The 93,502-nt window shown below is 38.9% G+C and carries 81 protein-coding genes (1 of these 81 running past the window's edge); 48 read left to right on the forward strand and 33 right to left on the reverse strand.

Annotated elements, in window-relative coordinates; all coding sequences use genetic code 11:
• From xrt to AC27HL_RS16615, 5 genes are all read right to left on the reverse strand, one after another.
• On the reverse strand, positions 1-343 hold the beginning of the coding sequence (xrt, locus tag AC27HL_RS16595; RefSeq protein WP_487082167.1) for an exosortase. It extends 995 nt beyond the left edge of the window; 343 of the gene's 1,338 nt are visible here — the first part of the coding sequence; its start codon is at positions 341-343; its stop codon lies beyond the left edge, outside the window.
• 62 nt (positions 344-405) lie between these two features.
• Positions 406-3,087 (reverse strand): XrtA/PEP-CTERM system TPR-repeat protein PrsT, encoded by a 2,682-nt coding sequence (prsT, locus tag AC27HL_RS16600; RefSeq protein ID WP_487082168.1) that lies wholly within the window; start codon positions 3,085-3,087, stop codon positions 406-408.
• Positions 3,088-3,170: 83 nt separating this feature from the next.
• A complete protein-coding gene (locus AC27HL_RS16605) occupies positions 3,171-4,022 on the reverse strand; it encodes a ThiF family adenylyltransferase (RefSeq protein ID WP_487082169.1) in 852 nt (283 codons plus the stop codon).
• A 50-nt stretch (positions 4,023-4,072) separates the two neighbouring features.
• Positions 4,073-4,891: a PEP-CTERM/exosortase system-associated acyltransferase gene (locus AC27HL_RS16610; RefSeq protein ID WP_487082170.1), complete on the reverse strand. Its 819-nt coding sequence runs from the start codon at positions 4,889-4,891 to the stop codon at positions 4,073-4,075.
• Positions 4,892-5,037: 146 nt separating this feature from the next.
• Positions 5,038-5,859 (reverse strand): patatin-like phospholipase family protein, encoded by an 822-nt coding sequence (locus AC27HL_RS16615; RefSeq protein ID WP_487082171.1) that lies wholly within the window; start codon positions 5,857-5,859, stop codon positions 5,038-5,040.
• Between the two features lie 112 nt (positions 5,860-5,971).
• On the opposite strand from AC27HL_RS16615, the gene AC27HL_RS16620 reads away from it, so the two are divergent.
• Positions 5,972-6,739: a S1 family peptidase gene (locus AC27HL_RS16620; protein ID WP_487082172.1), complete on the forward strand. Its 768-nt coding sequence runs from the start codon at positions 5,972-5,974 to the stop codon at positions 6,737-6,739.
• A 19-nt stretch (positions 6,740-6,758) separates the two neighbouring features.
• Here AC27HL_RS16620 and AC27HL_RS16625 read toward each other — a convergent pair whose 3' ends face one another.
• From AC27HL_RS16625 to gpmI, 3 genes are all read right to left on the reverse strand, one after another.
• Positions 6,759-7,505, reverse strand: a complete 747-nt coding sequence (locus AC27HL_RS16625) for a divergent polysaccharide deacetylase family protein (RefSeq protein WP_487082173.1) — start codon at positions 7,503-7,505, stop codon at positions 6,759-6,761.
• 103 nt (positions 7,506-7,608) lie between these two features.
• On the reverse strand, positions 7,609-8,775 hold the full coding sequence (locus AC27HL_RS16630; RefSeq protein WP_487082174.1) for a murein hydrolase activator EnvC family protein: 1,167 nt from the start codon (positions 8,773-8,775) through the stop codon (positions 7,609-7,611).
• Positions 8,776-8,784: 9 nt separating this feature from the next.
• Positions 8,785-10,326 carry a 2,3-bisphosphoglycerate-independent phosphoglycerate mutase gene (gpmI, locus tag AC27HL_RS16635; RefSeq protein ID WP_487082175.1) on the reverse strand — a complete coding sequence of 514 codons (1,542 nt, stop codon included), beginning with the start codon at positions 10,324-10,326 and terminating at the stop codon, positions 8,785-8,787.
• Between the two features lie 277 nt (positions 10,327-10,603).
• On the opposite strand from gpmI, the gene AC27HL_RS16640 reads away from it, so the two are divergent.
• The 4 genes from AC27HL_RS16640 (at position 10,604) to gpsA (ending at position 12,902) form a co-directional block, all read left to right on the forward strand.
• A complete protein-coding gene (locus AC27HL_RS16640; protein WP_487082176.1) occupies positions 10,604-11,032 on the forward strand; it encodes a rhodanese-like domain-containing protein in 429 nt (142 codons plus the stop codon).
• Positions 11,033-11,049: 17 nt separating this feature from the next.
• A complete protein-coding gene (gene grxC, locus AC27HL_RS16645) occupies positions 11,050-11,307 on the forward strand; it encodes a glutaredoxin 3 (RefSeq protein WP_487082244.1) in 258 nt (85 codons plus the stop codon).
• A gap of 77 nt (positions 11,308-11,384) precedes the next feature.
• Entirely contained in the window at positions 11,385-11,891 is a 507-nt protein-coding gene (gene secB / locus AC27HL_RS16650; protein ID WP_487082177.1) for a protein-export chaperone SecB, read from the forward strand.
• 3 nt (positions 11,892-11,894) lie between these two features.
• Positions 11,895-12,902 (forward strand): NAD(P)H-dependent glycerol-3-phosphate dehydrogenase, encoded by a 1,008-nt coding sequence (gene gpsA, locus AC27HL_RS16655; protein ID WP_487082178.1) that lies wholly within the window; start codon positions 11,895-11,897, stop codon positions 12,900-12,902.
• A gap of 71 nt (positions 12,903-12,973) precedes the next feature.
• On the opposite strand, the gene trmL is transcribed toward gpsA, so the two are convergent.
• The gene (trmL, locus tag AC27HL_RS16660; RefSeq protein ID WP_487082179.1) at positions 12,974-13,438 is read right to left on the reverse strand and encodes a tRNA (uridine(34)/cytosine(34)/5-carboxymethylaminomethyluridine(34)-2'-O)-methyltransferase TrmL; all 465 of its coding nucleotides are present in this window, start codon (positions 13,436-13,438) and stop codon (positions 12,974-12,976) included.
• A gap of 153 nt (positions 13,439-13,591) precedes the next feature.
• On the opposite strand from trmL, the gene AC27HL_RS16665 reads away from it, so the two are divergent.
• A complete protein-coding gene (locus AC27HL_RS16665) occupies positions 13,592-14,533 on the forward strand; it encodes a cation diffusion facilitator family transporter (RefSeq protein ID WP_487082180.1) in 942 nt (313 codons plus the stop codon).
• Positions 14,534-14,535: 2 nt separating this feature from the next.
• Here the strand turns inward: AC27HL_RS16665 and AC27HL_RS16670 are convergent, their stop codons facing one another.
• Genes AC27HL_RS16670 through AC27HL_RS16680 form a run of 3 tightly spaced genes read right to left on the reverse strand, consistent with a single transcriptional unit; the run spans position 14,536 to position 17,709 of the window.
• Positions 14,536-15,546, reverse strand: coding sequence for an alpha/beta fold hydrolase (locus tag AC27HL_RS16670; RefSeq protein WP_487082181.1), 1,011 nt, complete (start codon positions 15,544-15,546; stop codon positions 14,536-14,538).
• A 49-nt stretch (positions 15,547-15,595) separates the two neighbouring features.
• Positions 15,596-17,005 (reverse strand): HAMP domain-containing sensor histidine kinase, encoded by a 1,410-nt coding sequence (locus AC27HL_RS16675; protein WP_487082182.1) that lies wholly within the window; start codon positions 17,003-17,005, stop codon positions 15,596-15,598.
• Positions 17,005-17,709 carry a response regulator gene (locus AC27HL_RS16680; protein ID WP_487082183.1) on the reverse strand — a complete coding sequence of 235 codons (705 nt, stop codon included), beginning with the start codon at positions 17,707-17,709 and terminating at the stop codon, positions 17,005-17,007. The genes AC27HL_RS16675 and AC27HL_RS16680 overlap by 1 nt, the downstream gene beginning before the upstream one ends.
• 144 nt (positions 17,710-17,853) lie before the next feature.
• Between AC27HL_RS16680 and AC27HL_RS16685 the strand changes: the two genes are divergently transcribed.
• Positions 17,854-18,357, forward strand: a complete 504-nt coding sequence (locus tag AC27HL_RS16685; RefSeq protein WP_487082184.1) for a Spy/CpxP family protein refolding chaperone — start codon at positions 17,854-17,856, stop codon at positions 18,355-18,357.
• Between the two features lie 6 nt (positions 18,358-18,363).
• On the opposite strand, the gene AC27HL_RS16690 is transcribed toward AC27HL_RS16685, so the two are convergent.
• The 5 genes from AC27HL_RS16690 to rsgA all read right to left on the reverse strand — a co-directional run bounded on the left by AC27HL_RS16690 (position 18,364) and on the right by rsgA (position 23,661).
• The gene (locus AC27HL_RS16690; RefSeq protein ID WP_487082185.1) at positions 18,364-20,325 is read right to left on the reverse strand and encodes a TonB family protein; all 1,962 of its coding nucleotides are present in this window, start codon (positions 20,323-20,325) and stop codon (positions 18,364-18,366) included.
• Between the two features lie 39 nt (positions 20,326-20,364).
• A complete protein-coding gene (locus AC27HL_RS16695; protein ID WP_487082186.1) occupies positions 20,365-20,751 on the reverse strand; it encodes a BlaI/MecI/CopY family transcriptional regulator in 387 nt (128 codons plus the stop codon).
• A 194-nt stretch (positions 20,752-20,945) separates the two neighbouring features.
• Entirely contained in the window at positions 20,946-21,665 is a 720-nt protein-coding gene (locus tag AC27HL_RS16700; protein ID WP_487082187.1) for a glycerophosphodiester phosphodiesterase, read from the reverse strand.
• A gap of 39 nt (positions 21,666-21,704) precedes the next feature.
• The gene (asd, locus tag AC27HL_RS16705; RefSeq protein WP_487082245.1) at positions 21,705-22,559 is read right to left on the reverse strand and encodes an archaetidylserine decarboxylase; all 855 of its coding nucleotides are present in this window, start codon (positions 22,557-22,559) and stop codon (positions 21,705-21,707) included.
• 64 nt (positions 22,560-22,623) lie between these two features.
• Complete coding sequence (gene rsgA / locus AC27HL_RS16710) at positions 22,624-23,661, reverse strand: small ribosomal subunit biogenesis GTPase RsgA (protein ID WP_487082188.1); 1,038 nt, start codon at positions 23,659-23,661, stop codon at positions 22,624-22,626.
• Positions 23,662-23,870: 209 nt separating this feature from the next.
• Here rsgA and orn point away from each other — a divergent pair, with 209 nt between their 5' ends.
• From orn to AC27HL_RS16735, 5 genes are all read left to right on the forward strand, one after another.
• Positions 23,871-24,416, forward strand: coding sequence for an oligoribonuclease (gene orn, locus AC27HL_RS16715; protein ID WP_487082189.1), 546 nt, complete (start codon positions 23,871-23,873; stop codon positions 24,414-24,416).
• Positions 24,417-24,549: 133 nt separating this feature from the next.
• Positions 24,550-25,041 carry a DUF4442 domain-containing protein gene (locus AC27HL_RS16720; protein WP_487082190.1) on the forward strand — a complete coding sequence of 164 codons (492 nt, stop codon included), beginning with the start codon at positions 24,550-24,552 and terminating at the stop codon, positions 25,039-25,041.
• A gap of 85 nt (positions 25,042-25,126) precedes the next feature.
• Entirely contained in the window at positions 25,127-28,765 is a 3,639-nt protein-coding gene (locus tag AC27HL_RS16725; protein WP_487082191.1) for a hypothetical protein, read from the forward strand.
• Positions 28,762-28,962, forward strand: a complete 201-nt coding sequence (locus AC27HL_RS16730; RefSeq protein WP_487082192.1) for a DUF1289 domain-containing protein — start codon at positions 28,762-28,764, stop codon at positions 28,960-28,962. Before AC27HL_RS16725 ends, AC27HL_RS16730 begins: the two co-directional genes overlap by 4 nt.
• A 31-nt stretch (positions 28,963-28,993) precedes the next feature.
• Positions 28,994-30,637 carry a response regulator gene (locus AC27HL_RS16735; protein ID WP_487082193.1) on the forward strand — a complete coding sequence of 548 codons (1,644 nt, stop codon included), beginning with the start codon at positions 28,994-28,996 and terminating at the stop codon, positions 30,635-30,637.
• A gap of 19 nt (positions 30,638-30,656) precedes the next feature.
• On the opposite strand, the gene queG is transcribed toward AC27HL_RS16735, so the two are convergent.
• Positions 30,657-31,802, reverse strand: a complete 1,146-nt coding sequence (queG, locus tag AC27HL_RS16740; RefSeq protein ID WP_487082194.1) for a tRNA epoxyqueuosine(34) reductase QueG — start codon at positions 31,800-31,802, stop codon at positions 30,657-30,659.
• Between the two features lie 35 nt (positions 31,803-31,837).
• Between queG and AC27HL_RS16745 the strand changes: the two genes are divergently transcribed.
• The 12 genes from AC27HL_RS16745 (at position 31,838) to AC27HL_RS16800 (ending at position 45,523) form a co-directional block, all read left to right on the forward strand.
• Positions 31,838-33,358 carry an NAD(P)H-hydrate dehydratase gene (locus tag AC27HL_RS16745; RefSeq protein WP_487082195.1) on the forward strand — a complete coding sequence of 507 codons (1,521 nt, stop codon included), beginning with the start codon at positions 31,838-31,840 and terminating at the stop codon, positions 33,356-33,358.
• A 44-nt stretch (positions 33,359-33,402) separates the two neighbouring features.
• The gene (gene tsaE, locus AC27HL_RS16750; protein ID WP_487082196.1) at positions 33,403-33,903 is read left to right on the forward strand and encodes a tRNA (adenosine(37)-N6)-threonylcarbamoyltransferase complex ATPase subunit type 1 TsaE; all 501 of its coding nucleotides are present in this window, start codon (positions 33,403-33,405) and stop codon (positions 33,901-33,903) included.
• Between the two features lie 78 nt (positions 33,904-33,981).
• Entirely contained in the window at positions 33,982-35,301 is a 1,320-nt protein-coding gene (locus AC27HL_RS16755) for an N-acetylmuramoyl-L-alanine amidase (RefSeq protein WP_487082197.1), read from the forward strand.
• A 7-nt stretch (positions 35,302-35,308) separates the two neighbouring features.
• Complete coding sequence (gene mutL / locus AC27HL_RS16760; RefSeq protein WP_487082198.1) at positions 35,309-37,201, forward strand: DNA mismatch repair endonuclease MutL; 1,893 nt, start codon at positions 35,309-35,311, stop codon at positions 37,199-37,201.
• Positions 37,202-37,213: 12 nt separating this feature from the next.
• Complete coding sequence (gene miaA, locus AC27HL_RS16765) at positions 37,214-38,170, forward strand: tRNA (adenosine(37)-N6)-dimethylallyltransferase MiaA (RefSeq protein ID WP_487082199.1); 957 nt, start codon at positions 37,214-37,216, stop codon at positions 38,168-38,170.
• A gap of 118 nt (positions 38,171-38,288) precedes the next feature.
• Complete coding sequence (gene hfq / locus AC27HL_RS16770) at positions 38,289-38,552, forward strand: RNA chaperone Hfq (protein ID WP_487082200.1); 264 nt, start codon at positions 38,289-38,291, stop codon at positions 38,550-38,552.
• A 33-nt stretch (positions 38,553-38,585) separates the two neighbouring features.
• Positions 38,586-39,872 (forward strand): ribosome rescue GTPase HflX, encoded by a 1,287-nt coding sequence (gene hflX, locus AC27HL_RS16775; protein ID WP_487082201.1) that lies wholly within the window; start codon positions 38,586-38,588, stop codon positions 39,870-39,872.
• A gap of 82 nt (positions 39,873-39,954) precedes the next feature.
• Positions 39,955-41,100, forward strand: a complete 1,146-nt coding sequence (gene hflK, locus AC27HL_RS16780; RefSeq protein WP_487082202.1) for an FtsH protease activity modulator HflK — start codon at positions 39,955-39,957, stop codon at positions 41,098-41,100.
• A 3-nt stretch (positions 41,101-41,103) separates the two neighbouring features.
• On the forward strand, positions 41,104-41,988 hold the full coding sequence (gene hflC / locus AC27HL_RS16785) for a protease modulator HflC (RefSeq protein ID WP_487082203.1): 885 nt from the start codon (positions 41,104-41,106) through the stop codon (positions 41,986-41,988).
• Between the two features lie 132 nt (positions 41,989-42,120).
• A complete protein-coding gene (locus AC27HL_RS16790; RefSeq protein WP_487082204.1) occupies positions 42,121-42,306 on the forward strand; it encodes a DUF2065 domain-containing protein in 186 nt (61 codons plus the stop codon).
• A 125-nt stretch (positions 42,307-42,431) separates the two neighbouring features.
• Positions 42,432-43,730, forward strand: a complete 1,299-nt coding sequence (locus AC27HL_RS16795; protein ID WP_487082205.1) for an adenylosuccinate synthase — start codon at positions 42,432-42,434, stop codon at positions 43,728-43,730.
• A gap of 551 nt (positions 43,731-44,281) precedes the next feature.
• Positions 44,282-45,523 (forward strand): malic enzyme-like NAD(P)-binding protein, encoded by a 1,242-nt coding sequence (locus tag AC27HL_RS16800; RefSeq protein ID WP_487082206.1) that lies wholly within the window; start codon positions 44,282-44,284, stop codon positions 45,521-45,523.
• A gap of 106 nt (positions 45,524-45,629) precedes the next feature.
• Here AC27HL_RS16800 and AC27HL_RS16805 read toward each other — a convergent pair whose 3' ends face one another.
• Positions 45,630-46,526 (reverse strand): prenyltransferase, encoded by an 897-nt coding sequence (locus AC27HL_RS16805; RefSeq protein ID WP_487082207.1) that lies wholly within the window; start codon positions 46,524-46,526, stop codon positions 45,630-45,632.
• 248 nt (positions 46,527-46,774) lie between these two features.
• Here AC27HL_RS16805 and AC27HL_RS16810 point away from each other — a divergent pair, with 248 nt between their 5' ends.
• From AC27HL_RS16810 to AC27HL_RS16820, 3 genes are all read left to right on the forward strand, one after another.
• Positions 46,775-48,199, forward strand: coding sequence for a sigma-54 interaction domain-containing protein (locus tag AC27HL_RS16810; RefSeq protein ID WP_487082208.1), 1,425 nt, complete (start codon positions 46,775-46,777; stop codon positions 48,197-48,199).
• 195 nt (positions 48,200-48,394) lie between these two features.
• Positions 48,395-49,774, forward strand: coding sequence for a cytochrome c oxidase accessory protein CcoG (ccoG, locus tag AC27HL_RS16815; protein WP_487082209.1), 1,380 nt, complete (start codon positions 48,395-48,397; stop codon positions 49,772-49,774).
• A gap of 200 nt (positions 49,775-49,974) precedes the next feature.
• Complete coding sequence (locus AC27HL_RS16820) at positions 49,975-50,385, forward strand: VOC family protein (RefSeq protein ID WP_487082210.1); 411 nt, start codon at positions 49,975-49,977, stop codon at positions 50,383-50,385.
• Between the two features lie 79 nt (positions 50,386-50,464).
• Here the strand turns inward: AC27HL_RS16820 and metJ are convergent, their stop codons facing one another.
• The gene (gene metJ / locus AC27HL_RS16825) at positions 50,465-50,797 is read right to left on the reverse strand and encodes a met regulon transcriptional regulator MetJ (protein ID WP_487082211.1); all 333 of its coding nucleotides are present in this window, start codon (positions 50,795-50,797) and stop codon (positions 50,465-50,467) included.
• A gap of 231 nt (positions 50,798-51,028) precedes the next feature.
• Here metJ and metB point away from each other — a divergent pair, with 231 nt between their 5' ends.
• A complete protein-coding gene (gene metB / locus AC27HL_RS16830; protein WP_487082212.1) occupies positions 51,029-52,186 on the forward strand; it encodes a cystathionine gamma-synthase in 1,158 nt (385 codons plus the stop codon).
• Between the two features lie 60 nt (positions 52,187-52,246).
• Positions 52,247-54,754 carry a bifunctional aspartate kinase/homoserine dehydrogenase II gene (gene metL, locus AC27HL_RS16835; RefSeq protein ID WP_487082213.1) on the forward strand — a complete coding sequence of 836 codons (2,508 nt, stop codon included), beginning with the start codon at positions 52,247-52,249 and terminating at the stop codon, positions 54,752-54,754.
• A 93-nt stretch (positions 54,755-54,847) separates the two neighbouring features.
• Here metL and AC27HL_RS16840 read toward each other — a convergent pair whose 3' ends face one another.
• Complete coding sequence (locus tag AC27HL_RS16840; protein ID WP_487082214.1) at positions 54,848-55,513, reverse strand: TorF family putative porin; 666 nt, start codon at positions 55,511-55,513, stop codon at positions 54,848-54,850.
• Positions 55,514-55,849: 336 nt separating this feature from the next.
• Between AC27HL_RS16840 and rpe the strand changes: the two genes are divergently transcribed.
• A complete protein-coding gene (gene rpe, locus AC27HL_RS16845) occupies positions 55,850-56,521 on the forward strand; it encodes a ribulose-phosphate 3-epimerase (RefSeq protein WP_487082215.1) in 672 nt (223 codons plus the stop codon).
• 42 nt (positions 56,522-56,563) lie between these two features.
• Positions 56,564-57,568, forward strand: coding sequence for a tryptophan--tRNA ligase (gene trpS / locus AC27HL_RS16850; protein ID WP_487082216.1), 1,005 nt, complete (start codon positions 56,564-56,566; stop codon positions 57,566-57,568).
• A 124-nt stretch (positions 57,569-57,692) separates the two neighbouring features.
• Here the strand turns inward: trpS and AC27HL_RS16855 are convergent, their stop codons facing one another.
• Together AC27HL_RS16855 and AC27HL_RS16860 are read right to left on the reverse strand one after the other, a co-directional pair.
• On the reverse strand, positions 57,693-58,661 hold the full coding sequence (locus tag AC27HL_RS16855; protein ID WP_487082217.1) for an FHA domain-containing protein: 969 nt from the start codon (positions 58,659-58,661) through the stop codon (positions 57,693-57,695).
• The gene (locus AC27HL_RS16860) at positions 58,652-59,905 is read right to left on the reverse strand and encodes a S1 family peptidase (protein ID WP_487082218.1); all 1,254 of its coding nucleotides are present in this window, start codon (positions 59,903-59,905) and stop codon (positions 58,652-58,654) included. Before AC27HL_RS16860 ends, AC27HL_RS16855 begins: the two co-directional genes overlap by 10 nt.
• A 278-nt stretch (positions 59,906-60,183) precedes the next feature.
• On the opposite strand from AC27HL_RS16860, the gene AC27HL_RS16865 reads away from it, so the two are divergent.
• The 5 genes from AC27HL_RS16865 to AC27HL_RS16885 all read left to right on the forward strand — a co-directional run bounded on the left by AC27HL_RS16865 (position 60,184) and on the right by AC27HL_RS16885 (position 65,082).
• The gene (locus AC27HL_RS16865) at positions 60,184-60,411 is read left to right on the forward strand and encodes a FeoA family protein (RefSeq protein WP_487082219.1); all 228 of its coding nucleotides are present in this window, start codon (positions 60,184-60,186) and stop codon (positions 60,409-60,411) included.
• Complete coding sequence (gene feoB / locus AC27HL_RS16870) at positions 60,411-62,591, forward strand: ferrous iron transport protein B (protein WP_487082220.1); 2,181 nt, start codon at positions 60,411-60,413, stop codon at positions 62,589-62,591. The genes AC27HL_RS16865 and feoB overlap by 1 nt, the downstream gene beginning before the upstream one ends.
• 139 nt (positions 62,592-62,730) lie before the next feature.
• A complete protein-coding gene (locus AC27HL_RS16875; protein ID WP_487082221.1) occupies positions 62,731-63,123 on the forward strand; it encodes an MmcQ/YjbR family DNA-binding protein in 393 nt (130 codons plus the stop codon).
• Positions 63,124-63,345: 222 nt separating this feature from the next.
• Entirely contained in the window at positions 63,346-64,053 is a 708-nt protein-coding gene (locus tag AC27HL_RS16880) for a helix-turn-helix domain-containing protein (RefSeq protein ID WP_487082222.1), read from the forward strand.
• Positions 64,054-64,155: 102 nt separating this feature from the next.
• Positions 64,156-65,082: a DMT family transporter gene (locus AC27HL_RS16885; protein ID WP_487082223.1), complete on the forward strand. Its 927-nt coding sequence runs from the start codon at positions 64,156-64,158 to the stop codon at positions 65,080-65,082.
• A 235-nt stretch (positions 65,083-65,317) separates the two neighbouring features.
• Here the strand turns inward: AC27HL_RS16885 and AC27HL_RS16890 are convergent, their stop codons facing one another.
• The 5 genes from AC27HL_RS16890 to AC27HL_RS16910 all read right to left on the reverse strand — a co-directional run bounded on the left by AC27HL_RS16890 (position 65,318) and on the right by AC27HL_RS16910 (position 73,719).
• Positions 65,318-69,574 (reverse strand): cobaltochelatase subunit CobN, encoded by a 4,257-nt coding sequence (locus tag AC27HL_RS16890; RefSeq protein WP_487082224.1) that lies wholly within the window; start codon positions 69,572-69,574, stop codon positions 65,318-65,320.
• A gap of 12 nt (positions 69,575-69,586) precedes the next feature.
• Positions 69,587-69,892: a DUF2149 domain-containing protein gene (locus tag AC27HL_RS16895; protein WP_085300332.1), complete on the reverse strand. Its 306-nt coding sequence runs from the start codon at positions 69,890-69,892 to the stop codon at positions 69,587-69,589.
• Positions 69,879-70,487, reverse strand: coding sequence for a MotA/TolQ/ExbB proton channel family protein (locus AC27HL_RS16900; RefSeq protein ID WP_487082225.1), 609 nt, complete (start codon positions 70,485-70,487; stop codon positions 69,879-69,881). Before AC27HL_RS16900 ends, AC27HL_RS16895 begins: the two co-directional genes overlap by 14 nt.
• 94 nt (positions 70,488-70,581) lie before the next feature.
• Positions 70,582-71,742: an HmuY family protein gene (locus AC27HL_RS16905; protein ID WP_487082226.1), complete on the reverse strand. Its 1,161-nt coding sequence runs from the start codon at positions 71,740-71,742 to the stop codon at positions 70,582-70,584.
• A gap of 18 nt (positions 71,743-71,760) precedes the next feature.
• Positions 71,761-73,719: a TonB-dependent receptor plug domain-containing protein gene (locus AC27HL_RS16910; RefSeq protein ID WP_487082227.1), complete on the reverse strand. Its 1,959-nt coding sequence runs from the start codon at positions 73,717-73,719 to the stop codon at positions 71,761-71,763.
• Positions 73,720-74,031: 312 nt separating this feature from the next.
• Here AC27HL_RS16910 and AC27HL_RS16915 point away from each other — a divergent pair, with 312 nt between their 5' ends.
• From AC27HL_RS16915 to AC27HL_RS16925, 3 genes are read left to right on the forward strand one after another with little or no spacing between them, the layout of a single operon-like run.
• On the forward strand, positions 74,032-74,388 hold the full coding sequence (locus AC27HL_RS16915; RefSeq protein ID WP_487082228.1) for a PadR family transcriptional regulator: 357 nt from the start codon (positions 74,032-74,034) through the stop codon (positions 74,386-74,388).
• 1 nt (position 74,389) lies between these two features.
• Positions 74,390-75,163: a hypothetical protein gene (locus AC27HL_RS16920; RefSeq protein WP_487082229.1), complete on the forward strand. Its 774-nt coding sequence runs from the start codon at positions 74,390-74,392 to the stop codon at positions 75,161-75,163.
• Complete coding sequence (locus AC27HL_RS16925; protein WP_487082230.1) at positions 75,150-76,169, forward strand: WD40 repeat domain-containing protein; 1,020 nt, start codon at positions 75,150-75,152, stop codon at positions 76,167-76,169. Before AC27HL_RS16920 ends, AC27HL_RS16925 begins: the two co-directional genes overlap by 14 nt.
• Positions 76,170-76,241: 72 nt before the next feature.
• Here AC27HL_RS16925 and AC27HL_RS16930 read toward each other — a convergent pair whose 3' ends face one another.
• Positions 76,242-78,176: an alpha/beta hydrolase family protein gene (locus AC27HL_RS16930; protein ID WP_487082231.1), complete on the reverse strand. Its 1,935-nt coding sequence runs from the start codon at positions 78,174-78,176 to the stop codon at positions 76,242-76,244.
• A 588-nt stretch (positions 78,177-78,764) separates the two neighbouring features.
• On the opposite strand from AC27HL_RS16930, the gene AC27HL_RS16935 reads away from it, so the two are divergent.
• The 3 genes from AC27HL_RS16935 to AC27HL_RS16945 all read left to right on the forward strand — a co-directional run bounded on the left by AC27HL_RS16935 (position 78,765) and on the right by AC27HL_RS16945 (position 83,016).
• Positions 78,765-80,348 carry an alkaline phosphatase gene (locus AC27HL_RS16935; protein WP_487082232.1) on the forward strand — a complete coding sequence of 528 codons (1,584 nt, stop codon included), beginning with the start codon at positions 78,765-78,767 and terminating at the stop codon, positions 80,346-80,348.
• A gap of 24 nt (positions 80,349-80,372) precedes the next feature.
• On the forward strand, positions 80,373-82,196 hold the full coding sequence (locus tag AC27HL_RS16940; RefSeq protein WP_487082233.1) for an alkaline phosphatase family protein: 1,824 nt from the start codon (positions 80,373-80,375) through the stop codon (positions 82,194-82,196).
• Between the two features lie 115 nt (positions 82,197-82,311).
• Positions 82,312-83,016, forward strand: coding sequence for a hypothetical protein (locus AC27HL_RS16945; protein WP_487082234.1), 705 nt, complete (start codon positions 82,312-82,314; stop codon positions 83,014-83,016).
• Between the two features lie 72 nt (positions 83,017-83,088).
• Here the strand turns inward: AC27HL_RS16945 and AC27HL_RS16950 are convergent, their stop codons facing one another.
• The 3 genes from AC27HL_RS16950 to AC27HL_RS16960 all read right to left on the reverse strand — a co-directional run bounded on the left by AC27HL_RS16950 (position 83,089) and on the right by AC27HL_RS16960 (position 85,409).
• Positions 83,089-84,054, reverse strand: coding sequence for a precorrin-2 dehydrogenase/sirohydrochlorin ferrochelatase family protein (locus AC27HL_RS16950; protein ID WP_487082235.1), 966 nt, complete (start codon positions 84,052-84,054; stop codon positions 83,089-83,091).
• Between the two features lie 79 nt (positions 84,055-84,133).
• Positions 84,134-84,616, reverse strand: a complete 483-nt coding sequence (locus AC27HL_RS16955) for a putative 4-hydroxy-4-methyl-2-oxoglutarate aldolase (protein WP_487082236.1) — start codon at positions 84,614-84,616, stop codon at positions 84,134-84,136.
• 103 nt (positions 84,617-84,719) lie between these two features.
• Positions 84,720-85,409: a substrate-binding periplasmic protein gene (locus AC27HL_RS16960; RefSeq protein ID WP_487082237.1), complete on the reverse strand. Its 690-nt coding sequence runs from the start codon at positions 85,407-85,409 to the stop codon at positions 84,720-84,722.
• A 204-nt stretch (positions 85,410-85,613) separates the two neighbouring features.
• Here AC27HL_RS16960 and prmA point away from each other — a divergent pair, with 204 nt between their 5' ends.
• The 6 genes from prmA to purD all read left to right on the forward strand — a co-directional run bounded on the left by prmA (position 85,614) and on the right by purD (position 92,149).
• Positions 85,614-86,495, forward strand: coding sequence for a 50S ribosomal protein L11 methyltransferase (gene prmA, locus AC27HL_RS16965; protein WP_487082238.1), 882 nt, complete (start codon positions 85,614-85,616; stop codon positions 86,493-86,495).
• Positions 86,496-86,681: 186 nt separating this feature from the next.
• Positions 86,682-87,659 (forward strand): tRNA dihydrouridine synthase DusB, encoded by a 978-nt coding sequence (gene dusB / locus AC27HL_RS16970; protein ID WP_487082239.1) that lies wholly within the window; start codon positions 86,682-86,684, stop codon positions 87,657-87,659.
• 5 nt (positions 87,660-87,664) lie between these two features.
• On the forward strand, positions 87,665-87,952 hold the full coding sequence (fis, locus tag AC27HL_RS16975; RefSeq protein WP_044832893.1) for a DNA-binding transcriptional regulator Fis: 288 nt from the start codon (positions 87,665-87,667) through the stop codon (positions 87,950-87,952).
• Between the two features lie 211 nt (positions 87,953-88,163).
• Positions 88,164-89,765, forward strand: a complete 1,602-nt coding sequence (gene purH, locus AC27HL_RS16980) for a bifunctional phosphoribosylaminoimidazolecarboxamide formyltransferase/IMP cyclohydrolase (protein WP_487082240.1) — start codon at positions 88,164-88,166, stop codon at positions 89,763-89,765.
• Between the two features lie 218 nt (positions 89,766-89,983).
• Positions 89,984-90,799 carry a class I SAM-dependent methyltransferase gene (locus tag AC27HL_RS16985; protein ID WP_487082241.1) on the forward strand — a complete coding sequence of 272 codons (816 nt, stop codon included), beginning with the start codon at positions 89,984-89,986 and terminating at the stop codon, positions 90,797-90,799.
• Positions 90,800-90,862: 63 nt separating this feature from the next.
• The gene (gene purD, locus AC27HL_RS16990) at positions 90,863-92,149 is read left to right on the forward strand and encodes a phosphoribosylamine--glycine ligase (RefSeq protein WP_487082242.1); all 1,287 of its coding nucleotides are present in this window, start codon (positions 90,863-90,865) and stop codon (positions 92,147-92,149) included.
• 84 nt (positions 92,150-92,233) lie between these two features.
• On the opposite strand, the gene AC27HL_RS16995 is transcribed toward purD, so the two are convergent.
• Positions 92,234-93,013, reverse strand: a complete 780-nt coding sequence (locus AC27HL_RS16995; protein ID WP_487082243.1) for a hypothetical protein — start codon at positions 93,011-93,013, stop codon at positions 92,234-92,236.
• Positions 93,014-93,502: the final 489 nt, after the last annotated feature.

A 93,502-nucleotide genomic window follows, 5' to 3' on the forward strand; every position in this document is an offset into this window, starting at 1 on the left:
GTTTAAATATTAGTGTGGTAATCGCGGCTATAAATAATATAAAGCTAATACGATAGCCTGTAGGGAATTGTGCATTTATAGAAACCCACAATATATAGCTTGTCAAAATAACTGAAATTAAGGCGCCAAGATGAATTTTTTTATTAAAAATGAGTTCGCCCGACTGGAATAGTAACCAATATAGGTAGATGCAAATAAATGGAATTAAAAAAGCGTGCGAATAGGTACCATCATCAAAACTATAACGCCAAAAATTCTCAATAATAGGTAGCTGAGTTAACGCAATAGCTATATAAACTACTGCTAAGAGAAGTAATGAATTGTAGCGCTTTAAAAAATTCAAGTGTCACCATTTTATACGTGGCAGGCAAATAAAATAAGCGCATACCACGGCATATTTAACTATTATTTTGTTTCGTTAGTTTGCATTGCTAACCTTGCTTGTGCGAGGTGCTCTTTGATAGAGCTATCATTTTTGTCAATAGACTGAGCTAATTCCAATATACTTATAGCTTGCTGTATTTTATTTTTTTTAATTAAAATGATACCTAAAGTGTCAAGTACTTGAGGGTGCTTTGGTGCAAGCGATTTCGCTTTCTCAGCGTAAACTAAGGCATTATCGTATTGTTTTTGCTCGTAATATGTCCAAGCCAAATTGTTTAACGTTACTACGTCATTAGGGGACTGCTCTAATATAGATAAGTAGTTAGCAATTGCTTTTTGGGGTTTATCCTTAATATACAACTCAGCTAGTATTTTTTTGTAGGCGTTACTATTAGTGAATGTTGCTTGTTCCGTATCTAAAAATTTAATTGCATCCGTAGCTCTGTTAGCGGCTTTATATGCAGCTACTAACATTAGACCTACCGCTTCTTTCTTGTTGCTGCTATACGAACGCTGAAGAAAATCAACGGCAGAGTCGTAATTATTGTTAATTAAAGCAATTTGTCCTTGCATTCTTAATACTAATGGGTCGTTTGAATTTTTATTGGCCAAAATATTAATTTTTTGTTTTGCTAGTTCGTTCTGTTTAGTCGCCAATAAATAGTATGCTTCTAGTGACTGAAGCTTAAAATTTGATTTCAATTGCTCTTTAACAAGGCCATTTTGGATCGATTCTAATGCCGCCGAATAGTTTTTTAGCTGATCTTGAAATGCGGCCTGATGCAAATAAGCAGACTCATTATTGGGTTGTGCTAATTGCCAGTTTTCGTATAGCTCGTTAAGCCTTTTAGTTTGCTTACTCTCAAGTAGAATTGCCGATAACGATCGAAAGTAAACATTGGGCATTTTTGTATAATCAGCGTCTTTTTCTAAGATAGATAATGCTTTTTCAAAGTTTTTCTCAATTGCAAATTTCCGAGCGAGAATAACTTTTGGCCAAACAGATGTTGGATTTTGAGTAATAATTGCTATTAGCTTATTTTTTAATTCTTGCTCTGTTTTTAATTGTAATGAATTGCTTATCGCTAATCGGTACGCAAATGGATACTCTAAATCCAAGGCAAATATTTTATCGAGTAGTTTATTCGATTGATTAAACTCTTTTTTCTCTGCGGAGATAACGGCTAAATTGAAAAGAGGTAATACGTCAGTAGGATCATTTTCATTTGCTTGAATAAAGTACTTAGTTGCATCATCTTGTTGCCCTGATTTTAAGGCTATATTTCCGCGTAAAATAATGGCAGCATTATTTTTAGGATTTTCAGCTATCCAACGATCTGCTATTTGAATAGCTTTTTCTGTATCACCGTTTTTTAAATGCGTCATTGCTAAAGCAATATTGGCTGCTTTAAAATCCGGATCAAGTTCTAAAACTTCAGTAAGTTCACTAATTGCTTCACTTTCTGTTTTTTTAAGTTTCAAAATACCAAGTTGAGCTTTCACTTTTGTATCTTTAGGTGAGAGTTTGCTTGCCTTCTCAAACATTTCAATAGCTGAATTTTTATTGCCTTGTTGAAGGAATTCCATACCTAAATTGGCATAAATTCCTGAATCATTAGAAGTATCTGAGAAGCCGGCTAATGACTCCTCTAGTTGCTCACTATAACCAAGTTTAACTTGTAATATTGCAAGTACTTTGTGCACCTTATGGTCTTTTGGTAAATGACTACTAATGGCATTAAGAGAGGAGTATGCTTGTTCATCATTGTTTAACTGAAAGTTACTCAGCCCCGAGATCATTTGAGCTAAACCATTGTTTGTGGCACTAACCACACTTTCTGCAAGCTCTTTAGCTGATTCGTAATTTCCTTCAGCATATTCAATTTGGGCTGCTAACGTGTTAACAGTAGGGTGGTTTTCATTAATCTTTCGTAATTCATTGATGTGCTGTTTAGCTTTATCTAGCTCGCCAGCACGAACATAATTGTGAGCAATGATAGTTTTTATGCCCATATTATTGGGCTTAAGTTTATAGTATTCACTATACGCTTGAGCTGCTGCCAAGTATTGTCCAGTATTGCTTAAAATACTTCCTTTTAATAACCATGCTTCTTGAAATTTAGCATCATTATTTAAAAGCTCTTCTACAAGAGTAAGAGCCTCAGTGTTACTGTTTTCATATACTGCAACAAAAGCTCTTCCTAATACACTGTGCTGAGAGCTGCTACTTAGATCATTCGCTTCTTGAATATTTTCTTTTGCTTCATTTAGCTTATCTAAACTTAAATTAGCTTGTCCCTGTAAAAGTAAGGCGTAAATTTGGTCATCTACATTAGAAAACTGTATATCAGCCAGTGTGCTTTTGATTTCTTCAAATTTACTTAGAAGTAACTGTGTTTTTGCAAGCAATAATGCTGCTTGCTGATTTTGTACGTTTCCTTGTAGTGCTCTGTTAAATTCTTTTTCAGCACCTACAAAATTGTCGGCATCTAAGTAAATTTTGCCAAGTAAAAAGCGTGCATCTTTATGATTTGGATCATTTTGTAAAATATTTTTAAGGTTAATAACAGCTTCGCCACTATTTCCATTTTGCATTGATGCTTTAGCTTGAGAAAGCAGTGTTGCGTTGTCTTTAGGTGCTGAACAGGCTACTAACGCTATGGCTAGTGCTGATGGAAGCAATTTAGCAAAATATTTATTCATTTAAAATCCCTTTACTAGGAGGCACAAACTTAAGCTAGAAAGTATACTGAGCTTTTGTGGTAATACAACAGTTGTATTTAGGGTTATTTACAAACTATTCGTCGTGCGATATGAAACATGATACGAGGGATGATGCCGGCGTTACCAAACGGTCGCCATGTTTTGGTAAACTTATTGCGGTAAGCATCAAAATGTAAACCATGAGGGGCTGAAATAATGTCACCTCTATTTAGTAAAATTTTTAGTGTGTAGGTTCCTGCAATTCCGGCACATAAATTAACAGCCATTGGTGTAGAAGGACCACGTTTTTCAGTAAAGCTGACACGAGATTTATCAACCAAATAGGGGCGTTGTAGCATGGCTGGTGATAAACCAATAAGAAACTGAATTAACTGATCTTGCTCTGATTTACCTGAAAAACGAAAATACTCTTCATAGGACATTTCTCCAGGCATAAAACAAAGAAAAGCACAGCCCATACCAAGCGGTGCAGCAGTGATCACGGGAATATTTTTTTCATAGCATTTTTGAAAAACTGTTTTGCGTGCTTCTAGCGCAAAAAAATCAAGCGCATCAACGTAAATATCAACATCCTCTAAGAATTCATCTACGTTATGTGAAAAAATGCCCTCTGGAAATGATTTTATGTCTGCCTCAGGATTTATATCTTTGGCAATATTTTCCATAACATCGACCTTTTGCTGGCCGAGGGTTGACATAAATGCACCTGATTGGCGATTAAAATTATGTACTTCAAAGTCATCAAAGTCAGAAATATTAAAGTTAGCTATACCTAAGCGGGCAAGCGTAACCAAATGTATTCCTCCAACACCGCCTGCGCCAGCTATAGCGACTCTTTTATTTTGTAACTGCAATTGTTCATCTTCAGTAACCCAACCAATATTTCTGGAAAATGCATCTTGGTAATTAAACATCTTATATCCTGTTTCCTTTCATGTTGAATTGCCGGTTAAACTTTATACAGTTATTTAACTAGTGATAAATGCTTACAGATGTCTTTAGCTATGGCGTCGTATAAACATTTAAACCCTGGCGTTAAATTTTCCATAAAAATTGTTGGATTAATATAATAAGGAGCACGTAAACCATGGTAATCAATAGCTTCACCAAGTTGAATAAAGTTAATGCCAACAAATTTCATACTACGAGCTAATCTAGGCTCCATCATGACATAAACATGTTTAACACCTGTTTCTATACTCATAGTGGCAGCTGCCATATATAAGCCAATGGCAATAAATGGAAAGCAGCGTAACTCTGTTTCAGAGTAGCTAGACTCACTAATGGCACCTACAGCTGAGCCTTTAAATTTATCGGTTTTACGTCGCCTAAAGTCTGCTTTTACTGCCAGCCTCGAAATTTCGGCGATTTCGTTTCGAGGAAAATTACTGGGGTGTAGCTCGGCATTTTGTATCGCTTCTAAGCAGTATTTTTCTATTGGGAGTAATTCTGTTTCGTTTGCGGATTTTACCACACGTACACAGCTAGTGTATGTGTTGGTTGGCTTGTGCTTGATCATTGAAAAAATAGATTGTGCATCAAACTCGTCTTGTTCCTTGCCTTCGTCTTTTATTTTCTCAAAAGCAAGTTCTTCACAATAAACATTGTGTCGAATGCGAAATACTTCATCGCGTAAGCTGTCGTTAATGGCAACTTCTGGCTTTAAAAATTGAGTGAAATGCTCAGCAATATTCATTGCATCATGATTAACTTTCATTGATGCAATACGCTTAGTGATGTTCCCTATGACAGGCGCATTTAGCAATTTCTTGCTCCAGCTCATTATTCCCTCAGCTTATTAAAGGCTTATCGTTAAGTGCGTTTACTATTATTACTTTATTTAATGCTAGTTGTATAATTAAATTAGCTATTTATGAGTTGATTATAGAATAAATTAGTTAATTATTGATGAATTAGTTGTAAATTTAATCACTTCTTATAATTTGTTTTTATTGGCACTATCTCTATTGCGGTTTGATAACCAATATTAAATAAACTTACTTTTTTTTCTTCGCACATACCAAAGTCGACGGCAGAAGATAAACCTGTATTGATGATGATAGTATTGTGCCAAAATGCATCATTGATATATTCTCGAGATATTGTCGTCATAAAGGTGCGAATTAATAAAGTAACATAATTAATAATTGGAAATAGCCCGTTCGTTTTCAGTTCGTCATATTCATGTTCACCGCGAAGTCGAAAACACAATACTGGCGTGCCATCCATTGCCCAGTCTCTGTGTAAGGCATCTTCTGATAGAATACTGCCGTCTACCATTAAGTGTTTGCCAAAGTTTTTAAAGCTAAAAACCAGTGGAATGGACATTGAAAATCGCACAGCTTGTGAAATTTTCATGCCCGGTGTTCTATCACGATTAAAAATAACAGGGCGACCGGTTTTAACGTCGGTGGCAACAATATGTAAATTAGCGTCTATTTCGGCAAATGTTTTGCCTTTTAGGTGCTTGTCGACCCAATTTTCAAATACATCACCAGAGCTTAAGCCGCCATTTCTAATTAAATTAAGTAACGAAAAACCTCTAAACTGATTGTAATTGGTGGTTATAGCTATATGCTTAATTTCATCAATCGATAGTCCCGATGCGTATAAGCTCGCGATGATACTGCCACCTGATACGCCGACAATATGAGAAAAATTGATATCTAATTCTTTTAAAGCTTGTAATACACCAATATGAGCTGGCAGACGAGTTCCGCCTCCTGCCAAAATAGGTACAATTTTCGCCACGTAGCGTCCTCCTACATTAAGTAATGTAATTATGTACAAAAATTTTTAATTCGCTAACTTAAATATGCTAAATTTAAGTAGAATTTACCTTTATCTATCCTCAAGCGAGTTTATGAAATTAATAATTAACTTAGTGTTGGCGGCCTTAATAATAAATAGCCTAAAAGCTTATGGTGATTTAGTTGATACCGTTCGTCTGATCAAGCCATCTGTGGTTGGAATTGGTGTGCATACGCCTACCGGACGGCCAAAAAATCAGCTGTTTGGCAGTGGTTTTATTATTGGAGATGGAACTTATGTCGTTACTAATCACCATGTTATTGAGCGAGAACTAGATGCCAGCCTATTGCAAAAGCTGGCGGTATTTAGCGGTAAAGGGCAAGCGGCTAAGGTTATTTTTGCCAATTTAGTCGCACACGATAAAGAGCATGATATTGCCATACTTAAAATTGAAGGCAAGGCATTACCCGCATTGAAATTAGCTAAGTATGATTTTCTTGATGAAGGCCGTGATATCGCCTTTACGGGGTTTCCTATCGGAGCGGTGTTAGGCTTATACCCAGTTACACATAAAGGTATTATTGCCGCAGTTACTCCAACTATAACCCCGGTTGATGATTCGCGACAAATTAGTATTGCCATGTTAAAACGGTTACGTGACCCGTATTTGGTTTATCAATTAGATGCAACAGCATATCCTGGCAACAGCGGAAGTGCTATGTATGACGTTGAAACAGGTGAGGTTGTTGGTATTATTAATAAAGTATTTGTCCAGCAAAGTAAGGAAACAGTGATCAGTAAGCCCAGTGGTATTACTTATGCCATTCCGGTGAAATATTTACATCAGTTATTAAAAAAGCACAGTATTGATTTAAACTAGTTTCAGCTATTAGGCGGTATTAATCGTCAGCTTGAACTTGTGGTGTTATTTGACTGACTTGCTTATTTAACAAGGTTGATATTGAAACCAGTTCAATATTATTCTTTTTCAGTTGAGGCAAAAGTTTGGTCAATGAACGGACAGTTTCAGGATGAGGATGAGCAATGGCAACAACGGTTTTATATGCTTTCGCTGCACGGATGAGTTTGTTGAATTGGTTACTGATATATGAATGCTCTAATTGATTATCAAGAAAAATATGTCGATGCAAACTAGGTACGCCAAAATTTTGAGCAATTTTTTCTGCTTGGCTGGCGCGGCTGGTCTTACTATCAATAAAAATTAAGTTTCGCTCTTTGAGAAATTGCATAGTCCAAGCCATAGGTTTGTATAACTCGGTAAGCTTGCTGCCCATGTGATTATTGATACCCAGGGCGAATGGAACCTCTGCAAAAGCATCTGACAATTCTTGTCGAATACTCAGTTCAGTCATGTCGCTGGTGAGTGCGCCTGGCCCTAATTTTTTACCATTTTTTGCTTCCATTGGAATATGAAGAATGACGTCGTTATTTTTGGCTTTGGCTTGTAACGCTAAGGCTTTTCCGTACGGCGTATGCGGTAATATTGCATAACTAATACTACCAGGGAGATACAATGCTTGAATATCGCTTTTTCGGTAGCCGATATCATCAATAATGATAGCAACCTGTGCGGCATTAGATAAAAAGGAAAATGAGCTGAGTGTACTTACTAGTATACAAAGCATGAAAGGTAGTCGCAGCACGTATAGTCTTTTTTTGTCTTATTATTTTAAGGCTAAGCCTAACAGTTAACTGTGATGAAATCGATGTAAATAGTGTAGGTAATTATTATTTGCACCAGAGTTTTGGGTTTTTTGCAATTCCGGCATGCCTTATTTCAAAATACAAACCGGATTGTGATTGGCCGCCACTTTGACCGGTTAAGGCAATTGGCTCTCCGGCTTCAACATGCTCGCCAACAGACTTAAGCAACGCTTGGTTATGACCATATAAACTCATATAACCATCGCCATGATCAACTACAGTTACCAATCCGTAACCTTTTAGCCAATCAGAAAATAATATGGTACCGCTATGAATTGTTTTTACTTGCCTACCAATAGGCGCTGACAAAAATACGCCTTTCCATTTTAAATAGCCTTGCTTTCTTGTACCAAAGCTATGTTGAATTTTGCCTTTTACTGGCCAAGACAGCTTGTGCTTTAGTTTGCTTAATCCTTTTAAGTTTTCTGCTGTACGTGCAGCTTCAGCCATTTGCTTTAGTAAGGCTACAATTGACGCTTCTTGCTGTTCAAGTTTTGCCAATTCTCCTTGCTCTGTCAGCTTTTTGGAGTTGAGTGCTTGTAGCGTTTGTTTTTGTTTGGCTTTAGACAGTTCAAGTATTTGCTTTTGTTGACGTTGCTCGTGAGTTAGTTTTTCTAATTGTTTGCTTTGAACTTGTTGCTGTTGCACTACATCATTTAGCTTGGCGATAGTGTTTTTAAATGCTTCTATTTCATTGATTCTAGCTTTATTTAAGTACTGATAATGGGTGATGGTGCGTTGCACACTCGCCGGGTTTTCTTGGTTCAATATCAGTTTCAAATAGTCATGATGACCAGCAGAGTATGCTGCCCGAAGTTGCTTTGCTAATATTTGCTCTTGCTGCTTTTTTTCTAGGTCTAGTTGTTTTTTTTCTAATGCAAGTTGCGCTAGTTTTTTTTGACTCGTGATAAGCTGACTATTAGTTGCTCGCAGTGCTTTAGCTATTTTGCCTATTGCAATATCATCAACTTTTAATTGTTGTTCTAAATCACTTATTTTTACGTTGGTACTTGCTAAATTATGCTTTTGTTGGCTTATTGCCCTTTGTATTTCATCGAGTTTTTTATTGGTGCTTTCAGTACTGTCACTTTGTGCAAAAGCAACAGCAGAGCTGCAAAAAATTATAACGCCAACAATACAAATATTGCTGGCGAATGACCTTTTTACTTTTAAATTCTTTGTTAAAAACACCAGAATGGCCTATGCAAGCTTCATTAAATTGCTGCCGGTCATTTCTGTTGGTTGAGGCAACCCCATTAAATTTAACACTGTTGGGGCAATATCACTTAATGCGCCAGTTTTTGCAGCTTGTGCATTTCTACCTACATAAATTAACGGTACAGGTTCACAAGTGTGTGCTGTATGAGCTTGTCCTGACACGCTATCTAGCATTTGTTCTGCATTACCGTGATCAGCGGTAATCAAACATTCGCTGCCTGTTTTATCTAATGCTTTTAATACTCTCGCGATACTGATATCGACTGCTTCACAGGCTTTAACTGCGGCATCAAAATCGCCTGTATGACCTACCATATCACCATTAGGATAGTTACAGACGATAAAGTCGTGTTCGCCACTTTCAATAGCAGAAACAAGTTTGTCAGTTAATAATGTTGAATTCATTTCTGGCTGCAAATCATAGGTGGCAACCTGTGGTGATGGGATCAATACTCGTTCTTCACCTTTGAAGGTATCTTCTTTGCCACCGCTAAAGAAAAAAGTGACATGAGCATATTTTTCAGTTTCAGAGATACGCAGTTGGGTTTTATTATGCTTCTCTAGCCATTCACCTAGTACATTGTCGAGTTGCATGGTCGGAAAAGCACAAGATGCATCAATATCGGCAGCATATTGAGTTAACATAACAAAATCACTAATTTTCGGTTGCTGCTTCTTAGTAAAGCCAGAGAAATCAGCCTGCGTAAAGCAACGGCTAAATTGACGGGCTCTATCTGCACGGAAATTCATAAATATCAGGGCGTCGCCATCATTGACTTTGATTGTTTCACCATCTTGATTGGTAATTGCAGACGCTTTAACAAATTCGTCATTTTCATCACGAGCGTAAGCAGCAGCTAATGCTTGAGTGGCCGATGAATATTGGTATTGAGCTTCACCCGAAACCATCAAATTATAGGCTTGCTCAACACGCTCCCAACGCTGATCTCTGTCCATTGCGTAATATCGACCTATAATTGACGCGATTTGGCCATAACCAAGTTCATTAAACTTTTCTTGAGCTTTTATTAATGATGCTTCAGCGCTGCGCGGCGGCGTATCTCGCCCATCTAGAAAAGCATGCAAATATACTTGGGTCGCGCCGCGTTTTACCGCTGTCTCTAGCATAGCAAAAATATGATCTTCGTGGCTGTGTACGCCACCAGGAGATAACAAACCGAAAACGTGCACGGCGTTGTTACTTGCTACTGCCGTATCAACCGCTTTGCACAATGCTGGGTTAACTTGAAATTCTTGGTCATTAATTGCCTTTGTTATGCGAGTGAAGTCTTGATAAACAATACGTCCAGCGCCTAAATTCACATGACCAACTTCTGAGTTACCCATTTGCCCATCAGGAAGGCCGACTGCCATGCCTGACGTCTGTATAAGCATATTTGGCTTGTTCGCCATTAAGTCATCGAGTACTGGAGTCTTTGCATGAAAAATGGCATTAGATTCAGTGTTTTCTCTGTATCCCCAACCATCTAAAATAATAAGAACTGTCGACTTCTTGTTTGGCATTACGATTTCCTTGAATTAATAAAAGCGCGATAAATATCAGCTAACGGATAAAAATATATTTTCAGCGGCAGTATATCAAGAGCTGCTCAGAATATCTTCTGTCACTAATGAGAAAATGTTTCAGTAATGGTAGCATTTTGCTTTGAAGAACTATTACTAGGTCGATCAAAATAACCTTAGTTGCATTAAATGCCAGCAACAATGAAAAGTTCAGTTTGGGTTTGTAATTTTAGCCTGTATACTGTGGCCAATTTTAGTTTATTAGAATGTAGAATTTATGGACCAACTAATTACGTTTGCAATGAGCCAACCTTTATTGAGTGCAGTGTGGCTTGCCCTAGTACTAATGATAATTGTGCTGACAATTAAAATTCAAATGTCACCAATCAAGCAATTGAGCACTCAACAATTGACCTTTTTAGTGAATAGAGAGTCAGGTGTTGTTGTAGATACCCGAAGCGAGAAAGACTTTAAAGCCGGTCATATTGTTGATGCAATCCATTTAAATAGTGAAAAAGTTAACAAAAATGATTTCACTAGTCTTGAAAAGCATAAAGATGATCCCATCATTATTGTATGTACAGCTGGCATTAGTGCGAGTAAAGTGGCAAGCCAAATGGCAAAAGCTGGCTTTAAACGTGTTAACTTGCTTAAAGGCGGTATGAATGCGTGGCAAAATGCTGGTTTACCGCTTGCCAAAAAGTAATGAGCTAACGAGATAATATAATGGCAGTTGAAATTTATACTAAGGTAACGTGTTTTTATTGCATGCGAGCAAAAGCCTTATTGGATGATTTGCAAGTTGCGTATAACGAAATAAAAATTGATGGTGATGCGGCTTTACGTGAAAAAATGATCACACGTAGTCATGGCGCTTCAACTGTGCCGCAAATATTTATCAATAACCAACATATAGGTGGTTGCGATGATCTATTTGCATTGCACGCTCAAGGTAAACTAACAACACTTATCGCAGGCTAATATTAGTTACCTGAATAAGTAAAAATAATTTTAGAATTAATTCGCCGAAACTGGCGAAAAATATAGGAAGTAAGAAAATGGCTGACGAAAACCAAAACGGCGCAGAAGCAACAAGCGAACAAGCACCACAATTTGCAATCCAACGAGTTTACACAAAAGATATTTCTTTTGAAACGCCAAATTCTCCGGCTATTTTTCAAAAAGAATGGAAGCCAGAAATTCAATTAGATATTGACACAAAATCTACTAAATTAGCTGATGATACCTTTGAAGTAACACTTTCATTAACGGTAACAGCGAAAGTTGAAGAGCAAACTGCATTTTTAGCTGAAGTACAACAAGCAGGTATTTTCACTATTGGTAATTTACCAGAAGCGCAATTAGCGCACACTATTGGTGCGTTCTGTCCAACAACGTTATTCCCTTATGCACGTGAATCTGTTGCTAACTTAGTTAGCCGTGGTTCATTCCCACAAATCAATTTAGCGCCAGTTAACTTTGAAGCATTATTTGCCAATTATGTACAACAAAGAGCAGCACAAGCAAACGCTGAGCAAGCTCCAACAAGTGCTGAAACTCACTAATATATGACTAGTCATTCGGCCGCTATCGCAGTTATAGGTGCAGGGTCTTACGGCACTGCACTGGCAATTTGCTTAGCGCGTAATGGTCATAAAACCCTACTTTGGGGGCGAGGTTCAGCGCATGTTGCTGAAATGGCCAGAACTCGTGCAAATGAAAAGTATTTGCCGGGCAGCCAATTTCCAGAGTCGTTAGCTGTCAGTGATGATTTAGCTGCGGTTACCAGTAGTAGCACAAATATTCTTTTGGTTGTACCCAGTCATGCCTTTGGTGAAGTGCTGAAGCAAATTAAGCCGCATATGCGTAATGACGCTCGTTTAATATGGGCAACTAAAGGTTTAGAGCATGAATCGGGTCGTTTGTTGCAAGATGTGGCACGAGAAATTCTCGGAGAAAAGGTTTCATTAGCCGTGCTTTCAGGGCCAACGTTTGCAAAGGAAATGGCCGCAGGTTTACCGACTGCTATTTCTTTATCTTCAAGTGATGACAGCTTAGTTAGCGATATTTCTAATTTACTGCATTGTGAACGCACTTTTAGAGTGTACAGTAATAATGACTTTATTGGTGTTCAACTCGGTGGTGCGGTAAAGAATGTTGTCGCAATTGGTGCAGGTATGGCTGATGGTATAGGTTTTGGTGCTAATGCGCGTACAGCTTTGATCACCCGAGGTTTAGCTGAAATGACGCGCTTAGGGTGTGCTTTAAATGCGGAGCCGTCTACCTTTATGGGGATGGCTGGCTTAGGCGATTTAGTATTGACTTGTACCGACAATCAATCGCGTAATCGTCGCTTTGGGTTAGCGCTTGGTCATGGCGATACTGTGGAAAAAGCTATGGCAGGTATTGGCCAAGTTGTTGAAGGTTATCGCAATACTAAAGAAGTTTATATGCTTGCAGAGCGAGTTGGTGTAGAAATGCCGATAGTTGAACAAGTGTATCAAGTACTTTATTGTGGCAAAGATGCTCGACTTGCGGCAGCCGATTTATTGTCGCGTGAACGTAAATTCGAATAGCGATAGACCGGGTTCATTTTGTCTATATAAAACGGCGTTTTATCTTGTGATAACCCGCCGTTTTTTAGTTTTTAGACGGAGTTGGCGAAACCAAGCTGTCGCCACGCTTCATAAATAATAACAGCTGTTGCATTAGATAAGTTCATGCTACGACTGTCTTTTATCATTGGAATACGAATTTTATCTTGATCAGGTATTTGCTGCCTAACATCTTCTGGTAAGCCACCAGTTTCCGAGCCAAACAATAAATAATCGCCAGATTGAAATTCGATATCACCGTAATAACTAGTTGATTTAGTTGTTACCGCTAGTACACGTTTCGGTTGTTCACTTTCAATGAAACTTTGATAATTTGCATGGCGTTTAAGTGCAGCAAATTCATGATAGTCTAACCCGGCTCTTCTTAATTTTTTATCTTCTAGATCAAAGCCTAATGGTTCAATAAGGTGTAACCTAAAGCCCGTATTGGCGCATAAGCGAATAATATTGCCTGTATTAGGTGGAATTTGTGGTTGGAATAAAACGACATCTAGCATAGTTCGCGCTTAATTTAATTCTATAATGAATATTATTATACCCTGCTTATTGTCGAGCTTAATAGCTGTACTAAGAAAATATTATACATTTTGTACTGTAGCCATTAGCTACAGTATTTATCTAGGATTGGGGCTAATTCACAGGAGTAAACTATGGATGAAAATAGCGTAAAGCCAGAACGGTATACGTTTCTTGTTAAGTTGGCAGCCTTTGCCGCAACTACCACAGCCTTACTGCTTGTTGTCTTGAAACTATATGCTTGGTTTGTTACTGATGCCAGTGCTATGTTAGCTTCCGCAACCGATTCCATTCTGGACTTATTTGCCTCGGTAATGAATGTCATAATCTTACGCTATGCTTTGGCTCCGGCCGATGACGAACACAAATTTGGTCATGGTAAAGCTGAAAGTCTTGCAGGTTTAGTGCAGGCCGCATTCGTACTTGGCTCCGCCTTGTTGTTAGTATTTAATGGTGTTGACAGGGTAATTAATCCGCAACAAGTTGTCAGAACTGAAGTGGGTATTTGGGTCTCTGTAATCGCAATTGTGATGACACTATTATTGGTTGTAATTCAAAGGTACGTTATTGCAAAAACTAAATCGGTGGCAATTAGTGCTGATGCACTTCATTATCAGTCTGACTTGCTCTTAAATTTAGGTGTTTTATTAGCATTATTTTTAAGCCAAGGGTATTGGTTGCAAGCTGATGGTGTTTTTACCGTTGCAGTGGGGGGATTCCTGATCGTTGGTGCCAGTAGAATTATTTGGATAAGCGTTCATCAATTAATGGATCATGAGCTTACTGAGCAAGAGTTGGAGCGTATAAAGCAAATTGTTCTTCAACATGAAGGTGCGCTGGGCTTGCATGAATTAAGAACGCGCCAAGCCGGGCAGAACAAGTTTATACAATTTCATTTAGAGCTAGATGACAACCTTTCTCTGCTAGAGGCCCACAGCATTGGTGAAGCTATAGAGCAGGAGATTATTAAGGCTCTGGCGCCATGTGAAGTTTTTATTCATCATGATCCGTCTTCCGTTGTTGGTGAGGAATTGGCAAATAATGAAAAGGCTGTTGAGCCATACACTAACGAATGATATTAATGTTTTTTCTCAAACCAATTAAGTGCCGCATTTATAGCGGTATTACGATGCTCGTCGATTTCGAAAAATAGCTCATGATACGCGCCTAAGATTTGTTTGGGTTTTCCACCTGGGCAAGACTTTGGATGCGCTTGGTTTAACTGTTGGCAAAAGTCATCTTGAGCGCTGTTATCTACAATATGCTCTTCACTTGCTTGCATCAATAATACAGGTGCCGTAATGCTTGATACATTATGAAAAATATCAACATTGGCTTTTAGCGCTTGGGCAAGCCAATTAAATGTTACGCCACCTAGCTGAAGCTCAGGACGTTGTTGATATAATTCCTGAAAGCGCTGGTATCTAATTTTTGAATGCATAAGTTTATTTTCAGCAAATGGCGTTATATTGCTGTCGTTTTGGCCAAAAAAGTACCATGGATTGTCAGATAACCAATGGTTTAATTTTGTACCAGATTTTACAATGGTTTGAGCGAGCCAGTTTGGTATACCGCCACTAGAAATAGCGATCATCGGGGAGCTTAGTGCTACTGACTGCACATTGTTTTGATAGTGTTGTAAATACCTGAGCGCTATGGCTCCACCCATGGAATGAGCTAATATAAGTTGCTTATGCAGCTTTTTTGGATGTAAACGTGGTAATTCTTTATTGAGAAGCTGGTTGATATCCTTGGCATAATCATCAAATTTTTCAACATAACCTTGCCATTGATTCTCAACTAAGCGTTGCGATAAACCTTGGCCACGGTGGTCAATAATAACACTATCATAACCTGCCAAATCAAGATCATAGGCGAGTTCCTGATATTTTAAATAGCTCTCTGAACGCCCCGGTATAATAACAATATAGGGTTTATTATGCCGCTTGAAATTAGTAACATAAGCAATAGTGATTTGGTCTTGGCTTATAAACCTTGCTTCGCTCACTTCTTGCCAGAAAGACTTAATTGCCGCAACTTTATCTGAAGTAAGCGCTCGGTTTTCTACCATAGTTGCAGCATCGGCCATTAATGAGAATCCTGTGAGAAGAAGGAAAATTGTTGTTATTAGTTTTATTTTAGCTAATTCCATGATGGTTATTTTTATCTATTACAATGGGTATTTCAATAGTGACAGTTAGCCCTTTGTTATCATTATTCTTAGCAAATATTTTACCGCCGTGTGCAATAACGGCTTGTTTTGCTATCGCCATGCCTAAACCAGTTCCGCCTGTTGCTCGGTCGCGCGCTTGCGTTACGCGGTAAAATGGTTCAAATAGTCGGCTTAAATCAGCTGGAGGTACGCCTATTCCACTATCAATGATATTGATAACAAAATGACTCTCTTTTTTCACTAAGCTTACATTGAGTTGATCATTATGATGACTATATTTAACGGCGTTGATCAAAATATTATTAAACGCGCTTGCAAGTAAGTTAGGATCAGCTTGAGTTAAACTAACGCCATTGTTTTGAAAATTGATATTGATTGATTTTTCGTTGGCAATATATTGAGCGTCTTCAATACATAGCTGCAATAATTGTTTTAAATCTACCGACATTAGTTCCATTTGGCTAATAGTGTTTTCCATTCTGGAAAGCGATAAAACATTGGAGATCATTTCATCAAGTCGTGCTACTTCTAACTCACATCGCTGCAAGTGTTTTTGTAGCAACTCCGGGTTAATACTTTCTTGCTGTGCTAGCCCTAAAGCAATTTGCAGCCGAGTCATTGGCGAACGTAATTCATGAGATACATCGGCCATTAAACGCTGATGTGAGCCTATGTTTTGCTCTAATTTTTCTGCCATTAAATTGAAACTGGCGGCACAAGCGCCAATTTCGTCATTCCTTTGTGCTGCAAGGGGAACTCGAGCTGTTAGCTCTCCATCGCCAAAACGAGCCGCCGTTTTTTGCATCGCAATTAGTGGTTTTGTTAATGAGCGAGCTAATAGCCAAAGGAAAACTGAACTAATAATGATAGGAATGCCGATTCGGATCCATATGGGTAGTCGAAGCATAAAACTGCCAAAGCGTAACTTTCTTTCTCTGTCAGCTAAAAATACTTGAAAAGGGGTATCGCCAATATTAATGGTGACAGGGCCAGTCATACGGAAAAATTCAAACTTGATGGTGGTTAGGCTCTCTAGGTTATTTTCTTGCAGGAAACTCTTTAAATTTGAAACATGCCAATTGCCACTTGAGATAACGTCATTGGTCTGCATGTTTTTAACTAATAACTCTTTATTTTTACGTTTCGGCAATAAGGTTAATATCTGCTGCGGATTGACAATGTTTGACTGAGAAATTATGTTTTCAACACGCTTAAGCTTTGCAATGTCCATATGGTGACTGGGAGCAATAAAGCTTTTAGGTCGAAATTGCTCTGATACTAGACGAGTAATACCTATGGTTAATATTATAATCAACCAGAAACAAATAAATAATTTTGCGCCAATAGAGGTAAAGCGACTCGTAAACTTTAACATTAGCTAAATTCACCTGCTAAAAAAATATAGCCGGCACCACGTATAGTTTTAAACTTGTCCGTTGGACTAAAAGGTAATAGTTTGCGCCTAATATTACTAACATGCATATCGATGCTGCGATCAAAGGCGCTTAGTTTACGCTTAAGTACGCGTTCAGAAATTTCATTTTTACTAACAATTTCACCGGGTTTAGACATCAGGTGTTCAATTATTTGATATTCAGTACCTGTTAATTCAATGATTTCATTGTGACAAGTTACTTGGCGTGTTGCATGATTTAAGATAACACCATTAACTTCAAGAACTGGGTTTTGCTCTTTGCTTGTTTGCACAATATCAATACGACGAAGTATGGCATTAATTCTGGCAAGCAGTTCTCGATGTTGAAAAGGTTTCGGTAAATAGTCATCAGCGCCTAATTCTAACCCTAAAATACGATCAGCGTTATCACCTTTTGCAGTCAACATGAGTATTGGTGTTTTATGATTGCCGCCGAGTGCTTTTAACACTTCAAAGCCTGTTAAACCGGGCATCATTACATCTAATAATATCATTGAAATACTTGCGTCGAATGCTTGTTCTAACCCAGAAACACTATCGTAACAGCAGACGAGCTCAAAACCTTCGGTCGCTAAATAGTCAGATAGTAGCTCTGCCAGTTCTTTATCATCATCGATGAGTAATAGCTTATGTTTCTTCATCATTACGGCCAAGTTTTATGTACATACCAGTATAATAACGTATAAATTTACTTGAACTGAGAATATTTACATAACATTTACGTTGGTTTGCGTTTCTTTTCGTTGCAACTTTTATACTGACGTTGAATTAATTGAGGAGTTAAAGTTATGAAAATATCAAATTCAGTATTAACACTAAAGCCCTATTTAATAGCAACGATAACAGTACTTAGCTTGGCTTCATATACTGCTGGAGCCAATGGTTATGACAATATTCAATTTAGTGAAAGAGCAGAGCAGCACGCGTTTAAAAAAAGTGGTCATGGACATCATATAAAAAGAATGAAGCAGCGCTTTAAAATGATGGCAATGGAACTTGAGTTAAGTAAAGAACAACGTATACAAGTTCGAGAAATATTTTCTAATACCAAGGCAGAAAAAAAAGAGCGTCGTGAAGAGCTTTCTGGTTTTAAAGCACAACTTAAATTATTAGCACAAGAAAGTGTCTTTGATGAAGAAAAATTTAAAGCGATTTATGCTGAGTTTCAACCTGTGCTTGAAAATATTGCCATGGAAAAAGCAAAAGTTCGACATGCTATATATCAAATATTAACCCCTGAGCAAAAAGAGAAATTTAACTCAATGAAGGGCGGGCGAGGTCAGTTCTTATAATTTGATTTATTTAAGTAAACTGAACGAAAATATTTTAGACATTTTGCTTTCTACTGCTACGCCGTTTTTTTCGGCAGGTAGAAAGCGCCATTTTTCCATGGCATTGCGAATGGCGTTTCGAAAATAGCTTACCTTGCTTTTTGATTCAAATTGAATATCTTTTACTAAGCCGTTTTTATCGATATTAAATTCAACCATAATTTCTATTTCAATACCTTTTCGTTTTGCCGAAGAAGGGTATCTAGGCTCGGTAGAGGCAATCAGTTTCGCTTGTTTATGTTTAGGGTTAATTACGGTGTTTTCAGCTAGGTTATTGCGGTAATTTCTTTTTAAATTATCACTTACATTATGCTCAAATTCACCATAAGTTTTATTACTCAGAGTCGTTGGCTCTAGCGCGATTGTTTTATTTAAAGAAGCTGAATTTAATGCGTTTTCACTAGGTTTAGGTTCATTGAGTAATGACGCGACTTGCTCTGAATATGGGTTATCAAGCGTAGCTTGATTGCTTTTTGAGTCGGTACGCTCAAAGGCTAGTTCTGAGATAGATTTAGATTTTTGCGTTTCTTTACTTACCGTCAAAGGTTTGCTCGCACTTGCTTTAGTTACTGCTTCACTTGAGCCTAAAACAATAGGTAATTCATTCAAGCTTGTGTTGCGTTGATATTTAGTCGTTGAATTTTGCGCTAATTTAGCTTGCTTTGTTGTGCTTTTTTCCGGAGTATTTTTAACTTTTATGTCATTTTTAATATTGTTACTTGCTTTTGCTGCGTTTGGTTCTTGTGGCGTTTCAGAGCTGTTGATAGCAATAAGCTGGCGTGCAAGAGAAGAGTTACTACTAACTTGTTCTAGTGCTATTGGCGCGAAAGCGGCTGCACTGCTTTTTAACTCTACCGGAGAATGAGCAAGTGAGATGCTTCCCGACTGCAAATCAATCACAGGTAGCGTTAATGAATACTTAGAAAAACCAAAAATAATGGCAAATAAAATCGTAAATGAAGCTAACCACTTTCCTGATTCTGTCGCTTGAGTGCAGTTTGGTTGATTATCAAGTAACCTTACAACCCGTTGCTTTAAATCGCCACCGGAGGCTGCCATTGCCATATTGGGAATAGCATGATGCCTGTGCTTTTGGCATAGTGATGCCGTATCCGCCAAAGTGTGAGCATAAGCTAGGGCGTTGCCACTATGTTCTACTGCAATATCGTCACTACAATATTCTCTTTCATTGCGCATTTGCTTTGAAACCCAACGCACCGCAGGGTGAAAAAATAGCAGTGTTTCAACTAATGTCTGTAAAAAATTCACGAAATAGTCATGACGACGAATATGCGCTAGCTCGTGCAAAAGTAGCATATCTAATTGCTGTGGTGTTAACCCCGAAACCATACTAAATGGAATAAGTACGATGGGCTTTAACCAGCCTATCGCCATAGGAATATTGGCTTTTGTAGATAGTAATAACGTTACTTTTCGTGTTACACCTACTTTGGCGACTAAGTTATCAAACCTAGCTTGCAAGGCGATATCAGCTTTAACAGTGCCCTGTTGTGGCAGTTTGTTAACATTGTAAAGTTCAATAAGTACTTTCGTTGCTAATAAGGTAACAATACTTAGCCAGATAATTGAAATGCTAGGTAAGTATTCAAACCATTCAAAATACCATGTGTTAGCTTGTCTTTGCTCTAAAAATAAGCTTTGGTCAAGCAAAGGTAATGTTTGGGCGAAGTTAGTCGCTTGGCGATATTCAATATCGTATACAATAAAAAAAGTAATTAGTGGCAGCGCAAGATTGGCAACCATGGCAAGAGACGCTAAGCCATACCGAGTTTGAGATTTTTGATGAGAAATCAATGAAAGTAATACTTTTAATACCAGCGCAACTAAAACTCCTTGCCATAGAAAATGGATAAGAGTTATTGCTATACCAGCTAAAAAAGGACTATTTACTAAGCTTTCCTGCATCATTGAATATATAGTTTACCGTTAAATATCTAACCGTTAATGTTATGGTTGCTGCTCAAGTTCGTTGAGTAATTGTCTAATATCTTCTATTTCTTCTTTACTGGTAGAGTCATCTAAAGCTCGCATTACTAATTTTGATGTTGAGCCACCAAATGCCTTTGATACTAAATCTTTTAATAAAGAGGATTGTGTTACCACTTCGCTATTTGCAGCCGCATAAACATGTGCGCGATTACTTTCATCACGTATAACTAACGCCTTTTCATGCATTATTTGTAATATTTTCAATACGGTAGTATAGCCTGTTTTTTGTGTTTGACTAACTGATTCATGAATTTGTCGAACTGTTGCTGGACCCATTTTCCAGAGGATATTAAGCAACGTTAACTCAGCTTCAGTTGGCTTGATATCTGATTTATCTCGTAACATTGAGATTCCTTAAGGCAAAATTGTTTATAATTGCTTGCATTATTTTTATACGAATAAGCTCGTATCTTATTACTCCTATCCTAGCTTGAGTAGAATAAATGAGCAATACCCTTTATTAAATTGTTGTTATTTACCAATTTAAATTACTGAAATATTGTAATATTTTCTTGACTCGTCGCGTAAAATATAACGACTTAAAGACTGAGTAGATATTTTCGTGAACGCTTTGGAAAATTAGTGAAAATACCATCTACATTGTATGACAAACATCGTTTAATATCATCTGGCTCATCAACCGTATAAACCCAAACTTCAAGTCCTCTTTGATGTGCATCGGTTACTATTTCTTGATTAAGACAGTCGATTGATAAATTTAAACCACTCACTTTTAGCGCTTGGCAAAACTCCGCATAGTGAATAGGGCAACTTGCTATAAGTGCTGCGGTTGCATATCTGGGCAGTAACTGTGATGCGCTTTCAATAGCGTAATGGTTAAATGAAGATAAAATCAGTTGCTTTGCGTTAACAATATTATCTGTAATTGCTTGCGCTAGTATATTGTTAAGTTGCGTTATTTGCTGATCAAGCTCTGAACCTTGTACTGACGATTTAAACTCTATATTAATGAGGCACTGTTTTGATATGATTTGCAGCGCTGAAGGTAGCGTGCAAATACTTCGTTGAAAATCAGGCTTAAATTCTAGTAGCTGCTGGAGTGATAGTTGATTGATATGAAAGCGTTGGCCATTAACGACGAGATGCTGATCATGAATTAAAATAAATTCGCCGCTAGGCTGGTGGTATTGCACGTCAAGCTCAATACCATCACACCCTTGCTTCATTGCTTGTTGAAAAGCTACGAGAGAGTTTTCAGGAAACTCTCCACTGGCACCACGATGGGCAATTATTTTCATAATATTGATTCCTTCGTGGTGAATAGCTGTAATATCATACTAGCTGTTGCTTTGTTCTTGTTGCTTTAATGCGACTAAATCCGCGTAATGCTCACCTAAGCGAGTAATTGTCGTTGGTCCTGCCTGTTCATTGAACTTCACCATATTTGGTGCGAACGTGCTAACAACAGTAGAGCCTAATTTGAAACGCCCCATTTCAGCGCCTTTTTCAAGGGTAATAGCATCAACACCTGTCGCAGGGTATTTCCAGCGAAATACATCTTTTCCTGCAGGCGGTGTAACTGTGCCTGCCCAAACGGTTTCAATACTAGCAACTATTGTTGCACCAACAAGCACCATGGCCATTGCACCTTGTTCGGTATCAAAAATTGCGACAACACGTTCATTGCGAGCAAATAGGTTGGGAACATTATTGGCCGTTAATGGGTTTACTGAAAATAAATCGCCAGGCACGTATATCATTTCACGTAAGGTGCCTGTTATTGGCATATGAATACGGTGATAGTCTTTCGGTGCCAAATATATGCATGAAAACTCGCCACCTTGAAACGGTGCTGCTGTTGCGTCATCACCACCGAGTAAAGTCACTAAACTGTAGTCAAAACCTTTAGCTTGAATAAGTTGTCCGTCCTTAATGGCACCTTGTTGGCTAATGGCACCGTCAACAGGATAACAGATGGTTGTTGGGTCACTATTAATCTGGCGAGCACCATCTTCTAATTCACGTGTAAAGAAGTCGTTGAAGGTTTTAAAATCACTGGCATTTTTTAGCTTAGCTTCAGCCATATTAATGTCATACGCTTTAATGAAATAACTAATAGCTTTTGTGGTAAACCAGCCAGCTTCTGCTGCGGCAAATTTACCCACTAAGCGTGAAATTCCATGTTTAGGCATTAGATATTGCAAAGCAATTTTAATTTTGTTGAGTAACACTACAGTTCCTTAATTTTCTTTTGTTTTAATCGTTAAAGCGGGTAGTTAAGGTGTTATCACCTAAACTTGCCAATATGCGTTGAAAGCTTGCTAGTCTTTCTGCAAAGATTTTTCCTTCATCCTTTGCTGCAACTAGTGCGCAGCCAGGGTCGGTTTGGTGTTTACAGTCTCTGAATTTACAAGTACCAAGATAGTCAGAAAATTCAATAAAACCGTTACTGACTTGTTCTGGAGACATGTGCCATAAGCCAAACTCACGAATACCAGGTGAATCAATAAGATCACCACCATCTTCAAAATGATAAAGCCGTGCAACAGTTGTTGTATGCTGACCTAAGCCAGAGTTTTCCGAAACCTCTTGTGTGACAACACCTAACTCAGGCATTAATGTGTTAGTGAGTGTTGACTTACCGACACCTGATTGGCCAACAAAGACACTGGTATGTTGGCTTAATTGTTGTTTAAGCTCAGTAATACCTTCGCCGGTCTCGTTACTGACATAAGTCACTTGATAACCAATTGCGCGATAAATACTCAGTTGTTTTTCTATTTCTTCACGGTTGCTATCTTCGAGTAAATCAACTTTATTCAATAAAATAACTGGTGTTATGCCGGTTTCTTCGGCAGCAACTAAATAGCGATCAATAATATCGGCATTAAAGGCTGGTAAAACTGAAGAAACAATTAAAATTTGAGAGATGTTTGCGGCAATGGGTTTTACGCCATCGTAAACATCCGGTCGGCTAAGTACTGAATTACGTTCATGCACCGCTTCAATTACACCAGAAATACTATGCTGTGTTTCCTTACTTTTACGCCAAAGTACTTTGTCACCACACACTAATGAATCAATACTTCTGCGCATATTACAACGAGATATCTCTCCATTGTTATCTTCGACATCTGCGTGTTGGCCAAAGCGACTAATAACCGTGCCCGTTTCTGCATCACCTAACTGATCATCTTGCCATTGCACTTTCTCAGAAGATTTACGTAACTTTTTGCTTTGGTTTGCTTTGATCCGACGAGCCTGACCTTTAGTTAATTTTTTGGCTTTAGCCACAAGCTATTCTCATTTTCGTTTATTCTCGATTTGTTTAGTGATTACTACGCCATGCGCACAAATTAATTTTAACACGGGTTATTCTAACGTATTATATACTTAAGCACGGCTTAAATGCATGTGCAATCGCGCCTTTTAGATTCATGCCATAACCAGAGTGTTTGGCTAATTTAGGCACTTGTTGAAGATTAATTGATGTAGGAATGACAATGAGCGTTAATGATAGCAATTTAATTTGGCTAGATTTAGAAATGACCGGCCTTGAGCCAAGTACTGATGTTATCTTAGAAATCGCCACAATTGTAACAGACAGTCAGCTAAATATTATTGCGGAAGGGCCCGTTTTTGCTATCCACCAAAGTGATGATGTTTTAGACAACATGAGCCAATGGTGTATTGAGCATCATGGCGATTCAGGACTAACCCAGCGCTGTCGCGAAAGTTCAACAACATTAGCACAGGCAAGTGCCGCGTCTTTAGCATTTTTTGCTCAATACGTTAGCAAAGGGAAGTCTCCAATGTGTGGCAATAGTATTGGTCAAGATCGACGTTTTATTAATAAATATATGCCTGAATTTGAAGATTATTTTCATTATCGAAACCTAGATGTTAGTACAGTGAAAGAGCTAGCGCGGCGCTGGAAACCAGAGGTACTGGATAAAGTAGTTAAAACAGGGGCGCACTTAGCATTAGATGATATTCGAGAGTCCATCGCGGAATTAAAAGTTTATCAAGAGCACTTTTTTAAAATTTAGCCCTCGCTGAACCTGGTTATACACAAAATAAAGAGACGCAGTAGCGTCTTTTTTTTATAAATTATCTTGCAGGTCTGACCAGTTTATTGCAAGCTACTATTAATCACATATAACAACAAATAAGGATATATCTATGGCGAACCGCTTTAGTAAAGCCGTTGCATTGATTAAAAAGTTTCCTAAAGCAACACACTCATACCTAATGACCAAACTATTTTGTTCACAAGTTAAGTTTGCTAACACCGCAAAAGTCACCATTGTCGATATTAAGCCACAGCAAGTTCACTTATCACTAGTAAATAGAAAAAAAGTGCAGAACCATATCGGTGGGGTGCACGCCGTCGCCGCAGCGCTATTGGCAGAGTCAGCCACAGGTATTGTTTTTGGTATGAATTTGCCTGATAGTGCTTTGCCATTGCTAAAGTCGATGACTATTCATTACCAGCGTCGTATGCAAGGCTCACTTACTGCTATTGCGAAAATATCAGATCAGCAAATTGCACAGCTGACAGAAGAAAAAGGCAATATGGATATAGTTGTTGAAATTACGGATGAGTCAGGTCAGCAGCCTATTGAATGTATTATGACTTGGGCATGGATAACAAAAAATTCAAAAGCAAAATAAACTTCCCTTTGATTAATCGTTGCTAATTAACGTTAAATCCATACACTAACAATAGTTTTAGGCTTGTTAGGATACGGCTACGTTCATGGATTTAACTTTACCGCTTTATCGCCAGTTATTTGGCCGATTTTTCTTACTCGTATTGTGCTTTTTGTTTGTAAGTTTTGCGAGTGTAGGGTTATATTTTTTTCAATCACAGCAGTTACTAACATTAAGTAATCAGCAAATCCCCGAATTTCAGCAACAAAATACTCGCCAAGCACTGCTGGTGAGTCATGAGCGTTTGCTCAATTCAATTATTACCAGTAAAAATGCGCTTGAGTATCGTAAGTCATACAAAACGTTAACGGAAAATTTAAAGCAGCTAACTAAATTATCAAGAAAAAATAGATTGCTACTGAATCAATTATCACAGCAGCTGCAATTACAAGTAGAAAATGTGATACGCCTAAATGACAGTGCTCGCCGCAATATTCAATTAAAAGATAGTGTTATTATTCAACTTACATTAGTTGCCGATAGTTTGTCTGTGCTTATTGCAAATCAATCTCAGCAGCAAAATGATCTTTATTTACAGGTAAACTCTGACCGTTTAAGCGACCGTGTTACTGCAAACCGTGCTGTAGCTCTAAGTAACATTGTAACAAACTTAAATAGAAACAAAGAGCTACATAGGCTATTGGTTGATAGTTTAGTTATGTTTGGCCGCCTTGATTTGCAGTATGATTTAATTGAGTTTGACTACTTACAAAAACAAGCAAGTTCAGGTTTTGAAAAGTGGCTGCTGAAAGCACAACAACTGGGTAGTAAAAGTGCCGCCGAAACAGCACTACAAGAGCAAGTGATTGTGTTAAATAATTTGCTATTTGTTGAGCAAAATACATTTGCTAAATGGCGTGGACAGCTTCGCAGAGCACTTGCTTATAAAACAGAGTTATTATCACAAAAAGTCGAGCTAAGTCCCTTATTAGCAAAAGTAACTACTGTTAATTCACCTAACGAAGTGATGTTAAATCAACAGTTAGAACATTGGCTTGCTGCAATTGGCCTTGATATTTCTGAACAGAATTATATTTGGTTCGTTGCTGCTATATATAGTTTGTTCATGGTCATTTTTTTATTGCTACTAGGTAGTATTCGTAGCAAGTTGAAACGCTTTAATACAATAAACAAAAAACTGACCACTGCATATGTTGAAACCGGAACATGTACAGGTGAAACTGATTGTGAAGAAACTCAGCAAGTCATTGATGCTATTAAACAAATTAAGCAACCTAAACATAGTGAAGCTGACTACCTAAACTTAGCAAAAAATCAGCAATTGTTAAGCTCATTTATGAGTGAGCATAGTGAACATTTGTTTTGGCCGTTTTCTGATTCTGCGCCGATGAATGCTCAAATATTAGCAAAACTTTTCGGTGGTGAAACACATGTAGGGCATTGGCGTCATTTGTTTAGCCGACACGATGTAAATTGCATTATTGCCAGTGCTCGTAAAGCCAAACAAACGCAGTCAATTCAACGGTTATCATTAATAACATTGCATGAAAATGAAATATCACTGTCGATCGAGTTTGCTAACAATAGCTGGCGCGGCAGTATTTGTTCTGCTAAAAAACTGCAACAGCTAATAAGTGATAACAGCCAATTACAGCAGCAACTTCAGCAACAAAGCCAAGATGAAAAGCTAAATATAATAAAGGCTAGTGAGCAGGTTAGTAAGACTATTCAACGAACTGCATTAAAAAATCAACTTGTTGAGTTAGGTAAATATGAGAGTTCCGGTGAGCAAAGTTTGTCATTGAACCAGTTATTGACATGGAGTCAAAGGCAAAAGGTTAGTGCCCAATTGCGTCGTGATGACTATTTGCTCACTTTATCTGACGTTAACATTATTGATGAACTACATGCAGTAGCAGCCAACGTAATGTTGGCTCATGCTCATTGTCATAATGTAGTTTACGTTAATACCGATGCTAACCTAAACCCTAGTGTGACGCTGGAAAGTGAGCTGTTCCAATCGATGGTTTATGAACTAGCTTCATTATTATTAGCAAAGCAAAACCATACGACTTTAGACATTAAGCTACAGGTTATTGATGTAAATAGTGCTCAACAAATTATTCGTTTTAGTTTGTTGCTTAGCACGCCTTCATGCCAAGAAGCGTTGGTGAAATCTATCAAGTTGTTAGGGCTTGATACTGACTCTAAACAGGGCAATTTTACGACACTAGAAAGCTACCTGCGTGACTTATTGTTAGTTTTTAATGCAAGCAATAATGAAAGTATAGTTATTAATAATTCAGGCAAATTTACTTTTGATATACCGCTTGCAAGTGCTGATACATCAGGTAAAACATCAGTGTCAGCCAATAAAAATAAGGCAATACTGAGTAAAGCCAATATTTTGGTTGTAGCAACCGACGCCAGTATGCGTGAGCGTATCTGCCAAGGACTAAACAGTACAAAGTTAAATGTTGAAACCATGCGCGATTTAACGCTATTTCAACGTCAATTAAGCATTAAGCATTTAACTGCTAATAGTATTGATGTTTTAATTATGTCGCTGGAAGTATATCAAACAGACTACAAGTTGATCGCTCAGCATATTGCTTCATTGCCTGAAAAGTTACAGCCTAAATTGTTAGTAACTCAAGGATTAACTGAGCTAGGCTTGGCTACAACCGGCGTTTACTCTGCTTGTTTAGCTCCTTGGTATGAAGTCGAACTGCAAAGGCAGCTGGCCGTATTGTTGGCTGGTACCGAAAAAAGTAATTTACTAATTGCTCAGGAAATTTTTGCTCAACAGCGATTCTTAGTAAATCACGTTGAGCTGTTGTTAGCTGTTGCTAAGCCGGTTGAAAATCAACTACTGTTACAGTTGCTACATTGGTTGGGCTTTCAAGTTACCTTAGTTTCAAATGTTCGACAGTTAGAGAGCCATTGGCAAACAGGTCGTTATTTGCTGTTGATTTCTGAATTTCTTTCAGCTGACTTGACGTTGACTGATACAGAAAAATCTCCAAGAGGTATTTTCTGTTTTGGCGAGCAACAGACGGTAAAAGAGTATATAAATAGCCAAAAAATCGAGCAAAAATGGCAAGTCGACTTAATGCCACCGGCATTAGATATTCAAGCCATAATTAAGCTATTAATGCCTTGGTTAAAACCTGCATTTGAAGCTATGGATGTTTCGATAGAAACTACCGATATAAGCGAGGTTACAACTGAGGAGACATCGCCTCCATCTATGTCAAATAAGAAAAAGTTAAATAAGGCAATAGCTAAGCCAACAAACAGCGAAATAGATGAGTTAGCAGATTTACAAAGTAATACAAAACATATCGCTGAAAACGACCAACAAAGCGCCAGTGAACCGTGGCATTTTGACTTGGCAGCATATGCACAAAATCAAGGTTCAGCAGAATTAGCAGCAATTATGCTTGATGATTACTTGTCTGATATTGAACAATTTTTATTAGAGTTTGAGGTAAGTATTCACAAGCAAGACGTAGTACAGGCGCTGATATGCATAGAACATACTATACAGCTTTGTGAAGTTATTGCTGCTCAGCCACTTTTACAGCTTAGCAAAGCAGTAAAAGCACAACTTGCTCAGGTTAGTGAAAAGTTATCGCAACAAGATATTGCTCTTTTTCAGCAGCAAGCAGAGCAATTACAGCAAAGTTTTTCACATTTAGTTGGTTTCGCCGAGTCAATATGAAAATAGAGCCGTTAAAAAATGTTATAACCGACGTCGCTAGCCCTTGCGTACGTAATTGTTGTCTCGATGCAGAAGATATTTGCTTAGGTTGCAATCGCCATATTGATGAGATCATGGCGTGGCGGACACTAGATAACGAGGAAAAAGCTAAGGTATTACAGCAGTGTCAAAAGCGCGAGCAGGAACGAGAGCAATAAATGATTAGAGATGAAACAGTTAGGGCTAACAATGACGGAGCTTGAAAAAAACACTTTAGCTCAATTAGACAAGCTTAATGTCTTGATTATTGATGACAATTTGCTGGTGCACAATACCCTAAAAGAAAGTTTGTATGCGCTGGGGATAAAAGAAATACGTTGTGCCGAAAACGCTTATTATGGCCTAAGGTTGTGTGATGAAATGCACTTTCATGTTGTTATATGTGCGTTTAATGTTAAAAGTGACAAAGATGGCTTTCACTTATTAGAAGAGCTTAAATTTAAGGGGCATGTTACAAAAACAACAGTTTTAATTTTTCTTAGCTCGGAAACAGATGAATCTTTGGTTAACTCAATTATTGAATTACAGCCTGATGATTTTTGGACTAAACCACTGGCAATTAAGAAAGTTCAAACTCGATTAACGGCAACATTAAAAGTTAAACAGGTATTATTTAATATTTATAGCGCCATCGATAAAAAGGCTTATGCTAAAGCGATTTATTTTGCCGATCGGCATTTATTAAATGATAAGTTAGCGTCATTTCATCCGAATATAAACCGTATGAAAGGTGATGCACTTTTGCAGTTGTTAGAATTTCAAGAAGCAGAAGCTTTCTATAAAAAACTTTTCAGCCAATATCAATATTCATGGGTTTACTTAGGTTATGCTAAAGCATTATTAAAGCAAGGGCGTATTGAAGAAATTCGTGAAATGTTAAAAAGCTTGATCGATAAGCCAGAAACTCGCTTTGGTGCTCACGATATGATGGCACAATATTATATTGAGCAAGAGCAATACCAGCTGGCATATGATGAAATTAAACTGGCAACGGCATTAGCCCCTAGAAATATAGAACGTAATAAAAAATCTTGGGACCTTGCCCGCTTAACGCATGATTACAAAGGACAATATATAGCTACACGAAATATTGCCCAGCAAGCTAAAAATTCAATACATGACTCACCAGAGCTTATATTAAATGTTATTCGCGCCGGGATAGATTTGGCTTGTGCAACTCCAGATGACAGTGCGCAACCAGTGCTTAAACAAATGGACCGTTATATTGAACAGTTTGAAAATGACTATGATGATATTCAATTGTTTAAGCAGCAATTATTAGTGGTGAAGGCGCGTTTACATAATGTTCGAGATGAAGAAGAAAAAGCAACTAAGCTAGTTGAAAATCATATGTCGTTGAAGCCGTCGGCAATTGTTGAAGATAATTTAGATAAAGTTAAAGTGTTGCATGAACTAGGTATGCGTGAAGATGCAATTCATTTACTAAAAGCCATCAATAATCAAATTGCCGGTGACTCACTAAATTGCCAAGTAGTTAAGCACTATATTGAACAAGAAACGCAAGAACGCGAAGAAATACATTTTACTGCGAAGCAATTAAATAGTATGGCGGTAGAGCATTTTCAGAAAAATCGTTTACTACCAGCATTAGAGGCAATAATACAAGCTTTGCAGTTAAGCCCAGACAATATCAAGTTACTGATCAGTGAATTGAAAATTCTGATCACCATTAAGCAACAAGGTGAAGCGAGTGCAGAGCACATAGCGTTAGCTGAGCATGTATTCAGTCAATTGGCAGACCGAGCGCTAGAAGAGAAGACACGTAGTGTTTTCGATGACTTAAATGTAAAGTGGCAAAAGCTTATTGCATAGTGTTTCTTCTTTGGGGTATTTATGCATCGCGCGGCATGCCTTTTTCCACGGAACGAATAAGGCGTGCGGTCAAACGTTGATTTTTATCATACGTTAACTTTTGTAATTTTAATGCTTGTTGCTCTAACGCCCAATGAATATGCTCGGCGACCATATCATCGGCACTATCAAGTTTTTCAGTTAATGCATCTACATTGGCGCTAGAGTAATTGGCATTACCTAAGGCGATTGCGATATTACGTTGCCAGCATGAAAAGCCAATGCGGCGTATTGGTGAGCCCTCAGTTTTACTGAGAAAAGCTTGTTCATCCCAAGCAAATAATTCTAATAATGCTATATTGTCGAGGTTTTGGCGTGGTTTAAAGTCATCTTCACTGCCAAGTTTGGCAAACTTATTCCAAGGGCAAATAAGCTGACAATCGTCACAACCATAAATACGATTACCAATTAGCGGCCTAAATTCAATGGGAATAGCGTCTCTAAGCTCAATGGTAAGATAAGAAATACAGCGCCTAGCATCAACCACATAAGGTTCAACAATAGCCTGTGTTGGGCAAATTTTGATGCATGCAACACAACTGCCGCAATCATTTTCTGGTTTATTATCGACAACCAAAGGAAGATCAACTAATAGCTCTCCTAAAAAGAACCATGAACCAGCTTGCTTGTTAATAAGTAGCGAGTGCTTACCAACCCAGCCAAGTCCTGCTTTCTCTGCTAGTGGCCGCTCAAGGATAGGAGCAGAATCAACAAAGGGTCGATAATTAAAACCTTCACAATGAGTTTTAATTTTTTCACCAAGCTGCTTTAAACGCTTGCGCATTAATTTATGATAATCACGACCTAAAGCATAACGGCTAATATAAGCGTGATCGCGATTTTTTAAAATGCGCGCAAACTTTGCATCAGTTGGCAAATAATCCATTCTAACGCTAATAACATTAAGTGTACCTTCCACTAACTCTTTTGCTCGTGCTCTCATTAGTCCGTGGCGAGCCATATAATCCATATTGCCATGATAGTTATTTTCTAACCAACGGGTTAATGCGGCTTCATGGGCCGACAAGTCAACATCACAAATACCGACTTGTGAGAATCCAAGTTCTTGGCCCCAAAGCTTGATTTTTTCTGTTAATTCTTGATAGTTAATAGCAGGAGTAGTCATGTTTACAGAAGTTAGAGTGATAAGGTGATCGTACTATGCCAGTGAGTTTAACACATCATGCCTATAAGGTTAATCAACTACAGCAGTTTGAAGCTGATGCAGCGCAAGCTATTGGTTTGAATTTATTTCAATTAATGGAGTGCGCAGGTCAGGCTGTTTTTAATAATATTCGTCAATTCTATCCGGCGGCACATCGTGTGCTAATTATTGCTGGAAAAGGCAATAATGGCGGTGATGGCTATATTGTTGCTAGGTTGGCACATAAAGCTGGACTGAATGTCATGGTTGTTGTGGTTACCGAGCGTCACCATATAAAAGGAGATGCGTTAACCGCACTTGAGTTGCTAGAAAATTGCGCTGTACCTATATATTTCTCAGCCACAACTACCGCTAGTATTGCCGTTATTGAAAGCTTTCAAGGTGAGCTTATTTTAGATTGTTTGTTTGGAATTGGCTTTAACGGTGCTTTGTCGAGTGAATTTATAGACTTAGTAGAAGCAATTAACAAACAAAACTGTGTTCGGGTAGCTGTTGATGTGCCATCAGGCTTAAATGCTGATTTAGGTATTGTCGCTGAAACGGCTGTACATGCTGATTTAACGGTTACTTTAATTGCATACAAACGTGGACTACTGTCTGGGCAAGCCGCAAACTACGTCGGTAAACTAGTACTTGCAACCTTGTCAATAAATGCTAGCTTTGCAGGGTTAACATCTTCGCATTGTTTGTATCAAGATAAAGCAAATCTGCCGCAGCTAACATCGAGGCAACCTACTAGCCACAAAGGTAGTATAGGTATGATGCTTGCGGTGGGGGGCGACCGTACTTTTACTGGCGCTATATGTCTAGCGTCAGAAATGGCATTACGTGCTGGGGCCGCTCTGGTTAGTGTTTGCTGTCATGAGCAATCGCGAGCCATTTTATTACAGCGCCAACCTGAGCTGATGATAGTGGCAAATTGTGCCCAAACACTTGCCTCGTCAACTTTACTGAATAAAGTTAAGTCAGTGATTATTGGACCAGGTTTAGGGCGTAATGCTTGGTCTGAAAGTCTCTTTGAAGCGGCAATTAATATTGAAAGTGAAAAAGTAATAGACGCCGATGGTTTATATTTTCTCGCCCAAAATAAACGTAAATCTAGTCATTGGATACTAACTCCACATCCAGGTGAAGCTGCGACATTATTAAGCTGCAGTATTGATGAAATTGAACTTGATAGATTTGCGGCCGTCAAAGCAATTGCTCGTCAATACGGCGGTATTTGTGTGTTAAAGGGAGCAGGAACTTTAATTTCAGATGGTGAAACAACGTGGATTAATTCTACGGGAAATGCGGGAATGGCTAGTGGTGGCATGGGCGATGTTCTTACGGGATTAATTGGAGCACTAATTTTGCAAACACCAGGGTTATTTCAAGCAGCTCGCCTTAGTGTGTATATTCATGGGCTCGCTGCTGATATTATTGCCAAAAAGCATGGGCAAATTGGTATACTAGCAAGTGATCTTTATCCTGAAGTACAACACTTGATTAACAGTGAAAGTAACTTTCTAGGTTAAATAAATGATAAAAGTGCCATAAGTAAATCAAAAGAAAATGAAAAATGAATAATTTTGTGACAAATCAAAGCTTTATTTTAGCGGATGAAACCGCCACTATTGCAATGGGTAAACGTATAGCCGATATAGTAAAAGCCAATTTAAACCATGGGATTACCGTATATCTAAATGGTGACCTTGGTGCTGGTAAAACAACATTAACGCGTGGTTTTGTTCAAGGTATGGGGCATGATGGCAATGTTAAGAGCCCAACCTATACCTTAGTTGAACCTTATGATTTACTAGATTGGCAAGTTTATCATTTTGATTTATACCGTTTAGCTGATCCAGAAGAATTAGAATATATGGGCATTAGAGATTATTTTAATAACCGAAGCTGTAGTTTTATTGAGTGGCCTGAAAAAGGCAAAGGTATGATTGCTAGCGCAGATTTAGTGATTGATTTAGTTTATCTTGAAGAGCAACGCGAAATTACGTTGCAATCGGAGACAGCGCTTGGGCAACAGCTTTTATTAGCATTATCTGCAATGAATGATTTATCTTGATACAGTAGTGAAATGTTATGATAAAGAAGAATAATAAAAATAGCTTACTAAGTGCTGGTTAAAGGGGACAGAATTTAAATGCGTTTTTATAAAATAGCGCTGTATGTAATTACTATTTCCATGTTATGGCTTGGTACAGTAGCGACAGCAAGCGCCACTAACAAGATTAAAAATGTTCGAGTATGGCCTGCACCCGATAGTACGCGTGTGGTTTTTGATCTTAGTAAAAAGCCTGATTTTAAATATTTTTCGCTAAATTCACCTAATCGATTAGTCATTGACTTTAAAAACAGTAAAAACGTAGCAGCGTTAATGTCAGCAATTAAAGCTGATAAACGTGTCAAGAAAATTCGCTCAAGTACCGCGAAAAATAAAACCAGTACTCGACTAGTTTTAGAGCTTGCTGAAAATTATCGTGTATCAGCATTTCCTCTTGCTCCCGCAGGACAATATGGCCATCGTTTAGTTATTGATCTTTATGATAAGCAAAGCAAAGTTGTTGCTAAACATGATAACAGTAAAGGTAAGCGTGATATTGTTATTGCCATTGTTGCTGGCCATGGTGGTGATGATCCCGGCTCAATAGGTGCCGCTGGTACTTATGAAAAGCGTGTTACTTTAAATATTGCTAAGAAGCTAGCTAAACTAATTGATCGCAAAAAGGGTTTGAAAGCTGTGATGATACGCAGTGGTGACTATTATGTTAGCCATGATCGCAAGCCCAAATTAGCACGTAAAAATAAAGCTGATTTGTTAATTTCCATTCATGCCGATGCGTTTACGTCTCCTAAACCTAGTGGTGCATCAGTGCTCGTGCAATCTACGCGTCGGGCTGATTCAGAATTTGCCCGTTGGATCCAAAATAGAGAAAAAAACTCTGAACTGCTAGGCGGTGCAGGGGAAACGATTAAGAAAACCAAAGATGACAATTTAGCAATTGCACTGGCCGATATGAAAAAAGAATACACTATGGCCAGTAGCTACAATTTTGCCGAACACGTGATAAAGCAATTAAAGAAAGTAACAAAATTACATAAGAAAAAACCCGAGCGCTTAAGTTTAGCCGTTTTAAAGTCTTCTGATATTCCTTCTGTATTAATCGAAACAGGCTTTATTTCAAACCCGCAAGAAGAAAAACGCTTGAATAATGCCAATCATCAACAGAAACTGGCCAAAGCCATTTATACCGCTGTTGATCATTACTTTTCACGAAATCCACCAGATGGCAGTTTATATGCTGCAAATCGTGTTCGAGAGCACAAGGTTAGTCGTGGCGAATCTTTATCTGTTGTTGCACAACGCTATAAAGTCTCGGTTCGACAATTAAAATCCGCCAATAACTTGAAATCCAATGTGGTTCGAATTGGTCAAACATTAAAAATTCCACAGGCAGATTAAGTTAGATATGACAATTGCAATACTTCCCGCTCGCCTTGCTAACCAAATTGCTGCAGGAGAGGTGGTTGAACGTCCAGCATCCGTAGTAAAAGAGCTCATTGAAAATAGTTTAGATGCTGGCGCAACCAATATTCGAGTGGATATTGAAAAGGGTGGTGCTAAACGCATTCGTATCATCGACAATGGCAAGGGGATTGCAAAAGATGAGTTAGGCTTAGCACTGAGCCGCCATGCCACCAGCAAAATTAAAGACTTGAATGATCTCGAATCCATCAGCAGTTTAGGGTTTCGTGGTGAAGCCTTGGCCAGTATAAGCTCAGTTGCCCGTCTCACATTAACTTCTAAACCGAATGAGCAAGACACTGCATGGCAAGCAAATGCTCATGGGCGTGATATGGAAGTTACCGTAAACCCAGCTGCGCACCCAAACGGTACAACAATTGATGTCTGCGACTTATTTTTTAACACGCCAGCAAGACGCAAATTTTTACGAACGGAAAAAACCGAATTTGGTCATATCGAAGAGGTGATTAAACGCATCGCACTCGCTAGGTTTGATGTTGCTTTTACCTTAACGCATAACCATAAAACCATTAAACAGTTTCGTCTTGCTAATTCTGCTATGCAACGAAGTAAACGTGTAGCACAAATTTGTGGACAAAAATTTATTGATAATGCCCTAGAGGTAGATTGTCAGCACGACGGTTTTCATTTACACGGCTGGATAGCACAGTCAAGCTTTTATCGCAGCCAGAATGATCTTTGTTACAGTTATGTCAATGGTCGTATGATGCGTGACAAGCTAATTAATCATGCCATTCGCCAAGCCTATGCTGAATTGTTGCCTAATGATAGTTACCCTGCATTTGTGCTGTTTTTTAATCTCGACTTTCGTGAAGTTGATGTCAATGTACACCCTGCAAAACATGAGGTTAGATTTCATCAGGGTCGTTATGTACATGACTTTATTTATTCAGTGTGCCATCAAGCATTGATTGCTAATCGTGCGCCAGAGCTTACTGTTGATGACAGTACAGGTGAAGTGTTAACAGACATAGTCGCAAGGCAAGAAACGGTAAGTGGTATAGATACCAGCTTTGTCACACCATTACGCTCAACAGGCACTAGTAGTAAAGTGTCAGAAGCAACACCTGCGTATCGGCCTCACCAAAATACAAACAGGCAATATAGCCAAGCGAGTGCGCCAGCCTATAGCGCGAAAATAAACCCTCAGGTGAGTAAGGCATATAGCGACCTGATGACTCCGCTTGTTGAACATACTAGTAGTGAGCAAGCAGTAGAGCATTCTGCTGTCATTTCAACAACTGAAAAGCTAATTACAACTGATGGCAAAGCAAAGGTGTTGTACTGGCAGCCACCACATTATTTAGTGTTTGAGCAACAACAAGAATTACGCTTATTGTCGCTGCAAAAACTTGAGCGTTACCTTAAGTTGCAGCTTGTTAAGCAACGTTGGCATGAAAAGTTTGTGTCTCAGCCGTTATTGTTACCAGTTAAAGTTAGCGTCAGTGAAAAAGTTGCCAATTTTGCTGCTTTGAACATTGCGCAATTTCAATATATTGGCATGGAAATTAGGCAAGTTAACAAAACAACATTGCAAATTCGACAATTTCCCGCATTGCTGCGCAATAAAAATGTTGCTAGCAGTTTTGATTTATTAATGAGCCAGTTACAGGTAGAAACCCAAAGCGATGTTCATTCCGAAATTGATTGGCAAATGGCACTAGCCCATTTGATGATAACAGAAGAAATGACAGAGGAAAGTGCGCTGCAAATATGGCGAAATGCAGAAAGTCAGTTTAATTGTCAATTTGAACAGCAACTACGCTTGAATTCTGTTGCTATTGACCTTACATCGTCTATAAGCCAATTTGAGTAACTAATAAAATTAATGAAAGATATTGCAAAGTCAAAAGATGTTGCTATCAATGAACCGCCTGTTATTTGTTTAATGGGACCAACGGCATCGGGTAAAACAGCATTGGCAATGGCGCTTTATGATGCTCTGCCTTGCGATATTATCAGTGTCGATTCAGCATTAGTTTTTAAAGGTATGGATATTGGCACGGCGAAGCCAACGAAAGCTGAATTAGCACAATATCCGCATCAACTCATTGATATTCGAGATCCGGCAGAAAGTTATTCTGCAGCAGATTTTTGTCAAGACGCATTAAAAGCGATAGCAAAAAGTCGGGCAAATGGTCGAATTCCGTTGTTGGTTGGCGGCACTATGATGTATTTTAAAAGCCTAATTGATGGTATTTCGCCTTTGCCGGAAGCGGATGTAGAAATACGTACCGCAATTGAAACCGAAGCTCAGCAAAAAGGTTGGGCGGCAATGCATGAGCAGTTGGCAAGTTTTGACCCGGTATCTGCAGAGCGTATTCATAAAAATGATCCGCAACGGATAGCGCGTGCAATCGAGGTTTACCGTAAAACCGGTCATACTTTGACACAATTGACCGAAATAAAAGGTGATAAAGTCAGCGGAAATGTTTTACAGTTTGCTATAGCACCAAAAGAGCGAAGTGACTTACACGCGCGTATAGAGCTGCGTTTTAAGCAAATGATTGAACAAAACTTTAAGCAAGAAGTTGTGGCTTTAAAAGCACGAGATGATTTACATCATGACTTGCCGGCGATACGTTGTGTAGGATATCGTCAAATGTGGCAACATTTGCAAGGTGAGTGTGATCATGATGAAATGATTTTTAAAGGTATTTGCGCCACTCGACAATTAGCAAAACGTCAATTAACGTGGCTGCGAAGTTGGCAAAATTTACACTGGTTGCATATGGAAGATGAAAATAATTTACAAGTTATTTTATCGGCAGTAAGCAAACTTTAAACATTGATGTATAATTAACTTAGTTGTGCATTAACCAGCTAGTTTTATTGAATAATTTTAATAAAATAATTGCAAAGAACATTTAACTTTTACTAAAAATAACAAAAGGGGCCAAATAATGGCAAAGGGGCAATCTTTACAAGACCCATTTTTGAATGCGTTACGTCGTGATCGTATTCCTGTAGCAATTTACTTAGTTAATGGCATTAAACTACAAGGGCAAGTAGAGTCATTTGATCAGTTTGTAATTTTGTTGAAAAATACAGTAAGTCAAATGGTATATAAGCATGCAATTTCTACGGTAGTACCTGCACGAGCAGTGTCTACTATGCCTTCACCTCAAGCCAATCAATCTGGTTTTGGTCAGGATTCTGAAAATTAATGAATAAAACATGTATTGTATGGAGTCGCTCATTTGTTTGATAGGTATCAGGCAGGTGAGCAGGCGATACTTGTTCATTTAGATTTCCCAGATGATAACACTCGAGAAGATCTACAAGAATTTGAAATGCTTGTTAGTTCGGCGGGAGTGACTGCGTTAAATACAGTAACAGGTAAACGCAATACCCCACACCCGAAATACTTTGTTGGCACAGGTAAAGCCCAAGAAGTTGCAGAAGCTGTGAGGATGTATAATGCCAATGTGGTGTTGTTTAATCATAGTTTATCGCCATCACAAGAAAAAAATGTTGAAGCATTGTGTGAATGTCGAGTGGTAGACCGTACCACTTTAATACTTGATATTTTTGCCCAACGTGCCAGAACTCATGAAGGCAAATTACAAGTAGAGCTTGCGCAACTGCGTCATATTAGTACACGATTAATACGTGGCTGGACGCATTTGGAACGCCAAAAAGGTGGTATAGGTTTAAGAGGCCCTGGTGAAACACAGCTCGAAACTGATAGACGTTTACTTCATGAGCGCATGGTTAATATTCGTCGACGTTTAGAAAAAGTTGAAAAACAAAGGCAACAAGGGCGTAGGGCAAGGAATAGAGCGGAAATCCCGACTGTGTCTTTGGTGGGTTATACCAACGCAGGTAAGTCAACATTATTTAATCATATTACGCGGGCTGATGTTTATGCCGCTGATCAGTTATTTGCAACTTTAGATCCTACACTACGTAAAATTGATGTTGAAGATGTGGGGCGTGTTATTCTAGCTGACACGGTAGGTTTTATTCGTCATTTACCACATGACCTAGTTGCGGCATTTAAGGCAACATTAACTGAAACCCGGGAAGCAGAACTGCTATTACATGTTATCGATATTTCCGATGAACGTCGTAGTGAAAATATTGAACAAGTTGAAGAAGTTTTACAAGAAATTGAGGCAGGTGAAGTACCTCAATTATTAATTTGTAACAAAATAGATTGTTTAGATGATGTTGAGCCTAGAATTGACCGAGATGAGCATGGCTTGCCAATTCGCGTATGGTTATCGGCTCAACAAGGTTTGGGCATTGAGTTATTATTTGAAGCCTTAGCGGAACGCTTGGGCAAGCAGATAGTCAAACACCTGCTGTGTTTACCACCAAGTGCCGGTAAACTTCGAGGCCAACTTTACCAATTAAACTGTATTGCCAAAGAGCACTATGACGAACAAGGCAATTGCTTGGTAGATGTAAAATTACCACTGCGAGAGTGGAACCGATTAGTAAAACAAGATAAAGCTGAAATAGAGCACTTTATTCAAACTTAACAGACTGATATATTAGGCCCAAACCTGATGTTTTATGCGTATATAGCAGTTTAGGCATTAATTTTTTATAGCGGAGAGTACCATGGCGTGGAATGAACCGGGGAATAATGATAAAGATCCCTGGAAAAATAAAGGTGGCAAAAATCAAGGTCCACCAGATTTAGACGATTTGTTAAAAGATATCGGCAATAAGTTTGGCGGTATTTTCGGTGGTAATAAATCAGGTGGCGGCTCTGGAAAAAGCCTTTCTAGTGTTGGTATTATGGTGCTATTAATTGCTGCTATTCTAGTTTACGCTTTCACAGGTTTCTATACCATTAAAGAAGCTGAAAAAGGTATTGTTTTACGCTTTGGCCAGTATGCCGGCACAGTAGAACCAGGTCTTAGGTGGAAGTGGACATTTGTCGAGCGCATTATCCCTGTTGATATGCAAACAACCCGTGACCTTCCGTCAGCTGGTTTTATGTTAACGCAAGACGAAAACGTTGTTCGTGTAGAAATGCAAATTCAATATCGTGTTGTTGATGCTCGTAATTATATTTTCAGTGTTACCAATGCTGATGACAGTTTGAGCCAGTCACTTGATAGTGCTTTACGCTATGTTATTGGTCATTCATCAATGGATGATATTTTAACTAGCGGTCGTGAAGAAGTTCGTCAAGCGGTTTGGAGAGAGTTAGATAAAATAATCGAGCCTTACAACTTAGGTTTGATCATTGTCGATGTTAACTTTAAAGATGCTCGTCCTCCAGAAGAGGTAAAAGATGCTTTTGATGATGCCATTGCAGCACAGGAAGATGAAGTAAGATTCTTACGTGAAGCTGAAGCATACGCTAAAGGCATTGAACCGCGTGCTCGTGGTCGTGTTAAACGTTTAGAGCAAGAAGCATTAGCCTATAAATCGCAAACAGTGTTAGATGCAGAAGGTGAAGTGGCTCGTTTTAATAAACTTTTGCCTGAATACCAAGCGGCTCCTGAAGTAACACGCCAACGTATGTATTTAACGACAATGGAAAAAGTTTACAGTAACACCAGTAAAGTTATGGTTGATGTTGATGGCGGTAATAACATGATGTACTTGCCACTAGATAAAATTATGCAGCAACAATCAACTGGTCAACGTGTTATTCAGCAATCGCTACCTAGTGTAAATCAATTGCCAACATCAACGAACAGTGCTCCAGCATTGTCGGGTCGCAACGATCGATTCAATAGTGGGAGAAACTAAGCCATGAAAAACTTTTTATTGGCAATTGTTGCCCTACTATTTGTTTTAACAGTTTCATCAGTTTTTATAGTTTTTGAAGGCCAACGCGGTATCGTGTTTCAGTTCTCAAAAATTAAACGTGACGGTGATAGTGGCGATATGAAAGTGTACGAGCCAGGCTTACACTTTAAATTTCCATTTATTAACACGGTTCGTAAACTTGATGCGCGTATCCAAACCTTAGATGAAGCGCCAGATCGTTTTGTAACATCTGAGAAGAAAGACTTAATGGTTGACTCATTTGTTAAGTGGCGAATTGTTAACTTCTCAACATATTACTTACGTACTTCCGGCTCTATCGATAATGCTCGTGCGTTATTAAAGCAGAAAGTAAATAATGGCTTACGTACTGAATTTGGTACCCGTACCATTAAAGAAATTGTTTCTGGCGACCGCGATGCTATTATGGCTGAAGCGCTTGAAAGTGCTGCAAGTAGCCGTGAAGATCTTGGTATTGAAGTTATCGACGTACGTATTAAAGCAATTAACTTACCTACTGAAGTAAGTAATTCAATTTATGAGCGTATGCGTGCTGAGCGAACTGCTGTGGCCAAAGAGCATCGCTCACAAGGTCAAGAACAAGCAGAAATTATTCGCGCAACTATTGATGCAAAAGTAACGGTAATGTTAGCGGAAGCACAAAAGAACGCGCGAGAAATACGTGGTGAAGGTGATGCATTAGCGGCAAAAGTTTATGCTGACTCTTATGGCAAAGATGCAGAGTTCTTTAACTTCTTTCGTAGTTTAGAAGCATACGAAAAAAGCTTTAGTTCTAAGAATGATATTTTAGTTGTTAAGCCCGACAGCGATTTCTTTAACTACTTAAAAGACGGTAAAAAAGAAAAGTAATATCTTTTAAAAATCATTATAAAAGCCATGGCACTTGCCATGGCTTTTTTATATATAGAAAGTAATGTATAAACGTATGCATATATCTACTGAGGCATATACGTATGAATTACGGTTTATTAAGGACTTGATATGACATCTACCATACTTATGGCCATTGCTATTGCTTTGATCATTGAGGGACTTATTCCAGCCTTATTTCCAAACAAGTGGCGTGCATACGTACTTAAATTAGCAAATGAACCGATTAGTGCTATTCGTCAAATTGGAATTTTTTTGGTTGTAATTGGTCTAGCCATGCTAGGGTTGATAAATTAATTTATCGCTAACTTACCTTGCCAATTGAATTTTTTTAAATTGAATTAAAAATCAACAATTATTGCTTGGACTCAATATTTATATTTGATAGAATCCCCGCCTAATTTTCTTACCAATATGTGAACATGGGTAAAAACGTCGTAGTTCTAGGCACCCAATGGGGTGACGAAGGTAAAGGTAAAGTCGTCGACTTACTTACTGATAAAGCCAAATATGTAGTGCGCTATCAAGGTGGCCACAACGCAGGTCATACACTAGTCATTAACGGTGAAAAAACCGTATTACACCTTATTCCATCTGGCGTGTTACGTGAAAACGTAAAATGTTTAATTGGCAATGGTGTAGTTCTTTGTCCTAAAGCACTTATGACAGAAATGGCAATGTTAGAAGAACGTGGCGTACCCGTACGCGAACGTCTTTTAATTAGCGATGCATGTCCGTTAATTCTTCCATACCACAATGCTTTAGACGCAGCACGCGAAAAAGCCCGCGGTAGCAAAGCTATCGGTACTACTGGTCGTGGTATTGGTCCAGCGTACGAAGATAAAGCTGCTCGTCGTGGTTTACGTGTTGGTGACCTATTTTGCGCAGAATCTTTTGCGGCGAAATTAAAAGAAATTATGGAATACCATAACTTCGTATTAACAACATACTATAAAGCTGAACCTGTAAGCTATGAAGAAGTACTAGCTGATGCAATGGCAGTAGCAGATACAATTAAGAGCATGGTTGCAGATATTTCAGAAATGTTAGATCAAGCGCGCAAAGCGGGTGACTCTATCATGTTTGAAGGTGCGCAAGGTACATTGCTTGATATCGACCACGGTACATACCCATATGTAACGTCTTCAAATACAACAGTTGGTGGTGTTGCTACTGGTAGCGGTTTTGGTCCACGTTACTTAGATTATGTTTTAGGTATTACTAAAGCTTACACTACACGTGTTGGCTCAGGCCCTTTCCCAACGGAATTGGATGATGAAGTTGGAAATCATTTAGGTACTGTTGGTCATGAATTTGGTGCGACAACCGGTCGTGAACGCCGTTGTGGTTGGTTCGATGCTGTAGCAATGCACCGTGCTGTGCAAGTCAACAGCATTAGCGGTTTTTGTTTAACTAAACTTGATGTTTTAGATGGTTTAGAAACATTAAAAATCTGTGTTGGTTATAAAACCGAAGAAGGTGATGTTATCACTGTGCCACCAACAGCCGCTGAAGGTTATGAGAAAATCACACCTGTATACGAAGAAATGCCAGGTTGGAGTGAATCGACGGTAGGCGCAACTTCTCGTGATGCATTACCAGCCAATGCCATAGCATACATTAAGCGAATTGAAGAAGTTACAGGCGTACCGGTTGATATTATCTCAACAGGCCCAGACCGTAATGAGACTATGATTTTAGTTAACCCATTTGATGAGTAACTAATAAATAAGCTAATTTAAAAACCACCTATTAGGTGGTTTTTTTATGCCTGAAATTGTTTAATTATCCAATTTTTCAGCCTGTATATAGCACATAAATTTAACTAGAAAAATTGCAGTTTGCCGGAAATTTTTTTGATTTAGTGGTATACCAGTTTCACGCTAAGTTTAATGAATTGTTGCTAAATTCTGTTATCTGGTATGAAATGATTCAAAAGTTCGTCATCTCCCATATAAAACAGCCGTTTTAAACCTAAGTTTTACATTTAACTCATTTATTGCCAAAAAAAGTAATCTAACAGCTATTTATGTATGAATAGTTAACGAATTATGCTGAATATTCAGCTAAATAATGTGAAATGCGAATTTGCTCAGGCTATATTATTTATAGCTTGTAGCGAATTAATATATAGAAAAGTGCTTGAAATGAGTAACTACTATGCAATAACATAGATATCAATAATAACGAATATAGATTTCATGAATTATTAATTCAATGAAAATAAAATTGAACCATACTCACACAGTAGCCGCATTAATTAGGAATACATATGACAGATCTTCGCCAACAAGCACTTGATTATCACGCATACCCAACACCAGGGAAGATTAGCGTTGAATTAACAACAGCCGCTGAAACGAGCCAAGATCTCTCTCTCGCCTATAGTCCAGGTGTTGCTGAGCCTGTTCGTGCCATTGCTGAAAATCCTGATGACGTTTATAAATATACAGGTAAAGGCAATACGGTTGCTGTTATTACGAATGGTACCGCTATTTTAGGGTTAGGTAATTTAGGGCCAATGGCTTCTAAGCCCGTTATGGAAGGTAAAGCATTATTGTTTAAACGTTTTGCCGGTATTAATTCGTTTGATATTGAAGTAAAGCATAAAACAGTTGAAGACTTTGTTAATACCGTGGCGAATATTGCTGATAGTTTTGGTGGTATTAATCTTGAAGATATTAAAGCACCTGAATGTTTTGCTATCGAAAAAGCTTTAATAGAGCGTTGTAAAGTGCCGGTATTTCACGATGATCAACACGGTACAGCTATTGTTACTGCCGCTGGTATGATTAATGCGTTAGAAATTCAAGGTAAAGCATTACGCCATGCAAATATTGTTTGTATGGGCGCAGGTGCGGCAGCAATTGCTTGTATGGAGCTATTAATTAAATGTGGCGCTCAGCGTGAAAAGATCTATATGCTAGATACCAAAGGCATTATTCATACTCGTCGTGATGACTTGAACGAATACAAAAAACTTTTCGCTAACAACACGGATAAGCGCACTTTAGAAGAAGCCATAGACGGTGCTGATGTTTTTGTTGGGGTCTCAGGGCCAAATGTATTATCTCCAGAGCATGTAAAACTTATGGCAAATAAGCCAGTAATTTTTGCTTGTTCTAACCCTGATCCAGAAATAAAGCCAGAGCTTGCGTTAGCAACACGTGATGATTTAATTATTGCAACAGGGCGTTCAGACTACCCTAACCAAGTTAATAACGTGTTGTGTTTCCCGTTTATTTTCCGTGGTGCGTTAGATGTGCGCGCACGTACTATTAATGATGAAATGAAAATTGCTGCAGTACATGCCATTCGTGCTTTGGCCAAAGAGGAAGTGCCAGCTGAAGTACTTGCCGCAAGTGGCGATAGTCAACTAGAGTTCGGTAAAGACTATATTATTCCAAAACCAATGGACTCACGTTTACGTTCTGCCGTAGCTAAAGCGGTAGCTCAAGCAGCTGTTGATTCAGGGGTTGCGGGCATAGAATTACCAGAAAACTACAACGGTTAGTATTTTGTTTTAAGTGACTTCTATGTTGCTTAATTATTGGAAAGGGAAGCATAATGCTTCCCTTTTTTATGCCTTGTATTTAGTGCTAGTTAACATAACAACAATCCTAAGCTAAACAGAGTGCGATAGCTAAAGTACTCGGAGTAACAACAGCATTGATAACCGACATACGCATCGCACTAATGATATTTGTTATAACTGTGCCTTTTTTGTTGAGTAGAGATATTAAGCAAAATGCAATTAATGTTGGTGCAATAGCTAAATAGGCAAATGCTGGTAAATTACAGACAAATATCACGAAAACAATATTTACCAAAGCCAAAAGTAAAAAAATTACATAGACGTATATGCTTTTTTGCATACCATACTTAATGGAAAAATGGTTTCTCCCTACTTGTTTATCTGCATTAATATCAGGAAACTGATTTATTAGTAATAGGTTATTGGTTAAAAAAAATGGCACAAGAGAAATTAGTACAACATTCCAACTTATATTCCCCATTAAAACAATTGATGTCCCTAGAACCATTAAAGGGCCAAAGGCTAGGCCGCTGCAAATCAAGCAGATAATCGGCAATTTGTTTATCCATTTAGTGTAGAAAACAATTATGGCTATGCCGAAAAGGCCAATTGCAATGATTTTTAAGCTTGTCGTCAACGCAAAGTAGACACCAATGACGCTAGTAATGAATAAAAATAAAATGCTCATTTTGGCGACAAAACTCGCTGCTGAAGGTGTTGTTATTAATGCACCACTACCACCACTAAACGGTGTTTTGACTGTTAAAAAATCAAGGCCACTATGAAAGTCTTGATATTCGTTTAATAAATTAACACTAATATGCGCCGATAAAGCGCCAATAAATACTAATGTGCTGTCAATAACTGATATTTCGGCACCACTATGTATGGTTATAGACAGTGCCAAGAAAATAACCGAAAAGGTGAGTAATAAAAATGGTAAACGCATGGCGCTAAATAGTGCGTTAAAGTTTTCTTTCATGGTTTCCATTCCACTATATGTTGATAATCAAAACTAGCTTAGTGCCAAATGTAAAGAATAGGAATATCGAAAGTAAGGTAATAGTCGAACAAATCAAAAAAGCTGATAATTATTTAATTTATCTGCTAAAAGTAACCTTTCCTATTCAGTTAGTCTCATTCATAATGTCCTCGATATATCGTGGTTTATGCTGGTTTGCCTATTACGTAAGTTTTCTATAGCCATTTACGCATGATTTTGGAGATAAAATGAATAAAGAAATTAAAGCCTATCTTGCAGATTCAGAATTATTGCTTAACGCTGTCGGTGAAGGTATTTACGGTGTAGATGCGCAAGGACGAGCTATTTTTATTAACCCAGCGGCGGAAGCAATGACAGGTTGGTCATCCGCTGAATTACTCGGTCAAAACATTCATCAGTTTCATCATCACAGTTATAGCAATGGCGAACCTTACCCGGCCTGTGATTGCAAAATATTCAATACCGCACTTGACGGCATTTCTCGACAAGTTAGCGGTGAGGTTTTTTGGCGCAAGGACGGCAGTAGTTTCCCTGTAGAATACACTACACAGGCGGTTTTTAAGAATAAAGAAATCATTGGCGCGGTTGCGGTATTTCGTGATGTTAGTCAGCAGCGACAAATTGAACTGGCATTGCGTAGTGCCTTAGAAAATGTGCAATCACTCACCGAGCAATTGAAAGCTGAAAATACCTATTTGCAAAATGAACTCGCACAAGAGTGGTCCTCAGCAGGTTTGGTAGGCAAGAGCCCGGTTGTTACGAAAATGCTCTCGCAAGTTGAACTGGTGGCACAAACTGATAGTACGGTATTAATTCTTGGTGAGAATGGTACAGGTAAAGAGCTGGTGGCACGTAATATTCATGCCTTAAGTCAACGGAAAAACTCCACATTGGTGAAAGTGAATTGTGCTGCCTTTACGCCAAGCTTATTAGAGTCAGAATTATTTGGCCATGAAAAAGGCGCTTTTACCGGCGCAACAGAGCGTCGTAAAGGCCGCTTTGAACTAGCAAACGGCGGCACGCTTTTTCTCGATGAAATCGGCGAGTTATCTATGGAAGCACAGGGGAAATTATTACGGGTACTGCAAGAACAAGAATTTGAGCGTGTAGGTGGCAGTGAAACACTGGCCATTGATATTCGTGTTATTGCGGCAACCAATCGAGATTTGTCTGCTATGGTGGCTAATGGAGATTTTAGAATTGATTTATTCTATCGGCTGAATGTTTTCCCCGTTACTGTGCCGCCGTTAAGAGATCGACAAGAAGATATTCCATTGCTGTCACAAGCCATAATAAGCTCGTTGAATAAAAAACTAGGAAAGAGTATTACGGCGATAAGTAATCGCAGTTTAGCTAAATTAATGCAGTATCAATGGCCGGGTAATATACGAGAGCTGCAGAATTTATTAGAACGAGAAATGATCTTAGCAAAATCAGACATTCTAAATTTTAATTTTAAAAGCTCAGTAAAAGCACCGGAATTAGTTGAATTTGACACCTTGGCACAAGCAGAGAAAAAGCATATTAGCACTGTACTTAAAGCTTGCAAATGGCGTATCGGTGGAGAAATGGGGGCAGCAAAACTACTCGCTTTACCTGAAAGCACGTTACGGTCTCGGATGAAAAAGTTAAAAATCATTAGACCAACTTAAACCCGGTAATATACAGTTAATTATTATTGATTGCACGATATATCGTGGATTCGCGTTATATCGCGGCTTTTGAGGCTTGAGATTATAAGTGACTTATGCTTTTAATTAATTAAAACAATACGTTAAGTTTTATTTTGTAGTTGGCTTTTATTTTGCTAATAGCGAGTATCCTGTTGTTCGTATTATTAGTAAACCATGAAGTTTGATTATAAAGCCGAAGATTTGATCATTAAGCCGTACAAGTCTGAATCCCCCGTTTATGTTCGTAAGCAAAAAGGGCGCTATCAAAAAATTAGAAAACTTACCGGCATTATATTTGTCATGATATTTATTTTGTTGCCTTGGATTAATTATCAAGGTAATCAAGCTGTGCTGCTCGATATTGGTAAACAGCAATTTCATATTTTTTCACAAACCTTTTTTCCACAAGACTTCACCTTGTTAGCGGGTCTGTTGATAGTGAGTTGTTACTTACTATTTTTTGTTACCACTTGGCTAGGAAGAATCTGGTGTGGCTACGTTTGTCCACAAACTGTTTGGACCTTCAGTTTTATTTGGGTTGAAGAGTTACTTGAAGGGAGTCGTAATCAACGAATTAAGCGCGATAAGCAACCTAAAACGCTAGACACAGTCGCGAGAAAATCAGCTAAGCATTTGCTTTGGGGCTTAATGGCTTTTTTAACCGCCACCACCTTTATGAGCTACTTCTTGCCGACACGCGAACTGTATCTCGATTTAATACAATTTAATTGGGATAGTTTAACAACGTTTTGGGTACTGTTTTTTGCTGTCTGTACTTACGGAAACGCCGGTTGGCTCCGTGAAAAAATGTGCATATATATGTGTCCATACTCACGCTTTCAATCTGCTATGTTCGATAAAAATACCTTATTGGTTGCCTATGACAAACTACGTGGAGAAAATCGTGGTCGCCGTAAGCGCAAGCAAGATCCTAAAGAGCTAGGGCTAGGAGACTGTGTTGACTGTAATCTTTGTGTGGAAGTTTGCCCAGTTGGTATTGATATTCGTAATGGCCTGCAATATGAGTGCATAAATTGTGGTGCTTGTGCCGATGCCTGTGATCAAGCCATGAGCCAGTTTAACTATGCTAAAGGGTTAATTAGTTACACCAGTGAAAATGCATTACTTGGCAAAAAAGCTAAATTGTTGCGATCGAAAATTATCGGTTACGGGGTTTTATCAATACTAGCTATGGCTTTTATGGTGTATACCATTCAGGTGCGGGTGCCAATTGAATTTTCAGTGCTTAGAGACAGAGCGGCACTTTATCAGCTAGATTTTGAAGATAATGTTACGAATAGCTATTTATTGAAAATTACTAATAAGTCACAAATAGATCGCCACTTTAACGTCAATGTATTAGATAACAAAGTGAGCTTAAGTGCAGATAAAGACATATTGATTAAAGCAGGAGAAATTGCCAATGTGCCAGTGCATTTAACTATGGCTGCTGACGATATTAAAGGCCGAGTTAGTGAAGTGTCGCTGGAAGTCAGTGTTAGCGATAAGCCGGAAGTAAAAGCAGTAACGGAGACGAAATTTTTCTCAAACTAATTTGGTGTGTAGATTGGGTTATTTAACCAAGGCGTCGATGGGGCGCCTTTTTTTTTGGAAAAAGCTAAGGCCTGCAAGACAGCTGCAGTAAATCACATTGGCGTGCACAGTATCAATCACCTCGATAATTCAGTTATCCTTACTTATTGTTAGTGTTAAAATACGGTAAAATAACTTTTTACCTAGCGAATAGAGTGATCATGACAAACCCCATTGAGCAAAGAATATCGAATATCGCCTTAGTTGTTGAAAACTATGATGACGCTATTGAATTCTATACCACAAAACTAAACTTTCAGCTTATTGAAGATAGCGATTTAGGTGCTGGCAAGCGCTGGGTACAAATCGCCCCACCAAATTCAAACGGGACAAATTTGTTGCTAGCGCAAGCCAGTGATGATCAGCAAAAAAAATCTGTTGGCAACCAAGCCGGTGGACGAGTCTTTCTCTTTCTACAAACCAATGACTTTTGGCGCGACTACGAGCACATGAAAACTCATGGCGTTGAATTTACCGAGGAGCCACGAATAGAAGAGTACGGTACAGTCGTTGTTTTTAAAGATTTATATGGCACTAAATGGGATTTATTACAGTTGAATCAAGCAGGTTAATAATTGGTAGATAGTCTTAGCTCAAAAATAAAAAGGCGCTTAAAGCGCCTTTATTAATCTCTTGGATACTCGTTTCGCTTTAATCTTCTACTTCTGTTTCGTATTCGCTAAAGTCAGTCACACCTTGTGCTTCTAACGCTTTACGAACACTGGCCGGTAGCTTCTGTGTATTGTCTTTTGCTAAGTCAGCATCGTCTGGCAATGGTTGGCCAGTAAAAGCATGTAAAAATGCTTCACATAATAGTTCGCTGTTGGTTGCATGACGTAAGTTATTTACCTGACGACGTGTTCTTTCATCGGTTAGCACTTTCAACACACGTAAAGGGATAGACACGGTGATCTTTTTTACTTGTTCACTTTTTTTCCCGTGTTCGGCGTAAGGGTTAATATACTCGCCATTCCACTCTGCCATGAATATTCCTCTATGCTTAAATGATTATGAAAAACCTATAATTAGCTTATCTGGTATACCAGTAAGTTATAAGTTTATTCTTGACGGCTAATTTTACTGGTTGTGAGGCGTGAGTCAATAACGAATGTGTAGAAGGTTAGATGTCTAAAGTACTTGACCGCACACTTTAAACCGTTTAGATTTATAGACGTCCAAACATCTATATAGAAGAATGTCTATACTGGAGCACACATGAGCGAGAAAAAAATTGCCACAACTGCGGTTCGTGCAGGTATTAATAGTGACCAACATCATGGTGCGGTTATTCCTGCAATTCACCTTTCTAGCACCTATGCACTGAAAGGTTTTAATGAAAAGCGTCAGTTTGATTATTCACGTACGGGTAATCCAACTCGTGCTACGTTTGCTCAAGCCATTGCTGATTTAGAGCAAGGGGCGCTAGGTATTGTCACTAGCACGGGAATGTCAGCCGTACATCTGGTTTGTCAGTTGCTAAATACCGATGATACTGTGGTTATTCCTCATGATTGTTACGGTGGCAGTTTTCGTCTGTTTACCCATCTTGCCAAGCGTGGGCAGTTTAAGTTAATTGTTGTTGATCAAAATGATCAAGCGGCATTAACACAGGCCTTAGCAACAAAACCTAAACTAGTGCTAATTGAAACGCCAAGTAACCCGTTACTGCGTTTGGTGGATATTGAAGATATTACTCAACAAGCTCATCAAGCTGGCGCTTTGGTTGCTGTTGATAACACCTTTTTATCGCCAGCATTGCAGCAACCTTTGTTATTAGGTGCTGATATTGTTTTTCACTCAACCACTAAATATATCAATGGTCATAGTGATGTTGTTGGTGGAGTATTAGTGACCAAAGAGCAAGCCTTAGGTGAAGAACTTGCTTGGTGGGCTAACTGTATCGGTATTACCGGTTCGGCATTTGACAGCTTTTTAGCGCTACGGGGCTTGAAAACTTTACCGATACGCATGAAGCAGCACCAATTTAATGCCAATGCGGTTGCCGAATTTTTACAGCAACATCCGGCGGTGGAAAAAGTGTATTTCCCAGGGCTAGTTAACCATCCGCAGCATGAGTTAGCGAAAAAGCAGCAGCATGACTTTGGCGCCATGATGAGCTTTGAACTTAAAGGCGGTGTTGAAGCAGTAAAGGTGCTGTTTGATAAACTTGAATTTTTTACTTTAGCGCAATCATTAGGTGGGGTAGAAAGTTTGATCAGTCATCCATCAACCATGACTCATGCGGGCATGGAAATTGAAGCGCAACTTGCCGCAGGTATTACTCAGTCTTTAGTGCGCCTTTCAGTTGGGATTGAAGACATAGACGACATTTTAGCAGATTTAGCGCAGGCACTTACCGCTAGTCAAATATAACCGAAATAGTCTCAAGATAATTTTTAATTAGATAAACATGCGCATGTGCTTGGAAATAAAATGACAGACGTAAATTCAGCTGTGGAGCTTACTTCCACAAAAAACCAGTTGGCTAAAGCTGCTTGTAATGTACATAAATTTGGTGGCAGTAGTTTAGCAACCTCGGCCTGTATTGAGCGTGTCGTTGATATTATTCGCCAGCATTGCCAACTCAATGACGTTATTGTCGTTTCTGCTAACGGCGACACAACAGATGCATTATTTGCTATTTACCAATTGGCACTAGAACATTATGAGCTTAAGCAAGCAGCGCCTGTAGGAAATAAAACCGATTTAGTGGTTGAACTACTACCTGAAACATTAGCTGATGCGATTGTCGCACTACGTGATTCGCAAGTGGCACTGATTGAAGAATTACTCAATGCAAGTAGTGCGGCAAGGCTAAAAGCATTACTGAACGACGATATTGCCAATATCTCAGCGCATTTACTAAGCAATCCTAGCAAGCATCAAAACGATTTGCTGGCATTAGGTGAGGTTTGGTCAGCACGGTTATTATCAGCGGTATTAAACGAAAGCGTTTGTCCTAGCTATATGCTAGATGCTAGAGATTTTTTATTGCTAAGCAATGAAAAAACTTGTGCTATTGATTATCTTGCCAGCGCCGAGAAACTTTCGCCGTTGCAGCAAGCAAATCAGCTGGTGATAGTGACTGGCTATATTGCTCGCAACCAGCAATTACAAGCTTGCACATTAGGTCGTAATGGCAGTGACTATTCTGCAACTATCATGGCAGCTCTGTCTGGTGCTCGTAATGTTACTTTATGGACAGATGTTGATGGTATTTATAGTGCCGATCCAAGAGTGGTGCCGCTGGCAAGAAAATTACATCGTCTACCCAATGCGGTTGCAAATGAGTTGGGGCGTTTAGGTAATCCGGTATTACACGCAAAAACTTTACAGCCGTTAAAAAATCACAATACCCATTTACATGTTGCCAGTAGTTTTGCGCCAGAGGTTAGCGGCAGCGAAATTGGTAAATTTGGTCAAATTGCCAAACAAGAGCTTTCCGTGACCTATTTAAATGATTTGATCCTTGCTACGTCAGTTAGCTTTTTTGGAGAATCGGGTGCTCGCGCGGTGAAAGAGTTTACTCCTGTGTGCTATAACCTAGATGAAGGTTACTTGGTGGTGACTCAAGAGCAACAAAAGGCGTTAAGCCAATGGCTGGCAAGTCATGATACTGAGGTCTCATTTAAACCTGTCGCTATTGTTGCCACTGTAGGTTATCAAGTGGCACAGCAAGGTGGTATGCGAGCAAGATTTAAAAGAGCGCTAAGGCATCAGCGAACATTGCATTTTGTCCATGCAGAAAACCAACACAGTTATATAGCGGTTTTGCCGGAGGCTTGCACTGGAGAGCTACTGAATAATATCCACGGCGACATGACTAAAGATGCCAGAAATATCGCCTTGGTTGTAGCTGGCTTAGGTAATATCGGTCAGCGATTTTTAGAAATACTGCCAAAACAGTTAGCAGGTTTACCAGCATTGGAAAATCTTCACTTGGTTGGTTTAGTCGGTTCACAAAAAGCGCTAATTAATACTGATGGTATTGATGTCAGTAACGCGTTGGAGCATTACCAACAACAAGCAAAAGCTTATGAAGGTGAGCAGTTATTAGATTGGTTAACCAATCACCCTTATGATGAATTAGTAGTTGTTGATATCACACCTAGTGAGGCGTTTAGTCAGTTATATCAACAATTTTTCGCGCAAGGTATCCATGTTATTGGCGCTAATAAGTGGGCGGCCTCTTCACCGACTGAAAATTATCAACAATTGCTAAGTACAGCGAAAGAACATAATAGCTATTGGTTGGGTAACACGACAGTAGGGGCAGGCTTACCGATTAATTCAACTATTGAAGAGTTAATCAATAGCGGTGATGTGATCACTGAAATTTCTGGTATTTTCTCGGGGACTTTATCTTGGCTATTTCAATATTATGATGGCGTAACACCATTTTCAGAATTGTTGGCCAATGCTCTAGCGCAAGGTATTACCGAGCCAGATCCGCGAGAAGATTTATCTGGCCGAGATGTACAGCGTAAATTATTAATATTGGCGCGAGCCGCTGGCTTTGAGCTTTCACTTGAAGACATTGATTGCCAAAGTCTAGTGCCAGACTCGTTGCGAGATGTTTCGTTACAGGAGTTTCTTGAACGAACTGAAGAGCTTGATGACTTATTCTTACTACGTTTGAACCAAGCAAAAGAAAAATCATCTGGTATTCGTTATGTTGCTAAATTTGTTAAGGAAGATGGCCGATTACGGGCAAAAGTGAGTTTAGAAGAGTTAAGTTTTCAGCACGCGTTTACTCAATTAACGCCATGCGATAATGTTTTCCAAATTAAAAGTCACTGGTATCAGCAAAACCCCTTGATTATTCGCGGCCCTGGTGCCGGGCGAGATGTTACCGCAGGCGGTATTCATGCTGATTTAGTTAAGGTTTGTCAGCAATTGGCACATCGTCAGCAACAAGTTAAAATTAAAGGCTTAAACTAATGTGCTCGAGAGTAGTTTTTTGAATTGGTGAAATATAGCGCGTGTCCCTTAAATATGGCCAAAGCACACGCGCGGTATAATTGATTTGCTATGTTAAAGGTCTAAATCAACGCTATAACTAACAACAAAATTTACATCACCATCAGCACCATCAATATCGGTATCTGAAATAGCAAAAGTAAAACCGTTTTTGCTTAGGCTAATACCATAGTCAACATAATCGCCGCCAGCGTCAAAGTCATAACTGCCAACATGCAGGCCGAGCTCTAAGCCTTCTGAAATTTCAAAGGCCGCATCGGCTGAAATATAAGTATCGTCACCAAAATCACCATCAGCATCCGAATCAACTAAAGTGTTGTAGGTAATTGAAAACGCGTCGTATGAAAGTGAAAAATTCACTTCACTGAAATCTGAGTCAGCATCGCTATCATAAGCATAATAAATATACCCGACGCTGTAGCCTAAACCATTATCTAATTCATTAGAGTAGGCAGCATAAACGTCGAGTTCATAGGTCATGTTTTCAGCCCAATCAGCATTCGATGCCCAAGTGCCAACTGAGAAACCTGATGTATGCTCATAATCAATACCGCCAGAAACCGCGGCAGAGTTGGTGGTTTGGGTTACTCCACGCCACAAATAGTTACTGGATGCGGCAGCATTAGCTGATAAGCCCTCAACAGCGTGCGCTGAAGAAGCTATAAGCATTGTTGATGTGAATATGGTTGAAACAGATAAAGCTGTAATTGTTTTTTTCATGTTGGTTCCACTAAGTTTTATAATTATCTCGAACATTGCAAAGACAATGCCTGTGTAAATTTAATTTTGTAAATGTTCTTATTATCAAATGGTTAAGTGGTAATCCTGGGCGGTTTTCCTTTGTCCTTAGTGCCTCGCATGAACTGTCTTGGTGCAAGGAATATTCACTTATGTGCAAAAAAAGTGCATAAGCTTAAATATAATGATATGCAAAATTTTAGAAATTGCAGAAAAATAAAATTAAAAGATAACTAGCGAGCAATTTTGTCGATGATCTGAGTCGCAAAATCAACCTATTTAAGTTAAAGTAGCGCAGAATTTATCGAGGGTGTTTCTATGTCTGATTTTTTAATTGCTCCATCAATTTTATCTGCTGATTTTGCTCGCTTAGGTGACGATGTCGCAAACGTTCTCAGTGCGGGTGCTGATGTGGTTCATTTTGATGTTATGGATAACCACTTTGTGCCAAACCTTACTTTTGGCTCTATGGTGTGTAAGTCGTTAAGAGATTACGGTATTACCGCGCCAATTGATGTGCATTTGATGGTGAAACCCGTTGATAGCCTTATTCCAGATTTTGCTAAAGCGGGTGCTGATATTATAACTTTTCACCCCGAAGCCAGCGATCATATTGATAGAACATTACAATTAATTAAAGACAATGGTTGTAAAGCAGGCTTAGTTTTAAATCCGGCAACACCGCTACATATTTTAGATTTTGTTATGGATAAATTAGACGTTATTTTATTAATGTCAGTTAACCCTGGTTTTGGCGGTCAATCATTTATTCCAACCACTCTTGATAAGTTACGCTTAGTACGTGAAAAAATTGATGCCAGTGGTTTTGATATTCGTTTAGAAGTTGATGGTGGTGTTAAGGCCGATAATATTGCTGAAATAGCTGAAGCAGGAGCTGATATGTTTGTGGCTGGCTCGGCTATTTTTTCAAAGCCAGATTACAAAGTCGCTCTTGATGAAATGCGTGCCGAGTTGGCGAAAGTTAAATAAATAGTTAGAAAAATTGAAATAAGCATAATTGAAGGATAACAAATGAGTAAACCTATTGTATTAAGTGGCTGTCAGCCGTCGGGCGAGTTAACTATTGGTAATTACCTTGGCGCATTAAAGCAATGGGTGAGCATGCAAGACAGCCATGAATGTTATTACATGTTGGTTGATCAGCATGCTATTACTGTTCGTCCTGAACCGGAAGCGTTACGTAAAGCAACATTAGACGGTTTGGCTTTGTATTTAGCTTGTGGCGTTGATCCTGAAAAAAGTACCATTTTTATTCAATCACACGTGCCTGAGCACGCTCAATTGAGTTGGGTGCTAAACTGTTATACCCAAATGGGTGAGTTAAACCGTATGACGCAGTACAAAGATAAGTCATCTAAGTCTGAAGCGAATATGAATTCTGGTTTATTTACTTACCCAGTACTTATGGCAGCTGATATTTTATTATACGGCGCTAACCAAGTGCCTGTAGGCGATGATCAAAAGCAACACTTAGAATTAGCTCGTGATATAGCAACACGCTTTAATAACTTGCATGGTGAAACATTTAAGGTACCAGAGCCTTATATTCCCGAGTTTGGTGCCCGTGTTATGAGCTTATTAGAGCCGACTAAAAAAATGTCGAAATCTGATACTAACCCTGGCAACTTTATTGGTTTATTGGAAGATACTAAAAAGATCACTAAGAAAATTAAACGTGCGGTAACGGACTCTGACGAGCAAGCGAATATCTATTTCGATGTTGCTGAAAAGCCAGGCGTTTCTAATTTGTTATCACTTTTATCATGTACTACAGGTAAAACCGTTGAAGAATTAGTCCCTGAATATGAAGATAAAATGTATGGCCATTTAAAAGGTGATGTTGCTGAAGCCGTTGTGGCTTTATTAGCGCCAATTCAACAGCGTTATCATGAAATTCGTAATAACCAAGCATACTTAGATGAAGTTATGCGTAAAGGTGCTGAAAAGGCTTCTGCCCGAGCAAGTAAGCTATTGGCAGAGGTTTATCAAGCGATTGGGTTTATCGCTAAGCCTTAATTTCGTTCTACATTTTGTCATTAAAAAAGCCTGAGTATACTCAGGCTTTTTTGTATTCGCTCCAATACATATACCATGTTCTTATAGGCTTTTCGCCCATTGAGGTAATTGCATGTTGAAAATCTTAATCTTTCTTATCTTTCTCAGCTATTTTAGTCGCTTGTTCAAATAGCGCTGAGCTATCACTAACAAAAGTTTCCACGTTACTGCTTGGCGTAAACAAAAAGTTTGGTGACATTATTGTAGTATTAAACTGTGGGCGTGGGTTAAAGTCAGGTTTTTTACTCATTTGTACTATGAAACTCCCGCCAAATAATAATATGACTAAGCTAGCAGAAACGACATTTCTGCGTCTAGGGGTCATGTGAAAGCCTACGTAGCAATTCAGCCAGAACAGTCCAAATGCCAATACCAATGGAATGATGGTGATCAGCCAAAGCATCGAAAAGTTGCTTGAAGTATTAAATTGTATAACGTTTTCAAGAATATCGCTGAGCCACATTAAGTTGAAGAAAATAAAGCTAATACCGATTTGTGTCCAAAATCGTGCGTCATGCTTCGTTAAATGTGAAACAAGGGCGATACAACCTGGCCATAAGGCAAAACCTAATGTTAACCCTATTGTAGGCACTAGCATTTGTGTTAACGACACTTCTTTTGCGTTATTTAAATCAATAATCCAACAAGCAATACAGGCAAATAAGGCCACACTTAAAGTCAATACCGCAGGATGCTTAGCTAAATTAATTAAGCTTTCAAATGGACTTATAGCAATGCTTTTCGTAACAGGGTGATTAGGAAATAAAAATCGTACTTGGCTTTTGCCTATGGTGACAATATCACCAGATTGAACTTTGTGTTGAACAATATTTTCTTTGCTATGCTCTAAAAAGCTGCCGTTTATTGAGCCTTGGTCATTTACAAACCAGTGTTCGCCATCAAAATGTAATTGCAGATGCTCAGCACATACATGTGGGTCGCTAATGATTAGATCGTTATCGTAGCCACGGCCTATGCTGATGTTGTTTGATGAAAACTTATGTCGTCCAAGTAACTTATGACCGTAAGTAATTTCTTCAATAATTAGTTCCATTTTACCGACTCCATAAACTTAGTCAAAAAGGCAAGCGAGGTTTCCTGCGCGACCCCTGAAATAGTGAAATGGCTCAGTAGTGCATATTGTTCGTGGTCAATAGAAATACCAATATATAATACATCGTAGAGGTTAGGGAATGCTTTATAAGCGCGGGTGCAAAATACCGCTTTGCTGTTAATATTGCTTTGCTTAGGCATAACAATATCGTGATGACATTGATATTCAGTGACATCATCTTTTCCTGCTTTATTACCAGGAGCTACTTGGTTTAGCTGGCGTTCAAAAATATGATAAAACTTAGTGCTACCAATTTTGTTTGACTCCATATAGCGATATTCCATCTCTAACGAGCCGGTAAAGAAGTCTGAAGAAATATAGGTATATTCGTCTAAATCACAGTTAGCTACCGCTGCCATAATTTGTGCGTCAGCTTTGTCGGAATTTGACTCACCCCAACAGCGAATATAAGGAACATCTATAGTAGGAATGAGGCCTCGACCTAACTTTTTTAACTGCCAATCGCTATTTAGAACCGTACTAATAAGCTTTTTCTGGTTGCGCATTAACTGGGCAGTCACTTGCTCTTCTATGCTGGTTGGCGGGTTAGATTTATATTCTTGAAAAAGTGCTAATAATTTGTCGTGCGGAACCAGAAAGCCAATTTGGTTACCAGATGTCGCGACATTTATACCAACTACTTGAGTTTCTTTGTTTACCACAGGGCCACCACTCATGCCTGAGTTCACAGAGCCAGTAAAATGAATTCGGTCATTAAATGACTCATTTTTTAAGCCGTTATAAGTACCCGGCACAACGATCATACCTAAGTCATGCGGATTACCTAAAGAGTACAACTCTTCACCTTTAGTGGGCGCTACTTTAGCAATTTCAAAATATGGCATCTCAGTGCTAACTTCACGCTGAACTATCGCCAAGTCATTAATAACATCAACACTTTTTAATGACAGTGCTGCCTTGTTACCTTGGTTGTCTAAATATTCAATATTGTACTTATGTGGATGGCGAGCGAAGCCTGAAATAACGTGATAATTTGTGGCTATTAAGCCATCACTGCTAATTTGAAAACCTGAGCCAATTGACGATTTCTCACCGCTAGCTTTGTCTATTAAGCGAATTTGATATAGCGAAGGGGCCAGCTGCTTAAAAATTTCTTCGGCCTGCTCAACTGCATAACTTAGTGTACTAATACACATTAATAGCAGGGCAAAAATTACTTTCATTGAATATCCTTTTTTATTATTACTTTACCATTGTGCCATTGAAATCAGGTTTGTCATCTTTTATCCGATAATATGATGGTTTTATTCGATGCTTTACAGTAAACCTTGAACAATATTGCAATAAAGAAGCGAGCAATGAATAGTTGCTAAGCTCATTGCGATATTTCATAACAATGCGTTAGATCAAGTTAGGTGAAATACTATTACATATTGTGTTGTCGCATCTCTGCTAGTTTAGTATCATTAAATGATAATTATTATCGTTTGTAACTGATCTTATGACTTTAGCTGAATTAACTGGAAACCAGCAAGCACGAATTTGTTTCTTACCTGACAACTTTGACTTGAGTGCGCAACTTATTGAACAAGGCTTTGCCTTAAAAGCACAAGTATCACTTGCGCATAAAGCACCGTTTAATGGGCCGTTAGCTTTTCATATACATGGCACAAAAATGTCGATTCCAAGAGCAATTGCCAAACAAATTAAAATTGAGTTATTAAGCTAATGATAGAACAGAATGTTGTTTTAGTCGGTTTTGCCAATTCAGGTAAAAGTACATTATTTAATGCCCTAACGGGGGCAAAACAAAAAACAGGTAATTGGACGGGGGTAACTGTTGCCGCCAAACAGACGCAAACCCATTTAAATGATAAAGCCACCTTACTCACGGATTTGCCTGGTGTTAGCTCGTTAGCTCAACGTAACCAGCAAGGGAAAGATCTATCAATAACGCAAAATTTTATTAACCAACAACCAATTGATGTAATGATCAACGTAGTTGATGTCACGCAATTAAAACGACAACTTTATTTAACAACACAATTATTAGAATTGGGTATACCTATGGTGGTTGTACTCAATAAAAGTGATCGAAAAGAAGCTGAAAATATTGACATTGCAAAGCTTGCTAACACTTTAGGTTGCGCTGTTGTATGTGAAAATAGTACCAGCAACACTGCCGGACAAGCGCTTAATAAAATTTTGAAAACAGTCGCTAATACTAGAGCAAAACAGCATGTTCTGGATTTACCTAATGAGTTTGATGCAATTGACTGTATGCCATTAACGGCTGAACGACAGGCGTGCTCAAGTACTGGCGTATGTCAGTCAAATGATGCCAAGGCAATGGCCGTTATGCAGGCTCGTTATGCGTTTATTCAACAGACTTTGGCAGCTGTTACTGTATCGCCAGTAGCCGATAGAGGTTTTAGCCATCAGCTTGACCGTTGGATGTTGCACCCAGTATTTGGTATTCCAATTTTTCTTGCCATGATGTACTTATTGTTTATGTTTGCTATCAATGTAGGCAGTGCCTTTATTGATTTTTTTGACATTTTAGCTGGCGCAATATTTGTTGATTATCCGCTGCATTTTCTAGAGTCACTTAACTTACCGGCATGGCTAACTACTATTATTGGTGGCATTGGTCTTGGAATACAAACTGTCGCAACGTTTATTCCTGTTATCGCTTGCTTATTTGTTGGTTTGTCGCTACTTGAAAGTAGTGGCTATTTGGCAAGAGCGGCATTTGTTGTCGACACAGCAATGCAAAAAATAGGTTTGCCTGGTAAAGCATTTGTACCGCTTATTGTAGGCTTTGGCTGTACGGTTCCGGCGGTAATGTCTGCGCGCATTTTAGATAATGAACGTGAAAGAATTACGACCGTTATGATGTCGCCATTTATGTCTTGTGGTGCGCGTTTGCCTGTATACGCTCTATTTGCCGCGGCATTTTTCCCTGAGTCTGGGCAAAATATTGTTTTTCTTCTGTACCTTATTGGTATTGCTGCCGCGCTATTTACTGGCTTAATGCTAAAGAAAACTATTTTAATGGGGGGTAATTCAATCAATATTATGGAATTGCCGCTTTATGAATGGCCAAAATTCTCGTTCTTATTGCAACGAGTTTGGCAACGTACCCGCTCTTTTGTACTAGGTGCTGGTAAAACCATTGTTGTAGTGGTTTGTATATTAAACTTTTTTAATTCATTAGGTACAGATGGTGAATTCGGTCATCACGATAGCCAAGACTCATTGTTAAGCAAAAGTGCGCAAGTGGTTACGCCGTTGCTATCGCCAATGGGGGTAAAAGAAGATAATTGGCAAGCAAGTGTTGGCATTATTACCGGTTTATTTGCGAAAGAAGCCTTAGTGGCAACATTTAACAGCCTATATTCGCCAGCATCTGAAGTGTCTGGTGAACCCGATTCATTTGCAGATTTGTGGCAACAAGCGATAGCGAGTATTTCAGATAATTTACATGGTATTGACGCGGATGACCCATTAGGTACAGATATTGGGGATGTTTCAAGCATTGAAGTTGCGGCACAAGAGCAAGGTGTTGAAGAAACCACTATAACTATTATGCAGGCGGCCTTTGTTGGCAAAATAGGGGCGTTTAGTTATTTGTTATTTATATTACTTTATACCCCATGTGCTGCGGCAATGGGGGCTATAAAAAATGAAGTAGGCACGCGTTGGGCTGTTTTTGCGGCATTGTGGAGTTTTAGCTTGGCTTATTTAGCTGCAACGGCGAGTTATCAAATTGCTATTTTAACCACAGAGCCGTTTTCGGCTTCTATTAGCTTAGCGGTAATTTTATTTGTGTTTTTAAGCATATACATTGGCCTGAAGCGCTTCGGAAAAAATATTTTAACCATTCCAACATTGGTTAGTTATCGTTAATAAAACTTCGCTACCTGATAATGAAAACAGGTAGCGATTCCTTTCCTTGACATAAAATTCAGTAAATTCATTTGGGCAGTTGGCAAAAGCACTTTTACTAGGTTATTGTTTTAAAAGTTTAAGTTGCTGGAAGCTAAAAATGAACCAAGAACAAGTGGAAAGTTATCTACTGAATAAACTCGAAACAACAATGTATTTTCCTTTTGGTGATGACGTGAAGGTGTTTCGTGTGAAAAATAAAATGTTCGCGACCTTGGCGTTGGGTAAAGGTAATGAAAAAGATACCGATGGCAAAATGGCCGGGCACTACTGTATTAACTTAAAATGTGATCCTGATGAAGCTATTATGCTTCGTGATATTTTTAGCGCTGTTATCCCTGGCTATCATATGAACAAAGCGCAGTGGAATACCGTCATACTCGATGGCTCAATCCCGCCGGGAGAAATTGAACGCATGATGGATAATTCGTATATGCTGGTAGTGGGTAAAATGACCAAGAAAGAGCAGGCATCTATCCTCATCGGGCTTTAATGATGCTAAACAGCTGTAGTTTGTTAGCATTCAATGCAGTTTGACAATTCTTACAATGTCTAAAATTATTATTAGATAACTAAGATATTTTTGATAGGCTGCTATGGCATAGATACTTTAAAAATAAGTATCAGAAAAACTAATACTTCATTTTATTAACTATTACTCTACTATGTATATATAATCAGAATCAGGATGAAGTAAGGCCATACATTTTCTCTTATGAAAAACCTATTATCCATTCGCTCTTATAGTACAACACCAACTCGTCACTCACATCCCTTTAATCAATTGGTTTTACCCTTACGAGGTGTTATCAACATATGCGTTGGCAATTTCAATGGTAAAGTTGCACCTAGTGAATGTGTTGTAGTTAAAGCCTACGAAGAGCACTTGTTTACTGCTGATGCTGAAGCTAGATTTGTTGTCGTGGATATGGAAAACCTGCCCTTAAATATTTCTTCTTCACACTGTCTTGTTTTTGCAATTAATGCTGCCCTTAAAAGTTACTTAATATTTATAGAAAACCAACTAGAAAACAAAGTTAATGCTCAATTAGAGCAAGCGATGTTTGAAATGTTTAGTTTACTGCTTGCAGAACAACCTTTATTGCCAAAAGTAGATCATCGAATTAGTAGAGCAATATCCTTCATAGAACAAAATATTGCAGAGCAACTTCAAATTAAACGTATAGCTGAGTCAGCCTTCTTAAGTGATACACAGTTTAAGAAACTATTTAAACTACAAACAGGGTTGACTGTGATGAAATACGTAACAAAACTTCGGATGGAAAAAGCTCAAGCTTTACTAACGCACACAGATTATCCGTTACCTATTATTGGTGAAAAAGTAGGTTATAGAGAACCTTCAGCCTTTAGCCGAAAATTTTCACAATACTTTGGTCTGTCACCTACTCAATTCAAAAAGTAAACATAGTCTGAATTGTTAACGATTGCGTCTTAATTGTTAAATGTACCTTTCTTACTTAGCATAAAATTTTCAGTATCGAAGTTATTATTTTTAGGTTTCGTTATGGAAAATAATCAAAGAAATTTTATGGGCGTGTTTGCCATTATTGTAGCTAGCTTTTTGTGGGGAACAACAGGTACTGCGGCAAGCTATTCATCTAATATAAGCTCTTTGGCTATTGGTGCGTTTTCTATGGGAATAGGCGGAGTTTTACTTGTGATCACAGCTCGAAAAAAGCTACTTATAGATTATAAGGTCCTGCTCGAACAACCTAAGGTATTGATATTAGGTGCCGCTTCTGTTGCAATTTATCCATTGGCATTTTATACCTCAATGCATTTATCAGGGGTTGCCATAGGTACTGTCGTCTCTATAGCTACAGCTCCGTTTTTTGCAGCAATCCTTGAGCGTCTAATTAGTAAAAAGAACATATCACTGCAATGGATATTGAGCTTTGTCGTTGGGGCTATAGGTATTGCGCTGTTAACTTTAGGTAGAGACCAGAGTAATAATACTGCTTATGGTATTAATCAACAGGGTTTGGGTATTTTTTTGGGTTGTATTGCTGGATTAACCTATGCTGGTTATTCATGGGCAGCAAGGCATTTAATTGAAAGTGGCGTACATTCAAAATCGTCTATGTCAGGACTGTTTGGTTGTGCCGCACTATTGTTACTCCCTTCATTATGGTTTACGGGTGATAACTTATTTTCAAGTTCCACAAATGCGTTGGTATCTTTGTATATGGCAATAATTCCAATGTTCTTAGGATACCTACTATTTGGTTTTGGTTTGAATTATATTGACGCAAGTAAAGCGACACTAATTACGCTAATTGAACCATTAGTTGCAACTATTTTAGCTGTTTTTATTATTGGTGAAAGATTTAAATTTATTGGTTGGCTAGGTATGCTTTTAATCTCACTATGTTTATTGATGCAAACCATAAAACCTCAAAACGAACTAAGGTTAGTTATCAAATCAACTTAGTTATGCTGTTTGATTGGGACGGTAATTAGCTCGTTGTAATTTTAAGCTGCCACCGCTTCTTACTGTTTATAAACGTGAACAATAACTAATTCAGTACATTCACGTTTATATTTTGATGTTAATATTTTTTGGCATGTTGACCTCGTTATATAAAGGAACAATTCCTCTAACGAAGTCTCTAGTTAAGTTGTACCGTTATAAGATTTATAGGGAATATAAATCTTATAACGGCTTTTTATGCTGCTTTATTTATTTCTAAGTTGCTCTTTGTTGTTAGCAAGTAAATTTGCTGCTGCTTGATATACTTACGCCGTGATTGCCAAATGGCGCCACAGGCAATTAGTAAGAAAATACCGAATAAGCTGTAGTAAATAACGTTGTTTGGCTTTATCGCTTGTGTTGTTTGTTTTTCAAGCTTTTGTCCTTCAATTTGTTGTTCAGCATTGTTTGACTGCCGTTTTGCCAATTGTTGCTTGTTTATGGCTTTTTGCATGTCGGCAGCTGCGGCCATTGCAGCCATGGTTTTTGCGGTTAATGGTGCTAAGCCAAAGCCTTGAGCAAGTTCGTTAACATGTTCTTTGACGGCGTCGTTTAAAATAACTAAGTCGTTGTTATTTACCACATCAATATACTGTTCAACAAGTTGCTTTAAACGCTCTGGGTCGGCTTGCCAATAATCTTTACGCTCAGCTTCTAACATGCGTTCCATCATACGCGCAAACGCTGCAGGGTTGATATCTTTAAACCACTGGTCAAGCTCAAGGTTTAATTTGTCGTTGACGTAAATATCTAAATACTCGTCCCATTGGTCGTTGCGAATTAGGTTAGGGTCAACCACTTGCCAGCCAAAAAAGTTGTCCATTTTAGATGCTAAAGATACCGCGCCTGAATAACCTTCCTTTTGTAGCTCTTTTATCCAACGCGGATGGAACATACGAGTGCGTAATTCTTTGGCAAGAAATAGTCCGGCATCTTCTGCTTTTGCATTCTTGGCATCACGTAAGTTAGCGACCACCATATCAGGGCTTTTTCCGTCGATATTTCTAACGGCTAAGCTTAACGAGCCAAAGTATTCAAATGGGTCATCGGTACTTAGCATGCCAAATAAATTTGAAGAGCGAGCGAACATGGCTATGTCGGTACCTGATAATTGTTTGGCATAAAGTTGAATATCTTTTCCTTGGTTATTTTCGCCTTTCTCGCCCCAACGACTATTGTCAGCGCCAAAGAAGTAACCCATCTTGCCTAAGTAGTTGTCTGATATTTTCTTATCGGTTTCCCAAGTATCACTGGCCCATGCAGCATCATCTACGCCGGTACCATAATCGCCAGACTGATTTGAGAAAATACGAATAGTTGACAAATATTGTGCTTCTTTTTCATCAACGCCTTCGGCTAGTAAGTTCGCTTTTACTTTTTGGCTGTTTTGCCAAACAGAGTTATTGTCTTCTTTTAACGCCGCCACTTGATTCACGGCTTTGGCTAACATTTGCATCACGTTAGGAAATGCATCGCGGTATAACCCGGTTGCAGAAAGTACCACGTCGATACGTGGGCGTTTTAGCTCACTGTACGGGATAACTTCGGTGCCAATTACTCGGCCACTTTTACTCCATTTAGGTTTTACGCCCATGGCATATAGTACTTGAGACTCAAGCACACCGTAATGACGCATAGTTTCAATTGACCACAGTGAAAATGCCATTTTGTCGGGGTAGGTTTTGTGTTTGTCGTAGTAATTGGTAATCATCTGCTCAACCAATTCTTTACCTTGTTCAAAAGCGGCCTGCGTCGGTACTCGAGATGGATTAAAACCAAACAAATTATAGCCTGTTGCTAATGATTCTGGGTGGCGTATTGGGTCACCGCCAGACTTTACCGGAATGTATTTAGCATTTAGAAAGTCGACCATAGCGTCTAGCTCGTGGATACTTGCCATACTTTGATAGAGCTTTTTACCGCGGGCAATATCTGCTTGTAATTCTTCACTAAGTTCAGTTAATGGGAGTGGGCGTTGGGCAGATTTGTCGTCGGCAGCAACAATATAGTTTTTAACCGTTAAATAGCCTGATAAGCGGGTAATGTCATTTGCATTTTCAGATGTTTCCGCCCCTTTATCGGTATTGGGTTGGTTATTATTTTCTTCACCATTGGAATGATACGTATGACTGTGAACTATGCCTTCATCATTGTCGTCGTCATGATGCTCTCCAACTAAATTTTCTGAGTAGTATTGATGTTCAAAGTCACTGGCTTTGGCTGTAAAGTCAGCCCCTAGCATTTGCACTAAGGTTGAGATGGTGAGTGCTTGCTCGGGTATATAGCCATAGGTGTGAAGGCCTAATGGCTGGTTAGCTGTTGCTAGGTCTTCTAAGTGAATATGCAATGCATCAATAAACTCTTCAAATGCGCTAGTTATTTGTTCTTGTTGCCAACCTAGGTCTTTACATATGTTGGTATCGAAACATAGCTTAGTTAATTGCGTGGCAGTTTTTTGTTTAACGCCACCTTGGTCAAGTTGTTTATACTGGTGCATTAATTCGTGTAAATTACGAATTTCACCTTCCAAGCCAGCTGCTGCAAAAGGCGGTGTCATATGGGATATAACGGTTGCGCGGCCACGGCGTTTAGTTTGCATTGCTTCGCCGACATCATCAACAATAAATGGATAGACCACAGGCGTATCCCATACTGCTAGATTACCTTGGTCGTAAATTGATAAACCGCGTTCTTTACCGCCCAAATACTCTTGTGAACCGTGAGTTCCTAAATGCACAATAGCGTCTGACTGCCAATATTCTCGAGCATAAAAATAGGCGGCAAGGTAAAAGTGGTTAATGGGAACAAGGCCTTGATGGTAAATCATGTTTTCATCATTTTTATTGTCTGAGCGTGGTGGCTGGCGCATGATTAACATATTGCCATTGCGGATACGTGGTAAAATGAAATAGTGTTCACCGTTTTGCTCTACAGCCATAAAATTGTCTTGTGGTTGCCCCCAGTGGTCATTAATTTTTTGCGTTAGTTCTGTTGGCAGGGCATTAAACCAGCTTAAGTATTCATCAATTGGCATTAGTTCAGCTAAGTCATTATCTAATAGCTCAGTTAATTGATAATCACGGTAAAATGGGTCGAGAATTTTTTTTGCATTGTCTACGAAGTATTTTGCATCACGCTCTGCGGTTTGGTAGCCCTCGCTGGCCAAGCGTTGGCTGATAGCTTCGATACTGTCAGGAATATTCATAAAAGACGCACCAACATCTTTATCACCCCAGACAAAAACCGTTATTTTTTTGTCTTGGTTGGCTTTGTATTTTAGCTTTACCACATTGATGGCTTTGTTAACTAAGTGTTGTAGTTGGTAGTCAATAATTTCAACGTTTTGGTCGCTCATGTTCATGGCTGCCACTATCATAGGGTCAACAACGCCGGCGTTCTCAGGTAGCACTAAGGTAAATGACATCATGTTAGCATTAACGCCTTGCATGTCTTTTTCCCAGGTTTCTTTATCACCAGAGTAATAAGTCATCGCGTGCATTACCGGCACTTGGAACTTCTCAAATTCAACCTTACGTTTGTTTGCCCAATGAATATTTCGAAAGCTGATAATTAAATCAACATCGGTTTTCATTTGTTCTGTTTTGCCATCAGTATTTTGCTCTGTATTTGGAATTTGCAATAGTTGGCTGTAGTCGCCACTAACGGGGCTAAGTTCAAAAAAGAATGGCACCACATAAGCGCCTTTGGCCTCCAATTGTTTAATTGTGGCGTCAATTAATTGGGTTTGCTCTGACTCTATTAATGCCCGCTGCAACAGGACTGCTATTTTAGCTTGTTGTGGTTTAGCTGGGCGTAGCTTTTTGTACTGCAGCAAATCATTAATGATCAAGTTAGGTAATTCTGGGTGATAAATCCCTTGCTGTGGAAAAATAATCGGAGCCGGTACTTTGGTAACTGATGACGAGCTGGGAGTTTTTGAGACAATGTTTACTGAAATAAAGCTAAGCATATTGTCGAGGTTGCGACGCCCGGCATTCATCCAATAGTCTTGTAAAGTGCTCGCTCGCTCAGCCGTTAGCCCTTTGTTAAGGTTTTGATTTTGCAAATAACTAAATGCAACAATGTTAGTATTTGCAGTGGCAATTTCGCTGGCATAGTTGTCAAAGGCTGCGCTAGCTTCTCGTACCGACACAGCATCAAGAATAACTAAATCATATTGGTTAAATAATGCCGATAAGGCACCAGTTTTATTAGCTGATTTAGTTAATGACTTTGCTGATTTTTGCGTTATCTGCCAGCGGGTGTTTTTTTGCTCCTCGGCGACTTTTTTCAATAATGTTATTTTTGCGGTATTGGTATGTGCCGTGCTCACAAAGAGTATGTTTTGCGTTTTAGTGGCTGCTTCTTGTTTGCTTGTTTCTGCCAATGTATTACCGATAAAGGCAACAGCGCAGAAAAATAATATGGAAATTTTAATTAAAAAGTTATTCATGAGTTGCTATCGCTATTCTTTTACGTAAATCATGCTACCGTCTGCCATTTCATAGGCAGTACCGGCTTTTTTACCTGTACCAGAGCCAGTTTTGCCATCACTTTTAAAGCTTTCGATGGTGTTACCTTTTTTAACGATAATTTCCATATTATCTTTACCTTCGTTTTTAATCACCGTAACGTCTTCAGCGAGGAAGGGGTTTAATGGGTTTTGTGCAATGGCAATTAGCAATGCGGCAACTAACACTAAAAATACATCAACTAGGTTCACCACGGATAATGCCGGGTTAATACCTTCATCTTCATCAAGCAGCCTCATAATCTTTCTCCACGGCTTGTACAGGTGCAGCTGCTTCTTGGTGGTTTTGTGCTAGAGGGGGATTTACTAACAGTGGTGATAGGGCAACCAGTTCTTCAACCAACCAACGTTTTTTAACCGATGCTATCCAAAAGGTAATTGAAGCGATAATTAAACCGAAAATTACTGCGGAGAAGGCAACAATTAAGTTTTCACTAATACCTTGAATGTTACCGTCGGCTAGGCTTTTCAGTGCTGGCCCCATAGGGATCATAGTGGCAATTAAACCTAACATGGGCGCTAATCGGCTAACGTTTCGCACTCCTTCTAGTTCTTTTAGTGCTGCAACATCTAATTGATCTTGGCTGATTTCTGGCATTTCATTTGCCAAATTTGCCATAGGGTAGCCGTTTAACATAAGTTGGCGATTACTACCAAGTTTGCCATTGAGTAATTGTATAAACGATTTGTAATGTCGACGGCGTTGCATGCTTTGACTAAAAAACTGTCCGCTAGCAAATAGTGAGTAAATAAAGAGTAATGCGATCAAGCAGAGTACCGGCGCCATAAAAAAGTCTGATAGTTGGTACATGATTTGTTCGATCTGGGCGATCATAATAATGTCCTAATGTTGTTACCTAGTATGAAGGAATATCAAACCCAAGATGCGGGAGAGTGTGCATCTTAGGCTTGAAATTTAGTTATGGTGGTTATACACCAGCTTCGCCAGCTAGCTCGTCAACTTCATCCGCTCTAAAGCTGATATTGCCTGACACGCCGTCTGCATTGTAATAACTGGTAATTTGCAGCTTATGGGTTTTTGTTGGTGTTTTGATTAAATAAACATCAAATTGTGACCACAATAAATGACCGCCATTTAAACCGTATTGGTACCAAGGTGTGCTATCAAATGCTTTTACGCTGTAGATATTATTTTTAAAGCCATAATAAGCAACGGCCGTTGGGTCAACAGCGTCATATTTGTTATCAAAGTCATGTAAGGCTTGGGCGTCATCAGCAATGTTAATTGTGAAATTGGCGCCTGTTTTATCTGCGGTACAAGGGAAGTTAATATCCCAATTGTCTGCCGCTGTTACTTCTTGGTTAGTATCAAAATCAACATATACGTGTGTTACATCACCTGAACAGGTTAATGCAGCGTCTATGGTAAGCTCTTGCTCAGCAGCAAAAGCAGCATCGCTACTACCTTGATAAGCTGTTTGTAATGTTATTTGGCCGATACCACGTCCGGCGGTGGTAATACTTGTTGCTCTAAATTTAGTAAAGGCATTATCAGAGTTGGCAATAAAGTAATTGCTATCAGCGGCAGTTACTACGTGAGTTGTCATGTTGTAGTTATAAAAACCTTCAATGATATTTGAAGTTTTATCAGCAACAAATTTTGTTTCATCAGTTGGAATATCACTCGTTTTTACTGCCAGATAGTCAGCTAGCTCAGTTTCAGCTGTCGCAGCAATGAAGCTCGCGGCTATGGCTTTGCCATCGGCATCGAAAAAATCACTATTATTGCCGGTTGCATAAGCGGTTACAGCATTATCACTGTGCTGGTTTAAGTAAACTCCACTGCGTTTAAAGGCAATATCCCATACGGTATTTGTTTCTGCTTGCTCGCTCGTTAGTTCAATAACGGCTTTATCATCTAAGTCGTAATAAACAAATACCGGTTCACTTACGCTACCAGTGCTGTGCGGGCCGCTTATTGAACCTTGTGTTGGGGCTGTTGGCGCAGGTGTTGGTTCTGGCGTTGGTGTGCTATCTTTGCTTGAGCTACTTCCGCCCCCACAAGCCGTAAGTAGTACACACAGTGCTAAACTGCTTAATTTAAAGGGGGTTGCTAATGTTGATTTCATGATTTCTCCGAGATTCTCTTAAAATTGGTAGCTAATACCGGCACTAATGGTGCGGCTGCTAACAGGTCTTGCATCAAATAAATTCTGGCTGTTTGCTGATGGACTTTTATGCTCTTCAAAAATATTGTCGACACTTAAACGCCAACTTAGGTTAGGGCTTATGGCTTGCTTCATTACGGCATTGAAGGTGGTATATTCGTTATTCTCTACACCTTGATAACTATCTGGCACTGCTTCACCTGCTTGGTAAACGGCATAGGCTATTAATTCAATGTCATAGGCATCAAAATCATAATTAATGTTGAATTTTACTTGGTGGCGAGGACGAGACAGTAAGCGTTTTTGGTCCTGATCTTCACTGGTTAAATAACTATAATTTAACTGCATTTGCCATTGGCTGAAGGTGAATTCAGTACTGACATCAAAACCGTGAATTTTTGCTTGGCGAATGTTTTGATATTGATAGATAGATAAGCCAGTTTCTTCTGACTGCTTTGGGTCGATTACCGAGTCAATAAGATCCTCTGTTTTAGAGTAATGAAGACTAATATCACTGCTAAAATCAATACTGTTTTCTGCCAAGCTGGTGTTAATGCTCAAACTAGCATTGAATGAGTCAGCAGTTTCCGGTTCAAGGTTTTCATTACCTAGCACCATATAACCTAAGGCGCTGTGGTCAAAAACGTAAAAGCGTTCTTTTAAATTTGGCACCCGGTAACTTTGTCCTACGCCAGCACGCCATTGCAGGGAAACATCTTTCATACTAAGGCTTTTCATGGTGCTTAAACGCACCGCATTATGCCAACCAAAGTCAGAGTCGTATTGGCTGCGCATACCTGCTAATAGTTGTGTATTTTTCTTTTGCCAGTTACCTTGGGCAAATATTTCCACACTTTCGCGGCTTTTATTGTCAATTTCTATGATGCCATCAGCAGGTTTATCTTGATCTAATTTGTCGGCATGAATAACACCGCCAGTAACTAGCTCAATGTTTTCCAATTGAAAAACCGTTTGACCATTAATTTCAGACATTAGGATATGAGTGTCACGTAAGCTATTTGACTGACCGCTGGTTTCTTGATGGTCGATATGTCTGAGGTTAATTTGCCAAGGTTCTTTTTTCGCTTTAGTGCTATTTAAGCTAAGGTCGAGTTGATGCTTAGTTAAATCGGTTTGATAAAAGATGATCTCACTTTGCCCCGGTATGGCGGAACTGTCTCGTAGCTTTTTCTCGTCTAGCCATTGATATTTAACGGTAGTTGCAATGTCGCTATGGTCTTTACTTGTGGCTAAGGTAATAAATGTTTTATCAACACTTGCCGCGTCTTGACTGACAGTATTGTTATCATAGTCATAACCTTGATCGTCGATGACTAAAGCATTCAATTGTGTTTGCCACCCTGAAAAATTTTCATTGGCATATATTTTTAGCGTGTGGTTTAGGTCACCACTTTCAATTGTATTACCTTGGTATTGGCTAATGTCGTAATCAAATTTTAATGCTGCTTCATCACTTTTTCGGGTAATAATGTTTATAACACCACCCATGGCGGAACTGCCATACATGACCGAAGCTGCGCCACGAATAACCTCAATTTGCGCGATATTATCGGCAGGGATTTGGTCTAAATCTGCTGATGATCCGGTTGGGCTTACAACGGGTTGGCCATCAATTAGAACTAGAACATGGTCACCATCAAAGCCCTGCATTTGAATGTTGTAGCCATCTTTCACACTACGTTTTACTACCACGCCAGGTAAGTAGTTTAATGCTTGAGCCAAGGTAGTAGGACTGACGTTAGCAATAACATCACCGTCAATAACCTCCACTAATACAGGTGAATTACTTAATAATTTTGCTGTTCGGGTTCCTGTGACAACTATATGTTCTTCCGGGTTTTTTTCTGCTACTTCTTGAGCTATTGAAGAAACTGGTAAGGTTAAAACCAAGGCCGATAGGCTAGCTTTTATGTTCATTTTTACTTACAACGCTAATATTAATCTAAATGAGAATGATTATCGGTTGCGATCGTAAAGGGTCATTTAGATAATTGCAAGCAAATTTCAACCTAGAGGAGGGAAAAATTGCAATCAACAGCTTTTGTCGCTGAAGATATGCTAATTAGTTAGATGGGTTTTTTATACTAAATGATAGTAATCAATTGGTTATGGAGTTTTTAAAATTTTGACGCTTAATTAAATTAATTTAAACTACTTTGTAGTAAATAAGAATTGCAACTTACATTCAATTATCTACAATGTAGTTAATTAAGGTGGATGGATTTGATTATGGCAGATAAAGAAAAGTTTCTTGGTGAATTCGAACAAATGACCATGCTAGCGCTTATGCAATTAGATGCACAAGCATACGGAGCCAAGATAAGGCAGTTATTGCAAACAGAAATTAATCGAAATGTTGCCATAGGAGCTATTTACTCGACGTTAGAGCGCCTAGAAAAGAAAGGCATGGTAAGTAGCCATTTAGGGGAGGCGACTGCGGAACGAGGAGGGCGAGCAAAGCGGTTCTTCACTGTTACATCGCAAGGTAAAAGTGCATTGATGCGCGCTAAAAGTGCCATGGACAGACTATGGCAAGATATTGCGCTGTGCCACAACGAAAAGCTTAATATCATCGGGGAATTTTAACATGGATACCAATACTAAAGATGATTTACATTGTCAGGCAGTATCACCACCAAGTTTGGCGATTTTATTGCTGACATGGTTTTTACCTGCACACATAGTTGACGCAATTCTAGGTGATTTATTGGAAGAGTTTAGCGAACGTGTGAAAGATAGTGATATAGCCGCAAAACGTTGGTTTTGGCAGCAATCGTTACATACCAGTGGGATTTATTTTAAGCACGTATTTAACTCACCTAGCGTGTTTAAAAAACTAAATATTCTTTTAGCTATGGTGTTCTTTGTCTTAGCGTTTATGCTTATTGCTTGGCTATCTTACGCAGATAACTTAGCAGACTATGCGCCTGATTTTTGGCAAACCTTGCTAACTGGGCAAGCACATATGGCATTGTTTGATGGTGCTTTTTGGGCTAGCGTACTGGAATATATCGGTATGATTGACGACGTTTGGTTTTTGCTTGATAGTCCTTCATTGATTCTTGCTATTTTTAGTCTTTCACTGTTAGTTTACCTTGATAAAAAATCTAGTTTTAGTCCTCTTCAAATGGCTTGTTGGGGATACGCTTTAGTCGTTCTTCCGTATTTTTGGTCACTGCTACATATTAACAGTAATCATTTTGTTGCCACTGAAATAGGGCCTATTATTGCTATTGGTTTATTGTCATTCTTGTATATGATTTTACCGGTGAGCTACTTAGTTCATAAAAAGTTAAAACAAGCTGAAATAGCAATTGAATCTCCGGCGTACAATAAGCAGGAAACAAATGAAAATTTTTAATGATATAGCTAAATTTGGTCGCTATATTCAGTTAGCGTTTGCGACTTTTTTATTGGTTAATTTGCTTGCTTGCTCACCAAGTCAGGTGCAAAGCTCTAAAGCGTTAAAAACACATCGTTATTCAGCAACCACCATAACAGCAGCTGCGATATCAGATGATGGTCAACTTGCATTTATTGCTGAGCCACAACAAATTTGCCTATGGGATAACCTACAGCATCAGAAACTTGCAAGATGTTTAAAAGGCAGTGAAGCTGAGCATATAGAATTGTTGGGTATATCAGCAGATAAGCAGTTCTTCTATACGTCAAATCAGATGAATGTACGCTTGTATCGTTTAACTAACCAAAACAAACTGCAACAAGTCAATGAGTGGTATAGCGATAATAATATTATTAACGATATCGCCATATCAGCGAAAGGTGCAAAGTTAGTGCTTGGTTATCGAAATGGTCAAGTGAGTATTGTTGATACTAAATCGGGCAATAAAAGTGCGTTTCAACAACATAGGTTAGATATTAATGCTGTTTCGTTATCTAAAGATGGTGGTTTGGCGTTTACCGGCTCAAGTGATAAAACTGCCGTACTGTGGCGCACTGATACTGGCGAAAAGCTTAAAACCTTTGAGCACCGTACTCGGGTTAATCATGTTGATATAAGCGATGATGCACAGCTCGGTTTTTCAATTGATTCAATTAATGACCGCGTGTTTTGGCAATTAAATAGTAATGAAGACGCTCAAATGAGTGAATTGCAAACAAGTCTTAAATTTCTTGAAATTAATCATTCAGCATTTTCTAGCGATAAACAATATTTTTTAACAGGCTCTCCTAAACAAAAAATTATGCTTTGGCGCATTAGTGATGGCGAGTTAATAGGGCAGTGGCAGTCGGCACAAGTTGGCCGTTCATCGGTTTTACAGGTCGCATTTATTGCGACTAATCGTATAGCAATTATTACCAGTGACGGCATTTATCAAGAGTTCCCACTATTGGAAATTCAATGATGAATTAAGCACACATTATCTATATTGGTGAAATCATTCGTTAAGGTTCATGACTTCACCTATTTGTGCAGGTCAATCGGAAGATGATATTAGGTGCTTTTCTAAAAACTGTTCAAAGGAGGTTAAGGTTTTAATTCTATTCTGCTCAATTTCTAAATGATGATTACCATTTTTTAATTCAACATACTCTACGTCTTTATCATAGTCTTGTAATTCATCGCGCATCATTTGACTATGCTTGACATCAACCACGCGATCTTTATCGCCATGAATTAGTAGTACAGGAATGTTAATCTTTTCAGCGAAATTGACAGGCGATTGTTGTTCTAATTTATCGTAATCATCGCCTATTTGTTTTTTCACAACTTTATAGCTGGTGAACTTTCGCGATTTTTTCACTAAATATTCAAGGTCGGATACACCAGCGAAACTGCCAGCACAGCGAAATATATGTTGCTGTTTTACCGCGGCCATTAAAGCCGCATAACCACCGTAACTGGCGCCTATGATGCAAATATTGTTTTGTTTTATATTATGAGTCTTTGAAAGCCAAGTAGCAGCGTCGGCAAGATCGTCCTGCATAGCGCCACCCCAACTTTTAATTGACGCCATTTCAAAATCAAAGCCATAACCAGATGAACCTCTAAAGTTTGGCTCCAAAATGGTGTAGCCACGGCTGGCGAAAAACTCGGTAAACCAATCAAATCCGGCATAGTTTCTGGCCATTGGCCCGCCATGTGGAATGATTAATGCCTTTTGATGTTTTGGAGCACTAAGGTGTGGCAAAGTTATATAACCTTCTATTGTGGTTTTATCTCTTGCTTGATAGCTAATTTTATTTTTGCCAGATAATTGTTGCTCGTTAAGTAATGGGTATTGCTCTAGAACAAAACTTAGCGAACCGGCTTGTCGATCCCCTAAATAGTAAGCTCCGGGTGTTGTTGGGTTACTAGAAAATAAAATGTACTTTTGCTCATCGCCGCTAAAACTAGAAATATTGTTATAGGCGTCAGGAATGGCTTTGTTTAATGCTTTTTGAAATTGGGCGTATTCATCTGCGAAGAAGACTTTGGCATTATTGGCTTCACCATGATAAACACCGATAACGTCTTTGGTTTTTCTTGAATAAATTAGCGATCCTTCAATGTCATAATTGGGATCTGCGTAGACTAATTCTCGGGGTAAGTCCTGCTTACTTACATCGACTTTAAATATGGCATATCGGCCGTTGTGATCTGCGCGAATATATAACTCGTTGGGATTCAAACCAAAACCTAACGGAGAAATATCAGGAGCATCAAAAATTTCATATTCCCAAATATTGCGCCATTTTTTAGTTTCTAAATCGTATAAACGATAGAAAATTGTTGTTTCATCACGACCAAAACCTAACCTAAGTCTGTGCTGTTGATCTGTCATCCAACCATAAATATGGCTTTTACCTCGATATTCTAAATGTCTTATACGTTCGCTCTCGAGATTAATTTTATAAACATCGGGTTGGTTAGGGACTTTTAAGTCAATCGCCATCAGAATATGATTTGGCTCATCCGGTAAAATATCAATAATATTGTTTTGAATTTGAGCGTAACGTTCATTACTTTTCGGTTTTATGACTGAAGTGGCTGAGTCACTACCATCAGCTTTGACTTTCAGCAATCGTGTTTCAGTATATTTTACTCCATATCGGCTAACAGGATAGTCAGCGCTTACCAGTAATGTTTCATTATTCGCCCATAGATACCAACCAATTTTAAATTTCTGATTATCGGTACCAACAATATAACGTGTTTTTGGCGTTATTAAATCAGTTGTACCTATATAGGTACTGCCTTTAATAATGCGAATAAAGGCAATTTTGTTACCGTCTGGGGAAAGTGTGACTTGGCTTACTTCAGGTAAATTTCCGAAAGCTTCAACAGGTAGCTGCTCATCTGTAGCTGTGCCATAGCTATCAAAGGAAAGTATAAATAATAAAGTGGTAATAAGGAAACTGAATCGGCTCATCCTTGCCTCGTAGTGATTATGTTATAAGTAAAAACTTATGTTAGCGATATATATCGCTAAGTAAATAATTTTTATGGTATCTGTTTGAAAAAGTTGCTGATATCAATTTATAAAGAGGCGAGCTCTAGTGTAAAGATGCGTAAAGTACTGAACTTATTGTGCAATTACTGACTCTATTGCTGTATTACCGCATTAACTTTTGCTTGGAGTCTTTTATGCACAGCGACACCGAAACATCGACGGCAAGTCTAATATCCCATCAAGTACACATTGTAAGTGTTTTTTTATTGCTAGTGATTATGAGCTTGTTGGCATAGGTATAGCTAAATTCTTATATGCGTCCTCTAATACCGTAAGCGCTTAACTATTATTATTGTTCAGTATTTTAATCTTTATACTATCGAAAATGACAGTTCCTACCAACTACCCTGAATAGTCTTACGTAACCTTTTTGTTATAAAGTTTTCATTTTTCCGTCATGTTTCTTTTATCTTACTGTCACCTTAACTGACTAGTCTGCTGGTGGTGCTAATGCTGATGCATTAGCAATACACACATTTACTTAAAAATAACACCAAAGGAAGCATTATGAACTCGAAATGGGTTTCACTTTCAGCTTTGTCATCATTCTTACTCTCTAGCGTTGCGATTGCTGGGGTATTACCAAATGTACAAAAAGAGAATTCGTGGTTTACTGACGGTGAACAAGCAATTGCTGCGAAAAAGTCACTAGTTACACGTAATAAAGCAAAAAATGTCATCTTATTTGTTGGTGACGGCATGGGGATTTCGACCTTAACAGCTGCACGTATTCTTGATGGCCAAACACGAGGTAAATCTGGCGAAGAAGGCTATTTAAGTTTTGAAGAGTTTGCTTATTCTGCACAAGTAAAAACCTACAATGTTGATGCGCAAACTCCCGATTCAGCTGGCACTATGACTGCAATGATCTCAGGAATAAAAACGGATGTTGGTGTTATTGGAGTTGATGAAGATATTGTGCGTGGCGACTGTACAACGGTTGCAGGTAATGAGCTGGTAACTGCAATTGAAGCTGCGGAAATAAAAGGATTGTCGACAGGGATTATATCAACTGCACGTATAACCCATGCAACGCCAGCTGCAACTTATGCAAAATCTGCTGACCGCAATTGGGAAGATGTATCTGATATGCCAAAAGCTGCTGTTACCGCTGGTTGTGTTGATATTGCCAGTCAGCTTGTGCATTTTGAAAAGAATTTAGAGCAGCGTTTTCCCGGAGTGGATGTTGATGGTATTGAAGTTGCATTCGGTGGTGGTCGTCGTCATTTTTTGCCAAAAGATGCCAGCTTTAACAGTGCTGATGCCGCAAGTGAAATTGAAGGCGATCGCACAGATGGTGTTGATCTAACAGCAAAGTGGCAAGAGCAATATGAAAATGGCCAATATATCATCGACCAAGCAGGTTTTGATGCCATCGATGCCAACGCAACTGAGCGTGTTTTTGGCTTATTCAATGAATCACATATGCAATATGAAGCAGATCGTGAAAATGATATTGCCGGCGAACCGTCATTAACTGAGTTAACCAGTAAAGCGATTGATATTCTTGACAATAACGACAAAGGTTTTTTACTTGTTGTTGAGTCTGGCCGCATTGATCATGGCCATCATGCCGGGTCGGCTTACAATGCACTTACCGATACCATCGAATTTGCTAATGCCGTAAAAGCGGCAGTGGCAAACACTGATCCAGAAGAAACATTGATTTTGGTGACAGCTGATCATAGCCATGTATTTACCATTGCCGGCTACCCAAAACGTGGTAACCCAATTTTAGGAAAAGTTGTTAACGTTGGTGACACTGAGCCAACTTTGGCGGCTGACGGCATGCCTTATACAACAGTGGGCTATACCAACGGCCGAGGTTTTAGAAACCTTGCCAATGAAACCAATGCAGATGCCACCTATGGTGACGACTCAGTTGCTGGTCGACAAGACTTAACTGCTGTTGACACTACTGCAACTGGTTTTCACCAAGAAGCTACCGTTCCATTAAGTTCAGAAACACATGCTGGTGAAGATATCAGCCTGCATGCAACAGGGCCAGGTGCTCACTTGGCGCAAGGTGTTATCGAGCAAAGTGTAGTTTTTCATATTATTAATCAATCTCTTGGCTTAATTGCTAATTAATTTGTCACTTTCTAGGAATTCACAATGAAAACTTTAAAAATTTTATCCTTAGCCGTTTTGACAGCACTAGCTGGATGTGATGGTGATGATGGCAAAGATGGTAGTAACGGTACAAATGGTGTAAACGGTTTAAATAGTTTAATAAGTCAAACCATGTTGACGGTTGGCCATGAGCAATGTTTAAACGGCGGCATACAGATTGACTCTGGTATTGACGATGACAATTCTGGTGTTCTTGATAACGGTGAAATTGATGCAACCGAATATGTTTGTTCGCCAGCGGTTGCGCAAGTGCAAGGCTCAGCCTTAGATGCAACGACTAATAATGCTTGGTATGAGCAAGGGCAACAAGTATTAGCACAGGCAAAAGTGAACCGTCAGACAATTGCCACAAGTCAAGGTAAAGCAAAAAACGTTATTTTATTTGTTGGAGATGGTATGGGGTTATCAACCGTCACTGCAGCGAGAATTCTTGCTGGTCAGCAGTTAGGTAAAATGGGAGAGGAACATCAATTAAGCTTTGATAAATTTCCATTTTCTGGTTTTGCGAAAACCTACAATGTTGATGCTCAAACACCTGACTCTGCGGGAACTATGACAGCAATGATGTCTGGTGTGAAAACTGACGTTGGCGTTATAGGTGTTACACAAGCCATTGAACGTGGTAACTGTAGTACGGTTTCAGGTAATGAACTAGTTACGGCGCTCGAATTAGCAGAAATTGCCGGCAAGTCTACAGGGGTTATTTCCACGGCGAGAATTACCCATGCAACGCCGGCAGCTACTTATGCAAAGTCGGCAGACCGAAATTGGGAAGATATTTCAGATATGCCCGCAGATGCAGTAACCAATGGTTGTGTTGATATTGCGTCACAATTGATCAGCTTTGAAAGTGACTTAGAAAGCCGCTATAGCGGACTAGACGTTGATGGTATTGAAGTGGTGCTTGGTGGTGGTCGCCGCCACTTTTTACCAAAAGATGCTGCCTTTAATTCAGCTGATGCCGTTAGTACCGTTGAAGGTGATCGCACCGATGGTCGAGATTTAACAGCAGAGTGGAAAGCACAATACCCAGCGGGTAATTACGTTATTGATCAAGCAGGTTTTAATGCAATTGATGCTGATGTTACCGAGCGAGTATTTGGTTTATTTAACGAATCGCATATGCAGTATGAAGCTGATCGCGAAAATGACATTTTAGGTGAGCCGTCATTAAGTGAAATGACCAGTAAAGCGATTGATGTCCTCGACAATAATGAAAAAGGTTACTTCTTAATGGTAGAAGCTGGCCGTATTGACCACGGACATCACGCTGGCAGTGCACATGGTGCGTTGACCGATGCTATTGCATTTGCCGATGCTGTGCAAGCTGCGGTAAATTCAACTAATCCAGAAGAAACCTTGATAATAGTAACAGCGGATCATAGTCATGTATTTACCATGGCCGGCTATCCTAAGCGCGGTAATCCTATTTTAGGGAAAGTGGTGCGTGTAGGTAAAACAGAGCCAAGTTTAGCGAGTGATGGCATGCCATACACCACATTGGGCTACACCAATGGTAAAGGTTTCCGTGATTTGGGTACTGAAACTAATGCCGATGAAGGCTATACCGGTGATGCTGTAACGGGACGTGTAGATTTAACCAGCGTTGATACCACTGCGGCAGGTTTTCATCAGGAAGCTTTAGTGCCACGAAGCTCTGAAACTCATGCCGGTGAAGATGTTGGCATTTATGCTATGGGGCCTGGTTCTCATTTAGTGACTGGCACTAATGAGCAAAGCATTATATTCCATGTAATGAATTATGCTGCTGATTTAGTTAATCAAGCAGAATCAGTATTAAAGTAGTTTGCTGGAAACGAAATGTCGCAACAGTAATGATTGCGACATTGATGTTTATGAAAACTGTAACATCGTCATCGGTGTTACAGCTTAAATGAGAATAATGGTTAGGTTAGTAATTATGAAAGTTGTTATGGTTTTGTTTTCACTTTTTTCCTTCAATATTTTTGCGCAAGAGTGCCAACTCGCCGTTGACTCGATCAGTGCCCAGTATCAGGTAATAGAAAACGATAAATTGATTAAAACATCATTCAAACAAAGTGATACGCCAATAAAGATTGAACTTCATCGCAAAGGCAATAGCGTACTTCAGCGCTTTGAAAATACGGGTATTAGCCATATATGGTCGAAAATGGCAAATAAGCGTATTTCGCTGGTGCGAGTTTTTGAACAATACCAACATGCTATCGAATATCAGCCAAATGAACTAAGCCAAAAGCCAAGTTGGCAAAGCATCAATCAATTACTACCCACGCCTGAAATTAAGAAAATGACGCTAATTTCAAAAGCTGGTGATGGTTGTCAGTTAAAAGAATATTACCAATTAAATGCTGGCGAAAATGAATATCAATTAACATGGATGCCAGAACTTGCACTTGTGAGCCACTTTGAAGTAAAAACGCGTAAGCTAGCTAAACAATGGAAGTTAATGTCTTTTGAAGTAAATAGTGCTCGCTCAGCGGATTTGTTTGCACAATATATGAATTATAGTAGTACCGACTATGCAGATATTGGTGATAATGAGTCAAATCCATTTTTAGCAAAAATGATCCACCAAGGTTTTATGCCAACACAAGATGTCACAGATGATGAACATCAACATTAACTGTATATAAGTTAAGCAAATGAAAAAAACACAGTATGATACTGTGTTTTTTACGTTTAATTGTTTGTGGTTTTAGTAACCACTATATATATGTTTTTTTATGACATTGCTTTGGTTGAGTGTGGCATTACTGGGAATTTCAATATTTCCAGAGAGTAAGTAAATAACTTTTTCTCCTTGCTCTGCTAACTCTAAAGCATGCTGAACATTAATTAATATACTTGATGCTATTTCTTGAGGGTATTTACTGGCATCTCTACGGACATACTCTATTAGGTCAAGGTTAATGTTTTGATCATAAAAAACAGCATCAGCAAACTGCATTTCACGGTGAGCTTTTAAAGTTAAATTGTCAGGGTTGCCATCTGCGCTGTGAATAAAAACAATTTCACCACTTGGTGGTGTCGTTTGATTTTGTAAACTGCTAATCAGTTGCTGTTCAGCGCGTGTTGTATTGCCGTCCAAAATAGCTTGACCAATGCTGCCTCGTAACGTGCGCTCCCAAAATGTTCGACGATCTCGCATACTTTTAACTCTTGCTTTTACATGATCGCGAAATTTAAATGAAAAATCGGCTAACTTTCCATAACCATTAGGTAAGGTTTTTTCTATTTGTTCTCGTAACATCCGTAATAATATCGGCGCACTGCCAGAGCTAGACATAGCAATTATCATTGGGCTTCTGTCAATAATGGCCGGTGTGATGTAACTACATAATTCAGGTTGATCTACAACATTAGTCAATAGTTTTAAGCGTGCGCTTTCTTGTGCAACCGCACTGTTTACGTCGCTACTGTCAGTGGCGGCAATAACAATATTCACTTGCTCTAAATGACCTGGCTGGTAATTGTGCTTTAGCCATGTAAGTTGATGAACATTAACAAGGCGCTCAACACTACTGTTAAGTGTTTCTGACATAACTGTGATGTTATTCGTAGATTTTAATAATAACTCTATTTTCCGAGCCGCAACTTCGCCACCGCCAATTATCATGGCGTTTATATGCTTGGCATCTAAATAAATAGGAAAATACTTCATGTTATTGTTCTCTAACGTTAGTTTTGCTTTATAAAACTATATTACTTTGGCAAAGTTAATTGTATAAAGGCTGAGGTTATTAAAAGGATAATAGATCTTTACTGACCGCTAAGCCATTACTATCGCCATAAATATATTGACCTGGATTAAAACTTAGTGCTGCAAAGTTTACTCTGGTGTTAATTTCACCTTGTCCGAGCTTTTCAGTTTTTATTGGGCAACAAGCCAAAGCTTTTACACCAATAGGTAGTGTGCCAATTGTCCCCGCGTCACGAATACAGCCATTAATAACTATGCCTTGCCAACCATTTTTTACTGCTTGCTCTGCCAGCATGTCGCCAAGTAAGGCATTTGTCATACTTGCGTTACCATCAACTACCATCACTTTGCCATCACCATTTTGGGTAACTAGTTCTTTGACTTTTGAATTGTCATTCCAACAATGCACTGTAACTATTTCACCATAAAAAATACGATTACCGCCATAGTCATTAAAAATAGGGGCGGCAAGTGTTAACTTTTGCCTATGGCTGTCAAATAGGTCGGGAAGTAAATCTAGCATTAGTGTTTTACCTAGAACATTTAAAGATGTTACCACTTTAGCAAATATCAATAGCTTATTTTTCTCAATTGGTATGATGTTGAATATAATAGTTGGTGATGACCTACATTTGCCATTGCTTCAATATTTTTTGGTAACTGCCATCTTTTTTCATTTCTCTAAGGGCATTTTTTAACGCGTGAACAATGCTGGCGTCGGTTTGTAAACTTGCTGCGATATAAAGGTCGTTAGCAAAATTTGGTACTTGATAGTTGAGCTTGATTTCATTTGGGTCAAGCCCTATGGCTGCTATTTCGTAGCGCCAAACTTTATCATTGGTAAAAGCGGCATCAATACGGCCACTATACAAAAGCTCCCAAAGTACGTCGTATTTGCTACTGATAATTAAGTTGTCGTTATTTTTAAAGCTATGCTCTCGTAGATAACTTTCTGCGAGGTCGCTGCGAATTGTGCCAATGCTATATTTTTTGGCATCAGTTAAGCTATTGATATTAATTTCTGGCTTTGACTTAAGTGTTGCTAAATAAGACTTTAGCGTATAAAGCTTACCTATCCATTGAAATTTTTTTTCTCTTTTTTTATCTCTAAATAATGAAAATATAATGGTGTTTTTCTTACTTAACGCCAATTGATAACTGCGTGCCCAGGGGTAAAATTTTATCTCAGAACTAAGCTGCGCTTTTTTAAGCATAGCTTGTACTATTTCGACCATAGCACCACTAGGTTGATTATTGTTATCGAGCATTTGTAGAGGTGGGATTTCTTCACTAACAATTTGGAACTGTTGTGACAAACATGTTGCTGATATGCAGCATAAAAAAAGTAAGGTTATTTTCAGCATATTATTAGAACCTTATAAAGTCGCATTAAAGCATACGGTTTTCGGTTATTGTTATTAGGATTCTAAGGCACCTTTTATTTTAGTATATGACCAATAGGGTATGTTGTCGCGTCGTTGGGTGCTAAACTATGCGAAAAATTTGTAACGAGAAAAGTCATGCCTTGGATACAGCTAAGATTAAGTGCTGATGAAGAAACAGCAGAAAAATATAGTGATTGGTTAAGTGCTTGTGGTGCCCAAGCTGTCACCTTTATTGATGCTAAAGATACGCCAATATATGAACCTTTGCCGGGTGATGAAGTTATTTACTGGCATAACACCGTCGTAATGGGCTTGTATGATGCAAGTCATGATATGGATAAAGTTTTAAATTATTTAAAAAGCATTCATCCAGATAAAGAAAATATGTCATACAAGCTTGAACAGCTTGAAGATAAAGATTGGGAACGGGAATGGATGGATAACTTTCACCCAATGAAATTTGGCCAGCGCCTATGGATTTGCCCAAGCTGGCGTGAAGTGCCAGAGCCAGATGCGGTAAATGTGATGTTAGACCCAGGTTTAGCGTTTGGTACCGGAACGCACCCAACAACTGCATTATGCTTAACTTGGCTTGATAGCCTAGATCTAACAGGTAAAACTGTGGTCGACTTTGGCTGCGGCTCCGGCATTTTATCTCTTGCCGCCTTAAAGTTAGGGGCCAAGAAAGTCATTGGTATCGATATTGACCCCCAAGCTTTACAAGCAAGTTTAGAAAACGCCAAACGTAATCATTGTGAAGATCGTTTAGAATTATTTTTGCCTAAAGATCAACCTGAGTTTAAAGCAGATATCGTTGTCGCTAATATTTTAGCTGGGCCATTGCGCGAACTTGCGCCGGTGATTCTTGAGTATGTTGGCGATAAAGGTTTGTTGGCGCTTTCTGGTGTTTTAGAAGAGCAAGCACAGCAATTACAAGAAATTTATGGTCAGTATTGTGTTATGGACCCAGTAACCGTAAAAGATGAATGGGTGCGTCTATCTGGTATTCGTCGCTAAGCACGCAAAAAATGAGCAGCTTTTGTTACTAGATTGTACGAAAACTGCTCACATTAACCATTTATAAAATGTCAATATAAAAAACGTGAAAAAAAGCGCTTTTTGTTCAATTTATATCCTTTTCAATCTGAAAAAAAACACGTAAACTGTGCGCCCTTTTGACAGGTAGCTCAAAAAAACACCAACGTGAGAATAGGTCCATATACATTAGCAAGTAATACTATGCTTGCGCCCATGGCGGGAATTACCGATCAACCATTTAGGCAATTATGTTGTCAAATGGGGGCAGGGTTAGCAGTATCAGAAATGATGTCTTCAAACCCGAAAGTATGGAATACAGGAAAATCTCAACGACGTATGGTGCATAGCGAGGAAGCGGGAATTCGGTCAGTACAAATTGCTGGTTCGGATCCTGAAGAATTAGCTTTTGCTGCTCAGTTCAATGCAGATAATGGTGCCCAAATTATTGATATTAATATGGGGTGTCCTGCGAAAAAGGTAAACAAGAAATTGGCAGGTTCAGCGTTACTAAAAGAGCCGGCATTAGTTGAACAGATTGTTAAATCTGTTGTTGAAGCCGTGAATATTCCGGTAACGTTGAAAATTCGAACTGGCTGGTGTGAAAGCACTCGCAACGGTGTCGAAATTGCTCAAATAGCACAATATAACGGTATTCAATCCTTGGCTGTACATGGGCGTACCCGCAATGACTTTTATAAAGGTGATGCAGAGTACGATACTATTAAAGCCATTAAAAAAGCGGTGAGTATTCCGGTTGTTGCAAATGGCGATATCACTTGTGCAGAGAAAGCTGAACAAGTACTAAATTACACTGGGGCAGATGCCATTATGGTTGGCCGTGGTGCCCAAGGGAAACCTTGGATTTTTCGGGAAATTAATCATTTCTTGAAAACAGGTAGGCATTTGCCTGCGCCTTCAATGGATGAAGTGCGTTCAATATTAATTGGTCATGTAAAGGATTTACACAATTTTTACGGTGACTTTATGGGTGTACGTTTTGCCCGTAAACATGTTTCTTGGTATATGCAAACGCATGAACAAGGAAAATCGTTTCGTTCTATTTTTAATGCACTAGAGTCTGTTTCAGAGCAACTCGACGCATTAACTATGTATTTTGATAATTTAACTTTAGAAAGAGTCTGAACTTTATGTTTGAACAAAATATTTCCTCTCCATTTATTACTGGTGACCTACAAACTCAGACAAAGGCATCGCCTTTACGCACACAAGCAAAAGTAGCTATTAAAAACTACTTGTCTCAGTTAAACGGTAATGACGTTGATGATATGTACGACCTTGTGCTTTCAGAAATTGAAGCGCCAATGCTTGAAGAAGTCATGCAATATACTCGTGGCAACCAAACCCGCGCAGCTAACTTGTTAGGCATCAACCGTGGTACTTTACGTAAAAAGTTAAAAAAATACGGTATGAACTAAGATTTACGACAGGTTAACCTGTCATTTAAAAAGCACCCTAGGGTGCTTTTTTGTTATTAGGACTGTAAAAGTTATCCAAATAGTCAACTTTCAGCTTAATAGAAATGTCGCATATTTAAAGATAACGGAAGCGATATCGAGCATAGCTCACCGCCACGGACATGTGTCATAGGCCAGACAATCATTTTAATTATAGGTAATTAGAAAAACCATGGATACACCACGCCCAATCAAACGTGCACTACTAAGTGTTTCAGATAAAACTGGAATTGTAGAGTTTGCTCAACGCTTAGCTGAGAAAAATGTCGAAATTTTATCAACTGGCGGTACCGCAAAATTACTTGCTGAAAACGGTATTAAAGTTATTGAAGCGTCAGAATATACAGGTCATCCTGAAATTATGGACGGGCGTGTAAAAACACTTCATCCAAAAATTCATGGCGGTATCTTAGCGCGTCGCGGTGTTGATGAAGCCGTGATGAACGAAAACAATATCAGCGCGATTGATATGGTGGTTGTCAACCTATATCCATTTGCAAATACTGTTGCTAAGGAAGGCTGTAGCTTAGAAGATGCGGTAGAAAACATCGATATTGGTGGTCCAACTATGGTGCGCGCAGCAGCAAAAAACCACAGAGATGTGACTATTGTTGTTAATGCTAAAGATTACGGCCGTGTGTTAGCTGAAATGGATGCTAATAGCGACTCACTAACATTTAATACTCGTTTTGATCTTGCGATTGCTGCTTATGAGCATACGGCAAGCTACGACGGTATGATCGCTAACTACTTTGGAAAAATGTTATCTGCCCATGGCAGTGAAGCAAGTGAAGTAAACTTTGACGTAAAAAATAAGTTTCCACGCACAGTAAATAGCCAATTTATCAAAAAGCAAGATTTACGTTATGGTGAAAATTCACATCAAGATGCAGCATTTTATGTAGAAGAAAACCCTGAAGAAGCTTCTGTTTCAACGGCGACGCAAATTCAAGGTAAAGCGCTTTCATATAACAATATTGCTGATACTGATGCCGCTTTAGAGTGTGTAAAAGAATTTGATGAAGCCGCATGTGTTATTGTTAAGCATGCTAACCCATGTGGTGTAGCAATTGGCGATAATATTTTATCTGCTTATGAGCAAGCTTTTAAAACTGACCCAACATCAGCATTTGGTGGCATTATTGCCTTTAACCGTGAACTAGATGCCGATACTGCTGAAGCCATTGTTTCTCGCCAATTTGTTGAAGTGATTATCGCACCAAGCATTTCTGACGCAGCTGCACAAATTGTCGCCGCTAAGCCAAACGTTCGTTTATTAGAATGTGGTCAATGGTCAACACAAACAACAGGTCTAGACTATAAACGCGTTAATGGCGGTTTATTAGTACAAGATAGAGACCAAGGTAAAGTTGCCGCGAGCGATTTAAAAGTGGTTACTAAGCGCCAACCTACAGAAGCAGAAATGCGTGATTTACAATTTTGCTGGAAAGTTGCAAAGTATGTTAAATCAAATGCCATTGTTTATGTGAAAAATAGCATGACTATTGGCGTTGGTGCGGGACAAATGAGTCGCGTGTATTCAGCGAAAGTTGCAGGTATCAAAGCCGCTGATGAAAACTTAGAAGTTGCAGGTTCGGTTATGGCATCTGATGCCTTCTTCCCATTCCGTGACGGTTTAGACGCTGCCGCCGAAGCGGGCATTACTGCCGTTATTCAGCCAGGTGGTTCTATGCGTGATGAAGAAGTGATTGCAGCAGCAGATGAGCACAATATTGCTATGGTATTTACCGGCATGCGTCATTTCCGTCACTAATTAACAGTGATGGTTTAAAGTGCCCAATGATACCGGGCACTTTTATTTGCCTCCTAAATGCAACGACTCGGGTTTCATCCTCGTGTAACATTTGGAAATGTTCAGATCAGTTCAAGTGCTAATTTTTGTCGATAAGATAAATCTATCAACGCTGAACATCTTGAGAAAATCTGCTATAACTAGCGTTTAAAAAAATAACTAGTTAATGGAAGATAACAATGCATACAACAGCTCAAACACTCAAAAAAGTTTTTACCGCTTCTATCATCTCTGCAACATTATTGTGTTCAGGTATAGCAGCTGCACATCAGCATGGGCAACTTGAACAAGCCATTGCCGGTGATCATAGATCTGATAAAAATAAAGCGCGTGATCAATTTCGTCATCCGAAAGAAACGCTAGAATTCTTTGGTTTTGAACCATCAATGACGGTTGTTGAAATTACGCCGGGTGGCGGTTGGTACACCGAGATTTTAGCACCTGCTGTTAAAGGCAAAGGAAAGTTGTATGGCGCACACTACCCAGATACAAATGAAGATAATTACTATAGTAAGTCACGAAAGCAATTAGTTAAAAAACTGGCAAGCAATGAGGTTTTCAGTGAAGTAGAGTTGACTAACTTTGTACCTCGTCAGGCTAGTGAGCTTGCCCCTGCTGGAAGTGCTGATTTAGTGCTAACTTTCCGTAACTTGCATAACTGGCGTGATGCTGGTGTAGAGCAAGCGTTTAAAGATGCTTACAAAGCATTGAAAAAGGGTGGTGTGTTAGGTGTTGTTGAACACCGTTTACCGGCTGGTGTTGATGCGAAAAAAGCCATGGGTTATGTTTCGCAAAGTAAAACTATCGAACAAGCGATAGCTGCGGGTTTCACATTGGCAGCAACTAGTGAAATAAATGCTAACCCGAAAGATACGGCTGTTCATCCGAAAGGTGTTTGGACGTTACCACCAGTGTTACGTTTAGGTGAGCAAGATAAAGCAAAATATATGGCGATTGGCGAAAGCGATCGCATGACCTTAAAGTTTGTAAAATAAACTAACCTAGCTGCTATATAGTGTACCTATATAGCAGCATGTATAAATTAGGAAACTAAGTTAATGAATGTTTTGGTAATTGGTAGTGGTGGTCGTGAACATGCACTTGCATGGAAAGCAGCACAATCAGATGCAGTAACAACGGTTTTTGTGGCTCCAGGAAATGCTGGTACGGCAACAGAAGCAAAACTGGAAAATGTTGCGATTTCGGTTGGTGATATTCCAGCGTTAGTGGAATTTGCTAAAAATAACAGTGTTGCTTTAACTATAGTTGGCCCAGAGCAACCGCTGGTTGATGGCGTAGTTGATGCTTTTCAAGCTGAAGGTTTAATGATTTTTGGTCCAAGTGCAAAGGCTGCTCAACTTGAAGGTTCGAAATCATTTACTAAAGACTTCCTAGCACGCAATAATATTCCAACAGGTGCTTATCAAAACTTCACTGAAATTGAGCCTGCAATTACCTATGTTCGTGAACAAGGTGCGCCTATTGTGGTTAAAGCCGATGGTCTGGCAGCAGGTAAAGGTGTTATTGTTGCGATGACATTAGAAGAAGCAGAAGATGCTATCAAAGATATGTTAGCAGGTAATGCTTTTGGCGATGCAGGGCATCGTGTAGTAATTGAAGAGTTCCTAGAAGGCGAAGAAGCAAGTTTTATCGTTATGGTTGACGGTAAAAATGTTCTGGCTTTTGCCACCAGCCAAGATCATAAGCGCGCATACAATGGTGACCAAGGCCCAAATACTGGCGGCATGGGAGCATACTCACCAGCACCTGTAGTAACAGCTGAAATTCATCAACGTGCCATGAATGAAGTTATTATGCCAACTGTAGAAGGCATGGCAAAAGAAGGCGCCCCATATACAGGCTTCTTATACGCTGGTTTAATGATAGATGCGGAAGGCACACCGAAAGTGATCGAATACAATTGTCGTTTTGGTGACCCTGAAACTCAGCCTATTATGATGCGCTTGAATTCAGATCTTGTTGAGTTATGTTTAATGGCTTGTCGTGGTGAATTAGATCAAGCCACTATCGATTTTGATCCGCGTCCTGCAGTTGGGGTGGTTTTAGCTGCTGCTGGTTACCCAGCAAGTTATCCGAAGGGCGATATCATTACAGGGTTGGAAACTAATAAAGCGGATGATCGCAAAACCTTCCATGCAGGTACTGCAGAAAAAGATGGAAATATTGTTACTGCCGGCGGCCGAGTGCTTTGTGCGACAGCGATGGGCGAAAACGTTACTCAAGCTCAAAAATCGGCTTATGCATTACTGAATGAGATATCGTGGCCAGGAGTAGAGTTTAGAACTGATATTGCCTATCGCGCAATTGAACGAGAACAAAGTTAACAGGGAATAAGTATTTTAGTTTATCTATAAAAAAGCCCAGCATACTTGCTGGGCTTTCTAGTTATTTCAATATAAAAATGAGGCTTATTTATTTAACTTGGCTAAGGTTTCTTTTTTAGCACCACCAGCAATTGCCGCAGCTATTGCAGAGTCTTTATCAAAGCCAGAATCAATCGCAGCATTTACAATGGCATTATTGTGACTGTCATCACTTTGTATAACAGCGGTGGTAACAACAGTTTCTGCTTCATCAGGAAACAAGGTTAATATCCCTTTTACGATACTTGTTGCTTGTTCCGGAATAGCACTGATAGCGGCTGTTAATATATCTAAAATCTTTGATGGGTAAGAGGAGGCGGTATTATTGACGATATTATTCATATCATACGGTTCAGTTTTAATCGCTACTCGAACAATGCTTTCGAGCTCAGTTGGACTATATTGTAGCGCCGTATTCACAATTTCTTGCGCATATGCAGGCTCAGCTTTTATTGCTATTTTAACTAACTCACTACTAGGGGCGACATCAGCCTTTATTGCGTTTTCAATAACGTCACAAGCAAGTACCGGCTCAGCTGATAACGCACCGAGCATAATTTGGCGATATTTCTCAGGGTATCGATCTAAAGCCACGCTCATAACTACGTCTACTTTCTCAGGGTAACGAGAAAGAATGGAGTGGACACTACTTTTGATGCTTCTATGTTTTTTAACTTGTTGGTTTAATATTTTGGCAATTAAACGTTCTTGTTTATAATCGGCAACATCCTTCGCCATGGCTACACTATTAATGCCAGCAAGCATTAACAATATGATTAATTTATTCATTTGCCATGCTCTTTGCATAAACTTATTAATATTCATGCTTTATTATTCTTATGTGCAAAACAATATAGAGTAAAAAACAACTTTTATCTCCTGTGTTTTTGTACATGAGAATCTAATTGTAGAGAACTATTGATATTAATTAACATAATAGACCTACTATTTAGTCTGTAAAATCGCCTGATAGTTCAAATAAAAAGCAAACAAACCTTTTTCTGTAAATTAAATGAAATTAGCGGTTGACGTCGCCGCAAAAATCCCTAAAATGCGCTCCACTTCTTCGGGGCAACCCAAGAAGCGGGTTTTAAAGAGTTATCTCATAAAGTTTTGGCTTTAATAGGTAACTTAACGTTTTAAAACGGTTGGTTTTGAAAGTTGAAAAACTTTAAAAATAAATCAAAAAAATGTTGACTTTAAAACACGGTTGCGTAGAATGCGCATCTCGCTTCGGGCAAGGCCTAGAGCGACACGTTAAACACGAATGAGATGTTTAACGGTTACTATCTCTGATAGAGAGTAAAGTAACGT

This window comes from Colwellia aquaemaris (assembly GCF_057548755.1).

Coding starts and splice junctions, on each gene's coding strand:
- AC27HL_RS16935 (WP_487082232.1), top strand. CDS start 78,765: ATGAACTCGAAATGGGTTTCACTTTCAGCTTTGTCATCATTCTTACTC.
- AC27HL_RS16620 (WP_487082172.1), top strand. CDS start 5,972: ATGAAATTAATAATTAACTTAGTGTTGGCGGCCTTAATAATAAATAGC.
- AC27HL_RS16840 (WP_487082214.1), bottom strand. CDS start 55,513: ATGAAAAAAACAATTACAGCTTTATCTGTTTCAACCATATTCACATCA.
- AC27HL_RS16695 (WP_487082186.1), bottom strand. CDS start 20,751: ATGTTACGAGATAAATCAGATATCAAGCCAACTGAAGCTGAGTTAACG.
- AC27HL_RS16890 (WP_487082224.1), bottom strand. CDS start 69,574: ATGAATAACTTTTTAATTAAAATTTCCATATTATTTTTCTGCGCTGTT.
- AC27HL_RS16675 (WP_487082182.1), bottom strand. CDS start 17,005: ATGTTAAAGTTTACGAGTCGCTTTACCTCTATTGGCGCAAAATTATTT.
- trpS (WP_487082216.1), top strand. CDS start 56,564: ATGAGTAAACCTATTGTATTAAGTGGCTGTCAGCCGTCGGGCGAGTTA.
- trmL (WP_487082179.1), bottom strand. CDS start 13,438: ATGCTAGATGTCGTTTTATTCCAACCACAAATTCCACCTAATACAGGC.
- AC27HL_RS16930 (WP_487082231.1), bottom strand. CDS start 78,176: ATGAGCCGATTCAGTTTCCTTATTACCACTTTATTATTTATACTTTCC.
- prsT (WP_487082168.1), bottom strand. CDS start 3,087: ATGAATAAATATTTTGCTAAATTGCTTCCATCAGCACTAGCCATAGCG.
- hflC (WP_487082203.1), top strand. CDS start 41,104: ATGAAAAACTTTTTATTGGCAATTGTTGCCCTACTATTTGTTTTAACA.
- AC27HL_RS16670 (WP_487082181.1), bottom strand. CDS start 15,546: ATGGCCGATGCTGCAACTATGGTAGAAAACCGAGCGCTTACTTCAGAT.
- AC27HL_RS16800 (WP_487082206.1), top strand. CDS start 44,282: ATGACAGATCTTCGCCAACAAGCACTTGATTATCACGCATACCCAACA.
- AC27HL_RS16905 (WP_487082226.1), bottom strand. CDS start 71,742: ATGAAATCAACATTAGCAACCCCCTTTAAATTAAGCAGTTTAGCACTG.
- AC27HL_RS16640 (WP_487082176.1), top strand. CDS start 10,604: ATGGACCAACTAATTACGTTTGCAATGAGCCAACCTTTATTGAGTGCA.
- AC27HL_RS16920 (WP_487082229.1), top strand. CDS start 74,390: ATGGATACCAATACTAAAGATGATTTACATTGTCAGGCAGTATCACCA.
- AC27HL_RS16680 (WP_487082183.1), bottom strand. CDS start 17,709: ATGATGAAGAAACATAAGCTATTACTCATCGATGATGATAAAGAACTG.
- tsaE (WP_487082196.1), top strand. CDS start 33,403: ATGAATAATTTTGTGACAAATCAAAGCTTTATTTTAGCGGATGAAACC.
- hfq (WP_487082200.1), top strand. CDS start 38,289: ATGGCAAAGGGGCAATCTTTACAAGACCCATTTTTGAATGCGTTACGT.
- ccoG (WP_487082209.1), top strand. CDS start 48,395: ATGAAGTTTGATTATAAAGCCGAAGATTTGATCATTAAGCCGTACAAG.
- miaA (WP_487082199.1), top strand. CDS start 37,214: ATGAAAGATATTGCAAAGTCAAAAGATGTTGCTATCAATGAACCGCCT.
- AC27HL_RS16915 (WP_487082228.1), top strand. CDS start 74,032: ATGGCAGATAAAGAAAAGTTTCTTGGTGAATTCGAACAAATGACCATG.
- AC27HL_RS16625 (WP_487082173.1), bottom strand. CDS start 7,505: ATGCTTTGTATACTAGTAAGTACACTCAGCTCATTTTCCTTTTTATCT.
- AC27HL_RS16985 (WP_487082241.1), top strand. CDS start 89,984: ATGCATACAACAGCTCAAACACTCAAAAAAGTTTTTACCGCTTCTATC.
- AC27HL_RS16865 (WP_487082219.1), top strand. CDS start 60,184: ATGACTTTAGCTGAATTAACTGGAAACCAGCAAGCACGAATTTGTTTC.
- metJ (WP_487082211.1), bottom strand. CDS start 50,797: ATGGCAGAGTGGAATGGCGAGTATATTAACCCTTACGCCGAACACGGG.
- AC27HL_RS16790 (WP_487082204.1), top strand. CDS start 42,121: ATGACATCTACCATACTTATGGCCATTGCTATTGCTTTGATCATTGAG.
- AC27HL_RS16855 (WP_487082217.1), bottom strand. CDS start 58,661: ATGGAACTAATTATTGAAGAAATTACTTACGGTCATAAGTTACTTGGA.
- AC27HL_RS16755 (WP_487082197.1), top strand. CDS start 33,982: ATGCGTTTTTATAAAATAGCGCTGTATGTAATTACTATTTCCATGTTA.
- AC27HL_RS16605 (WP_487082169.1), bottom strand. CDS start 4,022: ATGTTTAATTACCAAGATGCATTTTCCAGAAATATTGGTTGGGTTACT.
- AC27HL_RS16665 (WP_487082180.1), top strand. CDS start 13,592: ATGGATGAAAATAGCGTAAAGCCAGAACGGTATACGTTTCTTGTTAAG.
- gpmI (WP_487082175.1), bottom strand. CDS start 10,326: ATGCCAAACAAGAAGTCGACAGTTCTTATTATTTTAGATGGTTGGGGA.
- AC27HL_RS16955 (WP_487082236.1), bottom strand. CDS start 84,616: ATGCTAGATTTACTTCCCGACCTATTTGACAGCCATAGGCAAAAGTTA.
- AC27HL_RS16885 (WP_487082223.1), top strand. CDS start 64,156: ATGGAAAATAATCAAAGAAATTTTATGGGCGTGTTTGCCATTATTGTA.
- orn (WP_487082189.1), top strand. CDS start 23,871: ATGAGCGTTAATGATAGCAATTTAATTTGGCTAGATTTAGAAATGACC.
- gpsA (WP_487082178.1), top strand. CDS start 11,895: ATGACTAGTCATTCGGCCGCTATCGCAGTTATAGGTGCAGGGTCTTAC.
- metL (WP_487082213.1), top strand. CDS start 52,247: ATGACAGACGTAAATTCAGCTGTGGAGCTTACTTCCACAAAAAACCAG.
- AC27HL_RS16685 (WP_487082184.1), top strand. CDS start 17,854: ATGAAAATATCAAATTCAGTATTAACACTAAAGCCCTATTTAATAGCA.
- purD (WP_487082242.1), top strand. CDS start 90,863: ATGAATGTTTTGGTAATTGGTAGTGGTGGTCGTGAACATGCACTTGCA.
- AC27HL_RS16795 (WP_487082205.1), top strand. CDS start 42,432: ATGGGTAAAAACGTCGTAGTTCTAGGCACCCAATGGGGTGACGAAGGT.
- metB (WP_487082212.1), top strand. CDS start 51,029: ATGAGCGAGAAAAAAATTGCCACAACTGCGGTTCGTGCAGGTATTAAT.
- AC27HL_RS16720 (WP_487082190.1), top strand. CDS start 24,550: ATGGCGAACCGCTTTAGTAAAGCCGTTGCATTGATTAAAAAGTTTCCT.
- prmA (WP_487082238.1), top strand. CDS start 85,614: ATGCCTTGGATACAGCTAAGATTAAGTGCTGATGAAGAAACAGCAGAA.
- AC27HL_RS16875 (WP_487082221.1), top strand. CDS start 62,731: ATGAACCAAGAACAAGTGGAAAGTTATCTACTGAATAAACTCGAAACA.
- AC27HL_RS16995 (WP_487082243.1), bottom strand. CDS start 93,013: ATGAATATTAATAAGTTTATGCAAAGAGCATGGCAAATGAATAAATTA.
- AC27HL_RS16925 (WP_487082230.1), top strand. CDS start 75,150: ATGAAAATTTTTAATGATATAGCTAAATTTGGTCGCTATATTCAGTTA.
- asd (WP_487082245.1), bottom strand. CDS start 22,559: ATGCCTAAACATGGAATTTCACGCTTAGTGGGTAAATTTGCCGCAGCA.
- fis (WP_044832893.1), top strand. CDS start 87,665: ATGTTTGAACAAAATATTTCCTCTCCATTTATTACTGGTGACCTACAA.
- purH (WP_487082240.1), top strand. CDS start 88,164: ATGGATACACCACGCCCAATCAAACGTGCACTACTAAGTGTTTCAGAT.
- AC27HL_RS16880 (WP_487082222.1), top strand. CDS start 63,346: ATGAAAAACCTATTATCCATTCGCTCTTATAGTACAACACCAACTCGT.
- queG (WP_487082194.1), bottom strand. CDS start 31,802: ATGACTACTCCTGCTATTAACTATCAAGAATTAACAGAAAAAATCAAG.
- AC27HL_RS16810 (WP_487082208.1), top strand. CDS start 46,775: ATGAATAAAGAAATTAAAGCCTATCTTGCAGATTCAGAATTATTGCTT.
- AC27HL_RS16940 (WP_487082233.1), top strand. CDS start 80,373: ATGAAAACTTTAAAAATTTTATCCTTAGCCGTTTTGACAGCACTAGCT.
- AC27HL_RS16725 (WP_487082191.1), top strand. CDS start 25,127: ATGGATTTAACTTTACCGCTTTATCGCCAGTTATTTGGCCGATTTTTC.
- AC27HL_RS16860 (WP_487082218.1), bottom strand. CDS start 59,905: ATGAAAGTAATTTTTGCCCTGCTATTAATGTGTATTAGTACACTAAGT.
- AC27HL_RS16745 (WP_487082195.1), top strand. CDS start 31,838: ATGCCAGTGAGTTTAACACATCATGCCTATAAGGTTAATCAACTACAG.
- AC27HL_RS16895 (WP_085300332.1), bottom strand. CDS start 69,892: ATGAGGCTGCTTGATGAAGATGAAGGTATTAACCCGGCATTATCCGTG.
- AC27HL_RS16910 (WP_487082227.1), bottom strand. CDS start 73,719: ATGAACATAAAAGCTAGCCTATCGGCCTTGGTTTTAACCTTACCAGTT.
- AC27HL_RS16735 (WP_487082193.1), top strand. CDS start 28,994: ATGACGGAGCTTGAAAAAAACACTTTAGCTCAATTAGACAAGCTTAAT.
- secB (WP_487082177.1), top strand. CDS start 11,385: ATGGCTGACGAAAACCAAAACGGCGCAGAAGCAACAAGCGAACAAGCA.
- AC27HL_RS16700 (WP_487082187.1), bottom strand. CDS start 21,665: ATGAAAATAATTGCCCATCGTGGTGCCAGTGGAGAGTTTCCTGAAAAC.
- rpe (WP_487082215.1), top strand. CDS start 55,850: ATGTCTGATTTTTTAATTGCTCCATCAATTTTATCTGCTGATTTTGCT.
- feoB (WP_487082220.1), top strand. CDS start 60,411: ATGATAGAACAGAATGTTGTTTTAGTCGGTTTTGCCAATTCAGGTAAA.
- mutL (WP_487082198.1), top strand. CDS start 35,309: ATGACAATTGCAATACTTCCCGCTCGCCTTGCTAACCAAATTGCTGCA.
- AC27HL_RS16690 (WP_487082185.1), bottom strand. CDS start 20,325: ATGATGCAGGAAAGCTTAGTAAATAGTCCTTTTTTAGCTGGTATAGCA.
- hflK (WP_487082202.1), top strand. CDS start 39,955: ATGGCGTGGAATGAACCGGGGAATAATGATAAAGATCCCTGGAAAAAT.
- AC27HL_RS16805 (WP_487082207.1), bottom strand. CDS start 46,526: ATGAAAGAAAACTTTAACGCACTATTTAGCGCCATGCGTTTACCATTT.
- AC27HL_RS16610 (WP_487082170.1), bottom strand. CDS start 4,891: ATGAGCTGGAGCAAGAAATTGCTAAATGCGCCTGTCATAGGGAACATC.
- AC27HL_RS16950 (WP_487082235.1), bottom strand. CDS start 84,054: ATGAAGTATTTTCCTATTTATTTAGATGCCAAGCATATAAACGCCATG.
- AC27HL_RS16820 (WP_487082210.1), top strand. CDS start 49,975: ATGACAAACCCCATTGAGCAAAGAATATCGAATATCGCCTTAGTTGTT.
- AC27HL_RS16730 (WP_487082192.1), top strand. CDS start 28,762: ATGAAAATAGAGCCGTTAAAAAATGTTATAACCGACGTCGCTAGCCCT.
- AC27HL_RS16945 (WP_487082234.1), top strand. CDS start 82,312: ATGAAAGTTGTTATGGTTTTGTTTTCACTTTTTTCCTTCAATATTTTT.
- AC27HL_RS16900 (WP_487082225.1), bottom strand. CDS start 70,487: ATGATCGCCCAGATCGAACAAATCATGTACCAACTATCAGACTTTTTT.